67 protein-coding genes, 1 pseudogene and 1 riboswitch are annotated in these 87,591 nt (G+C 43.3%); of the genes and pseudogenes, 52 read left to right on the plus strand and 16 right to left on the minus strand.

From position 1 onward, the window contains the following. The 3 genes and pseudogenes from L5L77_RS14300 to L5L77_RS14310 form a co-directional block, all read right to left on the minus strand. Window positions 1-489, minus strand: a pseudogene (locus L5L77_RS14300) (hypothetical protein); the annotation flags it as partial. Window positions 490-491: 2 nt separating this feature from the next. Continuing rightward, window positions 492-1,832: a hypothetical protein gene (locus L5L77_RS14305; RefSeq protein ID WP_263222973.1), complete on the minus strand. Its 1,341-nt coding sequence runs from the start codon at window positions 1,830-1,832 to the stop codon at window positions 492-494. 47 nt (window positions 1,833-1,879) lie between these two features. Beyond that, window positions 1,880-3,934: a serine/threonine-protein kinase gene (locus L5L77_RS14310; RefSeq protein ID WP_263222975.1), complete on the minus strand. Its 2,055-nt coding sequence runs from the start codon at window positions 3,932-3,934 to the stop codon at window positions 1,880-1,882. Window positions 3,935-4,434: 500 nt separating this feature from the next. Between L5L77_RS14310 and tagH the strand changes: the two genes are divergently transcribed. The 23 genes from tagH to L5L77_RS14425 all read left to right on the plus strand — a co-directional run bounded on the left by tagH (window position 4,435) and on the right by L5L77_RS14425 (window position 35,702). Further along, the gene (gene tagH / locus L5L77_RS14315; protein ID WP_263222976.1) at window positions 4,435-5,724 is read left to right on the plus strand and encodes a type VI secretion system-associated FHA domain protein TagH; all 1,290 of its coding nucleotides are present in this window, start codon (window positions 4,435-4,437) and stop codon (window positions 5,722-5,724) included. Window positions 5,725-5,762: 38 nt separating this feature from the next. Continuing rightward, window positions 5,763-6,248, plus strand: a complete 486-nt coding sequence (gene tssJ / locus L5L77_RS14320; RefSeq protein WP_006081801.1) for a type VI secretion system lipoprotein TssJ — start codon at window positions 5,763-5,765, stop codon at window positions 6,246-6,248. Between the two features lie 23 nt (window positions 6,249-6,271). Then, window positions 6,272-7,600, plus strand: coding sequence for a type VI secretion system baseplate subunit TssK (tssK, locus tag L5L77_RS14325; protein WP_006081800.1), 1,329 nt, complete (start codon window positions 6,272-6,274; stop codon window positions 7,598-7,600). Between the two features lie 39 nt (window positions 7,601-7,639). Next, complete coding sequence (gene tssL / locus L5L77_RS14330; RefSeq protein WP_263222978.1) at window positions 7,640-8,950, plus strand: type VI secretion system protein TssL, long form; 1,311 nt, start codon at window positions 7,640-7,642, stop codon at window positions 8,948-8,950. Between the two features lie 24 nt (window positions 8,951-8,974). Further along, window positions 8,975-12,511 (plus strand): type VI secretion system membrane subunit TssM, encoded by a 3,537-nt coding sequence (gene tssM / locus L5L77_RS14335; RefSeq protein ID WP_263222979.1) that lies wholly within the window; start codon window positions 8,975-8,977, stop codon window positions 12,509-12,511. Continuing rightward, on the plus strand, window positions 12,493-13,209 hold the full coding sequence (gene tagF, locus L5L77_RS14340; protein ID WP_263222980.1) for a type VI secretion system-associated protein TagF: 717 nt from the start codon (window positions 12,493-12,495) through the stop codon (window positions 13,207-13,209). The genes tssM and tagF overlap by 19 nt, the downstream gene beginning before the upstream one ends. Before the next feature lie 14 nt (window positions 13,210-13,223). Further along, complete coding sequence (locus L5L77_RS14345; protein WP_263222982.1) at window positions 13,224-13,991, plus strand: PP2C family protein-serine/threonine phosphatase; 768 nt, start codon at window positions 13,224-13,226, stop codon at window positions 13,989-13,991. 46 nt (window positions 13,992-14,037) lie between these two features. Continuing rightward, on the plus strand, window positions 14,038-15,129 hold the full coding sequence (gene tssA, locus L5L77_RS14350) for a type VI secretion system protein TssA (RefSeq protein ID WP_006081795.1): 1,092 nt from the start codon (window positions 14,038-14,040) through the stop codon (window positions 15,127-15,129). 59 nt (window positions 15,130-15,188) lie between these two features. Next, window positions 15,189-15,689, plus strand: coding sequence for a type VI secretion system contractile sheath small subunit (gene tssB, locus L5L77_RS14355; protein ID WP_006081794.1), 501 nt, complete (start codon window positions 15,189-15,191; stop codon window positions 15,687-15,689). Window position 15,690: 1 nt separating this feature from the next. Beyond that, a complete protein-coding gene (tssC, locus tag L5L77_RS14360) occupies window positions 15,691-17,184 on the plus strand; it encodes a type VI secretion system contractile sheath large subunit (protein WP_113940345.1) in 1,494 nt (497 codons plus the stop codon). 72 nt (window positions 17,185-17,256) lie between these two features. Further along, complete coding sequence (gene tssC, locus L5L77_RS14365) at window positions 17,257-18,795, plus strand: type VI secretion system contractile sheath large subunit (protein ID WP_263222984.1); 1,539 nt, start codon at window positions 17,257-17,259, stop codon at window positions 18,793-18,795. A gap of 15 nt (window positions 18,796-18,810) precedes the next feature. Continuing rightward, window positions 18,811-19,608, plus strand: coding sequence for a type VI secretion system accessory protein TagJ (locus tag L5L77_RS14370; RefSeq protein ID WP_263222985.1), 798 nt, complete (start codon window positions 18,811-18,813; stop codon window positions 19,606-19,608). Window positions 19,609-19,645: 37 nt separating this feature from the next. Beyond that, entirely contained in the window at window positions 19,646-20,134 is a 489-nt protein-coding gene (tssE, locus tag L5L77_RS14375; RefSeq protein ID WP_006081790.1) for a type VI secretion system baseplate subunit TssE, read from the plus strand. Further along, on the plus strand, window positions 20,134-21,963 hold the full coding sequence (gene tssF / locus L5L77_RS14380; protein ID WP_263222988.1) for a type VI secretion system baseplate subunit TssF: 1,830 nt from the start codon (window positions 20,134-20,136) through the stop codon (window positions 21,961-21,963). The genes tssE and tssF overlap by 1 nt, the downstream gene beginning before the upstream one ends. Beyond that, complete coding sequence (gene tssG / locus L5L77_RS14385; RefSeq protein WP_263164733.1) at window positions 21,960-22,958, plus strand: type VI secretion system baseplate subunit TssG; 999 nt, start codon at window positions 21,960-21,962, stop codon at window positions 22,956-22,958. The genes tssF and tssG overlap by 4 nt, the downstream gene beginning before the upstream one ends. Window positions 22,959-22,977: 19 nt before the next feature. Beyond that, complete coding sequence (gene tssH / locus L5L77_RS14390; RefSeq protein WP_263222990.1) at window positions 22,978-25,590, plus strand: type VI secretion system ATPase TssH; 2,613 nt, start codon at window positions 22,978-22,980, stop codon at window positions 25,588-25,590. Window positions 25,591-25,899: 309 nt separating this feature from the next. After that, entirely contained in the window at window positions 25,900-26,379 is a 480-nt protein-coding gene (locus L5L77_RS14395) for an Hcp family type VI secretion system effector (protein ID WP_006081786.1), read from the plus strand. 74 nt (window positions 26,380-26,453) lie between these two features. Then, entirely contained in the window at window positions 26,454-28,268 is a 1,815-nt protein-coding gene (locus L5L77_RS14400; RefSeq protein ID WP_263164730.1) for a type VI secretion system Vgr family protein, read from the plus strand. Window positions 28,269-28,305: 37 nt separating this feature from the next. Next, the gene (locus L5L77_RS14405) at window positions 28,306-28,596 is read left to right on the plus strand and encodes a PAAR domain-containing protein (protein ID WP_006081784.1); all 291 of its coding nucleotides are present in this window, start codon (window positions 28,306-28,308) and stop codon (window positions 28,594-28,596) included. A 2-nt stretch (window positions 28,597-28,598) separates the two neighbouring features. Continuing rightward, a complete protein-coding gene (locus L5L77_RS14410) occupies window positions 28,599-29,639 on the plus strand; it encodes a hypothetical protein (protein WP_263185470.1) in 1,041 nt (346 codons plus the stop codon). Next, window positions 29,624-30,619 carry a hypothetical protein gene (locus L5L77_RS14415; RefSeq protein ID WP_263222992.1) on the plus strand — a complete coding sequence of 332 codons (996 nt, stop codon included), beginning with the start codon at window positions 29,624-29,626 and terminating at the stop codon, window positions 30,617-30,619. The genes L5L77_RS14410 and L5L77_RS14415 overlap by 16 nt, the downstream gene beginning before the upstream one ends. A 6-nt stretch (window positions 30,620-30,625) precedes the next feature. Beyond that, window positions 30,626-35,029 carry a polymorphic toxin type 15 domain-containing protein gene (locus L5L77_RS14420; RefSeq protein ID WP_263222993.1) on the plus strand — a complete coding sequence of 1,468 codons (4,404 nt, stop codon included), beginning with the start codon at window positions 30,626-30,628 and terminating at the stop codon, window positions 35,027-35,029. A gap of 1 nt (window position 35,030) precedes the next feature. Continuing rightward, window positions 35,031-35,702 (plus strand): GAD-like domain-containing protein, encoded by a 672-nt coding sequence (locus L5L77_RS14425; RefSeq protein ID WP_263222994.1) that lies wholly within the window; start codon window positions 35,031-35,033, stop codon window positions 35,700-35,702. A gap of 413 nt (window positions 35,703-36,115) precedes the next feature. On the opposite strand, the gene L5L77_RS14430 is transcribed toward L5L77_RS14425, so the two are convergent. The 3 genes from L5L77_RS14430 to L5L77_RS14440 all read right to left on the minus strand — a co-directional run bounded on the left by L5L77_RS14430 (window position 36,116) and on the right by L5L77_RS14440 (window position 38,653). Further along, window positions 36,116-36,715 carry a hypothetical protein gene (locus tag L5L77_RS14430; RefSeq protein WP_113940357.1) on the minus strand — a complete coding sequence of 200 codons (600 nt, stop codon included), beginning with the start codon at window positions 36,713-36,715 and terminating at the stop codon, window positions 36,116-36,118. Between the two features lie 184 nt (window positions 36,716-36,899). Beyond that, window positions 36,900-38,060, minus strand: coding sequence for a lipase family protein (locus L5L77_RS14435; protein ID WP_263222995.1), 1,161 nt, complete (start codon window positions 38,058-38,060; stop codon window positions 36,900-36,902). A gap of 38 nt (window positions 38,061-38,098) precedes the next feature. Then, on the minus strand, window positions 38,099-38,653 hold the full coding sequence (locus tag L5L77_RS14440) for a DUF6795 domain-containing protein (protein WP_258547637.1): 555 nt from the start codon (window positions 38,651-38,653) through the stop codon (window positions 38,099-38,101). Between the two features lie 295 nt (window positions 38,654-38,948). On the opposite strand from L5L77_RS14440, the gene L5L77_RS14445 reads away from it, so the two are divergent. The 4 genes from L5L77_RS14445 (at window position 38,949) to L5L77_RS14460 (ending at window position 42,521) form a co-directional block, all read left to right on the plus strand. Then, entirely contained in the window at window positions 38,949-39,242 is a 294-nt protein-coding gene (locus L5L77_RS14445; RefSeq protein WP_263222997.1) for a YciI family protein, read from the plus strand. A 313-nt stretch (window positions 39,243-39,555) separates the two neighbouring features. Continuing rightward, window positions 39,556-40,425 (plus strand): alpha/beta fold hydrolase, encoded by an 870-nt coding sequence (locus tag L5L77_RS14450; protein ID WP_263186760.1) that lies wholly within the window; start codon window positions 39,556-39,558, stop codon window positions 40,423-40,425. Between the two features lie 113 nt (window positions 40,426-40,538). Next, complete coding sequence (locus tag L5L77_RS14455) at window positions 40,539-41,261, plus strand: hypothetical protein (protein WP_263222998.1); 723 nt, start codon at window positions 40,539-40,541, stop codon at window positions 41,259-41,261. Window positions 41,262-41,513: 252 nt separating this feature from the next. Then, window positions 41,514-42,521, plus strand: coding sequence for a class I SAM-dependent rRNA methyltransferase (locus tag L5L77_RS14460; protein ID WP_263223000.1), 1,008 nt, complete (start codon window positions 41,514-41,516; stop codon window positions 42,519-42,521). Between the two features lie 82 nt (window positions 42,522-42,603). On the opposite strand, the gene L5L77_RS14465 is transcribed toward L5L77_RS14460, so the two are convergent. From L5L77_RS14465 to L5L77_RS14475, 3 genes are all read right to left on the minus strand, one after another. Further along, a complete protein-coding gene (locus L5L77_RS14465; RefSeq protein WP_263223001.1) occupies window positions 42,604-43,053 on the minus strand; it encodes a carboxymuconolactone decarboxylase family protein in 450 nt (149 codons plus the stop codon). A gap of 37 nt (window positions 43,054-43,090) precedes the next feature. Further along, on the minus strand, window positions 43,091-43,993 hold the full coding sequence (locus tag L5L77_RS14470) for a helix-turn-helix domain-containing protein (protein ID WP_263223002.1): 903 nt from the start codon (window positions 43,991-43,993) through the stop codon (window positions 43,091-43,093). 366 nt (window positions 43,994-44,359) lie between these two features. Beyond that, window positions 44,360-46,522: a glycoside hydrolase family 97 protein gene (locus L5L77_RS14475; protein ID WP_263223003.1), complete on the minus strand. Its 2,163-nt coding sequence runs from the start codon at window positions 46,520-46,522 to the stop codon at window positions 44,360-44,362. Between the two features lie 279 nt (window positions 46,523-46,801). Here L5L77_RS14475 and L5L77_RS14480 point away from each other — a divergent pair, with 279 nt between their 5' ends. From L5L77_RS14480 to L5L77_RS14490, 3 genes are all read left to right on the plus strand, one after another. After that, entirely contained in the window at window positions 46,802-47,629 is an 828-nt protein-coding gene (locus L5L77_RS14480) for a tRNA (adenine(22)-N(1))-methyltransferase TrmK (RefSeq protein WP_263223004.1), read from the plus strand. Window positions 47,630-47,900: 271 nt separating this feature from the next. Further along, a complete protein-coding gene (locus L5L77_RS14485; RefSeq protein ID WP_263223005.1) occupies window positions 47,901-48,431 on the plus strand; it encodes an NUDIX hydrolase in 531 nt (176 codons plus the stop codon). A gap of 148 nt (window positions 48,432-48,579) precedes the next feature. Further along, window positions 48,580-49,188 carry a tRNA-uridine aminocarboxypropyltransferase gene (locus tag L5L77_RS14490; protein ID WP_263223007.1) on the plus strand — a complete coding sequence of 203 codons (609 nt, stop codon included), beginning with the start codon at window positions 48,580-48,582 and terminating at the stop codon, window positions 49,186-49,188. A 147-nt stretch (window positions 49,189-49,335) separates the two neighbouring features. On the opposite strand, the gene trhA is transcribed toward L5L77_RS14490, so the two are convergent. Next, complete coding sequence (trhA, locus tag L5L77_RS14495) at window positions 49,336-50,019, minus strand: PAQR family membrane homeostasis protein TrhA (protein WP_263223008.1); 684 nt, start codon at window positions 50,017-50,019, stop codon at window positions 49,336-49,338. Window positions 50,020-50,513: 494 nt separating this feature from the next. Between trhA and L5L77_RS14500 the strand changes: the two genes are divergently transcribed. The 9 genes from L5L77_RS14500 to L5L77_RS14540 all read left to right on the plus strand — a co-directional run bounded on the left by L5L77_RS14500 (window position 50,514) and on the right by L5L77_RS14540 (window position 61,963). Beyond that, window positions 50,514-51,914, plus strand: coding sequence for a hypothetical protein (locus L5L77_RS14500; RefSeq protein WP_263223009.1), 1,401 nt, complete (start codon window positions 50,514-50,516; stop codon window positions 51,912-51,914). Window positions 51,915-52,081: 167 nt separating this feature from the next. Then, window positions 52,082-52,180: riboswitch (TPP riboswitch) on the plus strand. Between the two features lie 201 nt (window positions 52,181-52,381). Further along, entirely contained in the window at window positions 52,382-54,487 is a 2,106-nt protein-coding gene (gene thiC, locus L5L77_RS14505; protein WP_263223010.1) for a phosphomethylpyrimidine synthase ThiC, read from the plus strand. A 2-nt stretch (window positions 54,488-54,489) separates the two neighbouring features. Beyond that, window positions 54,490-56,412, plus strand: a complete 1,923-nt coding sequence (locus tag L5L77_RS14510; protein ID WP_263223011.1) for a bifunctional hydroxymethylpyrimidine kinase/phosphomethylpyrimidine kinase — start codon at window positions 54,490-54,492, stop codon at window positions 56,410-56,412. After that, window positions 56,405-57,304, plus strand: coding sequence for a HesA/MoeB/ThiF family protein (locus tag L5L77_RS14515; protein WP_263223012.1), 900 nt, complete (start codon window positions 56,405-56,407; stop codon window positions 57,302-57,304). Before L5L77_RS14510 ends, L5L77_RS14515 begins: the two co-directional genes overlap by 8 nt. A gap of 1 nt (window position 57,305) precedes the next feature. Continuing rightward, entirely contained in the window at window positions 57,306-57,509 is a 204-nt protein-coding gene (gene thiS / locus L5L77_RS14520; protein WP_263138807.1) for a sulfur carrier protein ThiS, read from the plus strand. Window position 57,510: 1 nt separating this feature from the next. Then, window positions 57,511-58,275, plus strand: coding sequence for a thiazole synthase (locus L5L77_RS14525; RefSeq protein ID WP_263138809.1), 765 nt, complete (start codon window positions 57,511-57,513; stop codon window positions 58,273-58,275). Then, on the plus strand, window positions 58,272-59,387 hold the full coding sequence (gene thiH, locus L5L77_RS14530) for a 2-iminoacetate synthase ThiH (RefSeq protein WP_263138811.1): 1,116 nt from the start codon (window positions 58,272-58,274) through the stop codon (window positions 59,385-59,387). Before L5L77_RS14525 ends, thiH begins: the two co-directional genes overlap by 4 nt. A gap of 102 nt (window positions 59,388-59,489) precedes the next feature. Further along, entirely contained in the window at window positions 59,490-59,753 is a 264-nt protein-coding gene (locus tag L5L77_RS14535; protein ID WP_173244710.1) for a chemotaxis protein, read from the plus strand. A gap of 5 nt (window positions 59,754-59,758) precedes the next feature. Next, complete coding sequence (locus L5L77_RS14540) at window positions 59,759-61,963, plus strand: putative metalloprotease CJM1_0395 family protein (RefSeq protein WP_263223013.1); 2,205 nt, start codon at window positions 59,759-59,761, stop codon at window positions 61,961-61,963. A 147-nt stretch (window positions 61,964-62,110) separates the two neighbouring features. Here L5L77_RS14540 and L5L77_RS14545 read toward each other — a convergent pair whose 3' ends face one another. The 4 genes from L5L77_RS14545 to cmoA all read right to left on the minus strand — a co-directional run bounded on the left by L5L77_RS14545 (window position 62,111) and on the right by cmoA (window position 67,098). Beyond that, window positions 62,111-63,019 carry a LysR family transcriptional regulator gene (locus L5L77_RS14545; protein ID WP_263186397.1) on the minus strand — a complete coding sequence of 303 codons (909 nt, stop codon included), beginning with the start codon at window positions 63,017-63,019 and terminating at the stop codon, window positions 62,111-62,113. A gap of 203 nt (window positions 63,020-63,222) precedes the next feature. Beyond that, on the minus strand, window positions 63,223-65,082 hold the full coding sequence (locus L5L77_RS14550) for a M3 family metallopeptidase (RefSeq protein WP_263191854.1): 1,860 nt from the start codon (window positions 65,080-65,082) through the stop codon (window positions 63,223-63,225). A 295-nt stretch (window positions 65,083-65,377) separates the two neighbouring features. Continuing rightward, window positions 65,378-66,370, minus strand: a complete 993-nt coding sequence (gene cmoB, locus L5L77_RS14555; RefSeq protein ID WP_263223014.1) for a tRNA 5-methoxyuridine(34)/uridine 5-oxyacetic acid(34) synthase CmoB — start codon at window positions 66,368-66,370, stop codon at window positions 65,378-65,380. Next, complete coding sequence (cmoA, locus tag L5L77_RS14560; protein ID WP_263161336.1) at window positions 66,367-67,098, minus strand: carboxy-S-adenosyl-L-methionine synthase CmoA; 732 nt, start codon at window positions 67,096-67,098, stop codon at window positions 66,367-66,369. The genes cmoB and cmoA overlap by 4 nt, the downstream gene beginning before the upstream one ends. A gap of 150 nt (window positions 67,099-67,248) precedes the next feature. Between cmoA and L5L77_RS14565 the strand changes: the two genes are divergently transcribed. The 11 genes from L5L77_RS14565 (at window position 67,249) to L5L77_RS14615 (ending at window position 81,758) form a co-directional block, all read left to right on the plus strand. Beyond that, complete coding sequence (locus L5L77_RS14565) at window positions 67,249-70,059, plus strand: diguanylate cyclase domain-containing protein (RefSeq protein WP_263186400.1); 2,811 nt, start codon at window positions 67,249-67,251, stop codon at window positions 70,057-70,059. A 184-nt stretch (window positions 70,060-70,243) separates the two neighbouring features. Next, window positions 70,244-72,022, plus strand: coding sequence for an aspartate--tRNA ligase (aspS, locus tag L5L77_RS14570; protein ID WP_028759851.1), 1,779 nt, complete (start codon window positions 70,244-70,246; stop codon window positions 72,020-72,022). A 312-nt stretch (window positions 72,023-72,334) separates the two neighbouring features. After that, window positions 72,335-73,081: a YebC/PmpR family DNA-binding transcriptional regulator gene (locus L5L77_RS14575; RefSeq protein WP_263186401.1), complete on the plus strand. Its 747-nt coding sequence runs from the start codon at window positions 72,335-72,337 to the stop codon at window positions 73,079-73,081. Window positions 73,082-73,185: 104 nt separating this feature from the next. Then, entirely contained in the window at window positions 73,186-73,707 is a 522-nt protein-coding gene (gene ruvC / locus L5L77_RS14580; RefSeq protein ID WP_006081743.1) for a crossover junction endodeoxyribonuclease RuvC, read from the plus strand. Beyond that, entirely contained in the window at window positions 73,704-74,321 is a 618-nt protein-coding gene (ruvA, locus tag L5L77_RS14585) for a Holliday junction branch migration protein RuvA (RefSeq protein WP_028759853.1), read from the plus strand. Before ruvC ends, ruvA begins: the two co-directional genes overlap by 4 nt. 47 nt (window positions 74,322-74,368) lie before the next feature. Further along, entirely contained in the window at window positions 74,369-75,373 is a 1,005-nt protein-coding gene (gene ruvB, locus L5L77_RS14590; RefSeq protein ID WP_028759854.1) for a Holliday junction branch migration DNA helicase RuvB, read from the plus strand. Between the two features lie 1,000 nt (window positions 75,374-76,373). Then, complete coding sequence (locus tag L5L77_RS14595; protein ID WP_131524072.1) at window positions 76,374-78,893, plus strand: TonB-dependent receptor plug domain-containing protein; 2,520 nt, start codon at window positions 76,374-76,376, stop codon at window positions 78,891-78,893. A gap of 223 nt (window positions 78,894-79,116) precedes the next feature. Further along, entirely contained in the window at window positions 79,117-79,797 is a 681-nt protein-coding gene (locus tag L5L77_RS14600; RefSeq protein ID WP_028759856.1) for a response regulator transcription factor, read from the plus strand. Between the two features lie 225 nt (window positions 79,798-80,022). Beyond that, a complete protein-coding gene (locus tag L5L77_RS14605; RefSeq protein WP_105252564.1) occupies window positions 80,023-81,150 on the plus strand; it encodes a M14-type cytosolic carboxypeptidase in 1,128 nt (375 codons plus the stop codon). A gap of 12 nt (window positions 81,151-81,162) precedes the next feature. Then, window positions 81,163-81,480: a zinc ribbon domain-containing protein gene (locus L5L77_RS14610; protein WP_219234123.1), complete on the plus strand. Its 318-nt coding sequence runs from the start codon at window positions 81,163-81,165 to the stop codon at window positions 81,478-81,480. Next, the gene (locus L5L77_RS14615; RefSeq protein WP_113940384.1) at window positions 81,477-81,758 is read left to right on the plus strand and encodes a YeaC family protein; all 282 of its coding nucleotides are present in this window, start codon (window positions 81,477-81,479) and stop codon (window positions 81,756-81,758) included. Before L5L77_RS14610 ends, L5L77_RS14615 begins: the two co-directional genes overlap by 4 nt. A 306-nt stretch (window positions 81,759-82,064) precedes the next feature. Here L5L77_RS14615 and ansA read toward each other — a convergent pair whose 3' ends face one another. Continuing rightward, window positions 82,065-83,078, minus strand: coding sequence for an asparaginase (ansA, locus tag L5L77_RS14620; protein ID WP_006086774.1), 1,014 nt, complete (start codon window positions 83,076-83,078; stop codon window positions 82,065-82,067). Window positions 83,079-83,215: 137 nt separating this feature from the next. Next, the gene (gene sppA / locus L5L77_RS14625) at window positions 83,216-85,063 is read right to left on the minus strand and encodes a signal peptide peptidase SppA (protein WP_263186402.1); all 1,848 of its coding nucleotides are present in this window, start codon (window positions 85,061-85,063) and stop codon (window positions 83,216-83,218) included. A gap of 165 nt (window positions 85,064-85,228) precedes the next feature. Between sppA and L5L77_RS14630 the strand changes: the two genes are divergently transcribed. Both L5L77_RS14630 and L5L77_RS14635 read left to right on the plus strand, forming a co-directional pair. Then, window positions 85,229-87,247, plus strand: a complete 2,019-nt coding sequence (locus L5L77_RS14630; protein WP_263186403.1) for an NADPH-dependent 2,4-dienoyl-CoA reductase — start codon at window positions 85,229-85,231, stop codon at window positions 87,245-87,247. Window positions 87,248-87,433: 186 nt separating this feature from the next. Beyond that, on the plus strand, window positions 87,434-87,591 hold a 158-nt coding region (locus L5L77_RS14635; RefSeq protein ID WP_263185135.1), incomplete at its 3' end, for a transposase.

The following is an 87,591-nucleotide window of genomic DNA, read 5'->3' on the forward strand; positions in this document are numbered from 1 at the left end:
CTTATCGCCGCTAAACCACGCATGTAAGGCATGCACTAAGTCATCAGTCGTATCTGGTTTACTATTGCGGGGGCGCCACTCCGCAGGAAATAACGCACAAGCTTGCTTCGCTATGGCTAAATCCCCTGCGGCCATGGCGTAACTAAAGCAATCAACAACGTTATGAGATTGCCCTCCTTCGGCGATATTATCACCAAGGAAATCTGGATAGTTAGGGTCGTAAGCCATTAACAGTGGTTTAATTTTATATTCTGCGGCGGTTTGAAAGGCTTCCTTAGCTAAGTCCCAATCGCCATGCAACGCATAGGCCATGCCGAGGCCAGCGTATTTCATCGACCAACCCGCATAAACTGTCTCTGCTTCAATCTCATTCTGCTCGTAAAAGCCGGCTTCTTTAAGACCTTTTGCGCGTTCAATAAGCTCTTGATTAGATTTAATACCCTGCTCAATTTCAGCCAGTGTCATTTGGGGGACTTTCTTATCAGCCATGGTTATTTTTTCCCTGAAAAGGCGTTATTAATAATATCTTTTGCATCATTAAAATGGGGAATAGGCTCATCCAACACTTTGTCTATAAGGTTACCGTCTTTATCTTGGCTAAAGGCGCGAACCTGACCGGTTTCGGTGTTAGTAAAAACTGCCAGATGATTTTTTCGACCTTCAGAATCCAAAATCTCGTTCCAAAGTGCTTGCTCATCTTGTGTATAAGCTCCACCTTGGCGATTGGATGGCTGGTCTACTTTACCTTTTTTGTCAGTCATCTTTTTTGCGCGGGTACGGTTTTTTTCATTAGAACCCTGTTTTTGCCGGTTGGTGTTACTGCTTAGCGCGGTACTGTCTTTGTTATAGCCTTTGAACTCAGCTTCGACTCTCTTACCATTGGCATCATAGTACATCCCATCGGGGCCATGGTAACGGTTAGCGAAGCGCTCGTCAGGCGTAAGTTCTAAACGCTTTACAGCATGGTTGCCGCCTAAATGCCCCAAGGCTTCTGCGGGACTTCGGGCATCTTTCACTGCATCTTCGACCACTTTAGTCAATTCTTTGTATAGGCCTTTGGGGTCGGTGAGCAGTTTCTTGAACTTTGAACTCGCCAATTCGACAGCAAATAGCGCAGCGCTGTAGCCCGGCACCTCCTGAATCGTATCGGCCCCTGCTTGCTCGGCGGTATCGATATCGAAGGTGACTATGCCAGCATAACGTTCGCGGACTTCCTCTGGTGTTAATAGTTGATTAGTCTGAGTATCCGTTAACTTGATAATACCTTGCTCGGCAAAAAATTCAGCCTGTCCTGCGCGTTGCATAGCGATGAGATCATTAACGACTTGTTTGGCGCCCCCCACGATGTTATCAATAGGTGATTCATGGGATTGAGTTTGTGCGATAGGGGCGGCAACGAACGGTGGCGCTGAGCGGCTCTGACTGGTGGTGTTACTGTTAACTGTGGCAGATAGTACACTGCCGGCAAGCGGCACTAAACCGCCTATACCTAGGGAACCTGCAGGCGGTTTTGACCAGCCGTCGGTTAATTGCCAGACTAATAACTTACCAGAGATAAAACAGTCGATAACGGCCTGTACCACTTGCAGGGTGTTTAAGCTCGAAAGCTTCTGGCACCAAGGCATGGCTTGCAAATAGAGTTTTCGAAACACGGCATCCTGCTGCCACTCAGGTTGCAGTTTATATAAAAATTGGCGACCAAAAATAACATCCTGAACTGAGGAGAGGTGATCCTCTCCCAAATCCATTCTGGCAAAGGGGCAATTGCTGATGAGGTACGTTTTCCCCCATATATCCTCAACCATTACGCCGTCGTAATTTGCATAAGACATCCGTTTCACTGCTCCATGTTAAAACTGTTGAACGCGTTTAAAAGTGACTATTTGTTATTCATCAGCTCATTGGCTCTGCGTATTTGGCGTTCAGCATCTTTTACTTTCCGAGCTTCAAGTAATTGGCTACCCAAATTGAGATATTTATCTGCCAGTTGCTTACGTAGTTCATTGTAGGGAGAAAAGTCAGATGGAACTATGGGTGTATAAGCTTCAAAGCGCTGATAAACCTCATCCACGTCAGCACTATTTTTACTGGTGACTAACAAGTTTTCCAGAGTAGTAAAGGCATTTTGATAGAAAACAGTGGCATCTGAATAGGGAAATGCGGCTTGTTGACCTTTCGCAATGGCTTGATGGTAAATAGACATTGCTTTTACAGCGGTTTTAAGCTGATTACCTTGAGATATTAATGCTTTAGTTTGTTCTGTACTTGAAAAAAGCAGGTTCCCAGCATTAATAAGTTGTTCTAGTACAATGGGATCTAACGCTTGCTTAGCTTGATCAAATGCTTGGATAAAAGCCTGTATTTCGTTGTCTTGTAGCTGAATGCTATATTGTGGATCTATATGTTCAAAATTAGCTGCAATTTTATAGATATCATTGCCATTCGTTTGGTGTGAGTAATTCTGTTGTAATAAGAAACTCGCTAATTGTTCACGTAAGACATCAATCGCAGTTTGTTTCCCACGAACCATATTATTATTCAACGTGAGTAAGAAATAGGAGTCGGGATAGAGGGCTCTTGCTTCACTGAGCAAGCTTTGCATCTTAGGGTAATCTGGATAATCATGTTGTTTGTCAGTGAATATGAGATCCACTTGCTGCTCAACATAGCTAAAAATGTTCTCTCTTTGCTGTCTAAGTAGTCCAGCACGGATGATTGGGTCTTGCATCTCAAGACTTGGTAAGGTTGCAAGAAACTGTTTGGCGTCGAGATCAGCAAGTGCTAACAGCTGACGACTATCTAGTTCAAATTGTGTTTGTTTTGCTTGTACTTGTGCAACCTTGTTTTCCTGTGCATAAAGTTGATAACTCACGCCACCTAATACTGCTAGTACCGCTATTGTTGCCAGCGTAGGTTTCCAGAGTTCGCGCTTGAGGTGTGTCATTAAGCTTGATATGGAGATATTTCTATCAGCAGTATTAAAGTTAAGTGCTTTTTTTAGCGCTAACCACTTTAATGCATTTAGGTGGGATGGCTTTGATGCAATTTTATTTTGCGCTTGTGCCTTATCGGCAGGCATACGATCAAAAGGATGTTTGCTAGTAAGAAGCTCATAGGTTACACAGGCAAACGAGAAAACATCATCAGAGACAGCAGGTGTCTTTTCTGCAAGCAAATCTGTACTTGCATAGGCAGGTGTAAAGCCATTAATTGGCGCATTCTGTGATAAAGGGGCTGCGGCATACGCGTCATAATTTAGTTGCATGCGATGTGCAACGCCAAAATCGAGTATTTTAATATGTCCATGTCGATCAACCATAATATTTGCAGGTTTTAGATCAGCATGAACTATGCCTTTTTTGTGTGCATAATTTAATGCATCTGCGATTTGCTCTAGTAACTTCATCGCAGCTGTAAGACTTAAACCCTTGGGCTTATAACGTTTTATGATCTGGTCTAAGCTTTCGCCATCAAGATACTCCATAACGATAAAGTATCTGTCTTGATCTGAATCAACATCAAACACACTCACTATATTAGGGTGTGACAGCAGCTGGGTTTTATGCGCTTCTTCTAATAGGAGTTGTAATGCTTCTGGCTGATTTACAAATTGTGATTGCAGTACTTTAATAACAACGTGGTTATCTTTTATCCCAGCATTTTCAAGGAAAATATCCTTCGCTCTATAAACATCACTCATACCACCAGAACCAATCTTACTTTCTAAGTAATAACGATTTTTTAATGTGGAACCTTCTAGGGAAACAGAGGGAGTGTCTACGAAAGGAATAGTTGTAGGGGATTTAATAAAGAGTGTTTTATCTGATATGTCTAATTCTTCTGAAGAGTTGTTAATGTTAGTGTTTATTTGAGTAGAAGTCTCAGATGATTCGTCAGTTTCATCAGCCAGTCCCACTCTCCCAGAATCAAGCATGCCACACTCCTGTTATGGATCTTAGAAAGAACTATTATCCATATAGTCCAAAGAATTAATGGTGAATAGATTTATCACTTTTAATAAAGTGAAACATATTACAGTTCGCTTTGTTTGTAGTCAAATAGCACTTGTTAAATTTCCGCCTAAATTAATTCCCCACCACAGTTATACCGTATTCTTGAAATTATAATTTTTAACAAAAGTAATAGCATTTAGCCATCGAGTACTTTAATCAATATTGGTACTTTTGGGCTAAAGTTGGTATTTAAATTTAATACTAAAGAATGACATTGTGGTATTTATATATTTTATTTTGTAACCATATAATTTAACTTATGATTTTAGTCATATTGTCGCCAATGCTCTTTCTAATATTTTCCTATGTGCTCTAGTTTTGTTGACATGAACTTTTTTTAAAATTAGTCTCTGCCATCACACAATAACTCATACTTATTGTGCTGAGCCCATGGGATGGAGTTGTAATACAGGAGTATTAAGTGCATCAAAATGATACATTCATCGAATTATCAGTCGTAAGTTATCATCGACTTTCACCACGCCAAATATCAGTTAAGCGATTTGGCACGAGCGGTGGCAGTCTTGGTCGTTCTGAAAAGGCTGATTGGTACTTACCTGATCCCGAGCGCGTTGTTTCTGGTATTCATGCTTTAATCATTTTTGAAAATGAGCGCTTTTTTATTAAAGATCAGTCTACAAATGGACTGTTTCTCAATCGTTCAGTTGAGCCAATAGGGCAAGAAAATCAAACTCCATTAGCAGAAGGAGATGTCTTTTGTCTCGGGGATTATGAAGTTAAGGTTTCTATTTGTGAGCTAAACACAAAAAGCCATTCAGATATGCCTCAGGTTAATAAACCCATTCATAATCAAAAGAATACATTGCAGAATCTGTCATTATTAGATTCTGGAGATGGAGTTTCAATTAATAGTATTCAGGCCCCCATAAAGAGTTTTCCTGACGGTATTGCTATATCGTCAATTATTGAACGTAGTGATAATGATCCTCTTGCACAACATTTTATGGCACCTAGTACCTTGATCCCTGATGAGTGGGAGCAGCAATGGACCAGTAATGAGGAGCAGTTCGACACTATTCCTGAAAGTTTGAGCAGTAAAGCATTTGATGAGAAACATGAAGAAATTAAAGTAGGGCAGAAAATAGCTATCCCATTCTTATCTCAACAAGATGGACGTAATGCCAGTGTCGCATTTTTAAGAGGGTTAGGAATCGATAATTATGAACAGTATCTTGAGAATTCTGATGAGTGGTGGGAACAGCTAGGTGTTGCATTGCAAGAATCATTATCAGGTTTGGTCCAGATTATGCGAACAAGATCTGAAGTTAAGAGTAACTTTAGAGTGAATCAAACCACGTTTCAGCAGAAAGAAAATAATCCACTGAAATTTTCTGCCTCAATTGATGATGCATTTCATAATTTGTTTAATCGGTCTACGTTAAGTTTCATGCCTGCAAAGCAAGCGATACAAGAGGCGTTTAACGATATTAATCGTCACGAATCTGCCATTATTGCAGGCGCAAAAGGGGCTGTGAATGGTATTTTAATTCAATTGTCACCCACAGAAATTGCAAAACAAGATTATAGCGAATCATTGCTCGATAAGTTAAACCCTGCACAGAGGAAAGCGAGATTTTGGAATATTTATCAACTTAAACATAATGGATTAGTTGATGAAGTCAATATAGAGAATAGTAACATAAGTGATGAGTTTGTAAATGCATATGATGCTTTTATGAATAATAGATGAATAGTGCAGTGTTATTAATAACAAAGGAGTTGTAATTAATGTTTAATTATAAAGCATTACTAGGCGTAGTGATGTCTATGAGCTTAATCGGATGTCAAACTTTTTATTCGGCTTTTCCGCCTTCAACAACGATGAACTTTCGTATTGCTAACGATATTAATCCTGATAGTGATGGTCGAGCTTCGCCGGTTATTGTAAATGTGTATGAGTTAGCATCAAAAACGGTCTTTGAGAATCAGGACTTTTTTGCACTATATGATAATGCGAGCGAAACATTAAGAACGGACTTAATCAAAAAAGATGAATTAGTTTTTGAGCCCGGTGCTCGTTTAGAGTATGAAATGTTTTTACAACCAACAACGAAAGCTGTTGCGATTTTAGTCGCCTACAGGGATGTAGAGGGCGCACGTTGGCATGCTGTAATTGATGCGGATCCTACTGGATATGATGATGCGTATGTTTATATCGATAAACTAGCGGTCTATATCAGAGACCGAGACACCGAAGCGGCAACGAAGCGCTAATATCTCATAATGGAGTTGTTTAAATGAGTCATTTTAGCAAGATAGCTTGGACTGAAGGAACGTTTCTACGTCCACAACACTTTCAGCAGCAAGAACGTTACTTTTCTAATATGCAGCAAAAGTGCAATGCGATGTTGTCACTTTTCCCTTGGGGAGTCTCAGATTTAGAAATTGATGACAAAGCAACAAAATTTTCTCAGTTTGGTATTACTTCATTACAGGGGATTTTACCGGATGGGACATTGCTTGAGTTGCCAATGAATGACTTAATACCATCTGTTATTGAGATACCTAAATCGTGCCGTGAGCAACAGGTATTTCTGTGTCTTGCCTTCGAGAAGGTGAATAGCGTTGATATTGCAACCGCCGATAGTACAACAATAACTCGCTATCAATTTTCAGACCAATTGGTTTCGGATAACACATTATCAGAAGAAAGTGCAGAGCTACTACAGGTTGCACAGTTGCGTTTATTGCTGAAGCTCGAGAGTGAAGACCGCGGCGGTTATATTGCAATGCCAATTGCAAAAATAAAAGAGGTTAGCGAGCACGGTGAAATTAAATTGGATAAGAAATTTATTCCACCAACGATTAACATTCAGCGCAACGGTGAATTGAAAGGATTTATTCAGGAGACGTTAGGCATGTTGAGACAACGTGCTGAAGCGTTGGCCGCTCGTATTTCAAGGGGGCAAGGAAACGCCAACTCGATAGCCGATTTCTTAATGCTGCAGGTGCTTAATCGATATGAGCCTATTTTTCAGCATATTAAGCAAAGTGATGGACAGCATCCAGAATATCTTTATCAACATGCTATAACCATGCTTGGAGAATTGGCGACTTTTACTAGCCGAGATAAGCGAGCACCTGAATTCCCGCAGTATAACCATACTGATTTGGCCACAGTATTTGGCAACTTATCAGTGATATTAAACCAAACGTTAAGTGTTGTATTAGAACAAACAGCCATTGCGTTACCGATTGAACAAGCTAAGTTTGGCATTATGGTATCTCCATTGACGGATAAAACTCTGTTGGAGTATGCGCAGTTTGTATTGGCTGTTAGTGCAGATTTACCCGCTGATGATGTGCGTAAACACTTGCCGGCGAGATTAAAAATTGGACCCGTTGAACATATTAGAGAGCTGGTCAATAACCAATTACCAGGCATTGCTGTGACAGGATTACCGGTGGCGCCAAGACAAGTACCTTATCATGCAGGTTTCCATTATTTTCAGTTAGATAAGAGCGGAATATATTGGGAAAAACTCAGTAATAGTGGTGGTCTTGCTTTGCATTTATCTGGTAATTATCCGGGATTAAAGCTGGAATTGTGGGCAATTAAATCTTGATGATTTTGTATTTCGAGACTATTTACAGGGATGTATGTCATGTCAGATAAGACAATAATGAAGCCTCGACCGGGAGCAAGAAAGGCTGATCCTGTTGGCACAAATGCAAGTCGTGATGACGTTAGTCATCAGAGCGACAAAACCCAGATGGCAATACCAAAGGCACCAACATCATTTCAAAGTGCTCAATTGTACTTGTCTGTGAGTGATAATGTGCTAATAGACGAGGCTGGCCTTCTTTTTTCTTTAGTCGCGCCAATCCGAAGTACGCGACAACATCAAGATGTATTAGGACTTAAGAAACACTGTATTTATTTAATTCAGCAGTACGAATTGCAATTGAGAGCTAAGCAAATATCCTCTGAATTAATAGAGCGAGCTCGTTACTGTGTATGCAGTTTTCTGGATGAACTCGTGCTCAACACCGCCTGGGGTGAGAACAGTGATTGGGGGACCGAGAGTCTGCTTTCTACCTTTCATAACGAAACATTTGGTGGAGAGTATTTTTTTACTCTTTTAGAAAGTGCTATCGCTTCCCCAAAAGAAAATTTAATGCAGTTAGAGTTGCAATATCTTTGTTTATCTCTTGGCTTTATTGGGAAAATGAGGGTTGAAACAAATGGCTATGAAAAACTAGAACTTATAAAAGACCGCGCTTATAAGGCTATACGTAGTCAAAAAGGTGAACCTCCGAGAGATTTATCACCACATTGGCATTCCGATGCAAAGAATGTTAATCATCTAGAAAATCGTGTACCACTTTGGGTAATGTGCTCTTTTGTCGGTGTTTTATTACTCAGTGTATATATGTATTTAAGTTACAAACTGAATTCACAGTCTGATGCAGTCAATCGGCAGATGAATTCTTTAATTGTAGATAATACGCCACAAGCCCTTCAAGTTTCAGCGTCAACTGTGCATGAAGGTGCACGTTTGCAACAGTTACTGCAAACAGAAATTGGCATGCAATTACTCGAGGTTATTGAGTTACCGGATCGCGTGAGAATTCGGGTGGGACTTCATCATCTTTTTACAACGGGCGGGACAGATATTAATGAAGGATTTCAGCCTGTTATTGTGAAAATAGCGAGAGCTCTAGAAGGGACCCAAGGCCGTATTTTAGTGAATGGTTATACCGATGATCAACCCATATTTACAAGCAGATATCCATCAAATTGGCACCTTTCATTAGCAAGAGCAAATGCAATGGCAGACAGTTTAGCCGCTGGAGCAGGTTTACATGGACGTTTACAGCCAGAGGGACGTGGTGAGGCAGAACCTGTTGCACCCAATGATACCCCTGAAAATCGGGCTTTAAATCGTCGTGTCGAAATAGACTTATTGAAATAAGATGTATTAGCAAGGGATAGCTTAATGAACTTCAAAGCAATACTTAGCATGTTACTGAGAGTAATAAAGTCGTCATTATTTATTACAGTACTCGGTTTACTCGCTTTAGCATTACTGATTTGGTTTGGTGGACCACTCGTTGCGATTGCAGGTGTAGAACCCCTTGCAACGACGAGTGCACGACTGATCACATTATTATCAATCGCTCTGATTTGGATGATCTCTCAATTCATCAAACGCAGCCGTGAGTTAAAAAACCATAATCAAGCTGTAGAATCTCTATTAAGTAGTGATGAACAGCAACATGACGAATTAGCAAAACGCGATATCGAAATACTCACTTCGCGGATGCAAAAAGCTATTGATATATTAAAGAATGCACGCTTTAGCCGTGCAAGGGACATATACCAATTACCTTGGTATATGCTCATTGGCGCCCCTGGTTCAGGTAAAACGACCACATTACAAAATTCAGGTCTAGAGTTTCCGCTGATGGAGCAGTTAGGCATTGATCCTATCAGTGGGGTAGGTGGTACACGTCAATGTGACTGGTGGTTCACAAATGAAGCCGTCTTAATCGACACTGCGGGTCGATATACAACGCAAGATAGTCATGCGTCACAGGACTCAGCTGCATGGCAAGGATTTTTAGGTTTATTACGTAAATATCGACCTCGTAGACCAATCAATGGTGTGCTCGTATTTGTTAGTTTGTCAGATCTGATTAATCAGACTAAAACCGAGCGTAATATTCATGCTAGAGCGATTAAGCAGCGAGTACAGGAGCTTCAAAGCCAACTAGGCATGAGCTTTCCTGTGTACGTTATTTTTACAAAAGCCGATTTAGTCGCGGGTTTTACAGAGTTTTTTGCAGATTTAAGTGCGGAAGAAAGAGAGCAAGTTTGGGGCGTGACATTCTCTGCAGACCAAACATGGGATGAAACGGGTGCCGTATCTCAGTTTAATAAAGAGTTCCACGCGCTGATTAATCGTTTATATCAACGATTGTTTACTTGTTTACAGCATGAAAGAGATCTTGAAAGTCGAAGTGCTATATATGAATTTCCTCGCCAGCTTCGTTTGTTGCAGAGTGCCGCGGATGATTTTCTCAAAGAAATTTTTTCACAAAACCCTTTTGAAAAATCAACAATGTTACGCGGGGTATATATTACAAGTGCAACACAACAAGGTATTCCTATCGATAGGATAATGCAGCAAGTTGGAGGAAGCAGTGGTTTAGCTGAACCGCCATTAAGGCAGCAAAAAGGTGAAGGTAAAGGATATTTTATCCACCGTTTCTTTGAAAATATTCTTATCCCTGAGCGTGATCTTGCGACTGTAAATCTTCGCCACAAAACTAAGAATACATGGCTACGTCACGGTGTTACGGCGCTAACCCTGATCGCCACGACATGGATTTTATATGCTTGGTACGACAGCTATCGCTGGAATCAGCAATTGATTGAAAATACTGCCAAATCAATTGAACATTACAAAGCTGCCTCTAAATCAAACACTGATCTATTAGCATTAAATAATCAATTAAGTATTCTACGTGATATGCCTGCAGGATATGCTGGCGTTTTACCTGATGGAGAGCTGAAAAGTATTGGCTTATATCAAGGCGATAAATTAGGGCAGTCAGCGAAGATTATTTATAGTAAAGCTTTATATTCAAGCTTACTACCTGATCTCGTTAATGGCTTGACCAGTGAAATGAGAACGAATAGCACTCATCGAGATTATTTGTATGAGACATTAAAAACATATTTAATGCTTTATCACCCTGAAAAGTTTAAGAGTGAACAAATTACTGCATGGTATGATGCATATTTACAGAGACATTTGCCTGGTGAGGTTAACTCAGATACAAGAAGTTCATTGCTATCTCATTTAAATGCATTAATTGTTAATGGAGTACAGCTCCAGAATTATAATGATAAAATAGTCGCTGAAACTCGAGATATATTGCTTACTATGCCTTTATCAGATCTGGCATATCAAAAAGTTAAGAATGAGTTAATGAAAAATAACATTCCGGACTTCAAATTATCAGATGTGTTGGGGATGGAAAGCGCAAATGTTATTGTCCGAAAAAGTGGTGCATCATTAAAACAAGGGATCCCTGGGCTTTATACATATCAAGGTTTTCATGGGGTATTCAACATTGAGAAGCGAAGGATAATAAAAGCATTATTAGCCGATAACTGGATATATGGTGACATTAAAGCTGAAGAAGATGAAGAAGTAGAGAAAGTATTGTCAGCGCAAGTTACGGAAAAGTATTTGCGTGATTATACAAACTACTGGAAAGAGTTACTTGCAGATTTAGATATACAGAAAATTGACGATTTAGAACAAGGTCTTTATGTGACCAAAGTTCTCGCCGGACCTGAGCAGCCTATCCAAAGTTTGATTAAGGCTTTCCAACAAAACACAAAATTATCGTCGTTGCCCGAGTCTGCAAACGTCGATATGACGCTTGATGTTGCAGGAAAGGTAGCTGATACAAAGTTTTCATCACAAAAATCAAGAATTGGACGTTTGCTTCCTGACGAACTTCCTGATTTTGGTAAACAGCTACCAGGACATGAAGTTGAGTTAGCATTTGCACCTCTTCTGGCGATTAATAGCGCGCAAATGGAACAAATTGCACAAACGAGTCAGCAATATTATGCGTACTTAGAGCGGTTATATGCACCTAGCGGTGGTATGGCAATGCAGGCATTTGCAAATCAAAGAGAAAATAATGCGGGCGAACTAAGCGTTATGCTACGTCGATTGCGTAGTGATGTGCCATCTCCTTTTTCTGATTGGCTTGGTAATATCTCTACAGACACATCAAAACTATTTGCTAAAGGTAGTCGACAACACATCAACGATGCTTGGAAAAGTAATGTTGTTTCAGAATATCAAAAAGCGATTCATGGACGCTATCCTCTTGATAGGAATAGTTCAGTTGATATTAAGATCCGGGATTTCGAACGTTTCTTCGGATATGGAGGCGTATTAGAGCAATTTTTCATTGATTATTTGAGCCCATTTGTTAATACAAACCTCGAACAATGGCGCTTTAAGCAGAATATTGGTGTGAGTGATAGAGTGTTAAAAACGTTTCAAACGGCACAAAATATTCGAACAATGTATTTCGAGCCTGATTCTCAAAAGTTAAAAATTGGTTTTAGATTAAAGCCAATTTACTTAGATAAACATATTACCCACTTACTCGTTGAACTTGATGGGCAAGAGTTATCTTACAGGCATGGACCAACGCGTATGACGCAGTTTTTTTGGCCCGGCGATAGAAGTCGATTACAGACTAGACTCGTTTTTACTCCGGCAAACTCAGGTTTACTTTCAAGTAATACCTTTAAAGGTGAGTGGTCATGGTTCCGATTATTGGATGAACTGGTGAAGGAGCGTCCTGAAACGAAAGACGATGGGATTCTTTACTTATCTGTCCAAGGAAACAAGGCTAGAGTCGAACTTGTGCCAGATAGTGTCGACAATCCATTTTTAAGTGGTGCATTGGAGGCATTTAAATGTCCGAACAACCTTTGACACCGCAATTAGGCATATATGGGAAAATTCCGAGTCATGGTGATTTTATTACTCAAAATTTACCTACAGATTTTATTAATGGATGGAATGAGTGGTTACAAGCTGTAATGGCGGTAAGCCGTGAGCAACTTGGGGAGTCCTGGCTGCCTATGTACCTTACAAGCCCAATTTGGCACTTTGCTCTTTCTGCAAATGTTTGTGGTGAGTCTCCAATTATAGGTACTGTTATTCCGAGTGTTGATGCAGTTGGGCGAAACTTTCCATTTACATTAGCGGCAGCTATTGATATCTCGCCAGCTCAAGCATGGGAGCAAAAGAGTTGGTTTTTTGAATTAGAAAATAGAATTTTGCAAAGCTTAGACGATGATTTTAATTTAACTGCATGGGTTAAAGAATTACAGGAAAATGAGATCCCATGGACGCCAGTGAATAAAATAAGTACGTCAGGTAATACTGAGACACATATAAAACAACCATGGGTAATAGAGTCAAATAAGGACATATCATTTTTAGAACTATTGCACCAGAGTTATGTACAGCAGTTTGGACGATACTGTCTTTGGTGGACGGCAGGATCGGAGCAGGTCGAGCCCTGTATGCTTGTCACTTCTGGTTTACCTCAAATTAGTCAATTTGCGGGAATGATCGCTGGAAATTGGGCTAAATGGAATTGGCAACTTAAGACCATTAGGTCTTAGTACTGGATGTAATTATGCAATTTTTATCTGATGCACAAACACATAAGGGACTTGTTCGCAAAATAAATGAAGATGCCTGCTTGTCATTACCAGAATTTGGCTTATGGGCTGTTGCTGATGGTATGGGAGGACATGCTGCTGGTGATATAGCAAGTCAATTGGTTATGGATGTATTAACGCAGACTGCATTGAAACATAAAGAAAGTATTAGCTCTGAAATTATTGTTCAGGCTTTGTATGATGCAAATCGTGCTGTGTGCAATTTTAGTGAAGATAAATTAGAGGGTAGTACTGCTGGTACAACTGTTGTTGTTCTTTTTATAAGTAAAGAGACATATCACGTGTTTTGGGCCGGCGATAGTCGATGCTACTTGTTACGTTCTGCTAATCTTATTCAGCTTAGCAGGGACCATAGTCAAGTTAATGAAATGATTTTAAAGGGATTAATTTCTGAGAGTGATGCGGAGAATCATGAGCTTTCGAATGTCATCACGCGTGCAATCGGTGTTGATGCTGATATAGAGGTTGACTATATATTTGGTCGTTGCAGTCCCGGAGATATATATCTTTTATGTACCGATGGATTGAATAAAGAAATTCCAGATAGAGAAATTGGTGATTATCTACTCAATAACAATGTATATGAAGCTAATCGAGCGCTACTCCATTCAACGTTGGTTTCAGGTGCAAAGGATAATGTCACGAGCATTCTAGTGAGTATATTTGATTCTAATTTTGATTATGAATGTGCCAAAACGATCCCGCTGTATTCTAAGCGTTGAAAACTGACTTTTGGCCTTTTTCGAAACTAATATGGAATAATTAACAATGGACTATGATGATATAATTGATTTTTCATTACTGATAAAAAATGTTAATGAGTTGGCTCCTTCAGGGGTCGATCCTCGCACAGATATATCTCCGAGTTCTCAGTATTATCGATTAAAAGATATTCGTAGTAATGCTAGAGCGAATGAACGGAAGTTGCTGGTAGAAGAAGATGACTTTCAGTCTTTAGTTGGGGATTGGCGACCCATTATTGATGAAATACCAAATGCACTTGTGCACGAGGTAAAGGATCTAGAGTTTGCAGCTTGGTTAATCGAAGCATTGTGTCGTGTTTATGGTTTCAGAGGGCTTGCGATTGGCTTTAAAACTGCGCACCTTATCATAGAGAACTTTTGGGATAGTTTATATCCGAGTCCTGATGATGACGATATTGAATTTCGCATTGCATCCTTAATTGGACTTAACGGCTATGATGGTGATGGTGCATTAATTACACCAATTATGAGTATTCCGATTACTCAAGATACAAGTTCTGGTTGTTATGCTACTTGGCAATATATTCGAGCATTAGACCTATCTAGAGAAAATGAAGATAAACAACGGAAAAAAACAGATAATGGTGTTATAAGTGTCGAGCAAATTAATAGAGCTGTTTCTGAATCCTCTAAAGAGTTTTATGGGGAGTTAGTTGAACAGTTAAATAGTGCTATTGATGAGTTTGAACAGTTATCAAAAAATATGGATAGAGTTATGGGACAACCGCAACCTACCACAGCCATTAGCAAATCACTACAGAAATGTCTTGATTCTGTTAAATATCTTGCGGCCGATAAATTGGCAGTTATTAGTTCTGAAGTTAATGATAGCATTGATATTAATATTGATGGCGAAACGCAGACAATCGGTGCTGTCGATAATCAGCTCCAAACACGGCAACAAGTTATTAGAAGTTTACAGCAGGCTGCTGAATTTTTTAGAAAAACTGAACCTCATTCGCCTATGTCTTATTCACTAGAGCAAGTTATTCGTTGGAGTAGCTTAACTTTGCCTGAGTTATTGCAAGAGCTTATAGATGATAGTAATAGTCGTAATGGGTATTTTAAACTAACAGGCATAACTGAAACTAAGTAATGTTAATCATGCCTAGGTGATGTTATTCCAAGGCAATTCTGTTTAATAGGAGAAAAGAAATGGAAAGTATTCACAGTAAATTATCACGAGTTAGGAAGCCAAGAGTTCATATAACTTATGATGTCGAAACAGAAGGAGCTTCGGTTAAAAAAGAACTGCCGTTTGTTGTTGGTGTTATGGGCGATTTTGCGGGCCATAATACAGAGGCTTTGAAACCATTGAAAGATCGCCGTTTTGTGCAAATAGACCGGGATAATTTTGATGACGTTTTACGTCGCATGAATCCAAAATTAAATTTTAAAGTTGATAATAAGCTCGCGAATGATGATAGCCAATTTGCAGTAGAACTTGAGTTTAAATCGATGCAGGATTTTGAACCTGCAGCGATTGTTAGACAAGTTGCACCTTTAGATAAGTTAATGGCTACTCGTAATAAGTTACGTGATCTCATGACTAAAATTGATAGGTCAGAAGAACTTGAAAACATTCTTGAACGAGTGCTTAACAATAACGAAGATCTGCAGAAGTTAGCGCAGGAACTGAGTTTAGAGGATAAATAATATGAGCATGGAAGCATTAGCTGAACAACACGATAATGCGCAAGTGGAAACGTCCTCTTTACTGGAGATGGCTATTGGCGCAACCAAGCAAACGGAAGCAACTCGTGCTGAGGAATTAATCCGTACTTTAACGGAGGAAGCGCTTAACGGTACCGTATCTTGGAATAAAAACTTAACGGTTACCTTTAATGAAGCAATCGAAAGGCTGGATGAAGCAATTTCTAGCCAATTATCTGCCATCATGCATACTGAGGCTTTTCAAAAACTGGAAGGTTCTTGGCGTGGTTTGAATCATTTAGTCAGTAATTCAGAAACGAGTTCAACGCTAAAAATTCGTTTAATGAGTATGACAAAAAAAGAGCTTTATAAAGATTTAAGTAAAGCTGTTGAGTTTGACCAAAGTCAAACATTCAAAAAAGTATATGAAGCTGAGTTTGGAACTCCTGGTGGTGAGCCTTATGGTGCGCTGATTGGTGATTATGAATTTACCAATCATCCTGAGGATATTGAGACATTAACCTATATGTCTAACGTCGCCGCCGCAGGTTTTTGTCCTTTCCTTTCATCTGCTTCTCCAACTATGTTTGGATTTGACGAGTGGACAGAATTATCTAAACCCCGTGATTTAGAGAAGATATTCGAGTCTCTTGAATATACGAAATGGCGTTCTTTCCGTGAGAGTGAAGATTCTCGATTTGTCACACTAACTATGCCTCGAGTATTAGGTCGTTTGCCATATGGTAATGCGACATGTCCAGTAGAAGAATTTGGTTTTGAAGAGTTTGAGTTAGACCCTATTAAAAAGGTCGCTATAACTGCTGATCATGCTGATTATTGCTGGATGAATGCTGCTTATGTACTGGGTAGCCGTTTAACTAACGCATTTTCTCAATATAGTTTCTGTACTGCTATTCGTGGCGCCGAAGGTGGTGGAAAAGTAGAAGGTTTACCAAGTCATATCTTTATGAGTGATGACGGTGATCCAGATCTGAAGTGTCCTACTGAAATAGGGATCACGGATAGACGAGAAGCTGAATTAGGTAAACTAGGGTTTTTACCGCTATGCCATTATAAAAATACGGATTACGCAGTATTTTTTGGTGCACAAACAGCTCAGAAACCCCATAAGTATGATAGCCCTGAAGCTACGGCCAATGCGGCTATTTCAGCTCGCTTACCATACTTAATGGCGACATCACGTTTCGCTCACTACTTGAAAGTTTTAGCTCGAGATAAAATCGGTAGCTTCATGGAAGCTGAAGATGTTGAAGTCTGGTTAAATCGCTGGATCTTAAGCTATGTGAATGCTTCAGAAGGTGGCGGACAGGAAGTGAGAGCGCGTTATCCTTTAGCTGATGCGAAAGTACAAGTTAAAGAAATTCCTGGTCGTCCAGGATCATATAATGCGGTTGCATGGTTAAAGCCTTGGCTTCAACTTGAAGAATTGTCAACGTCTTTACGATTAGTTGCAAAGATCCCACAAATCGGTGGCTAACACTCACTTGTGAGTTTGATATGGACTTAGCTTTAGTTAAGTCCTATTTTTTGTTTTTATGTGGGAGATTATATGTTCAATGAGGTTAACTTTGTCTCAGAAGATATTTTTCTATCTGAGTCAAATGATCCGATTGAAAATCGTGCCACATACTCTGATATTACGCGCAGAGGTGTACTTGCGCGTTTTTTACGAGAAAACAATCCTGCACTAGCAATAGTATATTGGTTAGAGAACGTGGAAAATATGACTAACATAGAGATTGAACATATAGTTCCATCTCTATGCCGGTCTATTTCTGCAATTGATGAGCTAATCAACGCTCAGCTTAATGAGATATTGCATCATTCAATATTGCAAGAATTAGAAGCGAGTTGGAGAGGGGTTTTATATCTCACCGAGCAAGCTGGCATCTATGATAGGGAACAAAAGACCAAGATAAAATTGATTTCTTTATCTTGGACTGAGCTATCAAATGATGTTACAAGAGCAATTGATTTTGACCAAAGTGAATTTTTTAAGCTGATATATAGCAATGAATTCGATATGCCAGGTGGCGAACCGTTTGGTGTTATTGTTGGGGATTATAAGGTTAGTCATATTATCCGCCCAGGGCATGCTGTAAATGATCTTGATATTTTAAAAGATGTTACTCGAACGGCTGCAGCGGCTTTTTCTCCATTTATTTGTTCAGCTCATCCATCTTTATTTGGCGTTGATGATTTCTCCCAATTAGGACAAGTAACAGATATTGGCAATCAATTTAAACAAATTGAATATATAAAATGGCATGCTTTAAGAGAAATGGACGATTCTCGCTTTCTTGGTATTGTGCTACCTGAAGTTCTAATGAGAAGCCCATATAAAGATGACGGTTCAAGAATAGAATGCTTTGTTTTTAAAGAAAATTTATCTAGGCCAGAAAAAGATTATCTTTGGGGAAATGCGGCTTTTGCTTTTGCTGCAGTATTATTACGAGCATATTGTGAATCTGGTTGGTTTGGTCAAATACGCGGAGTTAAGTCGGGTAGTCATAGTTTTGGTCTTGTAAGTGGATTACCTGCATGTCAGTATGAAACTGATATATATCAAAAATCTAATAAGCCGTCTGTAAGTTTACTTGTAAGCCATCGGTTTGAAGCTGAATTATCCGATAATGGATTTATTCCATTGTCAGCCGTTCCATACAGTGATTTTTTTGCATTTTATAATAATGCCTCTGTTCAGCAGGCTAAAATAACAAATAAATTGGTCGTAAATGTTAATCATAGATTGTCAGCAATGCTGCAGTATATTTTATGTGTTGCGAGATTTGCCCATTATATAAAAGTTATGGGGCGAGATAAGGTCGGTGGATATCATTCAGCACAAGAATGTGAGCAGGATATGCAAAAGTGGTTACATAAATACACAACTGCGACTGAAGATGCATCCGACGAAATTAGAGCACGATTTCCATTGCGAGCAGCAAGGATAGAGGTTAAGGAAAAACGTGGTAAGCCAGGACAGTTTTATTCAATAATTCATTTGCAACCACATTTTCAGTTGGACCAAATGGTAACGACTGTAAGATTAGTTGCTGAGTTGTCACCAAAGAAAAATTCAATCTAAATGAAAAGGAATAACATGAAAAAGTTAAATTATTTAATTAAGCAAGGAAAGCTAAATTTGGCTTGCGAATACTGTAAGGAGGCGTTAAGAGAGGATCCCATCAATGCTCAGTTACGCGCTATTTATGTAGAGTTACTATGTATCAATGGAGATTTAGAGTCAGCTGATAATCAATTAGACATGATTATTCGGCAACATCCTGACTTCCTATTGGGGGCAGTAAATTTAAGGCAACTGATTCGCGCAGATCAAGCACGATTAGATTTTTATCGTGGCGGAATGACTGCGAATCTCTTTCAGGAATCGGACGATATTTTTGAGAAAACAATACGTGTCAACTTAGCAATGCTTGAGAACAACATAGATGCTGCAACATCGTTAGTTTTCGAAATCGAAAATGATCGAGAGAAAGTATTAGCAAGTGTCAATAACAACTCTATTGATGATATTAGAGATCTAGATGATGTTTTAGCGGGTTACGTTGAAATATATGGTACTGATGGGAAATTTTACTTAGCGAAGTTTTCTGAAATTGAACATTTTACTGTACATAAGGCTGAATCAATTATCGATAGTGTTTGGCGACGTATTGATATTTCAATTGAAAATGGACCCAGCGGCGAAGCATTTCTTCCATTAACGTATGTTTCAAGTGAGGATGAATCTTCTCGCTTAGGTAAAGATACTGATTGGTTGCAAAAAGGGGAGTTTGTTGCCACAGGGACAGGTCTTAAAATGTGGTTGGTTGGTGATGAAGTACTCCCAATTACAGCGATAAGTAGTTTTGAAAAGATGGCATCTTGCTCAGCTTAATCAGCCTCTTTTAATGCGATATCTTGAGATTAATTAATTGAAAATTAATAATAAGCAATCTTTACAAATGTCACTTATTGATCGGTTGATCGATGACGCTCCCGGACAAAGTGATGATCTTCGTTCACGGCGTAACTTTGATTTACGCGCTTTGCGGTCAAATGTTAAGCGTGATCTTGAAAATCTTCTCAACAGCCGAGTTCAGTGGCATGTTTGGCCTGATTGCTATCAAGAATTAAATCAAAGCTTATTGAATTATGGTTTACCTGATTTTTCAGTGATGGTTGTTGATACCGATCATGGGCGTGAAAAGCTATGCCGAGCTGTTGAACAAACGATAAGGCGTTTTGAGCCGCGGTTTATTGATGTAGAAGTGACATTACTCGAAAATGAAGAGGTTATAGACCGTGTGCTAAAGCTAAGAATCCAAGCGTTACTATATGCAGATCCTGAACCTGAACATATTATGTTTGATTCAGAGATAGAGCCCGTTCACTTGGGATTAACGATAAAGGATTATCAATAATGAATGATGAACTCCTGAAGTATTATAATCGTGAGCTTACTTTCATTCGTCGCATGGGCGCAGAGTTTGCTGAGCAATATCCCAAAATTGCAGGGCGTTTACGTATATCGGAAGAGAATGTAGAAGATCCGCATGTCTCACGATTGATCGAAGGTTTTTCGTTACTCACTGCTCAAATTAGGCAGAAACTAGATGATAGTTTTCCTGAAGTAACGGATGCATTATTGGGTCAGCTATATCCAGATTATCAAGCACCCATTCCGGCCTGCTCGATTCTTAAATTGACGAGCCAGAATCTTTCTACTTCTGGAGTTCTAGTTGCTCGGGGAACAGAGTTTGAAACTAAAACTGAAGGGCTTAAAAACTGTTTATTTCAATCTTGCTATGATACGGAAGTGCTTCCCTTAGAGGTAACAAAAGCAGAGTTTAAAAACGCTCCGTTTAATGCTCCAACACCGAACTTAAAACAGCCTATTAAGGCGCTTGTTAAACTTACACTTACATGTGAATTTGATACGACGGAAATGCATGAGCTTGGTGTGACGCGTTTACGATTTTATTTGAATGGACAACGTCATCATGTGTATCCGCTCTATGAGCTTTTATATCGTCAAGTTATCAGTATTGGGGTATCTGCTTCTGATGAAGCAAGTATTCGTTATTTACAACCTCGGCATATACAACAAGTAGGATTTGGTGACAATGAGAATGTAGTGCCATATAGCCAAAAAAGTTTTTCAGGCTATCGATTGCTTATTGAACAGTTTTTGTGTCCTGAGAAGTTTCTATTTATAGATCTAATTGATTTAGACCCAAATTGGCATGGGATTAAAGATGAATTTAATCTATATTTTTATCTTTCTGAAGGCGCTACTGAATTAGAGCGTCATATAAATGCCGATAGTTTTTTGCTTGGCTGCACTCCTGTAATTAACTTATTTCAGCAGAAGCTAGAGCCTATCAAGTTAGTGTCTTCACAATATGAATATCGTCTTGCAGCAAGCTATTTAGATGCTGATGTGTGTGAAATTATATCAATACAAGATATTCGGGCTTATGATCCTTTTGGGAATGAGATGGTTCTGAATCCTTACTATAGTCAAGGGCATCCCGCATTCTCCCAACAGCAGAATATGTTTTGGCATAGTCGACGTGAATTTGTGAATTGGGCCGGTGGTTATTCAGAGGCTGGAACTGAAGTTTATCTGTCAATCATTGACTGTCAGTTTAAAGGTATGGCTATTGATGGTGCAGAACAAGACTGGGTCATTCAAGTTAATGCACTATGCAGCAATCGAAATTTGCCCTCCTATTTACCTTTTGGAGGTGGGGAGCCTCATTTTAGTATTCGTAGTCATGTAGACATTATTAAAGATGTCCGTTGTTTAATTGCACCGACCTCGCCAGTTAGGCCCGCATTGAAAGAGAACACCCGCTGGCAGCTTGTAAATCACCTTACACTCATGAGTTTCAGTGGCGAAAATGCATTGTCTCAGTTACAAGAAACATTAAAGTTATATGATTTTCGGGGAGCGCCAGAGTCCAGAGCGTTGATCGATGGAATAACCGCAGTAACCATTAGCAATGGAACAGCAAGAGTTAACCAGCAAGGAAGAGTCGCTATTTGTGCAGGCTCAGATATTCTTATTGAGTTTAGCCAATCATCCTATGCAGGAACGGGAGTGTATTTTTTTGCAGGTATTTTAGATATTTTCTTTTCGCAGTTTGCTGCAATAAATTCTTACACTCGACTCTCAATTAAATTGCGTGATCAGGCTCAGGTTTATCATACATGGCCGGCTAGAGTCGGTACTCAGGTGTTGCTATGAGTATTAGGGATTGGAAAGACTCTCCCGAGAGTTTTGACTTTTATCAAGCAGTATACTTCTTGCAAAAGCAGTTATCATCTCAAGAACTCCATTGGCATAGTGTCGGGCGAGATGCTTTTCCTGAACAGGAGTTAATTAGATTTAAATCTGTTCAGCATTTAGGTTTTCCAGGGCAAGCAATCAGTAAAGTGGAAAGCAAAGACTATGATTCCGCAGATAAGCAAGCATTTAATATTCATGTAAGCTTTATGGGGTTGACTGGCCCTTCAGGTGTTATGCCCCAACATTATTCAGAATTAATGTTACAAAGGTTGAAATTAAAAGATCGTACAATGCGAGATTTTTTCGATATTTTTAATCATAGACTTATATCACTGTATTATAGAGCTTGGGAAAAACATCAGTTTGCTTGTCACTATGGCAGTCAACAGTTTTCACAAGACCCATTTAGTCAGGTAGTGTTGAAACTCGTAGGTTCTGCTTCAAATTTAAACTCTTATTATGCAGGTGCATTTGTTGCTAAAAGTAGAGGTGCCCAATTTTTAAAGCAAATACTGACAGATTTTCTTGGCGCAGAGATTGAAATAAAATCATTGCAGGGGCATTGGATTTCGTTAAATGCATCAGAATGTAGCTATCTAGCATCTGGAGTAAAACCTGAAGGTGTCAATGCTGAGCTAGGGAAGAGCATGATGTTAGGGCAGAAAGTATGGGATGTCAGCTCCATTATTGACATTAATATTAAGGCTACGTCTGAAGTTTTAAGAAAATTACTACCCAGTCAATCTCTTAATTTATTAGTGCAAAAACTAGTTAAGGAATATTTAGCGCCTCAAGTTAAAGCTAGGGTAACTTTAGTCGGCCGCTATATTGATTTCCCTACTGTTCGGTTGGGTGCGGGAAGTAATCAGTTGGGACAGGTTGGAAGATTAAGTATTCGAAATCATAAGTTGGAAGAAGTTAACAGAGTTGGTTTTAAATTAGCGCGTAGTTAAATAAGCAAAGGAAGCTATTATGTCAAATACCCCATTAAAGAGCCTTGTTGAAAAGCTTAGTCCATCATCAAAAATGGCACTTGAGGCTGCAACGGCTAAATGTCAGTCTCGTAGTCACTATAGCGTTGAAATTGAGCACTGGCTGGATGCAATTTTAGAACAGAAGGATTCAGATATTAGGCTTCTGTTGAATGCATTCTCTATTGATGTTGATAGGGTGAAGTATCAATTACAACAAGCATTAGAAAACTTTAAGACAGGTAACAATTCTTTACCTGCTATTTCCGTACAAGTTGTTAACTTGTTAAAAACAACATGGTTGAATACAAGTATTGATTTTAATGATGAGCGTATTCGGACGGCATATTTACTCTATTCATTGTTGAAGGATGAAACTTTACTCGCCCCAATTAGTAGGCGTGTTACTGAGCTCGACAAAATTGATGCTGCTGAAATACTAAGAGTCTGGCCAAGTCTGGCTCAGCATTCACATGAACAACAAGCTGCAAATATAAGTTCAAATAATACTTCTGATGCACCGACTACAGCAGGTAAAACCCCGTCATTAGATCAGTTTACTGTTGATTTAACAAAACAAGCTAGGGTTGGAAAAATTGATCCCATAATTGGACGTGATTTCGAGATTCGACAGATGATCGATATTTTATCCCGTCGTCGTCAAAATAATCCCATTTTAACGGGGGAGGCTGGTGTTGGGAAAACCGCTGTTGTCGAGGGCTTAGCTCTTAAAATAGCAGCAGGCGATGTTCCTGATCGTCTAAAGAATGTTTCTCTGCGTGTCCTTGATCTTGCGCTATTACAGGCGGGTGCAGGCATGAAAGGGGAGTTTGAAAACCGCTTGAAAAATGTGATCAAGGAAGTTCGCCAGAGTGCTCAACCTATAATATTGTTTATCGATGAAGCGCATACAATGATAGGTAGCGGTGGTCAAGCTGGGCAGAATGACGCGGCTAATTTATTAAAACCTGCATTAGCTCGTGGTGAATTGCGGACTATTGCCGCGACAACTTGGGCTGAATATAAAAAATATTTTGAAAAAGATGCTGCGCTAACCCGTCGTTTCCAAGTTGTAAAAGTAGAAGAGCCAAAGCCTGAACTCGCAATTGTTATGTTGCGAGGAATCTTGCCTGTTATGGAAACGCATCATGGTGTCAATATTGCGGATAAAGCCCTGCAAGCAGCGGTACATTTATCCGACCGTTATATTAATGGTCGACAGTTACCGGATAAGGCTGTTGGCTTACTTGATACCGCATGTTCGCGAGTGTCAATGAGTCAAGATGCTATTCCTGGTCAGCTTGAAGATCAGCAGCGCCGTGTACAGCAGCTTGAAGCCGAAATAGCACTATTACAACGCGAACTAAGATTAGGTGCGGACCACTTAGTTGCTATTGATTTGCTTACTAATCAAATTCTCGATGCAAATAATAAGCTTGAACAAGTTCAGCAGCAGTGGACATATGAAAAAAGTTTAGTTTCAGAAGCAAAAGAACTCGCGATATTACTGCATACGGAGAATGGGGAAGATAATAGTGCATCACTTCATCGATTGAATGAAATAAAGGCATTATTGTCAGCCATTCCAAATCCAATGGTTCATTGGCAGGTTACAGAAAACTTAGTTGCAGAGGTTGTCTCAGATTGGACTGGTATTCCTTTAGGGAAAATGCAAGCTGATGAAATAAAAACAATTCTGGCATTAAAGTCAATTCTAGAAGAGAGGGTTGTTGGTCAAGAGCACGCCTTAGAGTTAATTGCCCGTACGGTACAAACATCACGCGCACAACTTGCTGACGAAAATAAACCGAATGGTATCTTTTTGCTCACAGGTCCAAGTGGTGTAGGTAAAACTGAAACCGCTCTTGCTGTTGCAGAGCAAGTATATGGTAGTGAAGATAGTATCACTATTATCAATATGTCGGAGTTTAAGGAGGAACATAAAGTATCCTTATTACTCGGTTCTCCGCCAGGCTATGTAGGATACGGTGAAGGTGGTGTGTTAACCGAAGCTGTGCGCCGCAAACCTTATAGCGTAATTCTACTCGATGAAATGGAAAAGGCTCATCCCGGTGTTCAAGATATTTTTTATCAGGTTTTTGATAAAGGAACAATAAAGGACGGAGAAGGTAGAGATATTGATTTTAAGAATACAATAATTATTATAACTTCAAATGTTGGTACTGATACGACTATGCGTTTATTTGAGGATGAATCAACATCTCCCTCGCCAAATGGACTTGCTAAAGCACTTAAACCTGATCTTCTACAAGTCTTTAAACCTGCATTTTTAGGTCGGATAAATGTTATTCCCTATTTGCCATTGGCAGATGAACAACTTAAACAGATTATTTGTTTGCAACTCAAGCGTGTTACTCGAAGGTTGTTGAATAATTATAAAGTCGAATTCAATTATGATGAAGATGTTGTCAATTATATTGTCTCGCAGTGTCAAGATGCTGATAGTGGTGCAAGAACCATACATAACGTTATTCAGAATAGAATATTGCCAGAGATGTCAGTCAAGATTTTACAATTTGTTGCAGAGAGTAAAGCTCTATCAAATATCAGACTAATGGTTGATGGCAATGAATTCAAATATGATATTTTATAAAAATATCGTATTAGTCCAAAAGTATTAAATTGAGAAGTTTGATGACCAATTTTTTGGTTGATCTCAGCAAGCCTCTGATTTGCTTGATATGTTGCTGATGTGACCTATGTTTAATCGCGTTATCAAGTATTGAGAGAAACGCTTTTGGTAGTATAATGTCCACCGACAAAAATATATCTAATAATCAAGGAATGCTTAATGTATTTTGCTTTCCTTTATTCTTTGTATTTTTGTGTACCAGGGTCATTAATACCTGAGCATATGAACGTCCAATTAAGGACAGCCGTTAATTAGTAAAAGGAATATAGAATGCAAGCTAACACATATTTGGACTACGAAGGGATTAAAGGCGAAGCAACTGCAGAAGCTTTTAAAGACATGATTACTGTTCTATCTATGGATTGGGGTTCACAACGTGAAATCTCTTCTCATACTGGTACTGCTATGGATCGTGAAGCTAGTTCAACTCGTTTGAGCGATGTTGTCATTACCAAGTTGCAAGATAAATCTTCTCCTGATTTTTTCAAGGAAGCGACTATTGGTAAAGGTAAGAAAGCAATTTTTCATATCACTAAACAAGGTGATAAAATTGAAGAAATCATGAAAATTGAACTAACTGACGCCATGGTAAGTAGCTACCACATGTCAGTTTCTGGTGATCGTCCAGTTGAAACAATTGTTATTAGTTATACAGAGCTAATGATGACAGTTGTACCTACAGATGACAAAAACAACGTATCTGCACCACAAGTTTATGGTTACAGTGGCGTTAAAGGCCAAAAGTTATAAGACTAATGGTCAAACTGATGCGGTTTTCCGCATCAGTTTTTTGATTATTTCGTTTCTACCATTAAGGCTTCGATATGCAGTTGGCGACTCAGGATGAGAACAGTATCAAAATTGATACTCCGTTAGGGAAAGATAAACTTTATTTGACTCGTTTTGTGTTTGAAGAGGCAATATCGGAACTTTTTAATGTAAAGGCGCAAGTTTATACTAATGGTGAGGATATTGATTCACAGGCGTTAATTGGTAAAGATGTGACCATAACGTTGAAATTAGGTGGAGGTAAGAATCGTTTTATTCACGGTATGGTTTCTGACGTCACATCGTTAGGGTTAAGAGTCGCGAAAGAAGCAGATGATAAAGTACATAAAGATTACGTTTTAACTATTGTGCCTGCTGCATGGTTTATGCAACATCGGGTAAATAGTCGTATTTTTAAAAAGAAAAATGTTCTTAAAATTGTAAATGAAGTCGCTGCAGAGCACGGTGTTAAGGTTGATATAGCCTCTAAGATTTCTTCATCTTATCCAGATTATGAATTTAAAGTCCAATATGAAGAGTCTGATTTATTTTTTATAAACCGCTTGCTTGAGCAAGAAGGTATTTTTTATTATTTTACGCACACAGCTTCGCAACATACTTTGGTTTTGGCTGATAAAGCAACAGCTTATGAGCCTTGTGTTGAAAATAAAGTGAAATTTAATACAGGTAGTATTGCTGAAGCTCATATTAATCAATGGCATTCTGCAATTAATATGGCACCAGGTAAATTTGTTCAACGTGGATATAATTTATTAAAACCAAAGGAATTACCCACGGGAACACATGATAAAGGTGGGCTTTTACCTAAGCATACCGATTATGAAGTGTTTGCATATGACGCTGAATCTGACACTCATCCAAGAGGTAAGGCCGTCGCTGCATCGAGATTAGAAGCCTTACAACGTGACATTCAATTGCGCAAAGGCTCAAGTAATTGTCGAACTTTTACTGCCGGTCAAACTTTTGCTTTTAGTGAGCATGAGGATAAGTCTGAAGTCGGTAAGCAGTATGCGATAACTCAGTTAGTCTTAACTTGTGCGATTGTCAATCAGATTGGTGCGAGTCAAAACTCACGTCAACAAATCACAAATACTTTTATGTGTGTACCTAAAAGTGTTCCATATCGTCCTCGTCCTATCACTGCCAAGCCGATGATCTCGGGTGTTCAAACCGCAACTGTTACTTGCAAAGGTGGTGAGGAAATTTCGGTAGATGCCTTAGGGCGCGTCACCGTTAAATTTCACTGGGATCGAAGTGCAATCAAAGATCATGAAAGTTCTTGTCCAATTAGGGTAAGTCAAAGTTGGGCAGGTAAGAATTGGGGTAGTAATTTTCTGCCCCGCCGAGATCAAGAAGTACTTGTTGAATTTTTAAATGGTGATCCTGATCAACCGATTATTATCGGTTCAGTTTATAACTCGGATCACATGCCGCCATATAACTTGCCAGACGGAAAAACTCAAAGTGGTATCCGTACACGCTCAAGTGAAAAGGGGAGTGCGGTTAATTTCAATGAATTGACTTTTGATGATAAAAAAGGAAATGAACTGGTCTATCTGCATGCAGAGAAAAACTTTACATTGCATGTAGAGAATGATCAGTCAGACAGTGTTGATAATGATCGAAAATCGGTCATTAAAGGTAATGATACGCATACTGTCAATAAGGACCGTAAAAGCACGATTGATGGTAGCGATACTTTAAAAGTGGGTAAGAAACTTGTTATCGATGCTGGTGACGCTATTACTATCAAAACGGGTTCGGCTTCAATTTCAATGAAAAGTGATGGTTCTATTAGCATTAAAGGCACCAATATTACGATTAAAGGCAGTAAAGTTAGTATCAACTAGTTAATTATTTGATTGATATTCAAGGAAGAAAGATAAAATGGGTAAACCTGCCTCTGTGATTGGCTCAATGCATATTTGCCCTAAGTTTACGGGACAGGTTCCCCATGTTGGTGGTCCTGTTGTTCAAGGCTCGCCAAATGTTTCTATCTGTGGTATTCCAGCCGCTCGCAAGGGTGACAAACTTGTTTGTATCGGTCCACCTGACACGATTAGTGGCGGTTCATCTACCGTTTTTATTAATGGCAAAAATGCCGCCCGTCTGGGTGATGATACTGCCCATGGTGGTAAAATTGTTGTCGGTGTTCCAACGGTGCTTATTGGTGGTTAATCATGCTAACCGATAAGTCATTGATCGAGATCACCGCATCTCTACTTGAACAAAGACATGTCCTAGTTCAGAGCCGTTATACCAATCGACAGCTACTTATGATGCATGATCAAAAATTGATGCGTGGATTAAACGAATTGCTTAGACGCAAGGTTCACGTTACAGAGCATCGGTGGCTTGATTGGGTTTTAGATTGTTCACAAATTCCATTTGATTCAGCATTTGAGGTTAATCCTCCCCATGCTCTATGGCTGACTGAGCTAAAAATGGCGTTGCATAATATGGATTATGCAGGTATTGCCATGTCAGCTCAGAAAGACAATGCTAATTGGCTTCTTGCAAGCTATCTGCATATCCCCATCCCCAATACTGACAAATTGCTTGAGCAAGATATTTCGTCTGCAATGTTATGGTATCTCGCGAGTATGGGATGTATTTCCAAAAAAGCGGCATTGAACTCCGCAATCCGGAATGCTGATCCAAGATTGAGAGTAGAGATAAAGCTTGCATTGTATATGCTAGGTGACCGCACAGATGAACTCGAATTACTTTCTTGTGCAATAGAGAATGAAATAAGCCACTGGGATTATCTTTTTGTATTGATTTGTGGCGCGCCAGAGCCATTAAAGATCCGTTTGTTAAACCTTATTTGCTCAGAAGCAAATGATAAATCTGCCAGTTTTAAGGCTATCGGCTTTAGTGGCCTATCCAAGTTTATTCCTATGGTTTTAGCCTTAACAAAAGAGCAAGAGACAGAAAATGTCGCAATGGATGTGCTTTATACCTTAGTCGGTACTGTTGAGGCAGAGGTATTACTTTCGCAATTAGATCTCATTGATGAAACGAGCCTTGAGTTAGTGGTGAATAAGTATCCATCCTTAACTAAACTGCAAGTTATCGACACTATCGAGTTAAAAACGTTTTGGCAGTTAGAGTGTCAAGGACAGCGTCAGGCTGCAGCCTATCGCGCTAAAGTACACTTCCCGCAGACTCCCTTAGCCAGACCTTGTCGCTTATTGGGGGGGATATGGCATCTCCAATAACCATTTTGCAATCTGGACTTGTTATTGGTAGAGCTAAAAATAGTATCGATGGGATGATGCTAGATATGATCTCTCCTGAGCCACAAACGTTGTCTCTTGGTGAGAATCAAGAGATTTTAGTTAACTTCATATCGTCTTTAACATTCAATACTTCAGGTCAGTTATCGATTGAACAGTTTATGGCGTTATTTGACTGTTTGTTTTCCGAGCAATTGCAGTGTCCAGAGGATGAATGTGTACTACTCGTTTTACCAGAGTTTTTTAATGGTCAAGATCATTTGTTACACGCGTTATTTGCTCAGATAGCTGTGGTGTATCCTCATTTATTGACGCATAGCTTAAGCCGTATTTTCCCTTATGGGAGTAGTGGCAATCTAACGGCATTAGCTGAAGCATCCCGTTTGTTATCGGTAGATGCAGTAGAGCAGGTTTGGATTATTGCCATGGATAGTTTGGCAGAAAAACAGCTTTTGTTGCAGCTAGCGCAGCAGCAGCGCTTACTCACTGCACAACACATGGGTTTATGCCCATCCGAAGGGATCGTGGGATTATGTTTAGGTAAGTCAGAGGTGGGTGTAGTCGTTAATTTTTCGGCTATGGATGCTGATGTAGAAGGTACACAGAAACAGGCGTTAACGTCTTTATTTACTCAGGTCAGTGCGGAGTCTAGTGATTCACTTCAGGCGATTTACTTTCCTGATAATGGTGATGAAACGCTCACACAGCAGTGGTTAGGTGCATATCCGTTACTGTCGGCCAAAATAGGTCAACATACGCAGCTGTTATTCCCCGCCTATCATACAGGGGAAATCGGTGCTGCAGGTGGTTTGTATCGCTTTGTACATATATTTGAAGGATTTAAAAACGGCTTGTTATCGGGGAATATCTTACAGTGTGAGATTTCTGCCAAGGCATTTCGAGCAGCAGGATTATTTAGTTGGCGGACCTGGAATGGTTCGTTATCACAGCAAGGAAGTTAAACTAGCATGCAAGCCAAGTCGTTATCTTTAAAAGCGCGCTCAGGCGACTTAATTCTATTCAGCACGACAAAGCCGACGCGAACCTCTCTGGCCTTTAGTGATGAGCAGAGTGCTATTGCCTTTTTGCAATCGATGTTTTCTGTATCGGACTTACCTGGCGATACGATTGTGTCTGTATATGCGTGGTTTAATCAGTCAGCATCTTTTACGACAACGTGGAGCCAAGCTCGTGCAGGGGCGCTAAGACAAACGCTTGCAAAAGCGTTAGTTGAACAACAGCTATTTGCCGCAATTTTACCGGCGAAGCCAGTAGAGGTTCCCTCGGCACCGGCTTCGTCTAGTTCTGCTTCTACAGCGAAAGCGTCCAATCCTGGAGGGCGAGCGGAGCCGACGCAAAGTCCGTCCGAGCATGGCCAAAATGATCAACAGGGCCAAAATGCAGCAGGTCAAACGGAACCCCCCAATAAAGATAAAGTCACCTGCGGCGATCCAGTGGCTATGTGTAGTGGTGAGGAAATTCTTGCGTTAACTGATTTTAGCTTAGAAGGTGCTATGCCATTAATCTGGACTCGCACCTATCGTTCAAGCCAAAGTACACAGAATGAAGGCTTAGGTTTTGGTTGGCGGAGTAATTTTCATCAGCATATTGATCTTATTATTGATGACGAGGCCAATTCTCAATTTTGGTTTGTCGACGAAGAAGGTCGACGCTTACCATTTGCCTTTGTTCCTCGTGGGAAAATTACCTATCAGCTTGCTGAAGGACTCGCTCTACGACACGAATCAAATGGCAGCTTAGTGCTAGTCAAGTCTGATGATACTCATTGGGTATTTGTTCCGTGCAATGAAAAGCCGCAATGCTGGGTATTACATCAAGTGATTAATCAGCTGGGGCATACTCTGCAACTTTTCTATGACAGATACCAGAGGCTCAGCCGTATCGACTATACTGCTAAGCGGGGTATTGAATTAACCTACCACGCCAATGGGAATATTAGCCGTATCGAAGCCGTTAGGCACACAGATCAAGGCTTACAACGCTTAGGGATCTTACTGGCTATTTATGAATATGATGAGACAAACGATCTCAGAACTGCAACAAATAGAACGCAGCAAACTGAGCAATATCAGTATGATGGGCACTTGCTCGTTGAGCGTGAACGCGCGAGCGGCTTTAAGCATTATTTCACTTGGTATGGTACAGGACCGTTAGCCCGTTGTCGCCGTAACTGGGGCGATGATGGTTGTTACGATTATCACTTTGAGTACCATGAAGCAGAGCGGCTGGCCGTAAGCACAGATAGCCGAGGTCAAGTTTGGCATTATTACCATGATGCACAAAATCGATTAATCAAAAAGATCGCTCCAGATGGCGCAACTTGGCAATACCAATGGAATGCACAGGGTAAGAAAACCGCTGAAATTCAACCCTCTGGGGCTGTGACCACATTTGAATATAACCGACGCGGCCAGTTAAGCCGAGTGATTGCCGCCGACGAGGGCATTACCCAGTTTCAATATAATGCTCTAGGGCAGCGTAGCGGTGTGATTGATGCAGAAGGTCAGGAGTGGCGCCGTGAGTTTTCATCGGCGGGATTGCTCCGAGCAGAGACCGGCCCTAATGGCGCATCAGTACGTTATGAATACAATCACTTATCACAGCTAGTGAGCATTACGGATGCCTGTGGTCAGCAAACTAAATTGGCGTGGGACAAGGAAGGGCAACTACTCGCTCAGCAATCGCCACAAGGGCTAACTCGCTATAGTTACGATGAATTGGGGTTAATGAATGGCATTGTCGATGCTGCCGGTCTTGTCACTGAATGGCAACGTAATAGTGCTGGCCAAGTGATTTGTCAACGCCAATACCCATTTATGGCAAATAGTCAGATACCAGAGCACGACGTAATTGAGCTTCATTATCAATATGATGATGCGGGACGATTGATTTGCCAGCGTAATTCTCTAGGACACGAGCAACGTCTCGGTTATGCCGGACTAAGCCAAGCTAGCCATTATTGGCAAGCTGATGGTAGTCACTTTGCCTACCAGTACGATAGTGAACGTAACCTTACCGCGATTCAACGCAGTGACGATGCCTGCTATCAAATTGATTACGATGGCCAAGAAAGGCCGATACAAATACAAGGTTTTGATGGTCGATCACAGCAAATTGAGTATGACGTTAATGGTCGGATCCATAAAATTCAAGAGGGTAAGCAAGGTCACGTCATTCTAGAGCGCGATACCTTAGGTCGTATTATCCAGCAAAAAGCGCACAAAGAGACTTCTACCGGACGAAATGTCAGTGAGCAACATTTTCACTACGACAAGTTAGGCCGGTTATTACGGGCAAATAATGCTCAACGTAAATTGCGTTTTGGCTATGCGAGTAGTCATTTTGGTAATAACAAAGCGTTAAAATCACACTGGCAAGACAATTGGCATATTGAACACGAATATGACAATTTGGGGCGTAAAATCGCGACATTGTTGCCTGATGGTAGCCAAATCACCTTACGTTACAACGAGCAAGGCCACGCTGCCTATGTAGGGTTTAATCAACAACCGTTATTGCAGCGTCAGTTCGATAGCGCAAGCCGTGAAACTGAACGCGAATATCACAGCGGTATATTACTCAGCCAACAATACGATGTATTTGGTCGCCTCTGCGCTCAACAGTGGCAAGGGTTAACATCTGCTCAAGAGGACTCGAATAGCCGCTTACATGAGCGTAGTTATCATTATAGCTTGCAACATCAGTGTATTAGTGTGAGCGATACATTCTGCGGTCAGTGGCAATATCAGTATGACTCGTTAGATCAGTTAGTGAGTAAACTGCACTTACAAGATCCCCGCCAGAATGAACAGCATCAATGGGATAGCTTCGGAAATCCGCAGGGGGAGAGTATTGCTGTTCAAGGCGACAGACTGCTGCAATACGATGGGCGACAGTTCCGTTATGACGACAGCGGTAATCAAGTTAGCGTGAGCGCGGCCAAGGCTTCAGTTAATGCGGCGTCAACCCCTGTATCGGCCAACCGCATGGCTCAGAAACGCGAATTTAATGGTTTAAATCAACTGAGTTGGCTAGAGAGTAGTAGCGCATGTTTTCAATACGAATACGATGCGCTAGGGCGTCGTAGTGCCAAAATCACCGCCCAAGGACGGATTGACTATTTATGGGACGGTGATGTTCTGATCGGTGAACACTATCTTGATCACTTTACTTGGTACCTCTACGAACCTAATAGCCATAAACCGCTGGCGATGGTGAAAGACGGACAAGTATATCATTATCAATTAGACCAACTGGGTACCCCCATAGGACTGATTAACGCTACTAATCAACTCGTTTGGCAAGCCCACTACAGTGTGTTTGGTAAGGCCACTGTTACTATTAACGACATAAATAACCCATTGCGTTTTCAAGGGCAGTACTTTGACAGCGAAAGCGGCTTACACTACAACCACTTCCGCTACTACGACCCCGAAACAGGCCGTTTTATCAGTCAAGACCCAATAGGGTTGCTAGGGGGCATAAACCATTACCGATATGCGCCCAATCATATCAACTGGATAGATCCGTTGGGACTGAGTTGCAAGGAAGGTTTAGGAGAAGTGGCTTATGGTCCTCCACCAGAAGAACCGGGATTACAATCCGTAACATTATTACCGATAGAGTGGGCCTTAGAAGGGATCGCAGATTCTATCGAGCAACTCTCAACTATGTTGGAAACTGGCCCCACCTTGGCCGGCGCTGCTACTATGGCCGTTGCGTTGATCCCTGGAAAAGTAGCGGATAAGGTACTGGAGCCCGTGGTTAAGAAGTTGGATAATGTCGAGGTACCCAGCAATAAAGCGCTGACCGTGGCAAAAGCCAGCCTGATGAAAAAGCATAAGGTCGCCTGTTTCAAGAAGAATAGCAAAGGCTCGGATATCGAGTACGATAGACAGCTCAAAGGTCAGCAAGATGGCATCAACAAGATGTCGGTTAAGGAGTATCTGGATAATAGAGAATCCTATAACGCTATAGGTCGTAAAGGCACGGGTGCTGCGCAAAAACAAGCAAGAGAAGATTTCAAAGAGAAGTTAATCAATACGTATCGTGAACAACTTCGTGATAAAGGAATATTTGGACAAGAAGCGTTAGATAAGGCAGCAGAATTAGCTTTGAATGATATGAAGACCTTAAATGCACTGCATAATCCCGACATGATTGCTGGTGGTAAAGATATAGTGTTTGACTTAGGTGATGCCAGTGTCAACCAATCAATTGGCTCTCAATGGAAGACTAAGGGGGGAGATACACTAGGTCGAGTCGACTTGATGGATATTGAAGCTAAAAAAGTATTAGATGAACTGGGACCCGATACATTAATGAATGTCGATCTACACAGGTGTAAATAAAATGAATGACTATTTTGATGAATTTTATAATTTTGGAGGGTTTGGCCCGGCGATAAAATCGGAACTACCATCCGAGGCTATTTTACGGTCTTTTGAAGATAAGCTACCGGCTAGGCTGTTGGAATATTGGCAGGAATATGGTTTCTGTGGCTGGGGCGAGGGTATTTTTTGGACGGTGAATCCGGCAAATTACAGTGAAATCTTGGACTTGTGGTTGGCTGGCACCCCCTTCGTCGACAAGGATAACTATTATGTTATCGGTCGAACAGCTTTCGGGCGTTTATTGATCTGGGGCGAAGCTTCTGGACCAAGCCTAGATATCAATCCTTGCTATGGAATGATATTTCCCACGGATAAAACTGAAGATTTGAAGAGAAGAGGGGCGGAACGCACCGTTGAATTATTTTTCGCTACTAACTCAAAAAAGAGTATGGAAATTCTAGATACTGAAGGTAATCCTCTATTTAAGAGAGCTATGATCAAATTAGGGCCGTTAGAAGCCGATGAAATGTATGCTTTTGTACCTGCTTTGGCTCTCGGTGGAGCCCCAAAACTGGAAAATTTACAAAAAGTAAAAGCTTTAGAACATCTCGCTTTCTTGGCCGAATTGGGTGAGAAACAAGTGATGGCAGATATTGTTGCCCTCTCAAACGCTTTACATCGAGACAAATAGTTATGTTGCATGACAGTGAAACAGGCTTGTTGATCGTGAATACAATACCTTAGAACAATTAATTCAAAAGCGTCATTACACTGAACCGAGTCTAAATGAAGCTTATCGCTGAGATTCGGCATTGGGGCTAGACTAATTTTCTGTAACGTTTTTGGTGAATGCCTTAAAAAATATTAATGCCCTTAATCACTTATCTATCTAGCACTGGCAAGAGTTAATAATTTGATAAAGTTTATAGCTTCTCGTGTACACGATACAGGTTATTAGGATATCAATTGAGATGTTTTACGGTGTTCAGTTCTGATGTTGATATATCTATCATAATAAGAAAAAACATGACATGGGTATTTCACATGTCATGTTTTTTACAAATGATTCGACTTGGTTATTCTTGAGGTAGTCGTATACCTTCCTTACCTTCTGATAAATTTCGAGTATTTTATTTTTTCTTCAAAACTAAGGTCTTGTACTTTTTTTATCTCAAGCTCAGCGGGTGTTTTGTTGTTACATGAACTGATGAATTTGATAGGCATATCATGAAAGAAGGTTATTTCTTTAGTGCCAGTATTATGACCGAAACCTAAAATTGTTGATGCTGCTAATGTTGAAGCGTTCAGCACGATAAAGTCTTTAGTTACTTGGCTTGGACTAGAAATATTGACTTGTTCCCCTAGTTCTAGATTATCTTTGGTTCCTCCCCAGTAAAAAATGTGTACATTTGGAATTTCGATTACGTAGTTGAAATCTGAAGTAAACGAGCCTGTTTCAGTCCATGCGGTCGATAATGCATAGGGTTGACCTGATGATCTTAGAAATTGTGCATAGGCGGCTACTTTCTTATCTACTGTAAATCCGACTTGACGTGATACTTCTTGTTTTAGTTTATTCCATAATGATAATGGTGTATTTACTGGCCAAGGCTGATATAAGGTCATTCCACTTATTAAGCGAATACTCGGTTCAGGCCACCATGCACTTTTCTCTCCACGGTATACTGTCAGTGTTGTTGGCATTTTTTTTCCTTTTTTTAAGATATGTCATAGAATCGATTTGAATACTAATGAGAGCGAGCATATTAACCAGAGTTTTATTTTCTATGGTAGATAGGTGGTTTATGATGAGATTTATTCTCAAAATAAGGTACATGACTAGATTAGTGACTCTAGCCATGCACCTGATTAAAAATATGATTTTCTATTATAAATTATCCATAGCTTGTCGTGCACTTTTATAAAGTGCACCAATTGTTTTATCTAAAACCCATTTTATAAATTTATATGATAATTCTGTTATTTCAGTCACTACTTGCCCTGCAAATACAAGCATGTGTCCTAGTAAACCTTTAGTTTGTTCTCCAAACTTAACTGAGGCTTTAGCAATACCTTCAAGCGCTCTTGCTAGCAAATCATAAAACGTAAGGCCTGTACCAATAGTAGCTTGTCCCATGACAGCCGCATAATATCCAGCATCTTTGAGAAGGGTAATTAAGCCAGCACTAATTCTATCGGCCCAATAGCCAGAAAATGATGCTTGATAGCGATTTTGATAATCTAATCTTACCGTCGCTAAATTGAGTGAAGATTTTTGTTGTAGATTCCTCCAGCTACTGCTGTTTGCAGTATTAAGATACCCAGGATTAGCAGAGGTTGACATTTTATGTGCTTCAGGGCGAATACCATCACCAGAGGCGAGTAATATTTCTGAACCTTGATAAGGTGCATGGACATAAGGCCAGAGTGGAACCATAGGAACTGGATCTGATGCATGAGTGCAACGGAAAATCTTATCTATCGAATTGGTGCTTTTAATGGAGAAACTATCTAATCCAACTCTAGGGGCACCAAAGGAATAAAGAAATACTTTATTTTTATAACGATGTTTAACCCAATCAGCTGTTAAATGTGCAAGTGCCCCACCAAGACTGTGGCCAACACAATGAACAATTCCAGATGATGATTTTGACAGCAGGGGGGTTAATGTACTTTCAAGTGCAGGTTTAATGCTCTGAAATGTTTTGTTGAAACCTGCATGGATCAAAGCATTATTATCTGCGACGGTTAGACCAAAGTGTCCATCAGTTATTGCATCTTCTAATCCGTCAGTGCCTCTTATAGAAATGACATGGTCATCTTTGAACTGTTCTTTACCTGTGCCAACAATTGCGAAACCTGTTTTTCGATTTAATAATCGAGAGAATATGCTTCCAGAAACTCCTTTAATGGGTCCGTTTGAAAGATCAAAAGAAAAGTTTCTTTCAACATCTGGGGAGTTTAAAGTATATCGACCATTAATGGGGTCTTTAATGTCGTAGGCTAAAGAGGCTAATTGTACTGCTATTTTTGGTGGCAGTGTTGGCATAGTAAATTCCTTTTAATAACGTTTTCCAATGGGGATAACTAAATGGGGTGATCATTTACAAAGTGACAGATAGATTTAACTGGATACGGAAAGTCTGGATGCTCATCATTCTTAAGGTAATAACTCATTTCAGGAGAAGTTAACTCACAAACAAGATTGTTAAGTATTTCACTAAATTTTTTAATAGGTTTGACGCTGTCTGTCGTTGTTAACCAAAGCAGATAATCAGCATTGTTATAGTAAGCAAAAATAGCTTGCCTATTTCTTGTTTCATCTAACATTTTCCCAGGACGACGAGAGCGAATATTGATCTCTGGAAAATGAAACTTGCCTTGTTTGTCTGTTACTGTTTTATCAATATACACTTTGTCGTAATTGAGGTTTCGTTCGACAGTAATCCCCTCAACAGGTAAACCGTTTAAGGTTATGGCACCATGTACTTCAGGGGACAGGTGTACATCGTATTTCTTTAGAAAATCAAACATGTCTGCAATTACCTGTGTAGATATAAAAATAATAATAGTGCTGGCAATGACTCTGAATATAAATTTTCCGCGTTGACCAATGCTCTTCTTTGACGAAAACTTATTCATTTTTAATGTCTTATGCTTGAAAGAAAACTATGCGAAATCAATTCACAATTCTAAAAATAAGATAAAATATTAGAGTAAGAGAATCGATGGTACAACAGTACTAAAGTGCTATATTTTGGTTGTTACTAATGTTGTGTAAGTGTTGATAAATGAGTGGTGGAGTTTGGTTGGTTTTGGTGTTTTCGATTAAAGTTTTGATGGTGCTAGTTTAATGGTAAATTAACTTTTATGTTCATGATGAAGTCATCCAAAAGTGATAGCATCAGAGATTATGTTCTTATTAGAAAGGATCCCTATGTTTGTTGTCTCACTTACTTATAAAAAGCCGATTGCCGAAGTGGAGTTACATTTAGCCGCGCATATCGAATATCTTGATCGGTTTTATGCCGCAGGGACTTTTGTCGCCTCGGGTCGCAAAGTGCCACGTACCGGTGGCGTCATCCTCGCCAAGTCTGAGAGTCGCGCGGCGCTAGAGGTTATTTTGCAGCAAGATCCTTTCTGCATTGCTGATGTCGCTGAGTTTGAGGTGATAGAGTTTGTGCCAACTAAAACGGCGCCTGGATTAGAGCAGTTGATTGAAGTGATTTAATACCTAACATCTTATCGAACTGCTGTATCGCCGATAAAAAAAGTCATGCTCTCCGTTTTCATCAACTGGTGTAGCCGCTCAGAGGCGTGATTAACAAATAAGTCGATACCTTTAAAAGTAAAGTGACAATACATCGTGGTTAATGCGGGTGAAATGCATCATTTTTGTCGTCATAGATCTTGATAATAGGTCTCCTTTTAAGATTGCCGTAACGGCTAAAATCGGCAGGTTTGATTTCGAACCTTGAGCGTAACGAGTCTGGCGAGCTAGATTAAGGCGATTAAATAAGTGGGACTCGATAAGTAGGATTTGAATGAATCAAATTTGGAATGAATTACAACAGGCTCAGGTTTTTAAAACCTTTTCTGATTCTGGCGAAAGTGCGCATTTCTACCATGCTAATGGTTTTCCATTGGGTGTTTATGCGCCCTTATTGGCCAAGTTGCAGCAAGCGTTCAGCCTTAATGCACTCGAGTTAAGGCCGACATGGCCTGATGTAGGTTTGCCGCCTAAGCGCCAAGATTGGCAACTTTATGCCGATGACTTGATCTTGCATATTGAGCGGCATTGCAGTGCGCCGATTGTGGGAATTGGCCATTCCATGGGAGCAACCTGTACCATTCTTGCCGCCAATAAAAGACCTGATTTGTTTAAAGCGCTGATACTTATCGAACCCGCAATGGTGTCGCGCCCTATCGCTTGGTTTGCGAAGTTCATGCCTAAATCGTTAATGAATTTGACCGCGCCTGCAAAAAACACCTTAAAGAAGCGCGATGTGTGGGAAAGTCGTGAGCATTTCCTTGAATATTGCAAAATGAGTAAGTTATACAAACGCTTTGATGATGAGGTGTTTACCGCCTTAGCTCAGTTCGGGGTTTATCAAAACAAGGATGGTCGATTCACCCTGAAGTTTCCCAAATATTGGGAGGAGCATAATTACACCCAACCGCCGAATGTATTATCGATATTGCAGCAGATAAAGCTTCCCTGCGTCGCTATCAGGGGGAAACCGTCAGTCTTCTTTTCTGAAGCAACTTGGCAGCATTGGCAACAGCTCACGCCAGACACAGTGTTTTTAGAAGATCAGCGATGTGGGCATCTGCTGCCGTTAGAAGATCCCTCTGCCTGCATCAGTCTTATCCATAGTGGACTCAGTGAATTGAATCGCAAACGGGGGGCATGAGTTTGCGGTAAGCAACCAGTTTTATAATGGTCACTCATGTTTGACCTAGTTTATCGAGCTCATATAGAGTACTGATATGTCCTGAAAATGATCTTATGGATTAGTGGCAAAAAATGAATAATTACACACATCATCATATTGAACTCTTTTATGGAAAATTTATAAATAGGTCTTTTGATCAGGATTATGTCGCAATGTTTCTAATGTTATCCAGAGACTACACTCAAAAAGGAAGTATTTTCCGTGAACTTGGTGATTTCCTAGCACATCCGGATGAGAAAGACCGTGGTTTGGTGATTAACGGGTTTCAAGAGGCCATTGATTTTTTTGATGCTAATACGCAAGAAACTTTTGAAGGTATAGAGCTGCCTCAAAAAAGAAATCGTGGTATTGGTTCTCTTGATGAAGTAAAGGCTAGTTTATGCGATATCTTTAAGCTGGTTGGGATCAGGCATGTAATCGAATCTAGAAATGAGTTACGTTTTCGTGATTTTGTGTTTTGCTTGATATTTTTACTTGGAAACTTCCGCTTGAAAATGAATGGTCAGTTAGTAAACATTCAGGTTGAGTACGGCAATGCTCTTTCTCTTGTCATTTCATATGAAAGTGCGACTTATGATAGACACTACTTGTCGATTAACTTAATTCTGTTATGTGGTGTATGGCCCCAGTGTATTCCTACCTATTACACAAAAAATCTAAGCGGTTATATTGTCCGGAGGTTCTCTAATGGTTATTTAGGTGCTATTCCATACAAGCTAGACAGCCCCTGTTTCGATACCGATATGCAATCTTTTGGACGAGGAATTGTTTGGCCCCTAAATGACTACAAATAGTTCATTTTTACGTTAAAGCTTTCAACGTTCTTTTCTTGTTCGAGTTAACTAAGACTAGGTATGTAATCTAATTCTATTCTGTCCTCAAACTATATGATTAGGTTGGAAGGTGGGATTGTAGGATTGTGTCAAAGCTTGCTATTTAGCGCTCTTTTGGTGAATTTATCCGATATTCTGCGACCTAGTTTGGTATTATGCCGTTTTCTCTCTTGAAACCTTACGCAGGTTTCCGCTGCGCGAGTCCCGCTTTTTATGTCTATTCAAACGCTGTTATCGACGGCTCTGGCGAAACGCCATGATTTTTTACAACAAGCTGAACAGGATAAAACCGATTGTTTTCGGGTGTTCCATGGGACAGTTGAAGGCGTGAGTGGCTTGAATGTCGATCGCTACGGCGATACTTGGCTAGTGCAGAGTTTTCATCAGACCTTAACCGACGAAGAGTTGAGCGATATTAGCGCCGTTTTGTTGCAACAGGCCGATTTGCCGATTGTGTATAACGATCGTTCTTTAGGCCATTCCCGTGTATTGAATGCCTTATCACCCGCACTGACAGAGATTGCGAGTTCTGAGCGAGTAATGCAGGAAAATGGCATCAAGTTCAGCACTAAACTGCGCCACGAAGGACAAGATCCGCTGTTATTCCTCGATATGCGTATTGGTCGCGAATATGTGCGGGCACACAGCCAAGATAAAACTGTGTTGAATTTGTTTTCCTACACCTGCGGCATTGGTACTGCGGCAGCCATCGGCGGCGCAACTCAGGTGATGAATGTTGATTTTTCTTCCTTTGCTTTAGCGACGGGCAAAGCGAATGCGGCGTTAAATCAGGTGTCGAATGTATGTGAATTTGTGCAGAGTGATGCGTTTCCGGCATTGCGCCAATTGGCAGGCTTGAGTGTGGGAGGGCGTCGCAATCAAAAATTACCGAGTTATCCCAAATTGGCGCAAACCCAGTTTGATCTGGTGTTCCTCGATCCGCCGCGTTATGCCAAGAGTGCTTTTGGTATTGTTGATTTGGTCAATGATTATCAAGGTTTGTTCAAGCCCGCATTAATGGCGACCAAAGTCGGTGGCACTATCGTTTGCTGTAACAATGTGGCGAAAGTCGAGCGCCAAGCATGGTTTGACAGTTTAGTGCGCTGCGTTGAAAAACAAGGCCGTACAGTCACTACGCACACTTGGCTCGATCCCCATGAGGATTTCCCTTCGTTCGATGACAATCATCCACTTAAAATAGTGGCGCTGACATTAAGTTAACTAGACAAACGGCATAGTGATAAGAACTACATAGTGATATTAACAAGCAGGGCACCCGATTCGGTGCCCTTTTTATTTGCCGCTAGATGGGCTGTAAATGGAAAGCTATCGCGACGCGGTTCCAGCCATTAATGGCAATGATTAAGCTGGTAAGGTCGACAATTTCTTTCTCGGAATAATGCTCTGCAAGCGCCGCATATTGACTGTCATGCACGGGGGCAGTAGCAACTTGGGTTAAGATTTCTGTCCAGAGTAGCGCTGCACGTTCCCGTTCATTAAAGATTCCATCGACCTCTTGCCAAGCGGCAAGTAAATCTAAACGCAGCTGTTCTTCACCGTCGCTTCTGGCTTCCTCGGCGTGCATTCGCTGACAAAACGCGCAGCCATTGAGTTGCGATGCTCTGAGCTTGACTAAATGCACCAGTAATGGTGCAAAGTGGGAATCACCGGCCGCTTTGTCTAAGCTTAACAGTGCGTTGGCGAGTGCGGGTTGTAGCTGGTAAATTTGCTGGCGTGGTATACGTTCTGACATAAAAGCCTCCTATAAGCTGAGGCTTCAATCTAAGCGGTTAGCGCGACGTAGGATTGGAGATTTGCGACATTTTACGCTTTTTGTATTGTCCTGGAGTTTGCTGTGTCACCCGTACAAAGTGTTGATGTAGATGGGCTTGATCGTAAAATCCGCAATCGAATGCGACTTGCACTAGGCTGAGGTTAGGTGATTGGCTGAGTAAGTTTCGGGCGATTTTGACTTTGTTTAATTGCAGTAACTGCGCGGGTGACAATCCGGTTTCTTGTTTAAATCTTCGTTCAAATTGACGGCGGCTTAAGGGCAGTTGCCTATAGAAATCCTCTAAACTGGCTTGGGTTTGAGTAAGCTTTGGTAAACTCGCCTGCACTAAGCTAATCATATCGCTTTTATGTCGAGATAAGGCCGCATCACATTGCTGCTGGGTGAGTTGCAATAACCAGTGCTCAAGTAGGGCGACGCGTTGGGCTGGCTGATTGGTTTCCGCCAGTTGCGATAGCAGTTGATCCAATCCTGTTAGCTGCAATTGCGTCGCATCAATAGCCTTCATTGATGCGGCAGACAGAATATCTTGCAGTTCAATGCCAAGTAAATGAAACGCGCCGCCGGGGTGAAAGCGAACTGTCATCAGCTCGATTCCTGGTAAAAAGGCGTGGGAATGTCGGCTCTGACCACAATGAAATAACACTTGAGGTTCATCGCCACTGAGTGTTTGAGTTGGGAAATAGAAATGCAGGCTAGTGCCGCCGTCTGGATAAAATGTCTGTTCAATGTTCTGCGGTAAATCAGTCGCAACGCGCAAATGAAAGTAGCGCTGCACCCAAGGGCGAAGTGGCGCTAAGGGTTTAAAATGGCTAAAGCCTAAGTGCGCGAGTTCAGTTTCGAAACGTTTAAAGCTGCGCATTTCTAATAAATTTGCCCGATATCGCAAGCTGAGCACCATAAGGAAGAAAGGAAGGTCAGATTAATCTAACTGTGGCATTTTTGCACCTGTGTTGGTTGTACGCATTTGCCTTGGGCTGGATTGAACAGTCTGTGGTGTTGGCTAGTTTGCGAGGGTATTTAAAGCCTGTGTATTCGGTTCATGCTGATTTGTCGGCCTAGGCACGAACTGAATTTACGCCAACATCAGCTAAGATGCTTCGAGGAGGATTAACTTTTACGTTTTGTATTGGGATAAATAGGGCCTATCTGGCAATAAAAAGTCACCAAGGACAAGGTATATCCTTGGTGACTTTCTGTTTTCTTACTCTGTATTTTCACACTCGCTTAAACACGTTGTTAACGCACTGACTTTTAAACACTAAATCTAAAGCACTTTGAACCTGATTGCCGTGCCGCCACTGCTGGCGAGTGTGAGGTTTAGGCTATCTTTAGCACTCACCTCTTTGGTTTCAATCACATAATCATAGGGATTGGTTTTCCAATCGGCCTTTGATCCATCGCGGTAAATTTGTGCTTGATAACGTTTATTCGGGGAGAGGAAATCCAGTTTGACCGTGACCTTGCGTGCGGTTTCATCCGTGAGTGCGCCTAAGTACCAATCACCTTGATCCTTCGCTTGGCGGGCAAAGACCACATAGTCACCGACTTCACCGGCCAGCGCGACACTTTGATACCAATCTGTGGGCACATCGCGGATAAATTGGAAGGCATCTAAGTGCTTTTCATAATTGCGCGGCAGATCTGCTGCCATTTGGATTGGGCTATAGAGCACAACGTACAAGGCGAGCTGTTTGGTCAATGTGGTTTGCACACGATTTTCTGCATCCAACCCCTTGGGCGCTAAGTCAAAAATCCCTGGGGTAAAGTCCATTGGACCCGCAAGCATGCGGGTAAAGGGTAACATGGCCGTATGTTCAGGGCTGTTTGGTGGGCTACCCCAAGCATTGTACTCTTGGCCGCGGGCACCTTCGCGGGAGATCCAGTTCGGATAGGTTCGGCGCAGGCCTGTGTCTTTGATCGGCTCGTGGGTATTGATACTGATATGGTGTTTCGCTGCTTCAGTGACATTGTGCAAATACTCACCGACCATAAACTGGCCGTCGTGCCACTCGTGACGGGTAATGCCTTTGTTATCGATGCGCTTGATTTGGCCACCATCGGCGACATAGCCTGTCTTGACTTGAGTAACACCGTGCTGCTCATACAGGGCGAAGGCATCTGCCATTTGCTCGCGATAATGCGTGACTGAACCCGCTGTTTCATGGTGGCCGATTAAACGTACATTTTGTTTTGCCCCGTAGGCTGTGATGGCGGGCAGATCGAAATCGGCATAGGCCTTGGTAAAGCTAAATTGGTCGCCGTTGTGGAACCAGTCGCCATCCCAACCTTCATTCCAACCTTCTACCAGTACGCCATCAAACTGATATTTAGCGGCGAAATCCATATAACGCTTTGTTTCACTGGTGGTTGCGCCATGGGTTGGGCCCGAGCCCCAGGTATTTTCGTTTAAGTGCATTCCCCACCAAATACCGACGTATTTCCCTGGTTTTACCCAAGTAACATCGCCGAGTTTATTGGGTTCATTGAGGTTTAGGATGAGGTGCGAATTGAGCAGCCCAGTTGCTTTGTCGGCAATTTGAATAGTGCGCCACGGCGTATAAAAACCCACTTGGTTTTTGACGCGAATACCGTCGGACCAAGGCGTGAGATCCGCCTTAAGTTTGCCATCGCGCTGTTGATCTAAGGTCATGGCGGCAAAGTCCACCAAGGCGGCTTCGTGGATACTTAAGTGCGTACCGTCTGCGAGTTTAAAGGTGAAGGGGGTATGGGCTCTATCGACGTCTTTAAGCGCAGTGGTGCGATATAAATATTCGTAGCGATTCCAGCCGCGGGCAGGGATCCACCATGCTGTAGCTTTATCGCTTTTGCCGACATTGAACTCGGTTAACTCGTCAGTGATTAATAGCGGCGAATTGGCGGGCAGGGCAGCTTGTGGGGCTAAGTGATAGCGAAAGCCAATCCCATCGTCAAAGGCTTTAAATTCGATTTCGAGTTGCACCTTGCCATTACTTAATACTGCCGTCAGTTGATTGTGCTGATCGCGGATCCATTCCTGTTCGCCCCAAGGTTGTTGCCACTTTTCATCAGCACTTTTTTTATCGCTGCTTTTTATCTGTAATCCTTGACCGAGTTCGCCAATGGATTGAAAAACTAAGCCTAAGCGGCTCGGTTCTATGACTGTTTTACCGCGAAAATCGATTTTATATTCGGGGCGACCAGTATCGTCACTCAAGCTGATTTGAATTTGTTGGTTGGGTGAGCTGACGGTAACGGTTTTAGCAAATACGTTGGCACTAAAAAGACTCGTGACTGCAAGGGCGATGGCTGTAGGGCTTAATAGCGCTTGCGATAGTTTTTGTCGCGATGAGCTCTGGCGAGTGTGGCTGTTTGTTAAGTGGCAGTCTGTTACGTGACGGGCAGTGAAGTCGCTGCGAGTGAACTGAATAGGGTTGGTTTTGATGAACATTCCTTGATCCTTATTTTTATAATGAATGTGACTCACAGCATACTAGTGGCGATGGCTTTTTAACCGCAACGGCCTGCATACGTATTCACCACATTAAGGCGTGGCGTAACAGACGTGACGGGAAGCACTGCGAGGGCACGAACAAAAGATGTGGTTTGCTTTTGACTCGGGTAAACTGCGCGCTTTCTTTTTGCTTAAAAATGCAATTTAGCGTGGGATTTACAGTGGGATTTACAGTGGGATTTACAGCATTTGGAGCCGCAGTAGTAAGGTCAAACCGTGAAAATTAGCCAACGTTTACAACAGATAAACAGCATGATCACTGGTCATTACGATCATATTTGGGATTGCTGCTGCGATCATGGTTTGCTTGGTATGCTGTTGCTAGAAAGGAGCGCTGCCCGCCACGTACATTTTGTTGATTGTGTCCCTTCGCTAATGCAGGCGCTTGAACTGCGTTTACAGCGTTTTTTTCCCGCTGACATATCAGGCCTTAATCCACACTTAGATCCAAACTTAAACCCAGACATAGACCCAAACTTAAACCTAGACATAGACCCACACTTAAACCTAGACATAGACCCTAATTTAAGTTGTCATACTCAGTGGCAAGTGCATTGCCTCGATGTCGCGGCTTTACCGCTCGAGCAAACCAGTGACAAAGATAAACAGTTGATTATCATCACTGGCGTGGGTGGTGAATTGCTGGTGGAATTAGTGCGGGCAATTCTAGCTCAACACCCACAGCGGCACCTCGAGTTTATTTTGTGTCCCGTGCATCATAATTACTATGTCAGGCAATCACTTTCGGCCTTAGGGCTAGGGCTTAAGTCGGAACTCTTATTGGAAGAGAATCAACGTTTCTACGAAATCCTCCATGTCAGTACAATCGTGGCTCCAAATGGTCTGCCTATCACTGCTACGGGGTCGTTAATGTGGCAGACGTTAGATGAAGTAAGTTTGCCGCGAGCACACCGCTACCTGTCGCAGGTGATTGGCCATTACCAACGCATGCCGGCGCACAAGCAAACTCCTGAAATTATTCACGCCTATCAGCAGCAATTGGCCCAGCTCTTGAGTGAGCATAGTGAGCTTGAATGCGCTTGAGCATTTTGCCGCTTGGGCATTACGTTAAGAATGACTATGAGCACCAAAGATGAGGATCAGACGAAAGAGCTGATGCATCGTGATCTCGTTGTTAATATTATGGGCAAAACGATTTTAGCATAAACCGTTAACAATCAATCTTGTAATCGTTAAAATCTATTAATCACTCGGACTGGACTGAGTGTGATTATTGCCTCTGCTACAGTTTTTGATCTGCATTTGGCGCATTTTCGTTTATGCTTCGACTCCTTTTCGGCAAATGGCTACGACTATGCGTTTATTGAGAACCACCCAAGATCCAGCGGTTAACCTACAGACGGCACGCGTTTTTTATCGCAGAGCTGCCCGCGCGATTGTGTTATCGGGTGAAGACATTTTGCTGCTTTATACCCAAAAATACCGCGACTACAGCTTACCCGGCGGCGGAATTGATGATGGCGAGAGCCTCGAAGATGGGCTGATCCGCGAGCTACAGGAAGAAACCGGCGCTCTAGACATTCAAGTGTTAGCCCCCTTTGGTCGTTACGAAGAGTTTCGGCCTTGGTACCGTGAAGGGGCGAACGTAGTGCACATGGAGTCATTCTGTTACGTGTGCCGTATCGACACCGCACTGGGCGAGCGTGGTTTAGGTGAGACTCGATTAGAAGCCCATGAGATAAAAAATGGCATGCGACCTCAATGGCTCAATATTCATCAAGCTATCGCCCATAATGAAGATATTCAGCGCAATCATCCCCATAAAGGCCAATCAATAGAGCGTGAAACTTTTCTGCTAAAACAGATAGTTTTGGAATGTTTTTAATTTTTATTACTTTAAAATCATGTATTTAAAATATTATTTTATTTCACGCATAACTGAGTGAGCAGGGTTTGGTTAGCGATTAAACGTCGTTATTTCAACGTGCTCTTTTAAGCTGATACTGCTTCGAGCCTGTTTCTAACATCGCTAGATGTTTAATGTTATTTCTCATTCTTTTGCAGCAGCAAGGAAGGCAATGCAGATTATTTTATTGACCCACGAGCGCGAGTTAACCCGCAAAACGAATACTGGCCAACTCGCGTTAGCCGCATTCCCTGAAGAGGTGAAAAGCATCATCTGGTCGAGAACGGCACTTGATAACGATTTAGTGGCTATGTTGGCATCCCAGCAAGCCAAGCTGTTGTTTCCTGCAAGTGATACTGAGTTTGCTATGCCCACTGATATTAACCCCTTAGAGACGAATTTAGCTGAGCCAGCGCTCTCGAACGCACAAGCCTTGTTAGTGCCTGCACAATCTACAGTCATAGCAGCACAACGAATGCCGAGCCAAGTGGTGATTTTAGATGCGACTTGGCAGGAGGCGCGTAAGATGCTGCGCCAGAGCCCCTATCTTAAAACGGCTGAACGAGTCAGTTTGCCGCCACTTATGCCTGAATCCGCCTTTATATTGCGGCGTAATCAGCAAGAAGGGGGCTTGTGTACCGCAGAATGTATTATTGCGCTTTGGCGCCAGTGTGGCAGAGCAGAACAAGCGACGGTATTAGCGTCGCTGTTTACTGAATTGAATAGCCGTACTTGATTGCGGTGTTTGAGAGAGCGTTCGAGGAAGTGCTTGAATAGATAATTAACGACTGTTAGCTTTGACCCATAGATAAATCACCGTCAGCTGAATCACCGTCATTTAAATCAGAGCCAGTTAAATCACCATCAGCTAAATAATAGCTATTTAAATAACAGTCAGATAAATACACAGAAAGTGGCTCATGGCACCGCCGAGCACAAACAAATGCCAAATGGCATGGTTGAATGGAATGCGTTTACCGACGTAGAACACAACTCCTAAGGTGTAAAATAACCCGCCTAAGATTAATAGATTAAAGCCTACCTCTGACATCGCCGCCGTTAAATCACCCATCACAGTGACACATAGCCAGCCCATAGCGAGATACAAGACTAAACTTAACTTTTTGAATTTGTGAATAAACAGTGTCTTAAATAGGATCCCACCAATTGCAAGCGACCAAATGGCCGTTAAAATCACTATCGACTGCGTGCCTTGTAAGCTTATCAGCATCAAAGGTGTGTAAGTTCCTGCAATTAAACAGTAAATAGCGCAGTGATCGGCGATCTTCAGTTTATGTTTCCAGCCTGAATGGCTAACACTGTGATATAACGTCGAGCATAGGAAAAGCACTATGATGCTCGCACCATAAATGGTTACGCCCGTAAGTTGAATTGGCGTTAGGTGATCTTGACCTTTAAGCAGCATGAGGACCAATGCCACAATCCCCGCAATAACACCTAGGCCATGGGATACACTGTTAGCGATCTCTTCTTTGATACTGTATGGTCCAGATTTTAATGGTTTTTTAACTGTCATTGGCTGTTCGGTAACACTTTGACTCGACATGGTAGGTACACACTCGTAAACGATAATGACTGAGTCTATCAGTTAGAAAAGTAAATCACCATATTTAAGCGTACACTTGTAAGCTTAAATTTATGGTTGGTTTCTATTTTTCATCTTTTAGATTTTTAACGCCGTCTTGCACTCCCATCAGTGCATCGCATTGATGATGCTACTCGCTTCAAGACGTGAGATTTAACATTCAATTTAGCGCGATTATGATCCCAATTCCCAGCCTTATTTGTCTTAACTGGCAAGTGACTTATCAAGCACTGGCGTAAAGTACTGTGCTTGTAGCAGGTTGCATTTGCATTGAACTTTGCTCTGTTTGCCTCCTCTAATCTGCGTTGAGCACTCGTAAGTAAATGCAATCAATAGATAATTCGCTTTCAATATTCACCAACCCGATATTGGATTGATATTGAATTAGAGTGTAATCGTTCCACGTTAAGCATCATTGAAATCAATGGATACTATACAAAACCTAAGGATGGATTTTGCCTTTTCAACATCAACCCAAGGCCGCGCCTTTATTTACAGCATCTCCTACAGCGATAGCGATTGGAGATGATGCTGATAGTGCTTTGCTGATTTCGGCCACATCGCCAGAAGGTGAGATAGTTATCGCTTTTGATCATCACCTTGGTGAACTGGATGCTGCTCAAACGCCTGTTTTTACCACTGATACGGAGCCATTAGCGTTCAATAGCGATACAGGTCATTCAGCCTCTAAGCATGACATCAAAGGCATAGCTCAAGATAAAACCCAAGATTTGGTACTGCAAGAAATCCATGCTGAACATCAACATCAACATCAACATCAACATCAACATCAACATCAACATAAATTGGTTCCTGAGTCTGAATCCAAACCTGAACTGTCTAGGACGATACAAACTAGTGCTCAGGGATTGGGGACGGGATCCGTTTTGCGTGCTCGTCAGCCGTATTTCAAAGGATTCAGTTTGTTATTTTTTGTGCTCTTAGTGCATGCGTGTTTATTTTTACTTATCTGCATTTTGTGGCGCCCGCAGTTAAATCCCTTTGGATTGAAGGAAATAGAAAGCCGTGGCCCTAAAGTGACAGCGATCAAGGCTTACTTTATTTATGCTCCCGCGGTAGAGAAAGCCGAAACCTCGGAGTTCAAAACTGAGATCAAGGCCGAGGATAAGACTGAAGCGACAAGTTCTGTTACGCCTACAATTGTTCCCACACCTCAAACTCAAGTGAAGCCTCTGCCAATACTTGAAAAGGTCATGCCTGAAACAATAGCACCCGAAAAGGCCGTCTCTGAAAAAGTAGAGTCAGAAAAAGTGAACCCAGATACGGTTAAACCGAACATCACTCAATCGATCCAATCTCAATCAAAGAAAACTCAATCAATTGCCCCAAGTGATGAACAACCCACTGAAACGATGGCAACAAAACCAACGAATACGCTTGATACCACAGAAATAAAGCCGCAGCTTGGCGCTAAGAGTTCACCCGCAGCAGAAGGTGAGAGCACAATAGCGACAAGCTCAAGCATGAGTTTATTCACCCAGCAATATTTTGAACGTCAGCGCGAGCAAGCGCTCGATGATCTCGTCATTGAACAGGCCGATAAGTTCACCCGGAAATCGAATATGAGTGAAATGAGCCCAGAGATGGAGGTGCTATTTGTCCCTAATGCCGATGATTTCGGTGGCACAACGAGTCTAGATTTACCCTTAGACCCAAATCGTATTGTGCGTAAAGGGGATACTTGTTATCGCGTGGTACAAGTCGGCACTCAAGTTAATCCTAACGCCGAAAATTTAGGTTTTCCCATTAACTGCAGTGGCAAAAAAATCAATCAAGCTATTGATGATGCCATTCAATCTCGATTAAACAAAATGATGCTCAAACCCCATAAATAGTGACTTTTTTTTATGATTTATTTTCATGCTAATTATAGCTTTTTTAGTTTAATTTTATTTAATCAATTAAAAACAATTAATTATGAATCTTTATTTTGGATTGGTGGTTAAGATTTTTAATTGCTTTTTTCCTTGTTTGTTGCTGCCGCTTCTGTCTATACTGCGCACTCATCTTGTCGGAGTGCCTCTTGGCTGAGACCGTTTATTCGGGATCCGTTGAACCTGATCAGGTTAAAACCTGCGAAGGAAACAAGCGTAATAACACACATTAAATCGCCAAAATAGACGGCTTGAACACCTGTTAACTCAGCAGTGTTTTAAGCCTTAATGTTTAGATTTAATTGTTATTGAGCAGGGTAACTCAATTTTTGAAGCCAGTGTTGGTCACAAAAATTGATTGCCATGCCCAGCTATCAACAACTCAATTCTCCAGACAAGCAACTCTATTTTTTAACGTGAGATTGCTTATGTCCAGTTCAAACCCAAACCCAGCTGTAGCTGCCAGTGCGATAGAAATCACAGCGCCAGAATCGACAATCCCTAATAAATCGACTGAGTCTAGTCAATCAATCGTGCCTCAGGCGCCGAGTCGCCGCGAAACCCGTGCGCAGGCCCAAGCCTTTATCGATACGCTAGCGCCACTGCAACATCCTAATTCACAAAAGATTTACCTCGAAGGCTCTAGTGCCGATATTCGCGTTGGTATGCGACAAATTATGCAGACGGATACGCTGGTGGGCGGTACAGATGATGCGCCTATCATGGAAAAAAATCCGCCAATCCGCGTGTATGATTGCGCCGGACCTTATTCCGATCCTGAGGCCGACATCAATGTGCGCCTCGGCCTTGGTAAATTAAGACAAAACTGGATCCTAGCCCGCAACGATACAGAGCAATTACACTGCGCGACCTCCGATTTTACCCAACAAAGACTCGCCGATGACGGTTTAGACCATCTGCGTTTTGAGGCGGGTTCGAGTGCGATTGTCCGCCCACGCAGAGCGCTGCAGGGCAAACGCGTCAGTCAATTACACTATGCCCGTCAAGGGATTATCACGCCCGAAATGGAATATGTGGCGATCCGCGAGAATATGGCTCTCGCCGAAGTACAGGATGAAATCCTCAATCGTAAAGCCAAGGGCGAAGCCTTTGGTGCCTTAGTTGGTGAACCGATTACCGCCGAATTTGTCCGCGCCGAAGTTGCCCGTGGCCGCGCGATTATTCCGCTGAATATTAACCATCCCGAAGCCGAACCTATGATCATCGGGCGTAATTTTCTGGTGAAAGTGAACGCCAATATCGGTAATTCTGCGGTGACGTCTTCCATCGAGGAAGAAGTGGAAAAGCTCGTCTGGTCTACCCGTTGGGGCGCGGATACTGTCATGGATTTATCCACGGGTCGTTATATCCACGAAACCCGCGAGTGGATCATCCGTAACTCGCCAGTGCCCATTGGCACAGTGCCGATTTATCAAGCGCTGGAGAAAGTGAACGGCGTGGCAGAAGATTTAACCTGGGAAGTGTTCCGCGATACCTTAATTGAACAAGCTGAGCAAGGTGTTGATTACTTTACGATTCATGCTGGTGTACTGCTACGTTATGTGCCGATGACGGCTAAACGCGTTACTGGGATCGTTTCCCGCGGTGGTTCAATCATGGCCAAATGGTGCTTGAGCCATCATAAGGAAAACTTCCTCTACAGCCATTTTCGTGAGATCTGTGAGCTTTGCGTCGCCTACGATGTATCCCTGTCCTTAGGTGATGGTATGCGTCCAGGCTCGATTGCCGACGCTAATGATGCCGCCCAGTTTGCAGAGCTTGAAACCTTAGGTGAGCTAGTCAAAATCGCGTGGGAATACGACGTACAAACCATTATCGAAGGGCCGGGACATATCCCGATGCAGCTCATTAAAGAGAACATGGACAAGCAGTTAGTTCACTGCGACGAAGCGCCGTTTTACACCCTTGGCCCACAAATCACCGATATCGCACCTGGGTATGATCATTTCACCTCCGGCATAGGCGCGGCCATGATTGCTTGGTATGGCTGCGCTATGTTGTGTTATGTCACGCCAAAAGAACACTTAGGATTACCGAATAAACAAGATGTTAAGCAAGGTTTGATTGCTTATAAGATTGCTGCCCACGCCGCCGATGTGGCCAAAGGTCATCCGAGTGCGCAAATTCGTGACAATGCGCTGGCAAAGGCGCGGTTCGAATTCCGCTGGGAAGATCAATATAACTTAGGACTAGATCCTGAAACCGCGCGCGCTTACCACGATGAATCTTTACCGCAGGAATCCGCTAAAGTCGCGCATTTTTGCTCTATGTGCGGCCCTAAATTTTGTTCGATGAAAATCACCCAAGATGTACGTGCCTATGCCGCTGGCTTAGAGGCGGCACAAGCGAAAGCGGAGCAAGTTGAAGCGGCTGCCCAAGCCATGCAAGTCACAATCAAGACGCCGCAGGAGTTGGAAGCGGCAATGGCGCTAAAATCGGCACAATTTGCTGCTTCGGGCGCCGAGATCTATCACGTGAAAGACAAGCTTGTCGCCGAAGCAGAGGAAGCCTAATTATGTCGGGTATTCATGGGGGTAATTCGCCCATGAATACCGCTCGCCCCGCATTTGTTTGGACCATAGCCGGTTCAGACAGCGGCGGCGGTGCCGGTATTCAGGCGGACTTGGCCACGATTCAAGATTTGGGTTGTCACGGTTGCAGCGTGATCACCACAGTGACGGCGCAAAGCTCAGTGGCGGTCACTTTAGTTGAGCCCGTATCAGCGGTGATGTTAATGGCTCAGCTGACGACTCTACTTTCCGACTTGCCACCCAAAGCAATTAAAATCGGCTTACTGGCAGATCAAACTCAAGTGGCATTGCTGGCAGATTGGATCGCGAGTTTTAAAATCCAGTATCCATCTGTGCCTGTGATTGTCGATCCAGTGATGGTCGCCAGTTGTGGCGATGCATTAGCAGTAGATAACTGTCAGGATATAAAAAGTGCGGCCAAATCAGCCTTAGATTTTAGGCCTTTCAAAGGTTTAATCGAACTTATCACGCCCAATGTGCTTGAACTTAGGCGGTTAACTCACAGTGATGTTTCGACCAAATCGCAGTTCGTTGCTGCAGCACAGGCTTTATCCCAGAGTTTAGATTGCAGTGTGCTCGCTAAAGGGGGCGATGTGAGCTTTGGCAGCACTGACATTCTTGCTGATACTCATGCTAAAACTCACGATAACACTCATGCTCAAACTCAGGCTAATGTTCATGTTAGCACTCTCGATAGCAACGGCTGGGATTTTGAGCTTGCCGAGGATTATCTGGTTTGCCATCAAGTACGCGCTAGCTCTGAGCTGCATCAAAATGGGCGTTTCTGGTTGGCAAGCCCGCGGGTTAATACCCGTCATAACCATGGTAGCGGCTGTACTTTGTCATCGGCCATTGCCACCGTGTTAGCGCAGGGTTTTGTATTACAAGATGCGGTGGTGGTTGCCAAAGCCTACGTGAGTCAAGGCTTAAGCGCGGCGATTGGTTTAGGGCAAGGTCCAGGGCCGTTGGCCCGTACGGGGTGGCCCAATGACTTGTCCCGCTATGCAAAGATAAGGCTGTGTGATGGCAATTTTATTAGTCACCAACTCAACCAACACCTTGATATTATAAGTGATTTAGTTGCAACAGCTTTATCTGCAACAGATCAGGCAACCGCTCAGGTAAGAATAGCCTCGACGCCACCTCAAAATATTTTATCCCACGGTTTTAAAGTGCTCGATGCCGATCTTGGTGTTTACCCTGTTGTGAGTGACTTAACCATGCTGGAGAGTTTGTTAGCTGCAGGCGTTAAAACCTTGCAGTTACGGATAAAAACCGACATCAGCGAGTTATCTAGTGCAGCGCTAGCCGAATCTGATTTAGGCAAATGTGAGTCAGGTAAGTCTGAGTTGGTTGGCTCTGAATTAGAAGCACTAATTCAAACGGCCATTGCCTTAGGTAAGCATTTTAATGCACAGCTTTTTATTAATGATCACTGGCAGTTAGCGATAAAATACCATGCCTTTGGGGTACATTTAGGCCAAGAAGATCTCGCCGTTACCGACTTAGCGGCCATTCAGTCGGCAGGGCTCGCATTAGGTATATCCAGCCACAGTTATTTTGAGTTGCTACTGGCGCATCAATACTCGCCATCCTACATAGCGCTTGGGCATATATTCTCAACCACGACGAAGCAAATGCCTTCGGCGCCCCAAGGGCTCGCAAAACTTAAACATTATGTGGCGTTACTCCAAGACCACTATCCCTTGGTCGCCATTGGCGGCATCGACTTAGCTAATCTGGCAAAGGTGAAAGCCACTGGGGTCGGCAATATTGCTGTGGTGCGCGCAATAACCGAGGCTCAGGATCCAGTCGCAGCATTTGCAGAGTTGAGCCAAGCGTGGGAGCAATGTAGCTTGTCTGAAGAACTGGCTGTAAAGCATGAGTTGGTTGCTAAGCATGAGTAAAAACCAACCGCTTGCTCACGCAGAGGTTCTTTGCGACGGTACACAAAGCGCTCATACACTCAGTGATTCAGATTTCATGCGTTATTCTCGGCAAGTCTTATTGCCAGAGGTCGGTGAGGCAGGGCAATTGCAATTGGTCGACGCCAGCGTTGTTATTGTAGGGCTTGGCGGCTTAGGGCAATTGGCGGCGCAGTATCTGGCTTGTGCTGGCATTGGCAACTTGACCTTAATCGACATGGATAAGGTTGAAGTTTCGAATCTACCAAGACAATTGCTATTCACCGATGCCGACATTGGACTCAATAAGGCGCGAGTTGCCAAGCAAAAGCTCAAAGGCTTAGCGCCGCAGTGCACTGTTACTGCCCATGAAACAGTATTTAGTGCTGAGACATCAGCTCATCACTTCGCTGAGGTTTTACAATTAAAACAACAGGGTAAAAGAGTGCTCGTGCTTGACTGCACTGATAACTTTGCGACCCGCCAAGCCATTAATCGCAGCTGTATCGAAGCTGCTTTACCTTTAGTCAGCGCGTCAATCGCAGCATTTAGCGGCCAATTGTTTGCAGTCGATCAAGTGCAGTTCCCCTCTGGTGGTTGTTATCACTGTATTTTCCCCGCACAGACGAGAGTGTCACAGAGCTGCAGTACCCAAGGCGTACTTGGTCCGAGCGTGGGCGTGATGGCGTCAATGCAATCTTTGGTGGCTATGCAACTTTTGTTGAATATGGATAGTTGTAATGAATCGAAAAGTGCCTTGTTGGGGCGTTTTTGGCGCTTCGACGCTAAATCACTTTCATGGACTGCGGCGATATTAACGCGGGATCCCCATTGTGACATATGTGGCCCCAAAGGGGCTTATCTATCATCAAATAAAGATAATCTTGAGGTTTGATATGATTTTAATTCACATAAATAATATCCCACAGTCGTTGACTGAACCGACTTCGCTCGCGGCTGTGATCCTCGCGCAAGATATTGCCCTCGACTCAGTTGCTATCGTGTTGAATGCAGAGGTGGTTCCGCGCAACCGCTGGCAATCTATTCTCTGCCAACATGAAGATAAATTAGAACTTTTTTCAGCAGTGGCGGGAGGCTAATATGTTAACGATTGCCGATGTGGAGTTTGAATCACGGTTATTTACCGGAACGGGAAAATTCAGCAATAGCCAAGTGATGCTTGAGGCGATAACGGCTTCAAAATCGCAGTTAGTGACAGTCGCGATGAAAAGAATTGATTTTAAAATGGGGCTTGATGATTTACTCACGCCGTTACGTCAAGCGGGTGTCCGGCTATTGCCTAACACTTCGGGGGCGAGAAACGCCAAGGAAGCGGTGTTTGCGGCAGAGCTTGCCCGTGAAATGCTGGGAACTCATTGGATTAAGCTCGAAATCCATCCAGACCCTAAGTACCTAATGCCCGATGCGATTGAAACCTTAGATGCGGCCAGAATCCTCTGTGAGAAAGGCTTTATCGTGATGCCCTATGTGCATGCCGATCCTGTGCTCTGTCGCCGCTTGGAAGAGGTGGGCTGCGCTGCGGTTATGCCACTGGCGAGTCCGATTGGCAGTAATCAAGGTTTAGTCACTGAAAGCTTTTTAAAAATCATCATAGAGCAGGCGCGGGTGCCAGTGGTGATCGATGCCGGCATTGGCGCACCTTCGCAGGCTGCGCGGGCAATGGAGCTGGGCGCCGATGCGGTGCTCGTCAACACGGCCATCGCCAGCAGCGCGTCGCCGATAGTGATGGCCGAGTGCTTTAAGGAGGCAGTGCAATGCGGTCGGCGAGCCTTTGAAGCTGGGCTTGGCCGAGTACAAACGGGCGCGGTACAGACCAGTCCTCTGACGGGATTTTTAAACCAATGAGTTTTGTAGCGGAATTTGCCAACATCCCACGGGATAAACTGTTACTCGATTTGTATTCTTGCACAGTCCAAGATGTCGAGCGGGCGTTAGTGAGTCCGGCAGGGGATTTGCGCAACTTACTGGCTTTGTTATCACCTGCGGCAGAGCCTTATATCGAAATCATGGCACAACGTTCAGCGGCGCTTACGCGGCAGCGATTTGGCGCGAATCTTGGCATGTATTTACCGCTATACGTCTCTAATCTGTGCGCTAATGAATGTGATTACTGTGGCTTTAGTATGAGTAACAAACTCAAACGCAAGACCTTGAATGAGCAGGAGTTGATGGCCGAGATGGTCATTATCAAAGATAGGGGGTTCGATTCTATTTTACTGGTGTCGGGTGAGCATGAAACTAAGGTCGGTATCGATTATTTCAAGCAAATGTTGCCATTGGTAAAGCAGCAATTTAGCCATGTGGCGATGGAGGTCCAACCCATGAGTGAGGACCATTATCGCCAGTTAGTCGCGCTAGGTTTAGATGCTGTGATGATTTATCAGGAGACCTATCAGCCCGAGACTTATGCTCGTCACCATTCCCGAGGTAAAAAAATGGATTTTGCCTATCGCTTAGCAACACCGGACAGAGTTGCGGCGGCGGGGGGCGATAAAATTGGTCTTGGGGTATTACTGGGGCTGGATGATTGGCGTTTAGATGCGTTAATGATGGGATATCATATTGACTATTTAGAGCGTCGCTATTGGCGCACTCGCTTTAGTATTTCGCTGCCAAGGTTAAGGCCTTGTACTGGCGGGATCACCCCAAAAGTTATGCTATCGGATTTAGGTTTAGTACAAATGATTTGTGCATTTAGACTTTTTAATCATCAGCTTGATATCAGTATGTCGACAAGGGAAAGCCCTGAGCTGAGGGATAATCTTTTGCCACTTGGAATTACTCAAATCAGTGCGGGTAGTTCGACACAACCGGGCGGCTATCAAGCACCCGACAGTCAACTCGATCAATTTGAGATAAGCGATGATCGCAGCGTCGAGCAAGTCATCGAACAGATGCAACGGCAGGGTTTTAATCCCGTATTTAAGGATTGGGAAGCCAATTGGATCACAGGATAAATAAGACTGTAAATAAATGGTGAGAATGCGGATAAAACCTGTACTTTTGCAGGTGACTGGTCAATAATTGACCCATTAATCACAGCGTGCAGGAATACCGTTATGCAAATCCAATCTGCTTATTCATCCGGTCTGCAAGGCTTGCAAAGTGCTCAATCTGGGCTCACTCAAGCAACAATAGATGTGGCTAAACCTACACCGACTCAAAGTGCGACTCCGGCTGAATCTACAAGAGATGTTGCGCAGCCTGATAAAACCTCGGCATTACTTACCGCTAATGAGTCATTAAGACAAGGGGAAGCGTCAACAGAAGTGATTGAAACTGATTCTGAAACGATAGGTTCGATCATTAATATTAAGGTGTAAATATCATGTCGGTTGTGGCGCTATCACCTAAGGTTGGAGCGCCATCCTCTTCATTTTCGGCACATGATAAGATGCTCAGCTCGAATCTAAGCCAGAGTCACGCTAATAGCACTTATCAAGGAGCCAGCGCTCACACTGCAGGCTCCGCAAAAATTGAAGCGAGTGGTGTCCATGAACTACAGGTAACTGGAACTTCATTTGCTCCAGTTCAAGCCACGCCTATTACTTCATTAGCTGCTAACGTTTCCCAATCTCTCCACTCATCACCGAATGTGTCTTTTGCTGCTTCTAGTGCTGTTTCATCAACTGCTGCATCTGTACTTCCTGTACTGAATGGTGCAAGCCAAGCACCCAAGATCGATCCTTTTTCCGTACCAACGCCAAGGAGCAATCCTCAGGTAAATACGTTAAATGATCGAGCTAGCTTACATGCCGATGCGAGTTTTAGTTTGTTAACAGGACCAAGATCCATTTCTGGTGTACGCGGGGGACAGATTGCGGCACCTATTTCTACTCAGGTATTTTCGCCAGTCGCGGGTACGAGTAATAGCGGACTTGGGGTAAATTCCTTGGCTACAATAAGTCCAAATCTCAGTGTAACGAGCAATATTCCCGTTGATATTTTTACGCCTCTGAGTCCATCAATTGGCACTACTGGTACTGATATTCCTGCTTTCAATCCATCTAGCACGGGTGATGTTTCTCCAATAATGCCTGATTTAGCTGCAGTGTTTGGACCACAAACTGTCTTTACTGGAGCTGCGTTAGTTGATCCCTCTACGTCTGATTCTGTAATCAACAGTTCTGTAAATAAGAGTGCTGTAAATAAGAGTGTAGCAACGAGTGCAGGGCCTGTTGGTCAGTCAAACTCTGCGCAAGTCGTAGATCAATCAGCTAGCAATGATGTTGCTCAACCGACTGTGTTAGAGCAATTTACTCAAGTTTTCGGTGAAGCTCAGGCTCAAGCTGGTCCTGTAGATGCTCCTGCGACAGCGTCTAATCCAGATGATAGTCAACAAGTCTTAGCTGCTGTCTTTGCCCCAAATGATAATCAGCTTGAAAAGCAAGTACAGGAAGAAGAATCGCGGAAACAGCAAATAGCAGCAGCGGAAGAGGCAAAGCAGCAATCACTGGTTCAGCAGGCTCAGGAACAAGAGATACAAGCCCAAGAAAAAGTACAGGCTCAACAGCAACAGCAAGTCGATGAACTTAAAACTCGAGATTCAGAGGTTAAAGCCCATGAGCATGCCCACGCAACCGTCGGAGGACAATACGCTCAGAGCCCGAGTTTTAAGTATGAAAAGGGTGCTGATGGCCAACGTTACGCCACCGATGGCGAAGTGCAGATTGATGTCTCTCCTGTGGGAGGCGACCCGCTTGCAACGATAAACAAAATGAAGCAAGTTTATGCCGCAGCAATGGCTCCTGTTGACCCGTCATCAGCGGATATCCGTGTTGCCGCGGAAGCCTTGCAAAAAATGAATGAAGCTAAGGTGATGCTGGCAGAGGAGCGACAAAAACAAATTGTTGACTTGCAAACGGCTCAAACATTAATAGACGCGGATGCTCAAATCAAAGAGTTGCCACCGTTAGAAAAACATACACCTGTGGTGACGGGAGATGTTGATGAGTCAGGTAATATTGTTCAACCCCAAGAGGCTGTATTCACCCCAGCCTCTACTGCGCTTGATAAGCTAAAACAAGCGATCGAGGCGCAAACGGTCAACACGAGAGTCATTGATACGGGTTCGAAAACCTCTTCTGATATCAGTGACTCAGTCACTACATCGACCACAGTGGAAACGATTGAGCCACCGACCGCAACTTTAGCATTTGGAGAAGCTTCAACTTCAGCGGATTTAGCGACGGGTTTTATCTCAAGATCCGATAGTGTTGCAAGCCGTTATTATGCCGCGGTTGCACAAGCTAGTGCCGGACCTTCAGCTCGTGTCGATATGACGTCGCAAGCCAATATTCAGCCTTCTTATCTGGCATCTTCAAATGATCTGCCTAGCAATTTGCAATCTACGGATGTTTTGTCCGCAAACAATGTAAATGAGCAGTCTTCAAATATCAGTGCTAGCGCGAATACGAATGTGTCTTTGCAGAGCGAGTTATATGTTGAGGATGACCTCTTGCAGGAGACGGGATTTATTCAGCCGCAATATTTGGGTTATCAACAAGCACGCTATGTCGACTTTAGTGTGTAAGATTAGGCTTTAACTATTCCCATGATTCGCTGTTCATCATCTTTTTCGAAACAACCTCTCAGTACCACTAAGAACTAAGCATTTTATCAGCAGTTGGCATTTATCATTTGGCTCACTCGAATTGATAACTCTTTTTGTATCTTGCTGTTAATGACTATTCGTCATTTCAATTCCATGCTGTTTTAAAATCAAGGAAGCAAGCAGTTTTGATGCAGGCCCTTGTTGATCTCTTTTAGGGATCACTAAGCTCAACATGATGCGACGTTTTTGGCTGCCCTCAAGATGTAAACGTACTAGATTACCCGAAGCCAATTCTTCTTGGACTAAGAAAGAGGGGATCCAACAGAAACCAATGCCTTGATTTAAAATGACTTTAGCTTCATGGAAGTTAGAGACAGTCCAGCGCTGCTCAGCTTTGAGCCAGCCGATATCAATGTTGGATTGCACTCCAGTATCTTTAATCACTAACTGTAAATATTGTGCCAGTAGTTTATCGTCTTCAATTGTGCCTAAGTCAGCGAGTGGGTGATTTGGATGACAGACGAGGTAGAGTTCTTGTTCACATAAGGGTTCGGATAAATACCCTTTAGGCGGCACCCCTGCACAGATAGCAATATCGACTTTACTCTGCAGAATGAGCTCTTGAGTGCCGGTGATCACTGAGTCCAGCATGATGATTCGAGTGCCACGACTGTGGGGTAGAAACGCATTGAGGGCACACACTAAGCTTTCCATCGGATAGATAATTTCACGGGCAATCGTGAGTGTCGGCTCCCACCCTTGTTCAAGATTACTCGCAAGTTGTTCTAACTCGTTGACGGCTTGGGTGACATGCCGTGAGCGGCGCAGCAGCACTTCGCCCTGCGGGGTGAGATAGGCTTTACGGCCTTTGACTTCGAGTAGCTCGATACCTAATTGATGCTGTAATTTGGCAACGGCATGGTTAAGTGACGATTGACTCTTGTTGAGTTTTTCGGCCGCTTGGGCATAGCCGCCAAAATCGACCACCGCTTGCAAAATACGCCATTGTTCTAAGGTAGATTTAGCTCGAGTCATTATAATCTCAAAAAACCGATAGATTGAGGCTTATAGTGGCCACTTCTTACGACTTTTTCAATTAAATATCATAGAGTCAGTCGTTTTCACGACATACAGCTAACTATGTCGCGCTAAGTTATTAAGGTGATAGAGAGGCGAATCATGACGATTAGCTGTGTTTGCGCCCGAGCGAGTCACAAACACATCCTAAGCATTAACACTTAAAACGCACAAGAACCTGTTGCGTCGAAAGCTTGGGTGTTGGAATTGTCAGCATGTTCTGAAGCGGTGCTATTTGAAATTCTTTGGATCAGCGCAGCACTATCAACGGGGGCGCCAATGACCGCTTTTAATTGGTCACTTAAGCTCAAAGCGTCTTCATTGATGACTAATACATTGAATAATTTTAGTTTGTCTTGGCAGTTGAATGTGGATTGAGCTACCAGCTGGGCTAGCGATGCTTGCCAGAGTGATTGGTAGTAGAGCGGTCCTTCGTTGGCGATAGCATTGAAGCTATAAGGATAATCCTGTGTTTGTGGCCAGTCTTGACCAAAGCTCGCATTAAACTCCGCACCGAGATCGGGGTAGACTTGTGCACTTGAGTTTTGGTAAAAGTTGACTGCAACCTTAGCGCGAAAGACTTTAAGCTGCTTCGAATAAGCTTTAGCCAGTGTTTCACGCTCCTGTAAATAGGTGTGCTCAAACTGCGGAAAGAGTTGATGGCGCAGTACTTCTGCTAACCAAAGACTCGCCACAAAATAGCTATCTTGACTCTGTCCCATGGCATTGTTGAGGTAGAAATGGCTCGCTTTAGCAAGAGAAGTGACAGCCTCTGCGATAGACTCGGTTAATTGCTCAATGTCTTTGTAGTTACTCAGCTGTGGCTTGAGATCTAAAGCTTGTTGTCCAAATTGCTGGCCGAGTACACTTTGGCGCAATGTCTGCTGTTGACTACCTTGCTGTGGATTTGGGTTGTACGCCACATAGATTTCACCTAACAATCTTTGCTGGTGGTAGACCCTAACGATATGCGGCCGATTAGGAACGGTTGGTATTTTCTCGACCTTAGCGGTTTCTATGGTCTCAAAGTGTAAACCAAACACTTGCAGATAAGTAAAGCTGCGACTCAAGACGTCAGAGGTTTGCCATGTCGGCCCCTTGGCTGATGCTTGTTGTGACAGGGTTCGCCCAATATCCCAAGGAGCCACCTGCAGATCTTGGGTTTGGCTATCGAGAAAGGCTTTGACTAATTCAGGGGACGATAACTGCTGCGAACTAAGCGCTAATGCGCTGTAATCGGTAAAGCCTGCAGCAGTGGCGGCTTGTTGGCGCTGCTCAGCAATTCGCTCTAATGCCGTTTGGTTGGTTTCACTGGCTCTGGCTTGGTAGGCCTGCCATACATTTTGGCGACATACGGCGTTTTCTTGCGTCAGTAAGTAACTGGCGATAGTGCCAGAAAAGTCGCTCTGCTTTGAACTGTCGGGCTTCGGCTCGTCACTTTTATCCTCTTTTTTATGCAGATGTTGCTGCTGAGTCACTTCGGGTTGGCATTGGCTGTCATTGAAGGCAAGACTAAATTGTTGACTGCCTAACCCTTGGCTTATGCTGGCTTGTGCAGTATGTAATTTCGCTTTCTCCTCGGCGCTCCAATGCTGTTGTAGTAACTGTTTAAGCTGTTGGCTCAGCAGTATTTGTTCTGCATTGCCTTGGGCTAAGGCGTAGGCTAGTTGACTCCATTCAGTTTGGCTGAGAAGTTGCGACAGGGTGTCGGCGAGGTGTAGCTGGCATTGCAGTAGACCCTCGCGTTCCTCGCTTGGTAAGTTAAACCCACGGTAATAGTTGAGCCTGTCGTTGATATTATTAAGCCCTAACATCTGTTGCTCAAAAATAAGCGCGCGCTGGGCCAAGGTTAATTCAGACGCAGTTAAACGTGCATTGGCGAACACAGTCGCGAGATCAATACTTGGCAAACGCAGGCATTGTTCAACTAAGAGGGGAACAGGGCTTGGCGCCGCATAGGCGGCATTCGTAACATAAAGGCTCAAGCCAAACAGGCTAACCAGTAAAGTGGGTTTTAACATGGGTTATGTGTTCTGCATCTGTGATGGAATGAGTTAACTTTGACTTAGTATCCAATTGAGTTAGCTTCAAGTCATTGTTATGCATGAAACCCTGTTCTGTTCTGGATGTCAACGATAAGGGTGGGAGTCGCAAATGTATTGCTATTCAAGGAAGGAGTTACACTGAGCTGCTGAACACTTACATATTCCAGATGTACTAGAGGAATGGTGTTCTTTCGGCTTTTGATATCAGCCATTACCAACTCAAACTCTGAGGACGTAATGACTGATATTCGCTTACTTCAGACTGAAAAGGTTAGTTTAAATCCTGATTAGGCTGATTTTTTACTGCGATAATCGTGGCGCGTTTGGGCGCAGGATAACCTTCAACCGTTTTGGTGATGTCGTTAGGATCTAGGTATTCAACCAGTGATTCGTTGGGCATCCAGTCGGTACGGCGTTGCTCGGCAAGGGCTGTGACATCGGTATCGACACAACGGATATCAGTGAAATCACACTTTTTTAACCATAGCATGAGCGCGGCAACGGACGGAATGAACCATACATTATTCATTTTGCCATATCTATCTTGAGGCACGAGTACGGCATTTTCGTCGCCATCTATCACCAAGGTTTCTAGCACGAGCTCACCACCGGTGCGCAATTGATCACGCAGCTGTAACAAGTGATCGATAGGCGAACGTCTGTGATATAAAACGCCCATGGAGAAAACTGTGTCAAATGCATCGAGCGGTGGCAGCTCTTCAATACCCAATGGTAACAGGTGTACAGGGTGATGTGTGCCCGCTAAACGTTTGACGGCTTCAAACTGACATAAAAACAACGGCGAAGGGTCGATACCGACGACACGTTTGGCATCTGAGCCCAACATGCGCCACATGTGATAACCACTGCCACAACCGACATCGAGCACAGTGCGGTTTTTCAGCGGCGAAATATGTTGCTTAACGCGGTCCCATTTCCAGTCACTGCGCCATTCGGTATCGATGTGGATGCCATGAATGTGGAAGGGGCCTTTACGCCATGGCATAAACAAACGCAGCAGGTTTTCAAGCTTCTCTTTTTCGCCTGGGCTAAGTTGCTCGCCGCTACCGACGGTCACGCTATCGATAAAATCTATTTGATCTGGTGCAGGATAGTGCAGCTTGTTGAGCACTTTTTCCCACTTTGGCAGGTTGCCGTGTTTATGATCCCGTTGCCACTTGCCTAAAATGCTCGGCAGGGTTTCGAGCCAGTGTTGTAGATTTGAATCGGCGATTTGTTGGTAAAACGAGCTAAAGCTGATCACTTGATGGCCACCATAGAAGCAAAGTTAAAGCATTGGAACCAGAGACTAAAGTGACTAAAGCCTTGGCTGGTGAGTCGTTGTTGATGCGTGGTTAAGGTGTCTGGCTTCATGACATTTTCCAGCGCACTGCGTTTTTGGCTGATCTCAAGTTCGCTGTAACCATTAGCGCGTTTAAAGTCTAAATGTTGCTCTTCCAATAGGGTTTGGATAGGAGCATCTTCGAAGCGAATTTTTTCTGATAGTACTAACATCCCGCCGGGATTCAGACCTTGATAAATCTTCGCTATCAGGGTTTCTCTGTCTTCTGGCGGTAAAAATTGCAAGGTAAAGTTGAGTACCACCAATGACGCATTTTGAATATCGATATCGCGAATATCACCGCAAACCAGATCGACATCCGTATCGCTGACATAGGCATTCAGGTTCTCTTGGCAGCGTGCGACCATAGATTCACTGTTATCTACAGCAATAATGCGACATTGGCGGCCTTGGATTTGGCGACGAATACTTAAGGTCGCAGCACCGAGTGAGCAACCCAAATCGTAAATTTGAGTATTTGGCATGACGAAACGATCTGCAAAATCGCCTATGGTATTGATAATTTGCGCATATCCAGGCACTGAGCGGCGGATCATGTCACTGAATACGCCTGCTACACGGTTATCAAACTGGAAATCGCTAATATGCTCGCTCGCTTGAGCGTAGATAGTGTCTTGAGAAACGTTCATCTGAGATTTTTCATGGGAATTCAACTGTGCATTTTAACGAATCAGAGCGATTAGCAGCAAGTCTCATGCTAGTAATTTGCGATAAATTTTTGTCTAATACTTAATAGATAACAAAATCGTTACATGTACATCAAGTACTAAGGGCTCAACTTGAAGTTTGTGATCCACTTAATTGTGATCTTGTGCAGCTGTTTTTTGAGCATAACGGGGCAGGCAAGTCCGTTGTCCTCTGAGCCATTAATCATCGTTATGGGTGAGGATAGCTTTCCCTATCAATATGTCGACAACGATGGCGAGCCGACTGGATTACTGGTTGATTTATGGAAAGAGTGGGCTAAACAAAGCCATACCCAAGTCGTTTTTGTGGCGCGCCACTGGCATGAGTCCCTTGATCAACTGCGGCAAGGTAAGGCGCAAGTGCATATCGGCATGGGGAAAATCCCAGAGCGAGAGCAAGAATTTGATTTTGCAGTGCCCATTGCGGATGTGGGCACTTTTTTGTATTTGCATAAATCCTTGCAGGGCAAAAAATCCATCAAAGAACTGATCCCCTTTCAAATTGGTGTGGTAGCGGCTTCATCCCATGAAGCGGAATTACACCGTATCGAACCGCAGCTTGTGTTTAAACGCTACGAAAGTCGTGAGAAATTATTGGCAGGGGTCGCCGCGGGCGAGATCGTAGTCTTTGCGGGGTTAGAAGGCTATTTGAAAGATCCCGACTCATCCCAAGAGATTGCCGCAAACTTTCCCAATACTGCCCGCCTTCAAATTAAGGCGATGCAGTTTGTACCCGCAGTTCAAAAGGGCAATCTTGCATTAGTCGATAAAATCAATAAAGGTTTCACTGCGCTCGATGCGCACTTTATTCAGCAAACGGAGCGACGTTGGCTTGGCTATCAACGTCAACAAGCTGGACTCGTTATTTCGATGCAACTGGGCGTCGAGCCTTTTGTGGACTTAGGTGTCGATGGTTTACCCCATGGCTTGTATGTGGACATGTGGCAGCTTTGGTCTGAGAAAACGGGTATTGCCGTTGATTTTATTTCTGGTGATATGAACTCTAGCGTGGACGATGTTCGTCGTGGTCTCGCCGATGCCCATATAGGTTATCCTGAAAGTGATGATGTTAAAACGGGCCTTACTCAGGCTTGGCATTTATATACAGTGAAGAGTCGACTCTTTCTCTATCAGCAACAGTTAACCGATTTAGACAGCTTAAAAGGTAAACGTATTGGTGTGGTGCCGACAGCGCCTTATTTGGTGGATTTGCGTAAAGCATTACCCCAAGTGTCACTGCGTTATTACGACAGTATGGATGCCATGGTGGCGGGGGCGAGGTCTGGAGAAGTTGTCGGTTTTATCGCCGCGGGTGCATGGACATCCCATTATTTACTGCTCAATAAAGGCTGGTCTGACTTTAGCCAGTATCCTGATCTCGAATTTAGCACCAACATTTATGTGCTGACCCGTAGCGATGATGCTGGCCTTACACAGAGGATAGCCAATGGGTTTAACAGTATTAGCAATCAAGAATTTGCTGAGATTGAACATAAATGGATGCTCAATCCTAAAGATCATGTTTTTACCCAAGCTGAGCGCCATGTCAGCTTAAGCCCCGCTGAGCAGGCCTATGTGGAAAGCGTAGGCGAGCTCAAAGTCGGTTATCTAAAACAATGGCCACCGATGGAGTTTATGGATGAACAGGGTGAGTTTGCGGGGATCAATAGCGATATCGTCAAATTGCTCAAGGAACAACTCAAACTTAAGCTCACGCCCGTTGCCTTTGATGATTGGCATTCGTTAATCGAGGCGTTGCAAAAGGGCGAGGTGAGTTTAGCCGGCAGTGTCGCGCAAACGGCGGAGCGCCAGCAGCGTTTAGCGTTTAGTGAAGCCTATTGGCCATCGCCGTGGGCCTTAGTGTCGCAACTGGAACAAGTCTCGGTTTTTAATATTGCTCAGCTCGCAGGTCAAAGGGTGGCTGTGGTTGAGGGATATCATTTAGTGGCGCAATTGATGAGTCTGGAGCCTTCGCTCAAGTTAGTCATAGTGCCAAATACGCAGGCCGGATTAGCGGCCGTGACGAATGGCAATGCGGATGTGTTTATCGATAAAGTGGTGACTTTAGCTTCTGAGCTTAAAACCAGCCACTATCCGACACTGAAAATGTCGCTGCTCAGTGATCTCGCCGATCAGCATAGTCATATTGGTGTTTATCCTCAATTTGCGCCGCTGGTGCTGCTGATTAATAAAGCTTTGGCTTTGGTTGATGCTCAACATCAGCAAAAAATATATACGCGCTGGGTGTCATTTTCTGTGGCGACAGAGAGTGCTAAATATCTGCAATGGCTGCGTTATATCGTATTTGGCGTAATAGTCTTATGCTCAGTGATGGTGGCGGTGTTGTTAGTGAATCGCCGCTTAAATCGTGAGATCACCCAGCGATTGGTGGCAGAAAAACGTTTGCTGCATGTGGCTAATCATGATGCTTTAACTCAGTTGCCCAATCGCGCCTTACTTGATGACAGACTAACCCAAGCTTTGCTATCTCATCGCAGAGAACAGGCACATTTCGCTTTGTTATTCATCGATCTCGATGGTTTTAAACAAATCAATGACCAACACGGTCATCCCATTGGCGATGAATTACTGGTACTGGTCGCCCAAAAGTTAACCAAGGTTATCCGTGGCTCAGATACCGTTGCGCGATTTGGCGGCGATGAGTTTGTTATCCTGCTAAATCGTGTGCAAGATCTCGATGCCGTTACCCAAGTAGCTGATAATATTCTACAGGCACTGTCGAGCCCTTTGCTTATTCAAGGCGTCAGTGTCAGCATAGCCGTTAGTATCGGCGTGGTGATTTACCCCCGCGATGGTGACACAGCGATAGGTTTGTTGAAAAAAGCCGATCAGCTGATGTACCAAGCAAAAAGTAGCGGCGGGCGTTGTTATCGCTCAGCTTGATGTTTTTTTGAACGCTCATGCTCAGATAGTGCGTTCGCCTCTAGTCAAGGGCGTAAAACTGTTTGATACTTCACCGCCTAAGTGTGAAGTACTTTGGTAATCGGCATTATTTTACTATAATGCCGCTTTTATCTCGTTTTGATTATTTCCAAAGCACCGGTTTCCGGATAAAGGATAGAGTTAGATGCGCAGTCATTATTGTGGAGACGTCAATAAGTCTCACGTTGGACAAGAAGTTACCTTGGTAGGTTGGGTTAATCGTAGCCGTGATTTGGGTGGCGTTGTCTTTTTAGATTTAAGAGACAGAGAAGGTCTCATCCAAGTGGTCTATGATCCAGACTTACCTGAGGTGTTCAATGTCGCTAGCACGCTGCGCGCTGAATTTTGCGTTCAGGTCAAAGGCTTAGTTCGTGCCCGTCCTGATAGCCAAGTCAATGGTCAAATGAAGACGGGTGAGATTGAAGTCTTAGGTCAAGCCTTGACGATTATCAATGCTGCCGATCCACTGCCATTGAGCATGGATAACTACCAGAACAACAGCGAAGAGCAACGTCTTAAGTATCGTTACTTAGATTTACGTCGCCCAGAAATGGCGCAGCGATTAATTTTCCGCGCTAAAGTGACCAGTTCTGTGCGTCGTTTCCTCGACTCAAACGGTTTCTTAGACATAGAAACCCCGATCCTGACCAAGGCAACCCCAGAAGGTGCCCGCGATTATTTAGTACCAAGCCGTACTTATAAAGGTCAGTTCTTTGCCTTGCCACAATCGCCGCAGCTGTTTAAACAGTTACTGATGATGTCAGGCTTTGATCGTTACTACCAAATCGTAAAATGCTTCCGTGATGAAGACTTACGTGCCGACCGTCAGCCAGAATTCACCCAAATCGATATCGAAACGTCTTTCATGAGCTCTGAGCAAGTGATGGCGAAAACCGAAGAGATGATGCGTGGTCTGTTCCTTGAAATGCTGAACGTCGATCTCGGCGAGTTCCCGCGCATGACCTACAACGAAGCGATGCGTCGTTTTGGTTCAGATAAGCCAGATTTACGTAACCCATTAGAGCTGGTGGACATTGCCGATTTACTCAAAGAAGTGGAATTTGCGGTATTCTCTGGTCCTGCGAACGATGAAGAAGGCCGTGTTGCTGCGCTGCGTATTCCGGGCGGCGCTGCGCTGTCTCGTAAGCAAATCGATGATTACACTAAGTTTGTTGGCATCTATGGTGCTAAAGGCTTAGCATGGATGAAGATTAATGATCTAAGCCTTGGCTTAGAGGGCATTCAATCACCTGTGCTGAAATTCTTAAACGAAAGCATAGTCAATGAAATCGTCAGCCGCACTGGCGCGCAAACTGGTGACATTATCCTGTTTGGTGCAGATCAGGCGACTGTGGTTGCCGAATCTATGGGCGCACTGCGTCTTAAAGCGGGTGAAGATTTCAGCTTATTACAAGGTGAATGGCGTCCACTGTGGGTAGTTGACTTCCCAATGTTTGAGAAAATCAACGGCAACTTCCACGCGGTTCACCATCCGTTCACCGCACCGCGCGGCGTAACGGCGGCAGAACTTGAAGCTAACCCAGCAAATCGCGTTTCTGATGCTTACGATATGGTATTAAACGGCTGCGAATTAGGCGGTGGTTCAGTGCGTATCCACAACCAAGAAATGCAGTCTGCGGTATTCCGTATTCTGGGCATTACTGACGATGAGGCTAAAGAGAAATTCGGATTCCTGTTAGAAGCGCTGCGTTACGGCACACCGCCACATGCTGGTTTAGCGTTTGGTTTAGACCGCATCATCATGCTGATGACGGGCGCAAGCTCAATCCGTGATGTGATGGCGTTCCCGAAAACCACCACTGCCGCTTGTCCGCTGACTAACGCGCCTGGTTTTGCCAATCCGCAGCAATTAGCTGAACTGGGTATTGCCGTGGTTGAGAAAGCTGTTAAAGCGGAAGACTGATCTTTTGTAAGAGGGCTTTGTAAGGCGACTTTTGTAAATCGACCTTATTCAAATCGACATTATGTAAATCGTTTTAGTGTAACTCGTTTTAGTGTAAGTCGATTGACGTTAGCCTTGTCAGTTATTTTTAGTCGTACCGAAAACCGAGGCATGAGCCTCGGTTTGTTTTAGTGAACCGCCATTCCACCGCTTATCAATATCTGTTAGTTCAATCCTTTAAGTAAATAGCCGTTATTTAGTCTCATTCCATATTCGGCTCTTGATAAGCTTTGCGATGGCACCTAGATGATACCTAAGTAGAGGAGACTTCCCATGGCAGGTCACAGTAAATGGGCCAACATTAAGCACCGTAAAGCGGCTCAAGATGCTAAACGCGGTAAACTCTTTACTAAATTCATTCGCGAGTTAACCGTTGCAGCCCGTGAAGGTGGCTCAGATCCCGACTCTAATCCACGATTACGTGTCGCCATCGATAAAGCCCTCGGTGGCAATATGACCCGAGAAACGGTTGAGCGTGCGATTAAACGCGGCGCCGGTGAATTAGAAGGCCAGCAACTCGAAACCATTCTCTATGAAGGTTATGGCCCAGGCGGCACTGCTGTGATGGTTGAAACCATGACGGACAATCGTAATCGTACTGTGAGTGGTGTACGTAATGCGTTTAGTAAATCGGGCGGTAACTTAGGCACGGATGGGTCGGTTTCTTATCTGTTCACTCAGCGTGGGGTGTTATCCTATGCGCCGGGAACTGATGAAGATGCATTGATGGAAGCGGCGCTTGAAGCGGGCGCGGAAGATATTGTCAGCTATGATGATGGTGCTGTGGATGTGTTTACTGATCCCGTTGATTTCTATACGGTGAAAGAGCAGCTCGATAAAGCCCATTTTGTGGCGGATAATGCCGAAATCGCGATGATAGCCTCGACGAAAGCTGAGCTTGATCTAGAAACCGCCGAAAAATTTATGCGCCTTATCGACACCCTTGAAGATCACGATGATGTGCAAGAGGTGTATCATAATGCGGAAATCTCCGATGATGTGATGGCAAGCCTAGGCTAGATAGAGTGTGAGCTGAATTGGGGCTTCAATTGATGCCAATTTCAACTCGCAAATGCTAACGTAGGAACAGGGACGCAAATGTAGATCCCATATTAAGGTATTGAATGGCAATTATTTTAGGTGTTGACCCAGGTTCACGGATCACAGGCTACGGCGTGATCCAATGTCAGGGACGGCATCAGATTTACCTCGGCAGTGGTTGTATTCGCACTTCGTCTGAAGAGCTGCCTGGCAGGCTCAAGCAAATATTTGATGGGATCACTGAGATTATTCGTCAGTATCAACCGGACGAATTTGCGATTGAGCGCGTATTTATGGCAAAAAATGCCGATTCTGCGCTCAAGTTAGGCCAAGCACGCGGCGCGGCCATTGTTGCTGCCACAGTCGCCAATTTACCTGTGGCCGAATACAGTGCGACTCAAATTAAGAGCGCCGTCGTGGGTACGGGGCGAGCACAGAAAGCCCAAGTACAACACATGATCCAACAACTACTTAAATTACCCGCTGCCCCACAAGCTGACGCCGCAGATGCACTCGGTGTTGCTGTGTGTCATTATCACACCAGCCAGAGTTTAATTGCATTGAGTGGCCGGGCAACGGCAAGAACATACGGACGGTACAGATGATAGGTCGTTTACGGGGCGTGCTCGTTGAGAAACAAGCACCAGAAATTTTGATCGATGTTAATGGTGTTGGTTACGAGTTGCAGATGCCGCTTACTAGCTTTTATGAGCTGCCTGAAGTTAATCATGAAACTATGGTCTACACCCACTTTGTGGTTCGTGAAGATGCACAGCTTCTCTATGGTTTTATCACTAAGCAGGAAAGGGCGTTATTTCGCTTACTGATCAAGACCAATGGTGTCGGTCCCAAGCTCGCACTGACCATTTTATCAGGCATGACAGCCGCAGAATTTGTGGGCTGCGTTGAGCGCGATGACATAGTGACCTTAGTGAAATTACCGGGTGTCGGCAAGAAGACCGCCGAGCGGTTACTGGTAGAAATGCGCGATAAGCTCAAGAGCTTGATGGAAGCCTCCGCAGGCTCAGAGCGTGAGTTCGTGCTGCAATCCAATTACTCACCCGCACCGACAGTCAATAGCGCCGAAGAAGATGCTATTTCAGCTTTAATTTCACTGGGTTATAAACCACCGCAGGCGAGCAAATCGGTTTCTGCAGCCTACAAAGAGGGCATGGATTCAGAAACCCTGATCAAAGCCGCCCTTAAATCGATGCTTTAATTGAACAATGATGATAATTAAGATGAAAGCTGCGATAAGGAATAACAATGATTGAGGCAGACAGACTCATCCAGCCGCAGATCCAAGCTCAAGATGAATCCATCGACAGGGCGATGCGCCCTAAAATGCTCGATGAATACACGGGTCAAGATGACACTCGGGCACAGCTTAAGGTGTTTATTCAAGCGGCAAAGAATCGTAATGAAGCCTTAGATCATATGTTGATTTACGGTCCGCCGGGATTGGGTAAAACCACCTTAGCCATGATTGTTGCGAACGAGATGGGGGTGAACATTAAATCCACCTCTGGGCCTGTGCTGGAAAAAGCGGGCGATCTCGCCGCACTTTTGACCAATCTCGAATCCGGTGATGTGTTATTCATCGATGAAATCCACCGATTAAGCCCTGTGGTGGAGGAGATTTTGTATCCAGCGATGGAAGATTATCAGCTGGATATCATGATAGGTGAAGGGCCGGCAGCGCGCTCTATCAAGCTTGATTTACCGCCGTTTACTCTAGTGGGTGCGACAACACGGGCAGGAGCTTTGACTTCACCACTTCGGGCGCGTTTTGGGATCCCGCTACGGCTTGAATTCTATAACATCAAAGATTTAAGCACCATAGTCACGCGTTCGGCGCAGGTGATGGAACTGGATATTGATGCTGAAGGTGCATTTGAAATCGCACGCCGTTCACGTGGTACACCGCGGATAGCTAACCGACTGCTTCGCCGCGTGCGGGATTACGCGCAGGTGAAGCATGATGGCGCTGTCACTAAGTTTGTTGCCGACCATGCACTAGACTTGCTGGATGTTGATAATGAAGGTTTCGATTATATGGACCGCAAGTTACTACTCGCCATTATCGATAAGTTTATGGGTGGCCCAGTTGGACTCGATAACTTAGCTGCAGCCATAGGCGAAGAGCGCGAAACCATTGAAGATGTGCTAGAGCCATTTTTGATCCAGCAAGGCTTTATCCAACGCACGCCCCGCGGCCGTATTGCAACCGCACGGGCATATCAACATTTTGAGTTGATCAAACCCGAGTAAATATCAGTTTGATGATTTATATGGTTAAGAGGCGGCCTGAGAGTCGCCTTTTTTATGGGAAAAATTTACCTTTGCATACAATTTGGGTGAAGTAAAAGCGATATTTAAACAAATTAAGGGGCGGTAATTGGAGGGGATAATGAGCTTTTATGAGTTGATAGGTATAAATTCTCATTATTAAATTGTATCAAAACTCCAAAGTATTATGGCTGTTTTCAGCTCGTTATTTAGACGTTAATAATGGATTTTATATAGAAATCTATATATTTACAGCTATCTACTGATGCCCTTTATTTATCAACAAGTGTATCAGCGTGGTGTGTTTGTTGAGCTAAAGTCTGAGATCTTCACTATTAAGGTTGATTTTTTCTCTGAGATTAATTTAATTCAACAAATTGGATTTAGGCCATTAAATTCTCAAAACAAATAGTCGCTACAGTTACCTTTTTTAGGTTTTTCATACGGAACAACTTGTAATGATATTGTTTTGTTTTTATTGATGGCTTTGTTTTTATGCATAGATAACACAATTGATGCTGATTGTATCTTTTGTTATGTACTGATTTAGCGAGATTATCTTAATTATTATGGCTATTTCTAGTTGCTCACGCCTATAGATATGCAGTTTAAGTGGTAGTTAATCAATACTTCATTCCAATTCAAGGCTCTCGCTGTATCGAATAAGTGTGATGTATATCACACTTATTGGTATTGAATATGTTTCGCAAAAGTAATTTGTTAACAGTGTTAATCACTGGTAAATCATTATAATTAAGGCTTAATCTCTGTGTAATTATATATATTAAGTCTTATTGAAAATAAAAATCATAAAATTAAACAAATTAACTCAAATTTATTAACATTAATTTTTTATTGGTTAATATTTTGAGCATTGACGGAGTTAAAGTGAATCATCAGTATCGAGTGCAACACTAGTACAGCAATAGTTGTACAAGCTGTAAGCATAAAAATAATAGTAAGATCTAGGGAGCATTCATACATGATCAAAAGAACGAAAGTTGCGTCAGCTATTAATTTAGCTATCGTTGCATCTATCACTACAGGTGCATTTGTTACGTCAAGCGCATTTGCTGCTGAAGAAAAAGCAAAAGTTGAACGTATTGAAGTTACAGGTTCACGCATTCAACGCCAAGATATGGAAACAGCATCTCCTGTGACCGTTATCGATGCTGCTGCGATTAAAGCGGAAGGTTTCACTTCTGTTGACCAAATGCTGCAAGTACAGACTTCGATGGCGGGTGCGGCAGTGGGTTCAACCACAAACAACGGTGCTGACGGTGTTGCCCAAGTTGACTTACGTGGTATGGGTTCACAACGTACGCTTGTGTTATTGAATGGTCGCCGCATGGTTAACTCAGGTTCAGGCGCTGATAGTGCAGTGGATCTGAACTCGATTCCAGTCGCTATGATTGCGCGTGTTGAAATTCTGAAAGACGGCGCATCAGCGGTTTACGGTTCTGATGCCATTGCTGGTGTAGTGAACATTATCACGAAGAAAGATTTTGAAGGTTTCCAGTTCGATTTTAACGGCAGTGGTACAGATAAAGGCGATGGCGAAAGTGGTGATGTCAGTGCACTATACGGTTTTAACACCGATGGTGGTAATTACACCTTTGGTGCCGCTTTTTCTGACCGACGTGGTGTGATCCAATCTGATCGTGATTGGACTAAACCTGGTGCGAGTGGAATTATACCAACGGGTTCACTAGATGGTATGGTTCAAGATGCTAATGGTAATTGGGTAGCACAAACAGAGACTTATGATTTCACCCAAGATAGCTACTATCAAACACCAAGTGAACGTCGCAGTTTATTTGCTAACATGACTCAAGAGCTGGGTAATGATGTTGTGTTAACTGCAGATGCTATTTATACCAACCGTCGTTCTCATCAGCAAATGGCAGCTCAACCTGCACAGCTATATCTTGATGTCTGTGGTCAACCAGATGCAGATCCATTAAAGTGTTTAACACTTGATAGTGATATGATTGCTGCAGGTATTAAGCCTGATGATCATGGGCAAGTCTTCTATGCTAGACGTATGAATGATGTAGGTCCTCGTATTTATACTCAGGATACTGATACTTGGCGTTTATCAGGTGGTCTAGCGGGTACTTTAGACGTTCATACAGGTATGAACTGGGATGTTACTTATACATTTGGTAAGAACAAAGCAGAAACCGCAGTAGAGAACTCTATCAATGCTAGCGATATGCGTAACGCTATTTATGCTAATCCTGATGCTTGGTTGAGTGGTGCACCACTTACACAAGCGATGAAAGATGCTGTTGGTTATACAGAGGCTGCAAATGGCGGTAATGAACAACAGACATTATCTGCGGGCTTGAATGGTGAGTTGTTTGATTTAAAAGCGGGTGCCGTTGGTTTTGCGATTGGTGCTGAATACCGCCGTGAGAGTGGTTTCTATAATCCCGATCCAATTGTTGTCGCAGGTGAAAGTACTGCAGCACAGCAAGATCCAACCGATGGTAACTACAACGTTATTTCGATTTTTCAAGAAGTAAGTGTGCCTTTCACCGAGAAATTAACGGGTGAATTCGCGCTGCGTTTAGACGATTACTCAACATTCGGTAAAGCGACCACTTGGAAAATTGGTTTAACATACACTGCAACAGATGACTTAATGGTTCGGGGTGTTGCGGCTACAGGCTTCCGTGCTCCAAGTGTTGCTGAATTATATGGTGGTAATTCGGGATCGTTTGATTACCTTACAAATCCTTGGTTGTCAGATGATGAACAGCCAGGACAAATTTTGGTAAACCGTACTTCTGATCCAGATTTGAAGCCTGAAGAGTCAGAGTCTTATACGGCTGGTTTAGTGTATTCGCCAAGCTATCTTGATGGTATGTCTCTGACATTAGACTACTGGCGCTTCAAAGTGGATAACGCGATCGCCCGTTTAGATACTCAGGCTGGCTTAGATGATTGTAAAGATGGCATTACGTCAGCTTGTGAAACGTTTAATATTACCCCAGAAGGTGACTTGCGTAATTTAACGAATGCGTTAACCAACGTAGGTTATCAAGATACTAGCGGTATTGATTTTAACTTAGCCTATAACTTTGAAGGCTTAGGTTTGGATTGGAAAATCAGCAATGACACGACATATTTATTGAACTTTGAGCAGGATAATAAAGATTACACTGATACTATCGACGGTAACTTCGGTGCTTACGCTAAGGTTCGTAATAACTTCAGTCTCTCAGCTGGTCAAGATGATTGGAGTGTTATGTACTTCAACCGTTATATTGGTGAGATGACAGACTTGGCGAAAGGCTATGATGTTGACTCAGTGCTATACCACAATATTTCTGGAACATATCACATCACTGATATGACAACTGTTAGTTTAGGTGTGAAAAACTTCACTGATGAAAAACCATCACGTGTTTCTAACGGTAGTGATGGTGGCACAGTTCCACAAGTATATGACACAATCGGCCGCGTGATTTACGGTGGTGTAACTGTTAAATTCTAAGCTAAGTTCAGACTCTTAGTTTCTAAAAAGCGCCTTAGGGCGCTTTTTTATTGGGAGTTTACGAGATGATTTTAGAGTCGCTAATCATCCGTTGATTGGTTGTTAATATCGTATTTTGTTCACAGTTTTCAACATCACACTTCTTAACTAATGTAATAGCGCTAGAGTCGTCTCGATTCGCATGGTAATATAAATGATATAGATTCTCGTTTGGGCTTTAAGGATGAGTAAAATACTCTTGGTCGATGATGATCCATTGTTTAGCGTTTGGTTAGCTGATGCCTTATGTACGCAAGGGCATGAGGTTAAGTGTGCGGTTAATGGCATCGAGGGGCTGGCATGCATTGAAAGTTTTGCTCCAGACATCATAGTGCTTGATTTAGTGATGCCACAGATGAATGGGTTTGAGTTGCTAAAAGCGCGTGAATGTTCAACGCCGGTACTGATGATCTCAGCACGTGATAATGAAGATGATCGTATCACTGGTTATGAATTGGGAGCAGATGATTTTCTGAGTAAGCCGTTTAGCATAAAAGAGATTTTTGTCCGCTTACGAGCTTTAGAGCGGCGTCTCTGTGCCGGTCACTCTCACTCGCCGCAAATGGCGACTGTGGCGGCTAAAGTGATTAACTTCGATGAAATGAGTTATAGGATCACTATTGGCACCCGCTATGTCGATTTGACCCAAACCGAGTTTAAATTATTTAAATATCTTTTTGAAAGAAAAGGCCAAGTCATCACTAAGCAAGAGTTGCAGCGCTCAGTGCTACAGAAAGATTTGGGCCGATTTGACCGTAATCTGGACATGCACATTAGTAACACTCGCCGTAAGCTAGCCAATATCAGCTTGCCGCGTAATTTGATAAATACAGTACGAGGCCAAGGTTATAGTTTTATGGTCTAATATCTTCATGAATTTATAGCGAAAGGCTCATTTCTTGTGGATTTTAGGCGTGTTAACTGGTTAATTAAAGGTCGATTGCAAGTGTCTTGACTGAATTTAATGGCTTTCGTTTTCCCCTTGGGATGTTTTGGTTTATTCTATCGGCCATATAATAAAATGTGCCGTGTGATATCTATCGCACGCCATTAAATTGCCCTTAGTTTTAACAACCTATTAGGAATCATTATGCGGATCAGTGCCAACTTTGATGGCGGAAATATCCAAGTCGTCAATCTTGATAATAAAGACGATATTCAACTTGCTATCCGCCCTGATGCGGGTGGTGAGTTTTATCAATGGTTCAATTTTCGATTTGAAGGTGAAGTGGGTAACCATTACACCTTGAATATTATCAATGCGGGAACCGCTTCTTATACCAAGGGATGGGAAGATTATCAGGCGGTGGCCAGTTATGATCGCCAGCATTGGTTCCGTATTCCGACTCAATATCAAGACGGTAAACTGAGCATTAGCATAGAGTTAGATTGCGATGCCATTCAAATCGCTTACTTTGCACCCTACAGCTATGAGCGTCATTTAGATTTACTCAGCGGCGCCCAGTTACACCCAGATGTCAATTTAGAGCATTTAGGTCTGACCTTAGATGGCCGCGATATTACTCTGATGAAAGTAGGGAATGGCGATCCTTCTAAACGCAATATTTGGATCACCGCCAGACAACATCCGGGTGAAACGATGGCTGAATGGTTAGTTGAAGGTCTAGTGAATCGTTTACTCGATAATGACTGTCCCACGGCAAAAGCACTGCTTGATAAGGCCAATTTTTATATAGTGCCCAACATGAATCCCGATGGCAGTGTCAGAGGTCATCTGCGCACTAACGCGATTGGGATTAATCTAAACCGCGAGTGGCAAACACCGAGTTTAGAAAAAAGCCCTGAGGTATATCACGTCGTCAACAAGATGCAGCAAACGGGTGTTGACCTGTTTTATGATGTGCATGGTGATGAAGGCTTACCTTATGTGTTTCTAGCGGGTTGTGAAGGCGTCCCCGCTTACAATGATAAACTGGCGCAGCTGCAAGCGGACTTTAGTCAAGCATTGACCTTAGCCAGTGCCGATTTTCAAACTCAGTATGGGTATGATAAAGATGAGCCCGGCCAAGCGAATTTGACCGTAGCGTCTAATTGGGTTGCCCAGACCTTCAAGTGTTTATCAAATACCCTTGAGATGCCATTTAAAGACAATAACAATCTGGCCGATCCTTTTGTGGGTTGGTCACCAGAACGCAGTATTTATTTAGGTGAAGCATCGCTGATTGCCATGCTCGCCGTTGTTGATAAGTTACGTTAGGGCGAGGCTGATATGGCATTAATTGAATGTCCGGTGTGTCGTAAACGTATGTCGAGCAAAGCGCCTTCATGCCCCCATTGCCAAGCAAAAACCGATGGCGACAATGAGTCCTTATCGCGCATTAGCCATATTCAAAAGTCCAGCAGCTTAATGAATCAGAGTTTCGTTGCTATGACCTTGTTCATTGCTGGTGTGGTGATTTGGTTTTGGGGTGGGGAACCCGCTGAAGGTATGCGTGCGAATATCGCCGGAATATGCTTTGTGTTTGGTTTTGTAGGTTATCTCGTAACACGAGTCAGAATCGTGTTACATAAGCGGAAAAGTGTATGACGGATATCAATCAAGTGATCGACCAAATGCCCGTTGAAGTCTATGAAAGGCTTCGCAGTGCTGCAGAGCTGGGTAAGTGGGAGGATGGTACTGTGTTGAGTGAGACTCAGCGTGAATCGACTCTGCAGGTGGTGATGTTGTATCAAGCACGTAAGCTTGAGCAAACAGAGCATTTCACTATTGCATCTGACGGTAAAATTAATGAGCTGTCTAAGGCCGAGCTGAAAAAGCAATTCCGTGGTGAGCCAATTGCCGGCTTTAAAGCGCAGGATTTATAATTTCTGACTGGCCGCACTGATTGGCATGTAAGGGGTGTTTTATTATAGGTATTAGGCGTAAGTCTGAGGTTGGCAAGGGGATTGGCATTTTATCTTTTGTTAGTGATATCAAGACTAACATTGATTTGATATCAAATAACTTCAATGCAAATCTTGGTCCGCAAAAGTCTTAAAATAAATATTCATTTAGTGCTGTTTAGTCTGAGCTGAAATCTAGTCTGAGTTTAAATCAAAAAAGCCCATCAAATATGGGCTTTTTTTGTTGCTAGCGTTTGAGGGCAACAAACAGATTAAAAGACACTATCTTTAATCTATGCTCAGTTCACCGACTAGATTTTGTAACATGGCCGCTTTTATCTCAGCTGGTTGCAAATTTTTAGATAGCAAATAATGCAGTTTTGCTAAGGCTGCTTCTATAGTCATATCGGCGCCACTGATCACGCCTGCTTTGGCTAATGCATTGCCTGTGGCGTAGCCGCCCATATTCACCTTACCTTGGAAACATTGGGTTAGATTCACCAGCACTATGCCACGTTCATCTGCTTGCCTTAAGGTTTTGAGTAAGGCGGCATCCTGCGGCGCGTTACCCACACCAAATGTCAGCAGTATGAGGGCTTTAACTGGCTGTTGCAGAATGTTCTCAAAAATCTGTGTCGATATCCCAGGATACAAGGTCACCACACCGACTGGTTGTGGGCTGATATGAGCGACTTCTAATGGGGTATCGTTGGCAACGGTGATCTTGCCTGCGCGCAGATTGATTTTGATCCCCGCCTCAAGCAGTAGCGGGAAGTTGGGTGAGGCGAAAGCATCGAAGCCATCGGCGTGGGCCTTAGTCGAGCGATTACCCCTAAAGAGTTTGTTATTGAAGAATAAACACACTTCAGCGACTGGATAATTCGCCGCTATATAGAGTGAGTTCAATAAATTGGTTTGGCCGTCTGAGCGTAGCTGGGCGAGGGGAATTTGCGAGCCCGTCACTATCACAGGTTTTGACAATCCTTGCAGCATAAATGATAGTGCTGAAGCCGTGTACGCCATGGTATCTGTGCCGTGAAGGATCACAAAGCCATCGTACTTATCGTAATTAGCTTGTATATCGTCGGCGATCATCTGCCAATCGGTTGGTGCCATATTGGAAGAGTCGATAAGCGGGCAGTATTCGTGGATGACGAATGTCGGCATTTCTTCATGGTAAAACTCAGGCATAGATTGCACGCACTGAGTCAGGAATCCCGCGACGGGAACAAAGCCGTTATCGGTCTTTTGCATACCGATGGTGCCACCAGTATAGGCAACATAAATGGAGCGTTTAGTCATTCTTGTCGTTTTCTTAGCTTCAAGTGGCCGAATTATACGATTTTACTGACATAAACCCAATAAAAAAGCCCGGAGATCCGGGCTTTGTCTTTGTCATCATCTTGAAGTTGCGAGCTGCAACCTAGACGCTGGCAGATTTAGTTCATCATATTGCAAGTATCACAGTAGATGTAGACGTTATTTGGATCATCGAAAGAGGTGAGTGTTTTCAAACTGCTAGTCCACTGTTGTAGCATTTGTTCTAACATCGATGACTGACTTAGTGAGGCGGGCAGGTAGCTCGATACTGAGGCAAACATCTGCTGCATGAATTTTTGTTCGGGTGTCAGCTCTTGTTCGATGACGCGGGTATCAAATAGCGTCATATCCGCGAGTTTAGCGGCTTTAGCTATGGCTTCATCTACATCACCCAGTTCATCGACTAAGCCAAGCTCCAGAGCCTTTTTACCGCTCCACACACGGCCTTGAGCAATCTTATCGACTTGTTCTATGGTCATGTTGCGTTCTTTGGCGACCAGGGAGATAAAGTCCGAATAGCCGCGTTCAATATGACGTTGGATAATCGCTTCAATCTGGGGGGAAAGTGTGCGGGTAACAGATAATCCTGCCCATTCTGAGGTCGATACGCCATCGGTATGCACGCCTATACTGGCCAATGAATCTTCAAAGGTAGTGATCATACCAAAGATCCCAATCGAACCCGTGAGTGTTGTTGGCGTTGCGAAGATATAGTCGGCACTGGCTGAAATCCAGTAACCACCGGATGCGGCTAAACTGCCCATGCTCACAACCACGGGTTTACCTGCTGCTTTAAGTGCAAGTAATTCTTGACGAATTTGCTCAGAGGCAAAGGCGCTACCGCCAGGGCTATCAACGCGTAATACTAAGGCTTTAATGTGTTTATCAAAACGTGCCTTACGTAGCAGTTCGGCGGTGCTTTCGCCGCCAATTTGGCCCGCAGGTTGAGTGCCGTTCAAAATTGTGCCACTTGCCACAATAATACCAACACTGTCTTGCTCTACAAAGCTGGGTAATGGTGTCACTAAGGTTAAGTAATCATAAAAACTGACTTGCTTGAAACTGTCACCACTGCTGGCTTTTCCTACTGTTTCTAGCATGGTTTTACGAAAATCTTCTGTGGTCGCTAGGTTATCAACCCATTTCATGTTGATTGCCATTGTGGCTGAATCGCCATTGGCTTTATCGAGTTCTGCCAAATAAGTGGTTGCGTCGGGCACCAGAGAATTCGGTTCGATATTGCGATTGCCTGCAACCGTTTGTGTGTAGCTTTGCCATACATCGGCTAACAGTGCACTACTGGCTTCCCGCGCAGCATCTGACATATCGTCACGTATGTAGGGTTCAACCGCAGATTTAAAAGTCCCCACGCGGAAAATATGCGCTTTGACTTTGAGTTTTTCTAAGGCCGATTTGAAATATTGGTTGTACATACTCAGGCCATCAAGCGAGACACCGCCTTGGGGATTGAGGTAAATGGTGTCGGCAAAACTGGCGAGGAAATATTGATTTTGCTCGTAGTAGTTGCCGATGGCGATGACTTTTTTACCGCTCTCTTTAAAGCGATTGAGTGCATTGCCGATAGATTGTAGTTTGCTGATCCCAGCACGTTTAAGATCGACCAGGTCGAGCACTAGTACGCTAATACGTTGATCTTGCGCTGCATTGTCAATGACATAAAGCACATCGGCGAGTAGGATTTCACCATCGGCGTTGGCATTTTGGCCTTGTTTGAATGCGGCTTCTAAGGGATCGACTTGTTGTTTCTGATCGACAATAGAGCCGGCTAAATTAAGCACCAGTGCCGAATTATCTTCAACTTGGATATCTTCGCTACTGCCAATGGAGATAATGATCGCGGCTAAGAGTCCAAAAAAGATTAGATTGAGGATGAGTTTACGCGTCCCGTTCAGGGTGTGCCAAATAAACAAACATATTCTCTTGAAAAACGATGGGTTAGCGGACATCTGCCACTCCTTTATAAGTCCAATCTGCCAATGCTAACTGAAAATGGCGCTACAGGCTAAACACAATTGTAAAGGATTTTGACTGATGGCCTCGATCCAACGGTTGAGCTTAGATTTGACACAAGGTATGCTGATTTAAATCACTTGTTTTAAAAGGATGTTTGAATGTCGTTTCCCCATTTATTAGAACCCTTAGATCTGGGATTTACCCAGCTCAAAAACCGTGTGCTTATGGGCTCAATGCACACAGGTTTGGAAGAAGAAAAGGGCGGATTTGAGAAACTGGCAGCGTTTTATAAAGAACGCGCTCTGGGCGGTGTAGGTTTGATTGTGACGGGCGGTATTTCCCCCAATCTTCGTGGTCGCCTTACGCCCCATGCATGCCAGCTGAGTTTTCCTTGGCAAGTGGGTAAGCATCGCGTGGTAACGCAGGCGGTGCATGAGGCTGGCGGTAAGATCTGTATGCAAATTTTGCATGCGGGACGTTATGGCTATCATCCTTTTTCCCAAGCACCAAGTAAGATTAAGTCACCCATTACACCCTTTACGCCGTCTGCTATGTCCAGCCGTCAAGTGCGCTCGACCATTAAGGATTACGCCAGTTCGGCCGCCCTTGCCAAGAAAGCGGGTTACGATGGTGTTGAGGTGATGGGCTCTGAAGGATATTTGATTAATCAGTTTGTCAGTGCGCGTACCAACACCCGCACCGATGAATGGGGCGGTGCGTTTGAACAGCGGGCGCAATTCCCGATTGAGATTGTTAACGCGATACGGGCAAAAGTCGGAAAAGACTTCATCATTATCTTCCGTTTATCTATGCTCGATCTGGTGGATAACGGTTCGACTTGGGATGAAGTGGTGCAACTGGCTCAGTGGTTAGAGCAAGCTGGCGTGTCCATTCTAAATACGGGCATTGGCTGGCATGAAGCGCGTGTACCGACCATTGCGACAAGCGTGCCCCGTGGCGCCTTTGCGTGGGTGACTGAAAAGCTCAAACAATCTGTCTCTGTGCCCTTAATTGCCACTAACCGCATTAACACCCCTGAGATTGGTGAGCAGATTATTGCCTCAGGTCAAGCGGACATGGTGTCGATGGCGCGGCCTTTCCTCGCCGATCCCGAGTTCGTGAATAAAGCGGCTGCGAACACACCGGAGCTTATCAACACCTGCATTGGCTGTAACCAAGCATGTCTTGACCATACCTTTTCCCTCAAGCGCGCAACTTGCTTAGTGAATCCTCGCGCCTGTTATGAGACTGAAATCAACTTCTTACCCACAGTAAATAAAAAGCGTATTGCGGTGATGGGTGCAGGCCCTGCGGGCATGGCGTTTTCTGTTTATGCCGCTATGCGAGGCCATCATGTTGTCTTGTTTGAAGCGAAATCTGAGGTGGGTGGTCAGTTTAATCTCGCCCGTAAAATCCCTGGGAAAGAAGAGTTTAACGAGACTATTCGTTATTTCATTAACCAAATTAAGCTGCATAAGGTGGAGCTGAGATTAAACACTCGTCTCGATGCCAGTGTGCTGGCGACGGAAAAGTTTGATGAAGTGGTAATCGCCTCAGGCGTTGTGCCGCGTGATTTAGTCTTACCCGGTTTTGACGACCCACGGGTGGTCGATTATCAAAAAGTGCTCTCGGGTGAAGTGACTGTCGGTAATACGGTGGCCTTGATTGGCGCTGGCGGTATAGGATTCGATATGGCGCACTTTTTGTGTGAGCGCCAGTCGAGCACCTTGAACCCCGATAAATGGCTGCAACAGTGGGGCATAGATAAAACTTACCTGCATGCAGGCGGCCTAACTGAACCTCATTCCGACAATACTGATCATCGTAAGGTGTTTTTACTGCAACGTAAAACGTCGAAGATGGGCAAGGGCTTAGGTAAAACAACAGGCTGGATCCACCGTCTTGTGCTTAAGCAACATGATGTGAAGATGAAAACGGGCGTGAGTTACGATAAGTTTGATGATGCCGGACTGCATATTCGCGTGGGTGAAACCGCTGAAGTGCTGGCCGTTGATAACGTCGTTTTGTGTGCTGGGCAAGAATCGAATCGCACGTTAGTGGATGAGATGAAAGCGACGGGCCTGCCTGTGCATCTGATTGGTGGCGTAGATGTCGCGGCAGAGCTTGATGCTAAGCGTGCAATCCGCCAAGGCGCTGAACTGGCAATGCGTTTATAGAAAGTTGATAAGCCTTACGTTTTAAACCTTAACGTATTCAATTTTAGATCCTGAAAGCCTGAACTTGTGTTCAGGCTTTTTTGTTTTAGTTTGTTTTAGGGTCTGTTGATCTTTCGAGAGTGATTTTTAGACAGCATGGCAAGACGTTATAATTTGCTTCGCCAAAAGTAACCATAACCTCAAGCCATGCCAAGACTTATGCTAACCGATGAACGCTGGGAAAAGCTATTTCATTTAATGAAAAGCACAGGCCGTGTTTATGACAAACCTGAACATAGACAAACATTCGAAGGTATTCTTTACCGCCTTAGAACAGGTATCCCTTGGCGAGATTTACCTAAAGA

This window comes from Shewanella sp. SM29 (assembly GCF_025654245.1).
Classification (GTDB): Bacteria; Pseudomonadota; Gammaproteobacteria; order Enterobacterales; family Shewanellaceae; genus Shewanella; species Shewanella oncorhynchi.

Coding starts and splice junctions, on each gene's coding strand:
- L5L77_RS14470 (WP_263223002.1), bottom strand. CDS start 43,993: ATGGTGCTCAGCTTGCGATATCGGGCAAATTTATTAGAAATGCGCAGC.
- tssM (WP_263222979.1), top strand. CDS start 8,975: ATGAACTTCAAAGCAATACTTAGCATGTTACTGAGAGTAATAAAGTCG.
- L5L77_RS14410 (WP_263185470.1), top strand. CDS start 28,599: ATGCTAACCGATAAGTCATTGATCGAGATCACCGCATCTCTACTTGAA.
- L5L77_RS14550 (WP_263191854.1), bottom strand. CDS start 65,082: ATGTTAAAACCCACTTTACTGGTTAGCCTGTTTGGCTTGAGCCTTTAT.
- tssC (WP_113940345.1), top strand. CDS start 15,691: ATGAGCATGGAAGCATTAGCTGAACAACACGATAATGCGCAAGTGGAA.
- thiS (WP_263138807.1), top strand. CDS start 57,306: ATGATTTTAATTCACATAAATAATATCCCACAGTCGTTGACTGAACCG.
- L5L77_RS14515 (WP_263223012.1), top strand. CDS start 56,405: ATGAGTAAAAACCAACCGCTTGCTCACGCAGAGGTTCTTTGCGACGGT.
- L5L77_RS14545 (WP_263186397.1), bottom strand. CDS start 63,019: ATGACTCGAGCTAAATCTACCTTAGAACAATGGCGTATTTTGCAAGCG.
- tssH (WP_263222990.1), top strand. CDS start 22,978: ATGTCAAATACCCCATTAAAGAGCCTTGTTGAAAAGCTTAGTCCATCA.
- L5L77_RS14405 (WP_006081784.1), top strand. CDS start 28,306: ATGGGTAAACCTGCCTCTGTGATTGGCTCAATGCATATTTGCCCTAAG.
- L5L77_RS14600 (WP_028759856.1), top strand. CDS start 79,117: ATGAGTAAAATACTCTTGGTCGATGATGATCCATTGTTTAGCGTTTGG.
- trhA (WP_263223008.1), bottom strand. CDS start 50,019: ATGTCGAGTCAAAGTGTTACCGAACAGCCAATGACAGTTAAAAAACCA.
- tssL (WP_263222978.1), top strand. CDS start 7,640: ATGTCAGATAAGACAATAATGAAGCCTCGACCGGGAGCAAGAAAGGCT.
- ansA (WP_006086774.1), bottom strand. CDS start 83,078: ATGACTAAACGCTCCATTTATGTTGCCTATACTGGTGGCACCATCGGT.
- aspS (WP_028759851.1), top strand. CDS start 70,244: ATGCGCAGTCATTATTGTGGAGACGTCAATAAGTCTCACGTTGGACAA.
- L5L77_RS14465 (WP_263223001.1), bottom strand. CDS start 43,053: ATGTCAGAACGTATACCACGCCAGCAAATTTACCAGCTACAACCCGCA.
- L5L77_RS14310 (WP_263222975.1), bottom strand. CDS start 3,934: ATGCTTGATTCTGGGAGAGTGGGACTGGCTGATGAAACTGACGAATCA.
- L5L77_RS14415 (WP_263222992.1), top strand. CDS start 29,624: ATGGCATCTCCAATAACCATTTTGCAATCTGGACTTGTTATTGGTAGA.
- L5L77_RS14610 (WP_219234123.1), top strand. CDS start 81,163: ATGGCATTAATTGAATGTCCGGTGTGTCGTAAACGTATGTCGAGCAAA.
- L5L77_RS14575 (WP_263186401.1), top strand. CDS start 72,335: ATGGCAGGTCACAGTAAATGGGCCAACATTAAGCACCGTAAAGCGGCT.
- L5L77_RS14485 (WP_263223005.1), top strand. CDS start 47,901: ATGCGTTTATTGAGAACCACCCAAGATCCAGCGGTTAACCTACAGACG.
- tssG (WP_263164733.1), top strand. CDS start 21,960: ATGAGTATTAGGGATTGGAAAGACTCTCCCGAGAGTTTTGACTTTTAT.
- sppA (WP_263186402.1), bottom strand. CDS start 85,063: ATGTCCGCTAACCCATCGTTTTTCAAGAGAATATGTTTGTTTATTTGG.
- tssB (WP_006081794.1), top strand. CDS start 15,189: ATGGAAAGTATTCACAGTAAATTATCACGAGTTAGGAAGCCAAGAGTT.
- tssK (WP_006081800.1), top strand. CDS start 6,272: ATGAGTCATTTTAGCAAGATAGCTTGGACTGAAGGAACGTTTCTACGT.
- L5L77_RS14535 (WP_173244710.1), top strand. CDS start 59,490: ATGCAAATCCAATCTGCTTATTCATCCGGTCTGCAAGGCTTGCAAAGT.
- tssJ (WP_006081801.1), top strand. CDS start 5,763: ATGTTTAATTATAAAGCATTACTAGGCGTAGTGATGTCTATGAGCTTA.
- L5L77_RS14595 (WP_131524072.1), top strand. CDS start 76,374: ATGATCAAAAGAACGAAAGTTGCGTCAGCTATTAATTTAGCTATCGTT.
- tssC (WP_263222984.1), top strand. CDS start 17,257: ATGTTCAATGAGGTTAACTTTGTCTCAGAAGATATTTTTCTATCTGAG.
- L5L77_RS14630 (WP_263186403.1), top strand. CDS start 85,229: ATGTCGTTTCCCCATTTATTAGAACCCTTAGATCTGGGATTTACCCAG.
- L5L77_RS14445 (WP_263222997.1), top strand. CDS start 38,949: ATGTTTGTTGTCTCACTTACTTATAAAAAGCCGATTGCCGAAGTGGAG.
- tssF (WP_263222988.1), top strand. CDS start 20,134: ATGAATGATGAACTCCTGAAGTATTATAATCGTGAGCTTACTTTCATT.
- ruvB (WP_028759854.1), top strand. CDS start 74,369: ATGATTGAGGCAGACAGACTCATCCAGCCGCAGATCCAAGCTCAAGAT.
- L5L77_RS14540 (WP_263223013.1), top strand. CDS start 59,759: ATGTCGGTTGTGGCGCTATCACCTAAGGTTGGAGCGCCATCCTCTTCA.
- L5L77_RS14440 (WP_258547637.1), bottom strand. CDS start 38,653: ATGAATAAGTTTTCGTCAAAGAAGAGCATTGGTCAACGCGGAAAATTT.
- L5L77_RS14345 (WP_263222982.1), top strand. CDS start 13,224: ATGCAATTTTTATCTGATGCACAAACACATAAGGGACTTGTTCGCAAA.
- L5L77_RS14370 (WP_263222985.1), top strand. CDS start 18,811: ATGAAAAAGTTAAATTATTTAATTAAGCAAGGAAAGCTAAATTTGGCT.
- L5L77_RS14430 (WP_113940357.1), bottom strand. CDS start 36,715: ATGCCAACAACACTGACAGTATACCGTGGAGAGAAAAGTGCATGGTGG.
- L5L77_RS14615 (WP_113940384.1), top strand. CDS start 81,477: ATGACGGATATCAATCAAGTGATCGACCAAATGCCCGTTGAAGTCTAT.
- thiH (WP_263138811.1), top strand. CDS start 58,272: ATGAGTTTTGTAGCGGAATTTGCCAACATCCCACGGGATAAACTGTTA.
- L5L77_RS14450 (WP_263186760.1), top strand. CDS start 39,556: ATGAATCAAATTTGGAATGAATTACAACAGGCTCAGGTTTTTAAAACC.
- L5L77_RS14435 (WP_263222995.1), bottom strand. CDS start 38,060: ATGCCAACACTGCCACCAAAAATAGCAGTACAATTAGCCTCTTTAGCC.
- cmoA (WP_263161336.1), bottom strand. CDS start 67,098: ATGAACGTTTCTCAAGACACTATCTACGCTCAAGCGAGCGAGCATATT.
- L5L77_RS14455 (WP_263222998.1), top strand. CDS start 40,539: ATGAATAATTACACACATCATCATATTGAACTCTTTTATGGAAAATTT.
- L5L77_RS14400 (WP_263164730.1), top strand. CDS start 26,454: ATGCAGTTGGCGACTCAGGATGAGAACAGTATCAAAATTGATACTCCG.
- L5L77_RS14460 (WP_263223000.1), top strand. CDS start 41,514: ATGTCTATTCAAACGCTGTTATCGACGGCTCTGGCGAAACGCCATGAT.
- L5L77_RS14425 (WP_263222994.1), top strand. CDS start 35,031: ATGAATGACTATTTTGATGAATTTTATAATTTTGGAGGGTTTGGCCCG.
- L5L77_RS14305 (WP_263222973.1), bottom strand. CDS start 1,832: ATGTCTTATGCAAATTACGACGGCGTAATGGTTGAGGATATATGGGGG.
- tssA (WP_006081795.1), top strand. CDS start 14,038: ATGGACTATGATGATATAATTGATTTTTCATTACTGATAAAAAATGTT.
- L5L77_RS14490 (WP_263223007.1), top strand. CDS start 48,580: ATGTTTAATGTTATTTCTCATTCTTTTGCAGCAGCAAGGAAGGCAATG.
- ruvA (WP_028759853.1), top strand. CDS start 73,704: ATGATAGGTCGTTTACGGGGCGTGCTCGTTGAGAAACAAGCACCAGAA.
- L5L77_RS14420 (WP_263222993.1), top strand. CDS start 30,626: ATGCAAGCCAAGTCGTTATCTTTAAAAGCGCGCTCAGGCGACTTAATT.
- ruvC (WP_006081743.1), top strand. CDS start 73,186: ATGGCAATTATTTTAGGTGTTGACCCAGGTTCACGGATCACAGGCTAC.
- L5L77_RS14475 (WP_263223003.1), bottom strand. CDS start 46,522: ATGTTCATCAAAACCAACCCTATTCAGTTCACTCGCAGCGACTTCACT.
- L5L77_RS14605 (WP_105252564.1), top strand. CDS start 80,023: ATGCGGATCAGTGCCAACTTTGATGGCGGAAATATCCAAGTCGTCAAT.
- L5L77_RS14395 (WP_006081786.1), top strand. CDS start 25,900: ATGCAAGCTAACACATATTTGGACTACGAAGGGATTAAAGGCGAAGCA.
- L5L77_RS14525 (WP_263138809.1), top strand. CDS start 57,511: ATGTTAACGATTGCCGATGTGGAGTTTGAATCACGGTTATTTACCGGA.
- thiC (WP_263223010.1), top strand. CDS start 52,382: ATGTCCAGTTCAAACCCAAACCCAGCTGTAGCTGCCAGTGCGATAGAA.
- L5L77_RS14510 (WP_263223011.1), top strand. CDS start 54,490: ATGTCGGGTATTCATGGGGGTAATTCGCCCATGAATACCGCTCGCCCC.
- tagF (WP_263222980.1), top strand. CDS start 12,493: ATGTCCGAACAACCTTTGACACCGCAATTAGGCATATATGGGAAAATT.